Annotated in this window: 108 protein-coding genes and 2 tRNA genes (2 of these 110 only partly in view); 54 read left to right on the top strand and 56 right to left on the bottom strand. The window is 57.6% G+C overall.

What is annotated here, in order from left to right:
• The 6 genes in view from GOV38_RS02485 to GOV38_RS02460 are tightly spaced (at most 48 nt apart) and all read left to right on the top strand, a layout consistent with a single transcriptional unit that may run on beyond the window.
• On the top strand, window positions 1-319 hold the 3' portion of the coding sequence (locus GOV38_RS02485; protein ID WP_171207501.1) for a GNAT family N-acetyltransferase. It extends 185 nt beyond the left edge of the window; the window shows 319 of its 504 coding nt (coding positions 186-504); its start codon lies off the left edge, out of view; its stop codon occupies window positions 317-319.
• Entirely contained in the window at window positions 316-924 is a 609-nt protein-coding gene (locus GOV38_RS02480) for a LysE family translocator (protein WP_171207500.1), read from the top strand. The genes GOV38_RS02485 and GOV38_RS02480 overlap by 4 nt, the downstream gene beginning before the upstream one ends.
• On the top strand, window positions 921-1,457 hold the full coding sequence (locus GOV38_RS02475) for a GNAT family N-acetyltransferase (protein ID WP_171098964.1): 537 nt from the start codon (window positions 921-923) through the stop codon (window positions 1,455-1,457). The genes GOV38_RS02480 and GOV38_RS02475 overlap by 4 nt, the downstream gene beginning before the upstream one ends.
• Window positions 1,458-1,494: 37 nt before the next feature.
• Window positions 1,495-2,529 (top strand): GTPase ObgE, encoded by a 1,035-nt coding sequence (gene obgE / locus GOV38_RS02470; RefSeq protein WP_171207499.1) that lies wholly within the window; start codon window positions 1,495-1,497, stop codon window positions 2,527-2,529.
• Window positions 2,517-3,623 carry a glutamate 5-kinase gene (gene proB / locus GOV38_RS02465; protein ID WP_171207498.1) on the top strand — a complete coding sequence of 369 codons (1,107 nt, stop codon included), beginning with the start codon at window positions 2,517-2,519 and terminating at the stop codon, window positions 3,621-3,623. The genes obgE and proB overlap by 13 nt, the downstream gene beginning before the upstream one ends.
• Window positions 3,624-3,671: 48 nt before the next feature.
• The gene (locus tag GOV38_RS02460; protein ID WP_171207497.1) at window positions 3,672-4,934 is read left to right on the top strand and encodes a glutamate-5-semialdehyde dehydrogenase; all 1,263 of its coding nucleotides are present in this window, start codon (window positions 3,672-3,674) and stop codon (window positions 4,932-4,934) included.
• Here the strand turns inward: GOV38_RS02460 and GOV38_RS02455 are convergent.
• Window positions 4,931-5,527: a histidine phosphotransferase family protein gene (locus GOV38_RS02455; protein WP_171207496.1), complete on the bottom strand. Its 597-nt coding sequence runs from the start codon at window positions 5,525-5,527 to the stop codon at window positions 4,931-4,933. The genes GOV38_RS02460 and GOV38_RS02455 overlap by 4 nt on opposite strands.
• A gap of 42 nt (window positions 5,528-5,569) precedes the next feature.
• On the opposite strand from GOV38_RS02455, the gene GOV38_RS02450 reads away from it, so the two are divergent.
• The 5 genes from GOV38_RS02450 to tsf all read left to right on the top strand — a co-directional run bounded on the left by GOV38_RS02450 (window position 5,570) and on the right by tsf (window position 9,371).
• On the top strand, window positions 5,570-5,752 hold the full coding sequence (locus GOV38_RS02450) for a DUF3553 domain-containing protein (protein WP_008756567.1): 183 nt from the start codon (window positions 5,570-5,572) through the stop codon (window positions 5,750-5,752).
• 102 nt (window positions 5,753-5,854) lie between these two features.
• The gene (locus GOV38_RS02445; protein WP_171207495.1) at window positions 5,855-6,610 is read left to right on the top strand and encodes a GNAT family N-acetyltransferase; all 756 of its coding nucleotides are present in this window, start codon (window positions 5,855-5,857) and stop codon (window positions 6,608-6,610) included.
• Between the two features lie 4 nt (window positions 6,611-6,614).
• Window positions 6,615-7,451: a 1-acyl-sn-glycerol-3-phosphate acyltransferase gene (locus tag GOV38_RS02440; protein ID WP_171207494.1), complete on the top strand. Its 837-nt coding sequence runs from the start codon at window positions 6,615-6,617 to the stop codon at window positions 7,449-7,451.
• Window positions 7,452-7,617: 166 nt separating this feature from the next.
• Window positions 7,618-8,418 carry a 30S ribosomal protein S2 gene (gene rpsB / locus GOV38_RS02435; RefSeq protein ID WP_171098979.1) on the top strand — a complete coding sequence of 267 codons (801 nt, stop codon included), beginning with the start codon at window positions 7,618-7,620 and terminating at the stop codon, window positions 8,416-8,418.
• A 77-nt stretch (window positions 8,419-8,495) separates the two neighbouring features.
• On the top strand, window positions 8,496-9,371 hold the full coding sequence (tsf, locus tag GOV38_RS02430; RefSeq protein WP_171207493.1) for a translation elongation factor Ts: 876 nt from the start codon (window positions 8,496-8,498) through the stop codon (window positions 9,369-9,371).
• A gap of 390 nt (window positions 9,372-9,761) precedes the next feature.
• Here tsf and GOV38_RS02425 read toward each other — a convergent pair whose 3' ends face one another.
• The 3 genes from GOV38_RS02425 to GOV38_RS02415 form a co-directional block, all read right to left on the bottom strand.
• The gene (locus GOV38_RS02425) at window positions 9,762-10,517 is read right to left on the bottom strand and encodes a LuxR family transcriptional regulator (protein WP_171129473.1); all 756 of its coding nucleotides are present in this window, start codon (window positions 10,515-10,517) and stop codon (window positions 9,762-9,764) included.
• Window positions 10,514-10,963, bottom strand: coding sequence for a type II 3-dehydroquinate dehydratase (gene aroQ, locus GOV38_RS02420; RefSeq protein WP_171207492.1), 450 nt, complete (start codon window positions 10,961-10,963; stop codon window positions 10,514-10,516). The genes GOV38_RS02425 and aroQ overlap by 4 nt, the downstream gene beginning before the upstream one ends.
• Window positions 10,964-11,089: 126 nt before the next feature.
• On the bottom strand, window positions 11,090-12,091 hold the full coding sequence (locus tag GOV38_RS02415; protein WP_171207491.1) for an NADPH:quinone oxidoreductase family protein: 1,002 nt from the start codon (window positions 12,089-12,091) through the stop codon (window positions 11,090-11,092).
• A 123-nt stretch (window positions 12,092-12,214) separates the two neighbouring features.
• Here GOV38_RS02415 and GOV38_RS02410 point away from each other — a divergent pair, with 123 nt between their 5' ends.
• Entirely contained in the window at window positions 12,215-13,033 is an 819-nt protein-coding gene (locus GOV38_RS02410) for an SDR family NAD(P)-dependent oxidoreductase (protein WP_171098989.1), read from the top strand.
• Between the two features lie 11 nt (window positions 13,034-13,044).
• On the top strand, window positions 13,045-14,070 hold the full coding sequence (locus tag GOV38_RS02405; protein ID WP_171207490.1) for a phosphotransferase family protein: 1,026 nt from the start codon (window positions 13,045-13,047) through the stop codon (window positions 14,068-14,070).
• On the opposite strand, the gene GOV38_RS02400 is transcribed toward GOV38_RS02405, so the two are convergent.
• Window positions 14,054-14,659: a 2-hydroxychromene-2-carboxylate isomerase gene (locus GOV38_RS02400; RefSeq protein WP_171207489.1), complete on the bottom strand. Its 606-nt coding sequence runs from the start codon at window positions 14,657-14,659 to the stop codon at window positions 14,054-14,056. The two genes, GOV38_RS02405 and GOV38_RS02400, sit on opposite strands and share 17 nt — an antisense overlap.
• Before the next feature lie 120 nt (window positions 14,660-14,779).
• Here GOV38_RS02400 and GOV38_RS02395 point away from each other — a divergent pair, with 120 nt between their 5' ends.
• The gene (locus tag GOV38_RS02395; RefSeq protein WP_171207488.1) at window positions 14,780-15,985 is read left to right on the top strand and encodes a serine hydrolase; all 1,206 of its coding nucleotides are present in this window, start codon (window positions 14,780-14,782) and stop codon (window positions 15,983-15,985) included.
• A gap of 35 nt (window positions 15,986-16,020) precedes the next feature.
• Window positions 16,021-16,890 carry an acyl-CoA thioesterase II gene (locus GOV38_RS02390; protein WP_171129488.1) on the top strand — a complete coding sequence of 290 codons (870 nt, stop codon included), beginning with the start codon at window positions 16,021-16,023 and terminating at the stop codon, window positions 16,888-16,890.
• Here GOV38_RS02390 and GOV38_RS02385 read toward each other — a convergent pair.
• Window positions 16,887-17,654: an SDR family oxidoreductase gene (locus GOV38_RS02385; RefSeq protein ID WP_171207487.1), complete on the bottom strand. Its 768-nt coding sequence runs from the start codon at window positions 17,652-17,654 to the stop codon at window positions 16,887-16,889. The genes GOV38_RS02390 and GOV38_RS02385 overlap by 4 nt on opposite strands.
• A 161-nt stretch (window positions 17,655-17,815) precedes the next feature.
• Here GOV38_RS02385 and GOV38_RS02380 point away from each other — a divergent pair, with 161 nt between their 5' ends.
• Entirely contained in the window at window positions 17,816-18,175 is a 360-nt protein-coding gene (locus tag GOV38_RS02380; RefSeq protein ID WP_171207486.1) for a 1-deoxy-D-xylulose-5-phosphate synthase, read from the top strand.
• An 86-nt stretch (window positions 18,176-18,261) separates the two neighbouring features.
• Here GOV38_RS02380 and GOV38_RS02375 read toward each other — a convergent pair whose 3' ends face one another.
• The 11 genes from GOV38_RS02375 to GOV38_RS02325 form a co-directional block, all read right to left on the bottom strand.
• Complete coding sequence (locus GOV38_RS02375; RefSeq protein WP_171207485.1) at window positions 18,262-19,491, bottom strand: acyl-CoA dehydrogenase; 1,230 nt, start codon at window positions 19,489-19,491, stop codon at window positions 18,262-18,264.
• A gap of 122 nt (window positions 19,492-19,613) precedes the next feature.
• On the bottom strand, window positions 19,614-20,303 hold the full coding sequence (gene phoB, locus GOV38_RS02370; protein WP_171129495.1) for a phosphate regulon transcriptional regulator PhoB: 690 nt from the start codon (window positions 20,301-20,303) through the stop codon (window positions 19,614-19,616).
• A gap of 11 nt (window positions 20,304-20,314) precedes the next feature.
• Window positions 20,315-21,016: a phosphate signaling complex protein PhoU gene (phoU, locus tag GOV38_RS02365; RefSeq protein WP_171099005.1), complete on the bottom strand. Its 702-nt coding sequence runs from the start codon at window positions 21,014-21,016 to the stop codon at window positions 20,315-20,317.
• Window positions 21,017-21,032: 16 nt separating this feature from the next.
• Window positions 21,033-21,830 (bottom strand): phosphate ABC transporter ATP-binding protein PstB, encoded by a 798-nt coding sequence (pstB, locus tag GOV38_RS02360; RefSeq protein WP_305848765.1) that lies wholly within the window; start codon window positions 21,828-21,830, stop codon window positions 21,033-21,035.
• A gap of 12 nt (window positions 21,831-21,842) precedes the next feature.
• Window positions 21,843-23,174 (bottom strand): phosphate ABC transporter permease PstA, encoded by a 1,332-nt coding sequence (pstA, locus tag GOV38_RS02355; RefSeq protein ID WP_171207483.1) that lies wholly within the window; start codon window positions 23,172-23,174, stop codon window positions 21,843-21,845.
• Entirely contained in the window at window positions 23,171-24,643 is a 1,473-nt protein-coding gene (pstC, locus tag GOV38_RS02350) for a phosphate ABC transporter permease subunit PstC (protein WP_171207482.1), read from the bottom strand. The genes pstA and pstC overlap by 4 nt, the downstream gene beginning before the upstream one ends.
• Window positions 24,644-24,735: 92 nt before the next feature.
• Complete coding sequence (locus tag GOV38_RS02345; protein WP_171207481.1) at window positions 24,736-25,776, bottom strand: substrate-binding domain-containing protein; 1,041 nt, start codon at window positions 25,774-25,776, stop codon at window positions 24,736-24,738.
• 155 nt (window positions 25,777-25,931) lie between these two features.
• Window positions 25,932-26,978: an ATP-binding protein gene (locus GOV38_RS02340; protein ID WP_171099014.1), complete on the bottom strand. Its 1,047-nt coding sequence runs from the start codon at window positions 26,976-26,978 to the stop codon at window positions 25,932-25,934.
• An 18-nt stretch (window positions 26,979-26,996) separates the two neighbouring features.
• Window positions 26,997-27,530: a gamma carbonic anhydrase family protein gene (locus tag GOV38_RS02335; RefSeq protein ID WP_171207480.1), complete on the bottom strand. Its 534-nt coding sequence runs from the start codon at window positions 27,528-27,530 to the stop codon at window positions 26,997-26,999.
• Window positions 27,527-28,168, bottom strand: a complete 642-nt coding sequence (gene gmk, locus GOV38_RS02330; protein ID WP_171207479.1) for a guanylate kinase — start codon at window positions 28,166-28,168, stop codon at window positions 27,527-27,529. The genes GOV38_RS02335 and gmk overlap by 4 nt, the downstream gene beginning before the upstream one ends.
• A 17-nt stretch (window positions 28,169-28,185) precedes the next feature.
• Complete coding sequence (locus tag GOV38_RS02325; protein WP_171099020.1) at window positions 28,186-29,076, bottom strand: YicC/YloC family endoribonuclease; 891 nt, start codon at window positions 29,074-29,076, stop codon at window positions 28,186-28,188.
• A 296-nt stretch (window positions 29,077-29,372) separates the two neighbouring features.
• Here GOV38_RS02325 and GOV38_RS02320 point away from each other — a divergent pair, with 296 nt between their 5' ends.
• A complete protein-coding gene (locus GOV38_RS02320) occupies window positions 29,373-29,993 on the top strand; it encodes a PAS domain-containing protein (protein ID WP_171207478.1) in 621 nt (206 codons plus the stop codon).
• 54 nt (window positions 29,994-30,047) lie between these two features.
• Here GOV38_RS02320 and GOV38_RS02315 read toward each other — a convergent pair whose 3' ends face one another.
• Window positions 30,048-31,418 carry a class II 3-deoxy-7-phosphoheptulonate synthase gene (locus GOV38_RS02315; RefSeq protein WP_171207477.1) on the bottom strand — a complete coding sequence of 457 codons (1,371 nt, stop codon included), beginning with the start codon at window positions 31,416-31,418 and terminating at the stop codon, window positions 30,048-30,050.
• A 167-nt stretch (window positions 31,419-31,585) separates the two neighbouring features.
• On the opposite strand from GOV38_RS02315, the gene GOV38_RS02310 reads away from it, so the two are divergent.
• Entirely contained in the window at window positions 31,586-32,590 is a 1,005-nt protein-coding gene (locus GOV38_RS02310) for a GlxA family transcriptional regulator (protein ID WP_171099026.1), read from the top strand.
• Window positions 32,591-32,595: 5 nt separating this feature from the next.
• Here the strand turns inward: GOV38_RS02310 and GOV38_RS02305 are convergent, their stop codons facing one another.
• Together GOV38_RS02305 and GOV38_RS02300 are read right to left on the bottom strand one after the other, a co-directional pair.
• Window positions 32,596-33,123, bottom strand: coding sequence for a GNAT family N-acetyltransferase (locus GOV38_RS02305; protein ID WP_171207476.1), 528 nt, complete (start codon window positions 33,121-33,123; stop codon window positions 32,596-32,598).
• A gap of 81 nt (window positions 33,124-33,204) precedes the next feature.
• The gene (locus GOV38_RS02300) at window positions 33,205-34,296 is read right to left on the bottom strand and encodes a PQQ-dependent sugar dehydrogenase (protein WP_171207475.1); all 1,092 of its coding nucleotides are present in this window, start codon (window positions 34,294-34,296) and stop codon (window positions 33,205-33,207) included.
• Between the two features lie 162 nt (window positions 34,297-34,458).
• On the opposite strand from GOV38_RS02300, the gene GOV38_RS02295 reads away from it, so the two are divergent.
• The 6 genes from GOV38_RS02295 to GOV38_RS02270 all read left to right on the top strand — a co-directional run bounded on the left by GOV38_RS02295 (window position 34,459) and on the right by GOV38_RS02270 (window position 40,537).
• Window positions 34,459-35,640: an ABC transporter substrate-binding protein gene (locus GOV38_RS02295; RefSeq protein WP_171099031.1), complete on the top strand. Its 1,182-nt coding sequence runs from the start codon at window positions 34,459-34,461 to the stop codon at window positions 35,638-35,640.
• Between the two features lie 127 nt (window positions 35,641-35,767).
• A complete protein-coding gene (locus GOV38_RS02290) occupies window positions 35,768-36,556 on the top strand; it encodes an ABC transporter ATP-binding protein (protein WP_171207474.1) in 789 nt (262 codons plus the stop codon).
• 108 nt (window positions 36,557-36,664) lie between these two features.
• Window positions 36,665-37,378 (top strand): ABC transporter ATP-binding protein, encoded by a 714-nt coding sequence (locus GOV38_RS02285; protein WP_171207473.1) that lies wholly within the window; start codon window positions 36,665-36,667, stop codon window positions 37,376-37,378.
• 424 nt (window positions 37,379-37,802) lie between these two features.
• Complete coding sequence (locus tag GOV38_RS02280; protein WP_171207472.1) at window positions 37,803-38,813, top strand: branched-chain amino acid ABC transporter permease; 1,011 nt, start codon at window positions 37,803-37,805, stop codon at window positions 38,811-38,813.
• Complete coding sequence (locus GOV38_RS02275; RefSeq protein ID WP_171099042.1) at window positions 38,810-40,123, top strand: branched-chain amino acid ABC transporter permease; 1,314 nt, start codon at window positions 38,810-38,812, stop codon at window positions 40,121-40,123. The genes GOV38_RS02280 and GOV38_RS02275 overlap by 4 nt, the downstream gene beginning before the upstream one ends.
• Before the next feature lie 162 nt (window positions 40,124-40,285).
• Window positions 40,286-40,537, top strand: coding sequence for a hypothetical protein (locus GOV38_RS02270; protein ID WP_171207471.1), 252 nt, complete (start codon window positions 40,286-40,288; stop codon window positions 40,535-40,537).
• 14 nt (window positions 40,538-40,551) lie between these two features.
• Here GOV38_RS02270 and GOV38_RS02265 read toward each other — a convergent pair whose 3' ends face one another.
• Window positions 40,552-42,099, bottom strand: coding sequence for a helicase HerA-like domain-containing protein (locus tag GOV38_RS02265; RefSeq protein WP_171207470.1), 1,548 nt, complete (start codon window positions 42,097-42,099; stop codon window positions 40,552-40,554).
• A 462-nt stretch (window positions 42,100-42,561) separates the two neighbouring features.
• On the opposite strand from GOV38_RS02265, the gene GOV38_RS02260 reads away from it, so the two are divergent.
• Entirely contained in the window at window positions 42,562-43,134 is a 573-nt protein-coding gene (locus GOV38_RS02260) for an invasion associated locus B family protein (protein WP_171099047.1), read from the top strand.
• Window positions 43,135-43,180: 46 nt separating this feature from the next.
• Here the strand turns inward: GOV38_RS02260 and GOV38_RS02255 are convergent, their stop codons facing one another.
• The 4 genes from GOV38_RS02255 to GOV38_RS02240 are packed head-to-tail and all read right to left on the bottom strand — an operon-like array spanning window position 43,181 to window position 47,414.
• Window positions 43,181-44,389 carry a beta-ketoacyl synthase gene (locus tag GOV38_RS02255; protein WP_171207469.1) on the bottom strand — a complete coding sequence of 403 codons (1,209 nt, stop codon included), beginning with the start codon at window positions 44,387-44,389 and terminating at the stop codon, window positions 43,181-43,183.
• Between the two features lie 8 nt (window positions 44,390-44,397).
• Window positions 44,398-44,655, bottom strand: a complete 258-nt coding sequence (locus GOV38_RS02250; protein WP_171099051.1) for an acyl carrier protein — start codon at window positions 44,653-44,655, stop codon at window positions 44,398-44,400.
• Between the two features lie 32 nt (window positions 44,656-44,687).
• The gene (gene lpxD, locus GOV38_RS02245) at window positions 44,688-45,779 is read right to left on the bottom strand and encodes a UDP-3-O-(3-hydroxymyristoyl)glucosamine N-acyltransferase (RefSeq protein WP_171207468.1); all 1,092 of its coding nucleotides are present in this window, start codon (window positions 45,777-45,779) and stop codon (window positions 44,688-44,690) included.
• A 36-nt stretch (window positions 45,780-45,815) separates the two neighbouring features.
• Window positions 45,816-47,414, bottom strand: a complete 1,599-nt coding sequence (locus GOV38_RS02240; protein ID WP_171207467.1) for a murein L,D-transpeptidase — start codon at window positions 47,412-47,414, stop codon at window positions 45,816-45,818.
• 344 nt (window positions 47,415-47,758) lie between these two features.
• Here GOV38_RS02240 and GOV38_RS02235 point away from each other — a divergent pair, with 344 nt between their 5' ends.
• Entirely contained in the window at window positions 47,759-48,328 is a 570-nt protein-coding gene (locus GOV38_RS02235) for a DUF882 domain-containing protein (RefSeq protein ID WP_171099057.1), read from the top strand.
• Between the two features lie 102 nt (window positions 48,329-48,430).
• Here the strand turns inward: GOV38_RS02235 and GOV38_RS02230 are convergent.
• From GOV38_RS02230 to GOV38_RS02190, 9 genes are all read right to left on the bottom strand, one after another.
• Window positions 48,431-48,507, bottom strand: a tRNA-Arg gene (locus GOV38_RS02230).
• 75 nt (window positions 48,508-48,582) lie between these two features.
• Window positions 48,583-49,803, bottom strand: coding sequence for a cysteine desulfurase (locus tag GOV38_RS02225; protein WP_171207466.1), 1,221 nt, complete (start codon window positions 49,801-49,803; stop codon window positions 48,583-48,585).
• 12 nt (window positions 49,804-49,815) lie between these two features.
• Window positions 49,816-50,382: a Yip1 family protein gene (locus tag GOV38_RS02220; protein WP_171129541.1), complete on the bottom strand. Its 567-nt coding sequence runs from the start codon at window positions 50,380-50,382 to the stop codon at window positions 49,816-49,818.
• The gene (locus GOV38_RS02215; protein ID WP_171207465.1) at window positions 50,379-50,864 is read right to left on the bottom strand and encodes a YIP1 family protein; all 486 of its coding nucleotides are present in this window, start codon (window positions 50,862-50,864) and stop codon (window positions 50,379-50,381) included. The genes GOV38_RS02220 and GOV38_RS02215 overlap by 4 nt, the downstream gene beginning before the upstream one ends.
• A complete protein-coding gene (gene sufD / locus GOV38_RS02210; protein ID WP_171207464.1) occupies window positions 50,864-52,144 on the bottom strand; it encodes a Fe-S cluster assembly protein SufD in 1,281 nt (426 codons plus the stop codon). The genes GOV38_RS02215 and sufD overlap by 1 nt, the downstream gene beginning before the upstream one ends.
• Window positions 52,144-52,899 (bottom strand): Fe-S cluster assembly ATPase SufC, encoded by a 756-nt coding sequence (gene sufC / locus GOV38_RS02205; protein ID WP_171099077.1) that lies wholly within the window; start codon window positions 52,897-52,899, stop codon window positions 52,144-52,146. Before sufC ends, sufD begins: the two co-directional genes overlap by 1 nt.
• A 71-nt stretch (window positions 52,900-52,970) precedes the next feature.
• Complete coding sequence (gene sufB, locus GOV38_RS02200) at window positions 52,971-54,491, bottom strand: Fe-S cluster assembly protein SufB (protein ID WP_171207463.1); 1,521 nt, start codon at window positions 54,489-54,491, stop codon at window positions 52,971-52,973.
• A gap of 18 nt (window positions 54,492-54,509) precedes the next feature.
• Window positions 54,510-55,553: a cysteine desulfurase family protein gene (locus GOV38_RS02195; RefSeq protein ID WP_171207462.1), complete on the bottom strand. Its 1,044-nt coding sequence runs from the start codon at window positions 55,551-55,553 to the stop codon at window positions 54,510-54,512.
• Between the two features lie 48 nt (window positions 55,554-55,601).
• Window positions 55,602-56,060 (bottom strand): Rrf2 family transcriptional regulator, encoded by a 459-nt coding sequence (locus tag GOV38_RS02190; RefSeq protein WP_171207461.1) that lies wholly within the window; start codon window positions 56,058-56,060, stop codon window positions 55,602-55,604.
• 178 nt (window positions 56,061-56,238) lie between these two features.
• On the opposite strand from GOV38_RS02190, the gene GOV38_RS02185 reads away from it, so the two are divergent.
• The 4 genes from GOV38_RS02185 to GOV38_RS02170 all read left to right on the top strand — a co-directional run bounded on the left by GOV38_RS02185 (window position 56,239) and on the right by GOV38_RS02170 (window position 60,512).
• The gene (locus GOV38_RS02185; protein ID WP_171207460.1) at window positions 56,239-56,892 is read left to right on the top strand and encodes an alpha/beta hydrolase; all 654 of its coding nucleotides are present in this window, start codon (window positions 56,239-56,241) and stop codon (window positions 56,890-56,892) included.
• Entirely contained in the window at window positions 56,892-57,137 is a 246-nt protein-coding gene (locus tag GOV38_RS02180; RefSeq protein ID WP_171099087.1) for a hypothetical protein, read from the top strand. The genes GOV38_RS02185 and GOV38_RS02180 overlap by 1 nt, the downstream gene beginning before the upstream one ends.
• A 483-nt stretch (window positions 57,138-57,620) precedes the next feature.
• Window positions 57,621-59,438, top strand: a complete 1,818-nt coding sequence (gene typA, locus GOV38_RS02175; RefSeq protein WP_171207459.1) for a translational GTPase TypA — start codon at window positions 57,621-57,623, stop codon at window positions 59,436-59,438.
• A gap of 288 nt (window positions 59,439-59,726) precedes the next feature.
• Window positions 59,727-60,512 (top strand): hypothetical protein, encoded by a 786-nt coding sequence (locus GOV38_RS02170; protein WP_171207458.1) that lies wholly within the window; start codon window positions 59,727-59,729, stop codon window positions 60,510-60,512.
• A gap of 111 nt (window positions 60,513-60,623) precedes the next feature.
• Here GOV38_RS02170 and GOV38_RS02165 read toward each other — a convergent pair whose 3' ends face one another.
• The 4 genes from GOV38_RS02165 to recA form a co-directional block, all read right to left on the bottom strand.
• Window positions 60,624-61,109, bottom strand: a complete 486-nt coding sequence (locus GOV38_RS02165) for a transglutaminase-like cysteine peptidase (protein WP_254430427.1) — start codon at window positions 61,107-61,109, stop codon at window positions 60,624-60,626.
• 463 nt (window positions 61,110-61,572) lie between these two features.
• Entirely contained in the window at window positions 61,573-61,860 is a 288-nt protein-coding gene (locus GOV38_RS02160; protein WP_171129557.1) for a DUF1330 domain-containing protein, read from the bottom strand.
• Window position 61,861: 1 nt separating this feature from the next.
• The gene (gene alaS, locus GOV38_RS02155) at window positions 61,862-64,534 is read right to left on the bottom strand and encodes an alanine--tRNA ligase (RefSeq protein ID WP_171207456.1); all 2,673 of its coding nucleotides are present in this window, start codon (window positions 64,532-64,534) and stop codon (window positions 61,862-61,864) included.
• 178 nt (window positions 64,535-64,712) lie between these two features.
• Window positions 64,713-65,780 carry a recombinase RecA gene (recA, locus tag GOV38_RS02150; protein WP_171099099.1) on the bottom strand — a complete coding sequence of 356 codons (1,068 nt, stop codon included), beginning with the start codon at window positions 65,778-65,780 and terminating at the stop codon, window positions 64,713-64,715.
• A gap of 312 nt (window positions 65,781-66,092) precedes the next feature.
• Between recA and GOV38_RS02145 the strand changes: the two genes are divergently transcribed.
• A complete protein-coding gene (locus GOV38_RS02145) occupies window positions 66,093-66,686 on the top strand; it encodes a sulfotransferase family 2 domain-containing protein (RefSeq protein ID WP_171207455.1) in 594 nt (197 codons plus the stop codon).
• Window positions 66,687-66,688: 2 nt separating this feature from the next.
• On the opposite strand, the gene GOV38_RS02140 is transcribed toward GOV38_RS02145, so the two are convergent.
• The 3 genes from GOV38_RS02140 to guaB form a co-directional block, all read right to left on the bottom strand.
• Window positions 66,689-68,980: an ATP-binding protein gene (locus GOV38_RS02140; RefSeq protein WP_171207454.1), complete on the bottom strand. Its 2,292-nt coding sequence runs from the start codon at window positions 68,978-68,980 to the stop codon at window positions 66,689-66,691.
• 103 nt (window positions 68,981-69,083) lie between these two features.
• Entirely contained in the window at window positions 69,084-70,247 is a 1,164-nt protein-coding gene (locus GOV38_RS02135) for an RsmB/NOP family class I SAM-dependent RNA methyltransferase (protein WP_171207453.1), read from the bottom strand.
• Between the two features lie 22 nt (window positions 70,248-70,269).
• The gene (gene guaB / locus GOV38_RS02130) at window positions 70,270-71,718 is read right to left on the bottom strand and encodes an IMP dehydrogenase (RefSeq protein ID WP_171099108.1); all 1,449 of its coding nucleotides are present in this window, start codon (window positions 71,716-71,718) and stop codon (window positions 70,270-70,272) included.
• A gap of 216 nt (window positions 71,719-71,934) precedes the next feature.
• Between guaB and GOV38_RS02125 the strand changes: the two genes are divergently transcribed.
• Both GOV38_RS02125 and GOV38_RS02120 read left to right on the top strand, forming a co-directional pair.
• Complete coding sequence (locus GOV38_RS02125; RefSeq protein ID WP_171212965.1) at window positions 71,935-73,980, top strand: ASKHA domain-containing protein; 2,046 nt, start codon at window positions 71,935-71,937, stop codon at window positions 73,978-73,980.
• 24 nt (window positions 73,981-74,004) lie between these two features.
• Window positions 74,005-74,862, top strand: coding sequence for a class I SAM-dependent methyltransferase (locus GOV38_RS02120; RefSeq protein ID WP_171207451.1), 858 nt, complete (start codon window positions 74,005-74,007; stop codon window positions 74,860-74,862).
• Between the two features lie 8 nt (window positions 74,863-74,870).
• On the opposite strand, the gene GOV38_RS02115 is transcribed toward GOV38_RS02120, so the two are convergent.
• Together GOV38_RS02115 and GOV38_RS02110 are read right to left on the bottom strand one after the other, a co-directional pair.
• Window positions 74,871-74,944 (bottom strand) — tRNA-Gly (locus GOV38_RS02115).
• 80 nt (window positions 74,945-75,024) lie between these two features.
• The gene (locus GOV38_RS02110; protein WP_171207450.1) at window positions 75,025-75,396 is read right to left on the bottom strand and encodes a VOC family protein; all 372 of its coding nucleotides are present in this window, start codon (window positions 75,394-75,396) and stop codon (window positions 75,025-75,027) included.
• Window positions 75,397-75,435: 39 nt separating this feature from the next.
• On the opposite strand from GOV38_RS02110, the gene GOV38_RS02105 reads away from it, so the two are divergent.
• On the top strand, window positions 75,436-75,972 hold the full coding sequence (locus tag GOV38_RS02105; protein ID WP_171129573.1) for a winged helix-turn-helix transcriptional regulator: 537 nt from the start codon (window positions 75,436-75,438) through the stop codon (window positions 75,970-75,972).
• Between the two features lie 56 nt (window positions 75,973-76,028).
• Here GOV38_RS02105 and GOV38_RS02100 read toward each other — a convergent pair whose 3' ends face one another.
• The 4 genes from GOV38_RS02100 to GOV38_RS02085 all read right to left on the bottom strand — a co-directional run bounded on the left by GOV38_RS02100 (window position 76,029) and on the right by GOV38_RS02085 (window position 80,484).
• Complete coding sequence (locus GOV38_RS02100) at window positions 76,029-77,090, bottom strand: methyltetrahydrofolate cobalamin methyltransferase (protein WP_171099117.1); 1,062 nt, start codon at window positions 77,088-77,090, stop codon at window positions 76,029-76,031.
• 9 nt (window positions 77,091-77,099) lie between these two features.
• Window positions 77,100-78,026: a methylenetetrahydrofolate reductase gene (locus tag GOV38_RS02095; protein ID WP_171207927.1), complete on the bottom strand. Its 927-nt coding sequence runs from the start codon at window positions 78,024-78,026 to the stop codon at window positions 77,100-77,102.
• A 26-nt stretch (window positions 78,027-78,052) separates the two neighbouring features.
• The gene (locus GOV38_RS02090) at window positions 78,053-78,349 is read right to left on the bottom strand and encodes a virulence factor (protein WP_171129575.1); all 297 of its coding nucleotides are present in this window, start codon (window positions 78,347-78,349) and stop codon (window positions 78,053-78,055) included.
• Between the two features lie 248 nt (window positions 78,350-78,597).
• Entirely contained in the window at window positions 78,598-80,484 is a 1,887-nt protein-coding gene (locus GOV38_RS02085; RefSeq protein ID WP_171207449.1) for a PhoX family phosphatase, read from the bottom strand.
• Window positions 80,485-80,663: 179 nt separating this feature from the next.
• On the opposite strand from GOV38_RS02085, the gene GOV38_RS02080 reads away from it, so the two are divergent.
• Together GOV38_RS02080 and GOV38_RS02075 are read left to right on the top strand one after the other, a co-directional pair.
• Window positions 80,664-81,776, top strand: a complete 1,113-nt coding sequence (locus GOV38_RS02080; RefSeq protein ID WP_171099123.1) for a Ppx/GppA phosphatase family protein — start codon at window positions 80,664-80,666, stop codon at window positions 81,774-81,776.
• The gene (locus GOV38_RS02075; RefSeq protein WP_171207448.1) at window positions 81,776-82,492 is read left to right on the top strand and encodes an RlmE family RNA methyltransferase; all 717 of its coding nucleotides are present in this window, start codon (window positions 81,776-81,778) and stop codon (window positions 82,490-82,492) included. The genes GOV38_RS02080 and GOV38_RS02075 overlap by 1 nt, the downstream gene beginning before the upstream one ends.
• A 3-nt stretch (window positions 82,493-82,495) precedes the next feature.
• Here the strand turns inward: GOV38_RS02075 and GOV38_RS02070 are convergent, their stop codons facing one another.
• The 3 genes from GOV38_RS02070 to GOV38_RS02060 form a co-directional block, all read right to left on the bottom strand.
• Window positions 82,496-82,690 (bottom strand): hypothetical protein, encoded by a 195-nt coding sequence (locus GOV38_RS02070; protein ID WP_171129581.1) that lies wholly within the window; start codon window positions 82,688-82,690, stop codon window positions 82,496-82,498.
• Between the two features lie 92 nt (window positions 82,691-82,782).
• On the bottom strand, window positions 82,783-84,678 hold the full coding sequence (locus GOV38_RS02065; RefSeq protein WP_171207447.1) for a cytochrome c3 family protein: 1,896 nt from the start codon (window positions 84,676-84,678) through the stop codon (window positions 82,783-82,785).
• Window positions 84,675-85,541: a YihY/virulence factor BrkB family protein gene (locus GOV38_RS02060; protein WP_171207446.1), complete on the bottom strand. Its 867-nt coding sequence runs from the start codon at window positions 85,539-85,541 to the stop codon at window positions 84,675-84,677. Before GOV38_RS02060 ends, GOV38_RS02065 begins: the two co-directional genes overlap by 4 nt.
• Before the next feature lie 169 nt (window positions 85,542-85,710).
• On the opposite strand from GOV38_RS02060, the gene GOV38_RS02055 reads away from it, so the two are divergent.
• From GOV38_RS02055 to GOV38_RS02020, 8 genes are all read left to right on the top strand, one after another.
• Window positions 85,711-86,796: an AI-2E family transporter gene (locus GOV38_RS02055; protein ID WP_171207445.1), complete on the top strand. Its 1,086-nt coding sequence runs from the start codon at window positions 85,711-85,713 to the stop codon at window positions 86,794-86,796.
• On the top strand, window positions 86,797-87,912 hold the full coding sequence (locus GOV38_RS02050; RefSeq protein ID WP_171207444.1) for an acetoin utilization protein AcuC: 1,116 nt from the start codon (window positions 86,797-86,799) through the stop codon (window positions 87,910-87,912). It abuts the gene before it with no gap.
• Between the two features lie 113 nt (window positions 87,913-88,025).
• Window positions 88,026-89,003: a MoxR family ATPase gene (locus GOV38_RS02045; RefSeq protein ID WP_171207443.1), complete on the top strand. Its 978-nt coding sequence runs from the start codon at window positions 88,026-88,028 to the stop codon at window positions 89,001-89,003.
• Window position 89,004: 1 nt separating this feature from the next.
• Window positions 89,005-89,952 carry a DUF58 domain-containing protein gene (locus tag GOV38_RS02040; protein WP_171207442.1) on the top strand — a complete coding sequence of 316 codons (948 nt, stop codon included), beginning with the start codon at window positions 89,005-89,007 and terminating at the stop codon, window positions 89,950-89,952.
• Window positions 89,949-90,422: a DUF4381 domain-containing protein gene (locus GOV38_RS02035; protein ID WP_171207441.1), complete on the top strand. Its 474-nt coding sequence runs from the start codon at window positions 89,949-89,951 to the stop codon at window positions 90,420-90,422. The genes GOV38_RS02040 and GOV38_RS02035 overlap by 4 nt, the downstream gene beginning before the upstream one ends.
• Window positions 90,422-91,405, top strand: a complete 984-nt coding sequence (locus tag GOV38_RS02030; protein WP_171207440.1) for a VWA domain-containing protein — start codon at window positions 90,422-90,424, stop codon at window positions 91,403-91,405. Before GOV38_RS02035 ends, GOV38_RS02030 begins: the two co-directional genes overlap by 1 nt.
• Window positions 91,405-92,907 carry a VWA domain-containing protein gene (locus GOV38_RS02025; protein ID WP_171207439.1) on the top strand — a complete coding sequence of 501 codons (1,503 nt, stop codon included), beginning with the start codon at window positions 91,405-91,407 and terminating at the stop codon, window positions 92,905-92,907. Before GOV38_RS02030 ends, GOV38_RS02025 begins: the two co-directional genes overlap by 1 nt.
• Window positions 92,904-94,124, top strand: a complete 1,221-nt coding sequence (locus GOV38_RS02020; RefSeq protein ID WP_171207438.1) for a BatD family protein — start codon at window positions 92,904-92,906, stop codon at window positions 94,122-94,124. Before GOV38_RS02025 ends, GOV38_RS02020 begins: the two co-directional genes overlap by 4 nt.
• On the opposite strand, the gene GOV38_RS02015 is transcribed toward GOV38_RS02020, so the two are convergent.
• Window positions 94,121-94,780 (bottom strand): Crp/Fnr family transcriptional regulator, encoded by a 660-nt coding sequence (locus GOV38_RS02015; RefSeq protein WP_254430426.1) that lies wholly within the window; start codon window positions 94,778-94,780, stop codon window positions 94,121-94,123. The genes GOV38_RS02020 and GOV38_RS02015 overlap by 4 nt on opposite strands.
• Window positions 94,781-95,001: 221 nt before the next feature.
• Here GOV38_RS02015 and GOV38_RS02010 point away from each other — a divergent pair, with 221 nt between their 5' ends.
• The 3 genes from GOV38_RS02010 to cls all read left to right on the top strand — a co-directional run bounded on the left by GOV38_RS02010 (window position 95,002) and on the right by cls (window position 99,095).
• The gene (locus GOV38_RS02010) at window positions 95,002-96,612 is read left to right on the top strand and encodes an arylsulfatase (RefSeq protein ID WP_171207437.1); all 1,611 of its coding nucleotides are present in this window, start codon (window positions 95,002-95,004) and stop codon (window positions 96,610-96,612) included.
• Between the two features lie 75 nt (window positions 96,613-96,687).
• Window positions 96,688-97,662, top strand: a complete 975-nt coding sequence (locus tag GOV38_RS02005) for an HAD family phosphatase (RefSeq protein WP_171207436.1) — start codon at window positions 96,688-96,690, stop codon at window positions 97,660-97,662.
• A 20-nt stretch (window positions 97,663-97,682) separates the two neighbouring features.
• Window positions 97,683-99,095, top strand: a complete 1,413-nt coding sequence (gene cls / locus GOV38_RS02000) for a cardiolipin synthase (protein WP_171207435.1) — start codon at window positions 97,683-97,685, stop codon at window positions 99,093-99,095.
• Here cls and GOV38_RS01995 read toward each other — a convergent pair.
• The gene (locus GOV38_RS01995; RefSeq protein ID WP_171129610.1) at window positions 99,092-99,526 is read right to left on the bottom strand and encodes an ion channel; all 435 of its coding nucleotides are present in this window, start codon (window positions 99,524-99,526) and stop codon (window positions 99,092-99,094) included. The two genes, cls and GOV38_RS01995, sit on opposite strands and share 4 nt — an antisense overlap.
• Window positions 99,527-99,700: 174 nt before the next feature.
• Between GOV38_RS01995 and GOV38_RS01990 the strand changes: the two genes are divergently transcribed.
• From GOV38_RS01990 to GOV38_RS01975, 4 genes are all read left to right on the top strand, one after another.
• The gene (locus GOV38_RS01990; protein ID WP_171207434.1) at window positions 99,701-100,348 is read left to right on the top strand and encodes an ABC transporter ATP-binding protein; all 648 of its coding nucleotides are present in this window, start codon (window positions 99,701-99,703) and stop codon (window positions 100,346-100,348) included.
• On the top strand, window positions 100,345-102,759 hold the full coding sequence (locus GOV38_RS01985) for an ABC transporter permease (protein WP_171207433.1): 2,415 nt from the start codon (window positions 100,345-100,347) through the stop codon (window positions 102,757-102,759). The genes GOV38_RS01990 and GOV38_RS01985 overlap by 4 nt, the downstream gene beginning before the upstream one ends.
• Window positions 102,749-103,783, top strand: a complete 1,035-nt coding sequence (locus GOV38_RS01980; RefSeq protein WP_171207432.1) for a lipocalin-like domain-containing protein — start codon at window positions 102,749-102,751, stop codon at window positions 103,781-103,783. Before GOV38_RS01985 ends, GOV38_RS01980 begins: the two co-directional genes overlap by 11 nt.
• 65 nt (window positions 103,784-103,848) lie before the next feature.
• Window positions 103,849-104,664, top strand: a complete 816-nt coding sequence (locus GOV38_RS01975; RefSeq protein WP_171207431.1) for a sugar phosphate isomerase/epimerase — start codon at window positions 103,849-103,851, stop codon at window positions 104,662-104,664.
• Between the two features lie 2 nt (window positions 104,665-104,666).
• Here the strand turns inward: GOV38_RS01975 and GOV38_RS01970 are convergent, their stop codons facing one another.
• The 3 genes from GOV38_RS01970 to GOV38_RS01960 all read right to left on the bottom strand — a co-directional run bounded on the left by GOV38_RS01970 (window position 104,667) and on the right by GOV38_RS01960 (window position 108,781).
• A complete protein-coding gene (locus GOV38_RS01970; protein WP_171099181.1) occupies window positions 104,667-105,098 on the bottom strand; it encodes a universal stress protein in 432 nt (143 codons plus the stop codon).
• Window positions 105,095-107,704, bottom strand: a complete 2,610-nt coding sequence (locus tag GOV38_RS01965) for a TRAP transporter permease (protein WP_171207430.1) — start codon at window positions 107,702-107,704, stop codon at window positions 105,095-105,097. Before GOV38_RS01965 ends, GOV38_RS01970 begins: the two co-directional genes overlap by 4 nt.
• Before the next feature lie 108 nt (window positions 107,705-107,812).
• A complete protein-coding gene (locus GOV38_RS01960; RefSeq protein WP_171099184.1) occupies window positions 107,813-108,781 on the bottom strand; it encodes a TAXI family TRAP transporter solute-binding subunit in 969 nt (322 codons plus the stop codon).
• A gap of 415 nt (window positions 108,782-109,196) precedes the next feature.
• On the opposite strand from GOV38_RS01960, the gene GOV38_RS01955 reads away from it, so the two are divergent.
• From GOV38_RS01955 to GOV38_RS01945, 3 genes are all read left to right on the top strand, one after another.
• A complete protein-coding gene (locus GOV38_RS01955) occupies window positions 109,197-109,856 on the top strand; it encodes a hypothetical protein (RefSeq protein WP_171207429.1) in 660 nt (219 codons plus the stop codon).
• Window positions 109,857-110,331: 475 nt separating this feature from the next.
• Window positions 110,332-111,912: a hypothetical protein gene (locus GOV38_RS01950; protein ID WP_171207428.1), complete on the top strand. Its 1,581-nt coding sequence runs from the start codon at window positions 110,332-110,334 to the stop codon at window positions 111,910-111,912.
• Window positions 111,909-112,286 (top strand): DCC1-like thiol-disulfide oxidoreductase family protein, encoded by a 378-nt coding sequence (locus tag GOV38_RS01945; protein ID WP_371731845.1) that lies wholly within the window; start codon window positions 111,909-111,911, stop codon window positions 112,284-112,286. The genes GOV38_RS01950 and GOV38_RS01945 overlap by 4 nt, the downstream gene beginning before the upstream one ends.
• 67 nt (window positions 112,287-112,353) lie before the next feature.
• On the opposite strand, the gene GOV38_RS01940 is transcribed toward GOV38_RS01945, so the two are convergent.
• Window positions 112,354-114,139 carry the 3' end of an AMP-binding protein gene (locus GOV38_RS01940; RefSeq protein WP_171207427.1) on the bottom strand. The gene runs 4,526 nt beyond the window's last position, so 1,786 of the gene's 6,312 nt are visible here — the last part of the coding sequence; its start codon lies off the right edge, out of view — the gene reads right to left on this strand; its stop codon occupies window positions 112,354-112,356.

Genomic DNA, 114,139 nt, shown 5'->3' with positions numbered 1-114,139 from the left:
GTTTGCGATTGAAAAAGACGGTGACGTCATCGGCACTGTCTCGGGCGGCGAAGAACTTGGCTATTGGATCGGGCAACGGTATTGGGGCTTCGGCTACGCGACGGAAAGTGCGCGCGCCATCACCACCCGGCACTTTGCGCAAAGCCGAAACAATCTGACTGTCTCATATCACTTGGGCAACACCCCGTCTTGTGCAGTCCTATCCAAACTCGGGTTCACCGACACCACGCGCAGCCAAGCGGTTGTGCGGTCGACAGGTGAAACCGTCACCCTGCAATGGATGGCGCTCTCGCGCGCAGATTGGGAGGCGGCGCAATGACGGTTGCCACCACCAGTTTCCTGATCTTTGCTGCCAGCCAGGTTGGCACGCCGGGACCCGCCAACATGGTTCTGCTGGGCACCGGTGCGCGTTATGGCTTTCGGGCGGCGCTGCCATTTGTGGGCGGGGTCATCCTGGGCAAACAGCTGATCATCTGGCCTATGGGTTTTGGCCTACTGCAACTGGCCGAACAGGCACCGATTGTGTTTGCCGTTCTGAAATACGCGTCGGCGGCTTATATTATCTGGCTCGCATGGAAGATCGCCAACACGCGATTGTCCAGACAAGCCTCAGAAGGTGGCGCGCCGGGCTTTTGGGCCGGGTTGATCGTGCATCCGCTGAACCCCAAGGCCTGGGCGATGATCATTGCAGGGTTTACCGGCTTTGTCGCCACAGGAACGCCAAGTTTGCAAGCTACGATCACAATCGCTCTTTGTTTGTTGATTTGCCAGGTCGTACTTCACCCGATCTGGACATTTGCGGGTGACAGGATCGCCCATGCGGTTGAAGGACGGCCTGCGGAAAAATATCTGATGTGGACCTTGGCGGGTCTCACAGTCGCGTCTGTATTTTTTGTGTTGTTCGGAGGAGGAACGCACTCATGAAACTGGAAGCCATCATAAATCAGCCGGTCATAGAAACCGAGCGGTTCGACCTGCGCCCTCTGCGTCGGTCGGATATGGGGCTTATTGAACATTACGCCAGCGACGAGCGTGTCGCGCGGATGACGACAAAGATCCCGCATCCGCTACCGCCGGGCTCGATCGAGGCAATGGTCACGCGCTCGATGGCCGAGGACCGCGATGAGGACGTCTGGGTCATTGATGACACCAAGGAAGGCGGGCCGGAACTGATCGGTCTGATCTCGCTGCAGCGGCTGGATCGCAATCAGTCCGAGGTCAGCTATTGGGTCGCGCCGCTCTATTGGAACACAGGCGTTGCGTCCAAAGCGGTTGAGGCTCTGGTGATGACCAACCCGCTGGACAATGCCAACATGTTTGCCAGCGTGTTTCAGGACAACCCGGCCTCGGCGCGGGTGCTGACTCATTGTGGCTTTGAGTATCTGGGGGACGCTGAAAGCTATTCGGTGGCGCGCGACGCGAATGTGCCCACCTGGACCTATAGTAAAAAACTCTGACTTGTGGCCGGTGGGGCCTTTGCAGTAGGGGACAGTCATGAAATTTCTCGATCTTGCAAAGGTCTACATCCGGTCCGGGGCCGGGGGTAACGGCTGCGTCAGCTTTCGGCGCGAAAAATACATTGAATATGGTGGCCCCGATGGGGGTGATGGCGGCAAGGGCGGCTCGGTCTGGGCCGAAGTTGTGGATGGGCTGAACACCCTGATCGACTTCCGCTATCAACAGCATTTCTTCGCCAAGAACGGCCAGCCGGGCCGGGGCCAACAGCGCACGGGTAAGGATGGCGATGACATCATCCTGCGCGTGCCCGTGGGCACCGAGATTCTGGACGAAGACGAAGAAACCGTGATTTGCGACCTGACGCAGGTGGGGGAGCGGTTCTTGCTGGCCAAGGGCGGCAATGGTGGCTTTGGCAACCTGCATTTCAAATCGGCCACCAACCAGGCGCCGCGCCGCGCCAATCCGGGGCAGGCGGGAATTGATCGCACGATCTGGCTGCGGCTCAAGCTGATTGCCGATGTGGGGCTGCTGGGGATGCCCAATGCGGGCAAGTCGACCTTTCTGGCGGCCACCTCGAACGCACGGCCCAAGATCGCCGACTACCCCTTCACCACGCTCCATCCCAATTTGGGCGTTGTAGGTGTCGATAATGTGGAATTTGTTGTGGCCGATATTCCCGGCCTGATCGAAGGTGCGCATGAAGGGCGCGGCATTGGCGACCGGTTCCTGGGCCATGTGGAACGCTGCGCGGTGTTGTTGCATCTGGTGGATGGCACGTCTGAGACTGTGGCCGAGGATTACCGGACGATTATTCATGAGCTTGAGGCCTATGGCGGCGCTTTGGCGGAAAAACCCCGTATCACTGTGCTGAACAAGATCGACGCGCTGGATGAGGATGAACAGGCTCTGGCCAAGGCCGAGCTGGAAGAGGCGGTCGGCAGCCCCGTCATGACCATGTCCGGCGTGGCGCATCTGGGCGTGACCGAGGTGCTACGAGCCTTGCGCGCGCAGATCGACGAGAACCGCTTGCGCCAGAAACCCGTCGAGGAGGCCGCACCTTGGCAACCCTAACGTCGGCGCGCCGGCTTGTTGTCAAGATCGGCTCGGCGCTGCTTGTAGACCGTCATAGCGGCCTGTTGCGATCGGACTGGCTGAAGTCACTGGCAGAAGATGTCGCCTGGCTCAAAGGGCAGGGTACCGATGTCGTTCTTGTCTCGTCTGGATCCATCGCTTTGGGGCGTGAGGTTTTGGGCCTTCCGAGAGCAACCTTGCCGCTAGAGCAATCGCAGGCCGCTGCCGCGGTTGGGCAAATCCGTCTGGCCCGCGCCTATGAAGAGGCGCTGACCCCGCATGACATCAAGACAGCGCAGGTTCTGGTAACGCTCGAAGACAGCGCGGATCGCCGCCGCTATCTGAACTCGCGCGCAACGCTTGAGACGTTGCTGAGCCTCGGCGTCGTGCCCATCGTGAACGAGAACGACACCGTTGCCACGGATGAGATCCGTTACGGCGACAATGATCGTCTGGCGGCTCAGATCGCTGTTACAGTGGGTGCGGATCAGTTGATCCTGCTCTCGGATGTAGACGGCTTCTATACCGGCAACCCGGTCGAGGATCCTTCTGCCACGCGCTATGACCAGATCGACACAATCACGCCCGAGATCGAAGCGATGGCGGGTGATGCCGGGTCTGGCCTGTCCAAAGGTGGGATGAAGACCAAACTTTTGGCGGCCAAGATGGCCACGGCAGCAGGCTGCACCATGGCGATTTCAGAAGGTTCGCCTCTGAACCCTCTGAAATCACTTGAAAACGGCGCGAATTGCACCTGGTTCACGGCAGCGCTCGACCCGCATGCGGCGCGTAAGCGCTGGATATCAGCGATGAAGCCGCGCGGGGAAATCACGGTAGACGCGGGTGCGGCCAAGGCGCTGGCGAACGGAAAAAGCTTGTTGCCTGCCGGTATTGTCGAGGTGACGGGGGATTTTGAACGCGGAGATCCGGTTGCAATTCTCGACCCGGCAGCGCGACCGCTGGCGCAGGGCCTGACGCGATACACCGCGCAAGAGGCGGATGCCATCAAGGGGCGCAAATCCTCCGAGATCGAAGCCACCCTGGGTTATCCCGGGCGCGCGGTTCTGATCCACCGGGACGATCTGGCGCTTTGACCACCACAGGATTAGACTGAGACAGCCGTTAAGCGAAAGGCAGATGAGATGAAGGATCTAGACAATATTCCCGGCCTGATGGCCGATCTCGGTCAGCGCGCCAAAGCGGCGTCCAGCGAATTGGCATTTGCCAGCGCCGAACGCAAGCACGCAGCGTTGATTGCCGCCGCCGAGGCGGTCTGGGCCAATCGGGCGCAAATCATTGAAGCCAATCAGAAAGATCTGGAATTTGGGCGCAACAAGGGCCTGAGCCCAGCGATGATGGATCGCCTGATGCTGGATGAGGACCGTATTCAGGGCATGGTCGATGGCCTGCGGGCCGTGGCCGAACAAACCGACCCGGTCGGAGAGGTTATGGCAGAATGGGACATGCCCTCGGGCCTGAATATCCAGCGGGTGCGCACGCCTTTGGGGGTGATCGGAGTGATCTATGAAAGTCGCCCCAATGTAACCGCTGATGCCGGAGCACTCTGCCTGAAATCGGGCAACGCAGTGATCCTGCGCGGCGGTTCCGAGAGCTTTCATTCCTCAACCGCCATCCATGCCTGTCTGGTCGAAGGCCTGAAGGCTGCCAACCTGCCCGAAGACGCCATTCAACTGGTGCCCACGCGTGACCGGGCTGCGGTGCAGGAATTGCTGACCATGACCGAATATGTCGATGTCATCGTCCCGCGCGGCGGTAAGGGTCTGGTGGGGCTCGTGCAGCGCGAGGCGCGCGTGCCGGTCTTTGCGCATCTTGAGGGCATCGTTCATATCTATATCGATAAATCCGCTGATCCTCAAAAAACCCTGGACGTCGTGCTGAACGCCAAAACCCGCCGCACAGGTATCTGCGGTGCCGCAGAATGTCTGCTTGTGCATCAAGATGTTGCTGAAACGCTCGGGCGCGACGTTGTCGCATCGCTTATTGCAGCAGGCGTCGAAGTTCATGCCGAAGGTGTGCTGGCTCTTGACGGTTCTGTGGGCGCAACCGGTGAAGATTGGGGCAAAGAGTTCCTGGACAGCATCATCGCCGCGAAACCCGTTGAAAACATCGACGCGGCCATTGCCCATATCCGCCGCTATGGTTCGAACCATACCGATTGCATCATGGCCGAAGATGACGCTGCGGTTGCCAAGTTCTTTGAGCAGCTCGACAGCGCCATTTTGATGCACAATGCCTCGACCCAGTTTGCCGATGGTGGTGAGTTTGGGATGGGTGCCGAGATTGGGATTGCGACCGGCAAGATGCACGCGCGGGGTCCGGTTGGGGCCGCGCAGCTGACCAGCTTCAAATACCTTGTCCGGGGCGACGGAACGATCCGCGCCTAAAACCGGATCACGATGCGCGTCGATGCGGTTTCCGCACTGACGCGCCGCCCCATCCCGCGCGCGGTTTCTGGCAAAAGAGCAAACTGAACCTTTGCTGGGGTCACCACCTCGGCAAAGCGCCCATTTGGCAGGCCCGACCAGAGGCCTGTGTCGATCTGGATCTTGTCGGACGTGGCAGTGATCGTCCAATCCTGGCCGTCTACGGTGACGGAAACAGATCCGCCCAGAGGCATCGCGGATTCACAGCATAACAAGGCCAGAAACGCCAGTTTCACCTGATTACGGGGGACCGGTTCCGTGACATGCCAATGCACCTTCACACGGCTGGCAATCTCGATATCGGCCAGCAAACCATTGACCTCGGCCCGGCCCAGCGGTTGATCACTGGCTGCGCCAAATGCCACCCGAAAGAACCGGATCTTGGCACCCGCGCTTCCTACGCTGCCCGAGATTAACTCCATCTCGGGGCCCTGCATGGTGCCCACCATTTCCAACAGCTCCAACCCGTTGGTGATCGCCCCGATCGGGCTGATCAGATCGTGACAAATCCGAGAGCCGATCAACTCGGCAAGGTTGACGTCTGATGTGCCCATGCGTACCTCCTGCTGTATCTGCTGCCGGATCGGAGCCCTTGCATGACAGACCTCAATGCTATTCTTGCACCGGGCATGTATGTCCGCCACCCTGATTTCCCCGATTGGGGCGTCGGACAGGTGCAGTCCAACATTGCAGGCAAGATCACCGTTAACTTTCGCGAGCAGGGGAAAGTGGTAATCGACGGAACACGCATAGCCCTGATGCCCGTCTTTGATCCGTGAACTGGTTTATGAATGGTTAACAAATCGCCGACGACAGCGCGGTTCTTGCGCTTGATCGGTCAATCGCGGTAACTGCGCGCAACTTTAAAACGGACACCGCCCATGCCAGAGGCTGGCTCTTCTTTCACAGTCAAACTCGCCGAAACGACCGAGGAACTGCGCGCTGCGCAAAGGCTGCGCTATGAGGTCTTTGTGCGCGAGTTGGGCGGTGGCGGCGACATGGTCGACCACGAACAGGGGTTGGAGCAGGATCGGTTTGATCCGTTTTTCGACCACATGCTTGCCATCGACAATGCGACCCAACAGGTGATCGGTGTCTACCGGCTGTTGCCCGGCGACAAGGCGGCTGAGATCGGGCAATTCTATTCCGAGGATGAATATGACCTGAGCATCCTCAAGCACAGCGGGCGCAAACTGCTGGAGCTGGGGCGGTCCTGCATACATCGCGACTATCGCGGAGGGATGGCGTTGTACCATCTGTGGAACGGGTTAGCCTCGTATGTCAGCGCACGGGACATCGAGGTTCTGTTTGGCGTTGCCAGCTTTCACGGTACCGATGTCGCTGCTTTGGCGCAGCCGCTGTCCATGCTGCACCACAACCATCTGGCACCCGAAGATCTGCGGGTGCGCGCGCAGCCTGATGTATTCCAATCAATGGACCTCGTGGCCCCGGACGCGCTGGACAGGCGTACAGCAATGGTTCAAGTGCCCGCTCTGATCAAAGCCTATCTGCGTTTGGGCGGTTTTGTGGGCGAGGGCGCCTATATCGACCATGCGTTCAACACTACCGATGTCTGCCTGATTCTGGACACCGCGCGGATGAACGAACGGCAGCGCCGTATGTACAGCGGAGCCTGAAAGCTTGAACAACGTTTCCTGGCAAAGCGAAGACGCGCCTGATCCCATCGAACTGGGCGTTCTGGGCTGGATTTTGGTGATCTTGCGCGGGCTGCCCCTGGCCATCTTGGTCTTTGGCGGTTTGATCGTCTTGTTGGCTGTCCGTCTCGTTGAACGTCCGCTCTATGGCCTGCACCGACCGGTTACGCCCTATATTTCGCAGTTTGTCTGCCGTAACGCGTTTCGCATCCTTGGGATCGGATTCAAGACTTCCGGCACTTTGATGCAGCATCCCGGGGCCGTGGTCGCAAACCACACCTCGTGGCTGGATATCTTTGCCCTGAACGCGCGGAAAAGGGTCTATTTCGTATCCAAGGCCGAAGTCGCGAACTGGCCCGGTATCGGCTGGTTGGCCCGCGCCACAGGCACCGTATTCATCGAACGCAACCCCAAGAAAGCCCGAGAGCAGACCCAAATCTTTGAGGATCGCCTGAAGGCAGGACATAAGCTGTTGTTCTTCCCCGAAGGCACATCGACCGATGGCCTGCGCGTTTTACCATTTAAAACAACGCTTTTCGCGGCATTCTTCACAGAAGAGCTCCGTCAATCCATCTATGTGCAGCCTGTTTCCGTGATCTATCACGCACCCAAAGGGCAGCCGGATCGCTTTTACGGCTGGTGGGGCGACATGGATTTTGGCCCGCATCTGCTCAAGACGCTGGGGGCACGGCGTCAAGGATCGGTCGAGCTGATCTATCACGCGCCCGCCAGGGTCAGCGACTTTGAAAACCGAAAACTGCTGGCGGCCCATTGCGAAGAGGCCGTGCGCCACGCTCACAGCTGGGCCCGGCTTGAAAAATAAGGGCAAAAGGCCCTTGCGCTGCATGAAAACCTGCCGTATACGCGCGCCATTCAAACCCGCAGGCGGGGTTTGGGACTTTTGAGGGAGACATCCTCATCAGGACCGCCGGTTGGAGCATCCGCTTCTTTCACCCCCGCCCAGGCGTAAACCGGAAAAGGAAAATTGCATGGCTCTTCCCGAGTTCACCATGCGTCAGCTGCTGGAAGCTGGCGTTCACTTTGGTCACCAGACACAGCGTTGGAATCCCCGCATGGGCCCGTTCATCTACGGCTCGCGCAATGGCATCCACATCATGGACCTGACACAGACTGTTCCGATGCTGGACCAGGCTCTGCAGGCCGTCCGTGACACCGTTGCAAAAGGTGGCCGCGTTCTGTTTGTGGGCACCAAGCGTCAGGCCGCTGGCCCGATCGCTGAAGCTGCTGAAAAGTCGGCCCAGTACTTCATGAACCACCGTTGGCTGGGTGGCACGCTGACCAACTGGAAAACCGTTTCCCAGTCGATCAACCGTCTGAACCAGATTGATGAAGCGATGGAATCCGGCGCCGAAGGCCTGACCAAGAAAGAGCGTCTGGGCATGGAGCGTGACCAGGCCAAGCTGCAAGCCTCGCTGGGCGGTATCCGCGAGATGGGTGGCGTTCCTGACCTGCTGTTCGTCATCGACGTCAAAAAAGAGGCTCTGGCCATCGCCGAAGCCAACAAGCTGGGCATCCCGGTCGTGGCCGTGGTTGACACCAACTGCTCACCCGATGGTGTGGACTACATCATCCCCGGCAATGACGACGCAGCCCGCGCAATCGCTCTGTACTGCGACCTGGCCGCACGCGCCGCACTGGACGGTATGACCGCGCAGTTGGGTGCAGCGGGCGTTGACCTGGGCGAGTTCGAAGAAGCTCCGGTTGAAGAAGCAGTGGCGGAAGAAGAAGCCCCTGCCGAAGCAGCAGCAGAAACACCTGCCGAAGCGTAAGCTGCCCGTCACGTAAATGACATGTGGGGCAGGGTATGACCTGCCCCAATTCCGTTTGAATTGAGGAGAGCCTAAAGATGGCAATCACAGCAGCAATGGTAAAAGAACTGCGCGACTCGACCGGCGCAGGCATGATGGACGCAAAAAAGGCGCTGACCGAAACCGGCGGCAACATGGACGAGGCCGTCGACTGGCTGCGCACCAAAGGTCTGGCCAAAGCGGCCAAGAAATCGGGCCGTACCGCTGCCGAAGGTCTGGTGGCCGTGCACGTAAACGGTGGCAACGGTGTTGCTGTTGAAGTGAACTCGGAAACCGACTTCGTTGCGAAGAACGCTGAGTTTCAGGAAATGGTTGGCAAGATCACCTATGCCGCCGAAGGCGTCGACGATGTCGAAGCTCTGCTGGCCGCAGATCTGGGCGGCAAATCGGTTGCTGACACCCTGACCGACAAGATCGCTACCATTGGCGAGAACATGTCGGTGCGCCGTATGTCGAAACTGTCGGGCGACACTGTTGTGTCTTACGTGCACAACGCAGCCACCAACGGTATGGGCAAAATCGGTGTTCTGGTTGCTTTGACCGGTGGGGACGAAGCCATCGGCAAGCAGATCGCGATGCATATCGCAGCTGTGAACCCGGCCGCTCTGTCCGAGGCAGACATGGATCCGGCGATTGTCGAGAAGGAAAAGCAGGTTCAGATGGACATCGCCCGCGAATCCGGCAAGCCAGAGCAGGTGATCGAAAAAATGATCATCGGTCGCATGAAGAAATTCGTGGCTGAATCGACTCTGCTGAACCAGCAGTTCGTCGTGAACCCTGATCTGACCGTCGAAGCTGCGGCCAAAGAAGCTGGCGCTACCGTCACCGGCTTTGTTCGCATGGAAGTTGGCGAAGGCATCGTGGTCGAAAAAGAAGACTTCGCAGCCGAAGTTGCTAAAGCGGCACAAGGCTAAGGTCTATGCGGCCTGTCAATTGATCAGGCCGCACATCTACCCAAACCGGCGACGTGGAAACGTGGCCGGTTTTTTGTTTTCAGAACCTCAGGATCAACGCACATCAGAATGGGGCTGATCCAAGACAGGGATGAAGGATAGGAAGAGGGGCCCCGCAGATGGGGATGGTCGGGACCCCTCAAAATTCCAGCCGTCGCACGCGGAAAAATACGCGCCCTAGTGCCAGATTGGTCAGAGAGCTCTGATATTGCAAAGATCCGACCGAAACGTTCCCTGGCAAAAAGCCACCACTCACGGAACATGGCCATATTGCATTGTCCCGCTGGGCGGGCCTAGTAGTGTATTCCTTACCTTAGGTAAATTAACGCGTTTTTGACGCTATTTTTGGATTTACGCTTCAATAACGAACATTTGGTTCTGCAACGAGGCCTTCAAAACCGCCTGTGCCGTGGTTTCGACGCTCAAAGCTTCGCGTGCCAGACGCAGGTGTTTCTCAACTGTTGCCGATGTAAGCCCCATTAGAATCGCGATGTCCTGAGTTGTTTTTCCGTCACCGACCCACTCAAGTGCCTCGCGCTGACGCTTGGTCAAAGCGCGGTTCGGAGGGTTGTAGGGCAGAGTGAGAATTTTCAGATGAGCCATATTGTTCATCAACAAAATTTCGTCACCATACTGCTGCCACATCTCGTCCAATTCTTCTTGTGACTTGTCTCCAAAATGGGCCATCGAAATCGCCCCTTTTGAACGTATCGACACCGAGGTAAAGCTGATCGTGTACCCAACTGTCGCGCCGAAAGACCTGTTGAAGTCATAAACCTCACGTTCTTTTTCGGTCATGGTGCCAGCCGACATCTTTTCCTGGATCAGCTTCCAGCTTGCAGCGCCCTCATTCTCAAGCGCCCAATGCAGCATCGGCGCATGAAAATAGAGGCCCGAACGCAGGAACCCATCCAAATATTCGGTGCAATGATTGGTGAGGATGATGAAGTCTTCAGGATCACCCAGCGACGTTTCGGTTCGGTATCGCGTATGGCCATAGAGCAGCCGGTCAAAACCATACTCAGCCATCTGCGCGCAATGGGCGGCCCAAAGCTCTTCCAGCGTTTTGGCGTAACTGATGAATTGCAGATATTCGTTCAGCTTCATGACCCATCACCTTCTGACAAGTGGACGGCCAAGGCGTCGAGCGCCATTTTGTAGCCCAGTGCTCCGAACCCGCAAATCTGTCCGATTGCGACCGGCGCAATGTAGGAGTGATGGCGGAAAGCTTCGCGTGCGTGGATATTGGACAAATGCACCTCCACCACGGGCACTTCAGCGGACGCAATCGCATCCATCAGGGCGACAGATGTGTGCGTGAAAGCCCCAGCGTTCAGAACGATGCCATCGTGAACTCCACGAGCGGCGTGAATCGCATCAATCAGCACACCCTCATGGTTGGATTGCAGATGAGAAACCTGCAGGCCCAGGCTCTGACCATGTGCAGCGCACATGTCTCCCACCATCTTCAACGTGGTGGTCCCGTAAACTTCGGGCTGGCGCGTGCCCAACAGATTCAGGTTCGGGCCATTCAGAACCAGGATTTTCTGCATTTTCACTGTCCCCATCTGTATTTTTATTAAACCTGAAACCTGAGGACGTCTAGATATCGCCGTAACAGCCTAAAATGTCTTTTTTGTTTCAGGGCAGCCGAGTTCAAACAGAATCGCGATGTCTGGTTATGTCGAATACATCGAAATGACAACTTTTCCGAGAGTTGACCTATCGGCAAGAAGCGTCAAAGCCTCACTTGCTTGTTCCAGCGGAAAACGAGCGGTGATTTTCGGTTTGATCTTTCCCTGAAGGTACAGATCGAACAATTCGCCCACATTGGCTGCATGCGCCTTTGGATCACGGAACACTGATGATCCCCAGAACACTCCAACAATCTGGCAGCCTTTCAGCAGTGTCAGGTTCAACGGAATGCTCGGAATACCCGCAGGAAAGCCGACAACAAGGAAGCGTCCGTTCCAGGCCATGCTGCGCACAACAGGTTCTGCATAGTCGCCACCAACCGCATCGTAGGCAACATCGACCCCTGAACCGCCTGTCAGTTGCTTGATTTGTGCCGACAGTTCTTTCTGCGCCTCGCGCGTCATCTCGCGCGGGTAAATCAGCGTCTCATCAGCCCCGATGGACGTGCAGAATTCAGCCTTATCTTCGGACGACACAGCCGCGATGACCCGCGCGCCTATGGCTTTGCCCAGCTCGATCGCTGCCGATCCAACGCCACCTGCGGCACCCAGAACCAAAAGTGTTTCTCCGGCCTGCAGCGCACCCCGGTCCTTTAGGGCGTGGTACGAGGTGCCATAGGTAAACAGGAAACATGCGGCCTCGTCATAGGGCATCGCTTCGGGGATTTTCACCGCAGTGGCGGCTTTCAGACACAGATGAGTTGAAAAACCGCCATGCACCGTCAGGGCAAGCACGCGGTCACCGAGGTCAAAACCGGTAACACCCTCCCCAATCGCCACAACTTCGCCTGCGATCTCACCGCCGGGCGCGAAAGGGCGGGGCGGTTTGATCTGATAGAGATCCCGGATCACCAGAGTGTCGGGGAAATTGACACCAGCGGCGTGTACATGCACCAAAAGCTCACCGGGTTTTGGCTCCGGATCAGGGAGAGTTCTAAGCTCCAAAGTTTCCGGCCCGCCCGGTGTGACGCTGAGTAATGACTGCATCCGACCCTCTCGCCTCTTGCCTTGTATCCGTTGAACGCGTTGGATCAGACTAGAGGATAATACGGCGATTGCCAGCCAAGGGTCCGTGACGTCAATTTGGGCCCAACACAAGGAGGAGAGCACATGACACCCGAAGCCCTGTTTTCGTTGAACGGAAAAACCGCTTTGGTTACCGGTGGTGCCACAGGGATCGGGCGCATGGCCGCCGAAGCGCTGGTGCGGGCTGGAGCGCGCGTACTGATCGCGTCGCGCAAAGGCGAGGCCTGCGAAGCTGTCGCGGCTGAACTGAATGCGTTGGGCGCACCCGGTCAGGCAGAAGGTTTCGGTGGCGATGTCAGTTCTGAGGCAGGGATTGATGCGTTGGTGGAAGAGGTCAAGAGCCGCACGCAAACACTTGATATTTTAATGAATAATGCGGGCGTGTCGTGGGGTGCACCGATGGGGCAATTCCCCTATGATGCCTGGGACAAAGTCATGTCGGTCAATGTGGCGGGAATTTTCCACCTGACCCAGAAGCTGTTGCCTTTGCTGATGCAATCGGCCAGCGACGATGATCCCGCACGGGTGGTCAATGTGGGCTCGGTCATGGGCGAAGTGCCTATGGGCGATGGGGCCTATAGCTATTCCGCGTCAAAAGCCGCCGTGTTGCACCTGACCAAAATCATGGCCAAGGAATTGGCTTCGTACCGGGTCACCGTCAATGCTTTGGCGCCGGGGCCATTTGTATCGCGCATGACCGCCTTTGCGACCGCTGACGAAAAGACCCGCGAGAAGGTGGGCGACGCCGTGCCGCTGGGCCGGGTCGGGCGAGAAGAGGATATCGCAGGCTGCATGCTGTTTCTCTGCGGGCAGGGCGGCAGTTATGTTACAGGCGCGGTGATCCCGGTGTCGGGGGGGATAAATGTGCAAAGCGGCGGTAATATCTTTGCGGCAGCGCTTTAAGGGGCTGTGACATGACACAAGCCTTGGACGTTCAGGCCGTAGATGCCTATTTGCAGCACCACCTTAAGGGGTACAAAGGCCCGCTGGAGGCGGAGAAATTCGCGATTGGCCAGTCCAACCCGACATTCCTGCTACGCACGCCCAAGGCGCAATACGTGCTGCGGCGTAAGCCCGAAGGCGTTTTGCTGAAATCTGCTCATGCCGTTGACCGCGAATACCGCGTGCAACGTGCGCTGGCAGACAGTAACGTACCGGTCCCCCGGATGCATCTTCTGTGCGAAGATGACAGTGTGATCGGATCGGCTTTTTACGTGATGCAGCATCTTCCGGGTCGCATCTTCATGGAACCTGCGATGCAAAGCGAAACAGCTCGGACCCGCGCAGCCGTAATGGATGAGATGAACCGGGTTTTGGCCGAATTGCATATGGTCGATATCGACGCGGTGGGCCTTTCGGATTTTGGACCGCCCGGCAATTACTTTGAACGCCAGATTGCGCGCTGGACCAAGCAATACCGGGCGTCCGAGACGCAAACCATCCCGGTGATGGATCAGTTGATCACCGAGCTCGAGCAGCAGATCCCCGAGGATGACGGCCAACGTACCCTGGTGCATGGTGACTATCGGATCGACAACCTGATGTTCGAACAGGACGGCACTCGCTGCATCGGGGTTCTGGACTGGGAACTCTCGACCATCGGGCATCCCTATGCCGATCTGGCCGCCGTCATCATGCAATGGCAAATGCCGCCCGGAAAAGAAGGGCGCGGGCTGGCTGGTGTGGATCGCGAAAGCCTGGGATTGCCGTCAGATCAAGCCTTTATCGACGCATATTGCAGTAAGCGCGGGCTGGCCGGGATCGACAATTTCGGCTTTTATCTGGGCTTCACCTTCTTCCGCATGGCCGGAATTCTTCAGGGCGTCTACAAGCGCGCCTTGGACGGTAACGCCTCGGATCCTGCGCGAGCGCAAAAGTTCGGAAGTTATGTGCCGATGTTCGCGCAGCATGGGGTTGCCGCGCTCAGATCGACTGTTTGATCTCAAGCTCGAGATTTCCAAGGCTGTTCTTGCCAAAAAACATCTCAGAACCCCAAAACAATGTCGGAACGCCAAACACACCGCGTCGCACGGCAGCCTTTGTTTCGTCTTTCACGCGCTGTTTGATCTCGGGATCAGTCATGGCGTCACGGATCTTGCGCACCGGTAACTCGTGTTCCTGCAACACATCGGTCAGTACGTTCAGATCATCAATCTTTTGCCCATGAACCCATATCGCATCAAAAACGGCGTCGATATATTTGGATTCCCAAGATTTTCCTTGAGCAAAACTCGCCCCGCGCATCGCGAATTTTGTGTTTAATGGAAAATGCGGGCTCATGTGAAAACTCAAACCCCGACGCCGCGCGAACCGATGCAGATCATGGGTCAGGTACGAGGTCTTTTGCCGGTTCTCGGAATAGGCCTGAAACGGGTTCTGATTGTTGGTCAACTTGAACACAAGGCTCAGTAGAACAGGCTGAAAAACGATCCCTGACTTTGGCCGTTGCTTCAGACCGGACAGCGCTTTATGGGCCAAATATGCGTTCGGACTGCAAAAGTCGTACATAAATTCAATGTGTTGCGACATCCTGCTTCTCCGGTTCAAGATTGTTGAGGGGCCGAATCTTTATATCCAACAGACTAGCATTTTTCATGACATGTGTTTTTGTCATGGTCACAGCAGAACACCAAACAGGCGGATTTCATAATGGGATTTGATCCTCAGAAATTGCAACTCATCCGTGATTGGATGCAACGCTATGTCGACGAACGGAAATATGCAGGCTGCGCCCTGTTGCTAAACCGTTTTGGCACCGAAGGCTTCTTTCACAGTTGCGGTCAGCGCAGTGTTGAAAAGGATCTGCCATTTCAACGCGATACGATCGCACGGATCTATTCTATGACCAAACCCGTCACCTCGGTTGCACTGATGCAGCTTTTGGAGCGCGGGATTTTACATCTGAGTGCGCCGGTCAGCGAATTTCTACCGGAATTCAAGGATATGCAGGCTCTGATTCCTGACGCGCGCAGCATCGATCAGACCGAACCGGCCAATACGCCGACATTGGCGCAGTTGCTGACCCATACCAGCGGGCTGAGCTATCCGTTCAATCCCGGCGTTCTGCCCGCCGCAATGGATGAACAAAAGCTGAATTTTGCACCCGACCAGGGACCGTTGTCGAAACGCATCCACGATCTGGCCCAGCTTCCGCTTGCGTTTCAGCCCGGAACGCGCTGGGAATATTCGGTCGGGATCGACGTGATCGGTCGCGTGATCGAAGTGGTGTCCGGCCAGTCACTGGATCGCTATTTCGCCACGCATGTTTTCGACCCCTTAGGCATGAGCGAAACCGGGTTTTCGGTACCAGCCGGGGCAGGGGACCGGTTCGCTTCGCTCTATACGCCGCTGGATGGCGACGCGATGGACCTGAACGCTGCTCAAAAAGGCTCGGATACGTTGCGCCTTGTGGATCGTCCTGGCGATTCCCCGTTCGAAGCCGCGACAACGTTTTCTGGCGGCGGCGGTCTTGTCGGCACCATCGACGACTACAGTCGTTTTGCCGAGATGTTGCGCTGCCCAAACAGTGATGTGCTGAGCGCAAGGATCAAAAACTTTATGATGCGCAATCACTTGCCAGGCGACATTGCCTCGATGGGACCGCGTAGCTTTGCAGAACAACCGATGGAGGGCATGGGTTTCGGCATTGGTGGGGCTGTTGTTCTGGATCCAGGACGGCTTCAGGTGCCGGCCGCCATTGGCGATTTCAGCTGGGGCGGCATGGCGTCGACCTTTTTCTGGGTGGATCGTGCCAACGGCATGACTGCCGTCTTTTTCACCCAATTGTCGCCCTCCAGCTCTTACCCGTCCCGCGCGCAGCTGCGAGCCCTTGTGCAGGTCGCTTTGGTGGACTAACGCAGACAATATACACCACGACCGGAGCGCGCCCGATGACCGAAGCTGAACGCATTCTGCTGGAATTGCTGAATCTCGAGCGGCTTGAGGTTGACCTGTTCCGAGGCGTCGGCTCGGGTGGTGAGACGCCCACGCGGATCTTTGGCGGACAGGTTATCGCCCAAGCTCTGTCAGCCGCCTACCGGACCGTTGAGTCGCGCAGTTGCCATTCGCTGCACGCTTATTTCATCCGGCCCGGAGACCCGGACAAACCTGTTATTTATCAAGTGGATCGAGCACGGGATGGAGGCTCTTTCACCACCCGTCGGGTGGTGGCTATTCAGCATGGCAAACAGATTCTGAACATGTCGGCCTCGTTCCACATACAGGATGACGGCTGGGACCATCAGCACCCCATTCCCGATGTGAAGGGCCCGGAAGCGCACCCGCTCCGCAACACGTTGCAACAACAGTATCTGTCCCGCGTACCCGAAAAGTTCCAATCCGAACTGATGCGCGAACGACCTATCGAAGTGCGCGAAGTTGACCACCAAGACCTGTTTCACCCGGCAAAAACCGACGACCGCAACTCGATCTGGTTTCGAATGAATGCCGCCGATCAGGCCGATCCCGTAACTCAGCATCTGCTGCTGGCCTATGCCTCAGACATGAGCTTGCTGGGTTCGGGTCTGCGTCCACACGGGCTCAGCTGGTTCACCGGAGAAGTCAACGCCGCCAGTCTGGATCACGCTCTTTGGTTTCATGCGCCGGTTCAGTTCCAGAACTGGCATCTTTATGCGATGGATTCACCGTGGACGGGGCAGGGGCGCAGTTTCAACCGGGGCTCTATCTATGCTCAAGATGGCACGCTGGTTGCGTCTGTGGCGCAGGAAGGCCTCATGCGTCGGGCAAAACCAAAAGGTTAGCTTTGAACGCCAAAGCGCTGATTTAATTTATTCATTCCCTCGATCCAACGGTCATAGTCAGCTGTTTTCAATCGGATGTAGTCCAGAACCTGCGCGTGCGGCAGAATGAGGAACCGTTCTTCCTCGATCGCTTCAACACAGAATTGAGCGACGATATCAGGCTCTAACATGCCGTCAATGGCCGCAACCGAGTTCTCATGGCCCTTCGTCATCTCGGATCGTACCGCCTGAGGGCACAAAACAGACGTCTTGATGCCCTGATCGCTGTACGTCAAAGCAACCCATTCGGCAAAACCGACCGCTGCATGTTTGGTGACACCATAAGGCGCTGCACCCGGTTGGTTCAGCAAACCAGCGGCGGATGCCGTGGTCATGAAGTATCCGCCACCGCGTGCGATCATCCGCGGAATGACATGTCGTGCGGCCCAGACATGAGACATGACGTTCACACGCCAGATCCGATCCCAGTCTTCGTTCGGAACGTCCAGACCGCCAAGCGTCAGAATTCCTGCATTGGCGCAAAACAGATCAATCGGACCAATCTCAGCTTCGACTTTGTCAATCAGCGCCGCGGTGTGATCTTCTCTGGACACATCGCAATGAACTGCGTGACCGCCAATCTGGTCCGCAACATCTTTCGCGCCGGTTTCGTCGATATCGGCACAAACGACACGCGCACCATCACGGGCAAAACGCTCAGCCAGGGCACGCCCAATCCCTTGAGCCGCACCTGTGATAACTGCGGTTTTGTCTTGTAACTGCATGATAAGCCGTAGTTTCTGACATTTATTTAGCCAAGATACACAAAGCGATGTCAGGTGTCTGCACTACAGTTTATCTTACATAATACTGATTACACGCATTAAGCGCATTAAACGCATTTTCATTTGATGACTTCAGGGAACAATATCGATAACACAGCGATATGGAACAAACTGACTTATGGACTGAAAACCTAGAGGATGACGAAGAGCTGCCATCACAGTTCCGGCTGTCACGCTCAAAAATCATGTACATCGAAAGCAAAGCTGAAGGTCTTGAAGGCCCCGCTGAGATTGGCCGTGTCTATTTCTCGAAATCCGGCAAGACGTTGTACTACAAGGGTCTCAAATTCCAAAGCTTGAAGGGCGCGGGTTTCAAAGCGAACTTTTTCGAGACCGAAAGCGGCGATCACTATTGGATTTCCGGGCCGCGGAAAGACCAGAATGATCGCCTATATGGCGGGAATAGTGGTGTTCTCGTCGACGAGGACATCCGTGAAGAATACGCGGCTCTTATTTCCTGAGATACTAGACACCGGGCTATTTAGCCCTGCCCCAGTGATGCGTACGTTGAGCGCCTTTTGGTGAATTTTTTGTTCGGTCGCAAAACCTAATAAAAAGCCTGCAACCCTGTCTGCGCCCGGCCAAGGATCAAGGCGTGCACGTCGTGGGTTCCTTCATAGGTGTTCACAGTCTCCAGATTGATCATGTGGCGCACAACCTGAAATTCCAGAGAGATACCATTGCCCCCATGCATATCCCGTGCCATCCGTGCGATGTCGAGCGCTTTGCCGCAATTGTTGCGTTTGACGATTGAGATCATCTCGGGCGCGGCCTGAGCTTGATCCATCAAACGGCCAACCCGCAGGCTGGCTTGCAGGCCCAAAGCGATCTCGGTTTGCATGTCGGCCAGTTTTTTCTGGTAGAGCTGCGTCTGGGCCAAGGGCTTGTCGAATTGCTTGCGGTCCAGCCCGTATTGCCGGGCGGCGTGCCAGCAGGCTTCGGCGGCACCCATGGTGCCCCAGCTGATGCCATAACGGGCGCGGTTTAGGCAGCCGAACGGGCCCTTCAAACCTTGCACATGGGGCAGCAAGGCGCCCTCGTCTACTTCGATACCGTCCAGGACGATCTCACCCGTAATCGAGGCGCGCAGGCTAAGTTTGTTTTCGATCTTCGGCGCGCTCAGACCTTTCAGGCCTTTGTCCAGAACAAATCCCCGGATCTTGCCGTCATGGGCGTCGGACTTGGCCCAGACCACAAAAACATCTGCAATCGGCGCGTTCGAGATCCACATTTTGCTGCCGGTCAAACGGTAGCCGCCATCGATCTTTTCGGCGCGGGTTTTCATGCCTGCCGGGTCCGACCCGGCATCCGGTTCGGTCAGGCCAAAACAACCGATCCATTCGCCACTGGCCAGTTTCGGCAGGTATTTCCGGCGCTGCGCCTCGGATCCATAGGCATAGATCGGATACATCACCAGCGAGCTTTGGACCGACATCATGGACCGGTAACCTGAATCGACCCGTTCGACCTCGCGCGCGACAAGGCCGTAGCTGACATAGCCCGATCCAAGCCCGCCATATTCTTCGGGAACGGTGATCCCCAACAGCCCCATCTCGCCCATCTCGCGAAAGATTTCGGGGTCGGTTTCCTCATCCGCAAAAGCTTGGGTCACCCGCGGCTGCAGTTTTTCCTGCGCATAGCTGCGGGCACTTTCCGCGATCATGCGCTCGTCTTCTTCCAACTGGTCAGACAGGCGAAACGGATCGTCCCAGCTAAAGCTTCCCAGGTCGGGTTGATCCTTGGCGCGCAATGTCGGTTTGGTGTCGGGGGCGTTCATCTGTCTCTCCGCTGAAGCAGTCGTCGGAGATCATAATCCGACTTGCCCGCGAAGGACAGCAAGACATTCTCAAGATGGCATGACCAAACCGCATAAGTCGGGCTTTGGGCTCCCTGCCCCGGTCAGCCCAAAGCGTATCCGGCACCGCGTACCGTGCGCACCGGATCCGCGCCGCCATGTTGGGTCAGCGCTTTGCGCAAACGTCCGATATGAACGTCCACAGTCCGCGTATCGACATAAATATCGCGGCCCCAGACCCGGTCGAGCAATTGCTCGCGGCTCCAGACCCGGCCGGGTTTTTCCATGAAAGTGCTGAGTAGACGGAACTCGGTCGGGCCCAGTTTCAACGGCTTGTCACTGCGGCTGACCTTGTGGGTCTCGGAATCGAGGATGATGTCGTCAAACTCCAACCGCAGCCCGACGGTCGCGGGGCGCACGCGCCGCAGCTGAGACCGCACCCGCGCCATTAGTTCGACCACCGAATAGGGTTTGACCACATAGTCATCGGCTCCCGTTTCCAGGCCACGCACCTTGTCGACCTCTTCGGATCGCGCCGACAGCATAATGATCGGGATCGTGCGTGTATCGGGCCGGGTTTTCAGCCGACGGCAGACTTCGATGCCGCTGAGATTGGGCATCATCCAGTCCAGAACGATGATGTCCGGGCTGTCTTCATCGACCAGCAGCAAGGCCTCATCCCCGCTGCCGGCTTTGGACACGCGAAAGCCTTCGGCCTCAAGGTTATAGGCCAACACTTCACGTTGGGCCAATTCGTCTTCGACCACCAGGACCGTTGGTTGATCAGCGGACATGTCGATGCCTCCTAGGCGGATTCTGCGGTCACGTCAGCCTTGGGCCGCGCTTCCGAGGGACGTTCGCCGGTGACCAGATAGACGACCTGTTCGGCAATCGCCGTCACATGATCGCCCATCCGCTCGATATTCTTGGCGATGAAATGCAGATGCATACAGGCGGTGATGTTGCGCGGGTCTTCGGCCATGAAGGTCAGGAACTCACGGAAGAGACCGTTGTACATCTGATCAACCTCCTCATCCCGGTCGATCACGTCGGTGGCCAGTTCCGCGTCACGCTGGATATAGGCGTCCAGAGCGTCGCGCAGCATCAGCTCGACCTCACGCGCCATGCGACGCAAGGCGGCTGCGCTGCCGTTGATCTCACCCATACCCGCCAGAACAGTCGTGCGTTTGGCGATGTTTTTCGAGTAATCGCCAATCCGTTCAAGGTTGGCCGAGACTTTCAGGACCGACAGCACCAGTCGCAGGTCACTGGCCGTGGGCGCGCGCAGGGCGATCAAACGGGCGGTTTCCTCGTTGATCAACTCTTCCAACGCGTCGATCGCCTTGTCGCCGTTTCTAACCTCTTGGGCCAGCTCTTCGTCGCGCGATTCAAGCGACCGGGCCGAGCTCATGATGGCGGCTTCGACAAGGCCACCCATCTTCATGATATGGGCCTGGATCGCTTCCAGATCACGGTCGAATGCAGATGCAATGTGTTGTTCGCTCATAGGAAAATACCTGTGCTCAGCCGATCCGGCCTGTGATGTAGCTTTCAGTGCGCGGGTCTTCGGGGTTGGTAAATATCTGCCCGGTTTCACCGAACTCGACCAGGTTCCCCAGATGGAAAAACGCCGTCTTCTGGCTGACCCGTGCTGCCTGCTGCATCGAGTGGGTCACGATGACCACCGAATAGCGCGCGCGCAGCTCGTCGATCAGTTCCTCGACCTGTGCAGTTGCAATCGGGTCCAGCGCGGAACAAGGCTCGTCCATCAACAGCACTTCGGGTTCGGTCGCGACTGCACGGGCAATGCACAGTCGCTGTTGCTGACCACCGGACAGGCCGGTCCCCGGAGCATCCAGGCGGTCTTTGACTTCATCCCAGATCGCACCTCGGCGCAGGGATTTTTCGACAATCTCGTCCAGCTCGGCTTTGTTCTTGGCCAGCCCGTGGATGCGCGGGCCGTAAGCCACGTTGTCATAGATCGACTTTGGGAACGGGTTGGGTTTCTGAAACACCATCCCCACCTTGGCGCGCAGCTGCACCGGATCGACCCGCTTGTCATAGATGTCTTCACCGTCCAGCAGAATGTCACCCTTGACCTTGCAGATGTCGATTGTGTCGTTCATCCGGTTCAGACAGCGCAGGAAGGTGGACTTCCCGCAGCCCGACGGGCCGATAAAGGCGGTGACGGTCTTATCTTCGATATCGACATTCACATCCTTGATCGCATGGTTCTCACCATAAAACACCTGAACATTCTTGGCGTTGATTTTGATGTCTTGGGAGTCCACAGCTCTCTCCACTCGTGTCATGTCATTCATTGTAGCCTCCATTTACCAGCGGCGTTCAAAGCGGCGGCGCAGGATAATTGCGATGATATTCATGGTCAGCAGGAACATCAAAAGGATGATGATCCCGCCCCAGGCCTTCTCGTAAAAGCCCACATCGGCGCGGGCGGCCCAGGTATAGATCTGTGCGGGCATGGCCGAGTTCGGATCGGTAAAGCCTGCCAGGAACCCATCGGGGTAGCCCCGAGCCACAAAGCCCACCATCCCGATCAGCAGCAGCGGTGCGGTTTCACCCAAGGCTTGCGCCAGACCAATGATGGTGCCTGTCAGGATACCCGGCGCGGCCAGCGGCAGAACGTGGTGGAACACCGCCTGCATTTTCGAGGCCCCTACCCCAAGTGCAGCATCCCGGATCGACGGCGGTACCGCCTTGAGCGAGGCGCGGGTCGAGATGATGATTGTGGGCAGGGTCATCAGCGTCAGCACCAGCCCTCCGACCAAAGGTGCCGATTGCGGCAGGTGCATGAACTGAATGAACACGGCCAGACCCAGAATACCAAACACAATAGACGGAACTGCGGCCAGGTTCGAGATGTTCACCTCGATCAGATCGGTGAAATTGTTCTGCGGCGCAAATTCTTCAAGATAGATCGACGCCGCAACGCCGATGGGCAAGGACAGGACCAACACAACCAGCATCATGAAGAACGAGCCCACAACCGAGGCCCCGATCCCCGCGCCGCCCGGGTTGTCCACACCTGAATCTGCGCCGGTGATGAAGGGCCAGTTGAACCCCTGCTTGATGATTCCGGCCTCTTTCAGCGCATCGACCAGATCAAGGTCGCTCAGTTGCAGAAAGCGGCTGTCTTGCAGCGTGTCACGCGACACGCGGCCTTTGAAATATCCATCAACGCGGCTGGAGGCGGCCAGATCAAACTCGATCGGCTGCCCCAGCTGATCAGGGTTTTCGGCATAGAAGGTACGGATCGTGCCGCCAACCTTACCCAACAGACGCTCAATTGCGGCATCGTCGAAATCCACTTCGACCCCACGTTCTGTCAGCTCTTTGTTGAGGGCTGAGATGAACAGATCGGAATAGGCTTTGGTTTTGAACAGGGTGCTTTCGGCCTCTTCCCGCTGCTGTTCGGTCAGGGTGAAGTCGACACTGACAACCGTGCGCTGAAAGGCCGGGATACCCTGCGACAGGATCGAGGCAAACAACACCACCAGAAAGAACAGACCGGTTGCGATGGCGACAATGCCATAGGTGCGGAACCGTTTCTCGGCCTTCGCGCGTTTGATCGTACGCGCATCGGTTGCTGTCAGAGACGCTGCGTGGCGACCGGTTTCGGGGCTTTGCATGCTGGCGTCGGTCATTCGTACTGCTCCCGGTATTTGCGCACGATATAAAGGGCAAAGACATTCAGCCCCAAGGTCAGAACAAACAGTGTCATGCCAAGGGCAAAGGCGACCAGCGCCTCGGGCGAGGCAAAGTCGGCATCGCCTGTCAGCTGGCTGACGATCTTGGCGGTCACGGTTGTCATCGCTTCAAACGGGTTGAGGCTGAGGCGCGCAGCCGCGCCCGCCCCCAGAACCACGATCATGGTCTCGCCGATGGCGCGTGATGCAGCCAACAGGATGGCACCCACGATGCCCGGCAAGGCGGCGGGCAAAACAACCTGACGGATCGTCTCGGACTGGGTGGCCCCCAAACCGTAAGACCCGTCGCGCATGGCCTGCGGAACCGCGTTGATGATGTCATCCGACAACGACGACACAAACGGGATCAGCATGATCCCCATGACGACACCCGCCGTCATCACCGCAGTCCCGGCTTTCATCCAGCCCAGACCATCGGCGCCAAAGATGTTCAGCAACAGCGGACCCACTGTCAGCAAAGCAAAAAGACCGTAGACGATGGTGGGGATACCGGCCAGCACCTCAAGCATCGGCTTGGCGACCGAACGGACACGCGGCGAGGCGTATTCGCTGAGGTAGATCGCGGCGAACAAGCCGATGGGCACGGCCACCAGAAGCGCCACGAACGAGATATAGAGCGTACCCCACAGCAGCGGGATGATCCCCAACTCGGACAGGCCTCCGCGCCCTGAAAAGCTGGGCGACCAGGTCAGGCCAAAGAAGAAATCCGTGGCGGGGTAAAGCTTGAAGAACTCCCAGGTGTTGAAGACCAGCGAAAGCACGATGCCTACCGTCGTCAGGATGGCGATGGATGCGGCGGCCAACAGCAAAACGCCCACACCCTGCTCGACCACGTTGCGGGCGCGATAGTCGGCATTGGTCTGCAACCAACCTGCAGCGGCGCCGATCAAAGCGACAAACAAAACCACGAAGGACATGATCGTATAGCCGGTTGCGTTCATCAGGCGATAGCGCTGAGCAGCATTCAAGACCGGCTGAGAAATATCCGAAGTAACGACCTGCCCCGCGTCCTTCAAAATCTGCGTCAATTCGGTGACATCGGCATTTGCGTCATTCGCGTCCGCTTCGGACAAGATGCCTTGGGCAACGGCATTGTCCAGACCGGTCGCTGTTCGGCGCACTTCGGCCATAACCAGGCTGAGAGACGAACCCTCTTTGATCGCGCTTTCCGGGATCATGTCCGAGATTTGGGAATTCACAAAAAGAGGCTGTGCCAGCAGCCAAACGATCAAAAGCCCAAAGGCAGGCACCACGGTCTTAAGCGCAATATTGGTGCCGTAAAAGACCGGCAAGGAATGCAAACCCCGGCTGTCCCCGCCGGCACTCTGCAAAGCGCGTGATCGTCCCAGAACATATCCGACCGACGCAATCGCCAGCACGATCAGTATAAGCCAAGCTATTGGCATGACACCCCCGTTGCTCTCGGTTGAGAGACTTTAGAAAGACACAGAAGGGGGCGACTGTCCGCCGCCCCCAAACCGTTAAACCATCATCAGGCTTAGCTGCCCGAACCCATGGTCACTTCGTTGTTGATCGCATCCTGTGTTTTCACCAGCTCGGGGTCTGCCACCAGGCCGTAGTTGGCCAGAGGACCCGACGGGCCTGCGATTTCGTCAGCAGTAAAGAACTGAGCGTATTCTTTCAGGCCAGGGATCACGCCGATATGCGCTTTCTTGACGTAGAAGAACAGCGGGCGCGATACGGGGTATTCACCGGTCGAGATGGTCTCGGTCGACGGAGCGATACCTGACATGGTGCCCACTTTCAGCTTGTCGGTGTTGTTCTCATAGAACGCCAGACCGAACACGCCGATGCCGTTGGGGTTGGTGTCGATGCGGGCCAGAGTCTCGGTATAGTCACCGTCGATATCGACCGACTTGCCATCGGTACGAACGGCCAGACATGCATCTTCTGCGTCATCTTCGCTCATGCCGCCATCGATCATGGCCTGCATTGCGCCGGTTGCTTCACAGCCGATCAGCAGAACTTTTTCTTCGAACACTTCACGGGTGCCGTGCTTGGTGCCCGGGATGAAGCCTGCGATTTCAACATCAGGCAGGTCCGGGTTGAACTCGGCCCAAGTGTTGTAAGGGTTATCAACAACTTCGCCGTCTTTCAGAACCTTCGCGCCCAGGGCGTTGAAGATGTCCGAAGGCTCGAACGCGTTGAAAGCCGGACCGGTCTGCTGGCTGGCGAACACAATGCCGTCATAGCCGATGCGGACTTCCATGATGTCGGTCACACCGTTTTCAGCGCAGGCCTTGATCTCTTTTTCACGGATCGCACGCGATGCGTTTGCAACGTCGATGGTGTTCTCACCAACACCTTCGCAGAAACGCTTCAGACCAGCGGAAGAGCCACCCGATTCGACAACAGGTGTCGGGAAGTCGGTGTTTTCACCAAACAGTTCCGCAACGATCGAAGCGTATGGCAGGACGGTCGACGAACCCGCGACTTGAACATTGTCACGCGCAGCAGCAGCAGTGGCCGAAACGGCAGCGATGGCCAGAGCCGAGGCCGACAGTTTTACAAAGGACATTCCAGTCTCCTTGATAGAAAAGTGTTGTGATCACCCCCATGATGATCTTGAGCGCAGCCCTAAATCGCGCTCGTAAGCCTTTTGTGACAGCTATGTAACAGTTTCATGACAGATCGCGTTTTTCGCGCATTTTTTGTCACAAAAGATGCAACGGCTCAGCGGGGCAGGATCACGGTGAAAACCGAACCCTTGCCCAGATCGCTTTCCACCCGCAACCGACCGCGATGTCGGTTGACGATATGTTTGACGATGGCCAGCCCCAAACCGGTGCCGCCAAGTTGGCGTGACCGGTGGCTGTCGGCGCGATAGAAGCGTTCGGTCAGGCGCGGCAGATGGACAGAATCAATGCCCGGCCCCTTGTCGATGATCTGCACACGCACCGCTGGGCCACGCATCGCCGTGTCGCGGTCAAAGACCCGCAGCTTCAATTCGACGCTGCCACCGGACCCGCCATATTTGATCCCGTTTTCGATCAGGTTGGTGAAGACCTGGCGCAATTGATCGCTGTCGCCGGGGATCAGCACAGGATCATCGGGAGCGGTCAGTATCAGTTTAACGTCGGCGTCATCCGCCAAAGGCCGCAGCGTATTGATGGTGGATTGCAGCAAACCCGTCAGTTCAAGCTGTTCCTTCGGACGGACCCGTTCTTCGCTTTCGACCCGGTTGAGCGACAGAAGATCCCCGACCAGACGGTTCATCCGGTTCGCCTCATCTTCCATGATCTGCAAGAACCGCTCGCGCGCGACCGCGTCTTCCTTGGCCGGGCCGCGCAGGGTTTCGATAAACCCCATCAGCGCTGTCAGAGGCGTGCGCAGCTCGTGGCTGACATTGGCCACGAAATCGCGCCGCATCTGGCTGGCCTGTTCCAGATGGGTCACATCCTGAAACACCACCAGCGCCGCCCCGCCCGAAACCGCGCCAACACCGTTCAAATAGCGGCATTCGACCTCAAACGTCACATCCTGCGCCCCATCATTTGTCAGATGGCGCGCTTTCGCTTTGCCCTTGCTGCGCAGGCTTTGTTCGATCGCCTCGATCACCAGCGGCTGACGCAGGATGGTGGCGAAATGGCGACCGGTGATGTTCTGCCCCAGAATGGTCGTCGCATCCGCATTGGCCGCGATGATGCGTTCGGTCTGATCGACCATCAAAGCGGGCAACGGAAGCGCTGAAACAAATTCTTCGGTCAGGTCTTGGGACATGATTATGCCTTTGATGCGTTAGGCGTCTGTCGAGACCTTTGTGAGGGTGTCACGAAACTTCCGCATGTTCTGCTGATAATGCAGCGCGCTTTGCGTCAAGCGCTGGGCGGCGGCCTCGTCCAACTGACGCACGACCTTGCCCGGCGCCCCCATGACCAGCGAATTGTCAGGGATCTCTTTGCCTTCAGTAACCAGCGCCCCTGCCCCAATCAGGCAATTGCGCCCGATCCTGGCACCGTTCAGCACAATCGCACCCATGCCGATCAGGCTGTTATCGCCGATCGTGCAACCGTGCAACATGACCTTGTGACCGATGGTGCAGTTCTGGCCGATGCTCAGCGGATAGCCCGGATCGATATGCATTACGCAGTTTTCCTGAACGTTGCTGCCGGTGCCCACCCGTATCTCTTCATGGTCCGCGCGCAGGGTGCAGCCAAACCAGACCGAGGCGCCCTTCTCCAGCACCACTTTGCCGATCAGATTGGCGTCGGGCGCGACCCAAGTGTCGTCGTGTATCTGCGGCGCGTCATCGCCCAGAGCGTAAAGCGTCATGACTGTTCCTCGAATTCCATCTGCAGTTTGCGCACATGCTCTTGCAGCGCGGGTTGCTGGATCCGGCGCATCCGTTCAGCGCTGATGATGGTCTTCAGCTTTTCTTCGGTCGCGTCCAGATCATCATTCACCAGAACATAATCGTAATAACCCCAATGGCTGATTTCGTCCCAGCTTTTGAGCATCCGCTTGCTGATCACATCTGCGCTGTCCTGGCCCCGGCTTTCCAGCCTGCGTCGCAATTCTGGGATCGAGGGCGGGAGAATAAAGATCGACAGCGCGTGTTTGCCAAGATCAGAATTGCGGATCTGCAAATCCCCTTGCCAGTCAACGTCGAACAGAACGTCCCGGCCGCTGTTGATCGAGTCGCGCACCGGTGCGACCGGCGATCCATAGAAATTGCCAAAAACATGCGCGTGTTCCAGCATCTGACCGTCGGTCACCTGCTGTTTGAACGCTTCTTCGGTCAAAAAGTAATATTCGCGCCCATGCTCTTCGCCCGGGCGCGGCGCGCGGGTGGTGGCCGAGATTGAGAACTCCAACCCATCGTCCCACTGCATCAGTCGCCGGGCCAAAGTGGATTTGCCTGCGCCCGAGGGCGAAGACAGAATGATTAAAAGACCTCGGCGATCAGCCATCGTTTCCGTTCCTGCTTCTATTCTACGTTCTGCACTTGCTCGCGCATCTGATCAATGACCGCCTTAAGCTCCAGACCAACAGCCGTCAGCTCGGCGTTTTGCGATTTGGAACACAGCGTGTTGGCCTCACGATTGAACTCCTGCATCAGGAAATCAAGCTTACGCCCCACCGGTCCGTCCTGCTGCAACAGATCCCGAGTGGCCTCCACATGGGCGGCCAGCCGGTCAATCTCTTCTGTGATGTCGGCTTTAACAGCGATCAGGGCAAGTTCCTGCGCCACCCGATCCTCATCCGCTCCCTGACTGTTGTCCAGAACGCGGGCCAGATTGGCGCGCAGGTTCTGTTCCATCTCGCCTCGTCGCTGTTCAGCCAGACCCGCAGCCGCCTGGGTGAGTTCGGCAATCCGGTTCAGTTGATCGGCGAGGATCGCGGCAAGCGCCTGCCCTTCGGTTTGGCGCATTTCAAGAAACGCCGCCAAAAGGGGCCCGAATTCAGACTTGAGCTGTTCCACCAACGGCGCTGCGTCATCGTCTTCGCTTCCAGCCTCCATCATGCCCCGCAGGGACAGAAGGTCGCTTGCCCGCGATTGCGCCAGCGTGACGCCATGGGCATTAGCCATCTGCTCGGTGCGCGCAACGGCCTCAAGCGCCGCTTCCATTGCAGGGATATTCAGCCGCAGATCAGTTGCAGTTTCTTCCCGGCTGACCCGCAAAGATAGAGTAACGTTACCGCGGCTGACATTGCGCGACAGCTCGGCCCGCAATGCTGCCTCCAGCCCGGTCAGCCAGTCGGGCAGACGCAAGCGCATATCCAGCCCTTTGCCGTTCACGCTGCGCAATTCCCAGCTCCAGGAATGAGGGCCAAACGCGCCTTTTCCAGCAGCAAAACCGGTCATGGATCTGATCATGTATGTCCCTTTTCGCAACGCATCGCCCCGCATCGGACGCACCTAATGCCATCAGGCCACCAAGAGCAAGGCCCCGCTCAGTCTCTGCATTACCGTGTTGGGTTAACCATTCGTTAAAGATTTCCTCCAAAATTGTATTAACCCCTGTCAATCTGGTGGAAACCTAAGCCGTGCTGCCAAGACCTCTGACCAGTATGCGGCATTTTAGGAAAAACGGCTTGGATTGACGTAAAGGTTGGAAAATGAGTTCTTTTTTTGGGAGTGAGCCCCGACAGGAATCGGGAAAAATCGTTGCGATGGACCGCTTTGACAGTGGGCGTAGCCTGTCCCCAATTCGTCAGGCCGAAGCGTATTGGACCGCATTGCTAACCGGCAATGCGGTGCCGATGCGTTCCCAGATCGATCCGCGTGGGCTTGAGAATATTCTTGAATACACTTTCATTCTCGAACGCATCGCCCCCGGTCTCGCCCGGTTTCGCCTTGCGGGTAGCCATCTGAACAAACTGGCGGGGATGGAAGTGCGCGGCATGCCGATGACAGCCTTCTTCGACCCAGCATCGCGGGACCAGATTACAGCTCATCTGGAACGTGTCTTTGCCGCTCCCGCCGTGGCCGAGCTGAGCATGATCTCGAAAGGCAAACTTGGGCGCACCAGCTTGCAGGCGCGTATGATCCTGCTGCCTTTGAAAAGCGATTTGGGGGATATCAGTCGCATTCTGGGGGTGATGGTCAGTGACGGGGTTATCGGCACAACACCGCGCCGCTTCACCCTGACAGACGATCACATTCGCAACGTCTCGGACGTGCAGCGCCCGCCGCAGAGAGTCAGTGAACCGGAACCAGGTTTTGCCGAAGACCAGAGCGAATTTCGTCCGGCAGGCCGCCATCTGAGACTGGTGGTGTCGCGCGACGACTGAAACGAAAAACGGCGGGCTCAGGGCCCGCCGCTTCCAAATCATAAAGCGATCACACTAGCCTGTTGCGCGTTTGCTGCGACCACGGCGCAGGTTGGTCAGCTCTTCGGCCACCAGGAAGGCCAGTTCCAGCGATTGCGAGGCGTTCAAGCGCGGATCACAGGCGGTATGGTACCGATCCGACAGATCCTCTTCGGTCACAGCGCGCACGCCGCCGGTGCATTCGGTCACGTCCAGACCGGTCATCTCGAAATGCACACCACCGGGGATTGTATCTTCGGACTGGTGCACGCCAAAGAAATCGCGCACTTCGCGCAGGACCGAGTCGAACGGGCGCGTTTTGTACCCGGTTGCCGACTTGATGGTGTTGCCATGCATCGGGTCGCAGACCCAGGTGACCTTGGCCCCCTCTTCCTTGACGGCCTTGATGAGCCGCGGCAGATGCTCACCCACATTGCCAGCACCAAAGCGCGCGATCAGGGTCAGGCGCCCTTCTTCGTTCTTGGGGTTCAGCTTGGACATCAGAACCTTGAGGTCTTCAGCCGTGGTTGTCGGTCCGCATTTCAGGCCAATCGGGTTCTGCACACCACGGCAAAACTCGACATGCGCACCATCGGGCTGACGGGTACGGTCACCGATCCAGATCATATGACCAGAACCGGCCAGCCATTTGCCCGAGGTGGAATCCAGACGCGTCAGCGCCTCTTCATATTCCAGCAACAGGCCTTCATGGCTCGTATAGAACTCGACGGTCGAGAACTCATGGGTCGTGTCCGCCGTGATTCCGGCGGCACCCATGAAATCGATGCTGTCCTGAATCCGGTCCGCGATCTCCGAGTATTTCTGTACGTCCTGTTCATCGGCAAAACCGAGTGTCCAGGCGTGAACACGGCTCATATCTGCGAAGCCACCGGTTGAAAACGCGCGCAGCAGGTTCAGCGTGGCGGCTGCCTGCGTATAGGCCTGCAGCATCTTTTCCGGGTTCGGAATGCGCGCTTCGGGGGTGAAGGCCAGATCGTTGATGATGTCACCGCGATAGCTGGGCAGTTCCACGCCATCCACTGTCTCGGTCGGTGCGCTGCGCGGTTTGGCAAATTGCCCCGCCATGCGGCCCACTTTGACCACCGGCACTTTGGCCCCATAGGTCAGAACCATGGCCATTTGCAGCATCACCTTGAACGTGTCGCGAATCGCATCCGCGCTGAATTGCTCAAAGCTTTCGGCACAATCGCCACCTTGCAGCAGGAAAGCCTCACCGCGCCCAGCAGCGCCCAGCTGCTGTTTCAGACGGCGCGCTTCACCGGCAAAGACCAGCGGAGGATACTGAGAAAGCTGAGACTCTACCTTGGCCAACGCAGCCGCGTCGGTATAGTCGGGCATCTGAACCCGGGGCTTGTTGCGCCAGTTCGATTTGTGCCACTCGGTCATAGCTTTGGTCTCCACTGAGGTAATTCAGGTGGTCTCTATACAAAAAGCAATTCAAGGACGCCATATCCGAATTGCGCCTCTTGACGTCGCAATCAAGCTTTGACCAAGGTGGCGGGCAAAACTTCTGCCTGGTGGGTACCGCAGGCACGCAGCAAGGACACGACGTCATGCAAGAGCAACGCCAAGTTGTCACAGTGGACGGCACCGACGCCAAGCCCAAGAATTTCGTTTTTGTCTTGCTCGAGGGCTTTTCACTTTTGTCCTTCGCATCGGCGCTGGACAGCCTTCGTATCGCCAACCGAATGGCCAACGAAACGATTTATACGTGGTCGCTGGCCGGTGAAGGTGGTGAAATCGCCAAATGCTCGGCCGGGACAACCTTCCAGCTGGATTCTGATTTGGATGAGTTGCAGCGGGACGAAGTTGTGCTGGTCTGCGGCGGTGTGGACGTACAGACTGCGACCACTAAGCGCGTATTGAACTGGCTGCGGCGCGAGGCGCGCAAAGGTGTCAAGATCGGCGGCTTGTGCACGGCTGCCTATACGCTGGCCAAGGCCGGGCTTTTGGACGGTAAAAACGCGACGATTCATTGGGAAAACTCGGACAGTTTCACCGAAGAGTTTGAAGACGTTCACCTGACCAAATCCGTGTTCCAGATCGACGGCAACCGGATGACAACGGCGGGTGGCACTTCCTCGATCGACCTGATGCTCAAACTGATCGCGGATGACTACGGCGAAGATCTGGCTAATGCGGTGGCAGACCAGATGATCTATTCCTCGATCCGGACAGATCAGGATACCCAGCGCCTGTCCACGCCGACGCGGATCGGCGTGCGCCATCCCAAGCTGAGCCAGGTCATCCTGATGATGGAAAAGAACATCGAAGAGCCGATCTCGCCATCGATCCTGGCCAAAGATGTCGGCATGTCGACCCGCCAGTTGGAACGTCTCTTCCGCCGATACCTGAGCCGGTCGCCCAAGCGCTACTACATGGAACTGCGCCTGCACAAAGCGCGCAACCTGCTGATGCAGACGGATATGAGCGTCATCAACGTGGCGCTGGCCTGCGGCTTTGCCAGCCCGTCACATTTCTCGAAATGCTATCGGGCGCATTACAACACCACGCCGTATCGTGAGCGTGGCGCACAAGGCGGGCGCCTGTCGGTGTGACGCCTTTACAGGTGCTTTTCGAAGTAATGCAGATGCGGTCGCAGCATCGGCTGATCCAAATAAGTCGTTGTTTCAATCGGATCCTCTAATTCGACAAATCCGAGTTTGGGATAGAGATCGCGCATTTCGACATTGGGTGTAAGCGTATCGGCAATCAGTCGCGTCAGCCCCATATCGCGCGCAGCCTGCTCTCGCGCTTCGATCAGAGCCCGCCCGGTGCCGGTGCCCCGAGCGGCCTCAGTCACGAAAACTCGTTTCAATTCGCCCGTGGCGTCATCAAAGCGTTTCATCATGCCGCAACCGACGATCTCGCCGGTCCCATTGCGTGCCACAACCAGGCACCCTTTCGGAGGCAGGTAATCATCCGCATTCGCCCAAAACTCGGCCAATGCGCTTTTGGGGGCAGCCGGGTCGATATCGAAACCCATGGCGCCCATACGTTCAACGATCAGCCCGTAATACTGCAACAGAATGTCATTCAACGCCTCTTTGGGCGGCATTTCGGTGCAAAGTTCAATGTCAAAAGCGCTCATGACTGCAATCTGGCATAGCGGGCCGCCGATGAGAAAGTCTTTCGTCTGAAACAGCCCTCGATCGCATCCATTTGGTGAAAATCACGGCGTCATGCGATAGACCGCGCCGTCGCCCACTGACAAGAACCAGATCGACCCGTCCGGGGCCTCGACGATGTCGCGCACCCGCGCGGTCTCAGGCCCTTTGATCTGCTCAACCTCACGCACAGGCGATCCGTCAAGTCGGGCGATATAGTCGAACTTCAACGACCCAACGAACAGGTTGTCTTTCCATTCGGGCCAGAGCTTGCCGGAATAGACCAGCAACCCAGACGGCGCGATGGACGGATCCCAATAGTGTTCAGGCTGTTGCATCCCCGATTTCGAGGTGCCTTCACCGATTTTCTGGCCTGAGTAGTGCACGCCATAGGAGATCACCGGCCATCCGTAATTCGCGCCGGGTTCTACCAGATTCACCTCGTCACCACCCCGCGCGCCATGTTCCGACACCCAAAGCCGCCCGCGCGCATCCAGACCCGCGCCTTGCGGGTTGCGGTGGCCATAAGACCAGATCTCGGGCCGAACGCTGCTTTCGCCGATGAACGGATTGTCTGTGGGCACCGATCCGTCCCGATTGATCCGGATCACCGATCCCATATGCGTCAGCAAATCCTGCGCCGAAGGCCGGTCGCCCCGGTCGCCGATGGTGACAAACAGGCTGCCATCCTGCGCTTCAACGACGCGCGATCCGAAATGCCGGCCACCGGACCCGCCGGGTGTGGCCTCAAAGATCACCCGCAGGTTGGTCAGTCGCGCTCCGCTTTCAGTAAGCCGCGCCACTGCCAGAGCGGTGCCCGCACCGCCGTTTTGCGGCTTGGAGTAAGTCAGGAACATCTCGCGGCTCTGGGCAAAATCCCTTGGAATGGTCACGTCCAGCAACCCGCCCTGCCCGCGCGCTGCGACCTTGGGCACACCGCGTACCGCCTTGGCTTGGCCGTCTTTGACATAGAGCAACTCGCCGTCTCGCTCGGTCACCAGGAAATCGCCATCCGGCAGGATGCCAATGGCCCAAGGCGTATCCAGGCCGCCGATCTGTTTGGTCAGAGTGACCGGCCCCGCGCTGGTTTGGAGCGTATCAGCCATGGCACCGGGGACGAACAGGATCAGAAGCAGTGACGAAACAAGTCGGAGCATTTCAAACCTCTTGCAAGCGGGACAAGCGTTCCAAAGAACAAACCTATCAAAGCAAATAGTTTTAGCCTGCGTAAAAGCACGTTTGCGTTAAGACTTTTCTTTTGCGAACGGCTTGCCTAGGGTCTGTCGCAGAAGAAGACTATGACAATAGGGAGTAACACAATGAAAAAGCTGCTGACAGCAACCGCAGCAACTGCTCTGCTGGCGGGCACCGCTATGGCAGACGATGTCAAACTGGGCATCCTTTTGGGCTTTACCGGTCCGATTGAATCGCTGGCCCCGGCCATGGGATCAGGCGCCGAGATGGCGATTGCCGAGGTCACCGAATCCGGCAAGCTGCTGGACGGCACCACAGTGACCGGTGTGCGCGCCGATACAGGCTGTATCGATAACGGTCTGGCCACGTCCAATGGTGAACGCATGATCGCCGATGGTGTCGCAGGCATTATCGGCGGTGACTGCTCGGGCGTGACCGGGGCGATCCTGCAGAACGTGGCGATTCCGAACGGTATGGTGATGATCTCGCCCTCGGCCACCTCGCCGGGTCTGTCGACCATGGAAGACAATGGCCTGTTCTTCCGCACCGCTCCGTCGGATGCGCGTGAAGGTCAGGTGATGGCAGACATCCTGAATGATCGCGGCATCAGCTCAATCGCGCTGACCTATACCAATAACGACTACGGCAAGGGTCTGGCGGACGCGATCCAGTCCTCTTTCGAGGCATCGGGTGGTGAAGTGACCATCGTTGCCGCGCATGAGGACGGCAAGGCCGACTATTCCGCTGAAGTGGGCGCGCTGGCCTCGGCGGGTGGCGACATTCTGGTCGTCGCAGGCTATCTGGACCAGGGCGGTCTGGGCATCATCCAGTCGGCGTTGGACAGTGGCGCTTTTGACACTTTCGGTCTGCCCGGTGGCATGATCGGAGATTCGCTGCCAGCCAATGTCGGGCCTGACCTGAACGGCTCGTTCGGTCAGATCGCCGGTTCGGGCGGTGAAGGCGCTGAGAAGTATTTTGCCATGGCCGAAGCCGGTGGCTTTGACGGCTCGTCGCCCTATTCGCCGGAATCCTATGACGCCGCGGCGTTGTTCATGCTGGCCATGCAGGCCGCAGGTTCGACCAACCCGGCCGATTATGCAGCCAAGGTCATGGACGTGGCCAACGCACCGGGCGAAAAGATCTATCCCGGTGAGCTGGCCAAGGGTCTGGAGCTGTTGGCCGCGGGTCAAGAGATCGACTATGTCGGTGCCTCGGGTGTGGAACTGATCGGCCCCGGTGAAAGCGCAGGCTCTTACCGCGAGATCGAAGTCACCGACGGTGAAAACACAACCGTCAACTTCCGTTGATCCTGCGTAAACGATCATAAACACAAGCAGCCCGGGCCTTGTGCCTGGGCTGTTTCAGTGACAAAAGGCGCCACCTTTCTCAGGGTCGGGGCAATAAGAACGCCAAACAGGGCGGCAAGGGGATATGATGATCGTCGTCGAAGACGTGCACAAGCATTTCGGCGGGTTTCATGCGGTGGACGGGGCATCGCTGGAAATCCAGGAAGGCTCGATCACCGGGTTGATCGGACCAAACGGGGCCGGGAAAACCACTCTGTTCAACGTGATCGCCGGGGTTCTGCCCCCCACCAGTGGCCGGGTCTTCATGGATGGCGAAGATATCACCGGCCTGCCACCGCATGATCTGTTTCACAAAGGTCTGCTGCGCACGTTTCAGATTGCGCATGAGTTTTCCTCGATGAGCTGTCGCGAAAACCTGATGATGGTGCCCGGCGCGCAATCGGGAGAGTCGCTGTGGAACACCTGGTTTGGTCGCAAACGCATCGCCGATGAAGAGCGCGCTTTGAAGGCCAAGGCCGATGAGGTGCTTGAGTTTCTGACCATCGAACATCTGGCCGATCACAAGGCCGGTCAGGTCTCGGGTGGGCAGAAAAAGCTGCTGGAGCTTGGCCGAACCATGATGGTGGACGCCAAGATCGTGTTTCTGGATGAGGTCGGCGCGGGCGTGAACCGTACCCTACTGATGACCATCGCCGACACGATCCTGCGTCTGAATGCCGAGCGTGGATATACCTTTGTTGTCATCGAGCATGACATGGATTTCATCGGCAAGATCTGTGATCCGGTGATCTGCATGGCCGAGGGCAAGGTGCTAGCCCAGGGCACGCTGGATGAGATCAAGGCCAATGAACAGGTGATCGAGGCCTATCTGGGCACCGGTTTGAAAAACAAAGACAAACTGGAGGCCGGGGCTTGATGGATGTGATCCAAATGAGCGCCTGCGGCGCGCTTTGTTGTGCGGGATGGGGGCCCTGCCCCCAAAACCATTGGGATACTTATGGCCAGACGACAGGGGATCCGGTTTATGGGTGAGCCTTTTTTGATCGGTGACACCATGACCGGTGGCTATGGCAAGGGGCCGGATATCCTGCATGACTGCACTATTGCGGTGGATGCCGGTGAGATTGCAGTGATTGTCGGGCCCAACGGGGCGGGCAAGTCGACGGCGATGAAGGCCGTCTTTGGGATGCTGGACGTGCGCGCCGGTGCGGTGCGGCTGGATGGCGAGGATATCACCGCGTTGTCGCCGCAAGATCGGGTGGTCAAGGGGATGGGGTTTGTGCCGCAGACCTCGAATATCTTCACCTCGATGACCGTGGAAGAAAACCTTGAGATGGGCGCGTTTATCCGAACCGATGATTTCTCGGACACGATGGAGCAGGTGTTCGACCTATTCCCCATCCTGCGCGACAAGCGGCATCAGGCGGCCGGAGAGCTGTCGGGCGGGCAGCGTCAGCAAGTGGCTGTGGGCCGGGCGCTGATGACCCAGCCCAAGGTGTTGATGCTGGATGAACCCACGGCCGGGGTTTCCCCCATCGTGATGGATGAGCTGTTCGACCGGATCATCGAAGTTTCGCGCACCGGTTTGCCGATCCTGATGGTCGAGCAGAACGCGCGTCAGGCGTTGGAGATTGCCGACAAGGGCTATGTGCTGGTTCAGGGGCGGAATGCCTATACGGGCACCGGTAAGGAGCTGTTGGCCGATCCCGAAGTGCGCAAGAGTTTCTTGGGGGGGTGAGGATGAAAGCCTGCTTTCTAAGTGTCTTTCTTTCATGTTTTCTTGCTTGCGTCGTCTATGCCGAAAACTCGACTCCCGAAGCGACGCGTTCAGACACTCAAGTTGTTCTCCGTTGCGAGTTCGAGGATCAGCGAACGATTCTGCTATCAGCTTCCGATCATGAGGTAACTTGGAGTGAGAACGGCATTGAATCCCCGACAAGTGATTTGACGCATGTACGGATTACGCATGACCCATTGTTGACAGTATTTACCTATGGTGTGGGCATTGGAAGCCAGAGGCTCGATGTATTCCAAGGCGTTTTCCACGCAGAGAAGCCCAGCTATGAAGTTGGTACTGCGATCCTGAGCGAAACTCTTGTTGGGAGGGATAAGCTGTTTGTAAGGAGCGTTGAGGGATTTTGCCAAACGGAGGAACACAACTAATGGACTTCCTCAACGCCCTTGTGGCGCTCTCCAACTTTGTTCTTGTTCCCGCGATCGCCTATGGCAGCCAGTTGGCGCTGGGTGCTTTGGGGGTGACGCTGATCTATGGCATCCTGCGGTTCTCGAACTTTGCCCATGGCGACACGATGGCTTTTGGGGCGATGATCGCGGTTCTGGTCACCTGGGGGCTGCAGGCCGCCGGGTTCAGTTTCGGGCCGTTACCGACCGCGCTGCTCGCCCTGCCCTTTGCGATTCTGGGTTGTATCATTCTGGTGCTGATCACGGACCGGCTGGTTTACAGGTTCTACCGCGAACAAAAGGCCAAGCCCGTCATTCTGGTGATCGTGTCGATGGGTGTGATGTTCATCATGAACGGGTTGGTGCGTTTTGTGATCGGGCCGGATGATCAGCGGTTCTCGGACGGGGCGCGGTTCATCGTGTCGGCGCGGGATTTCAAGGAAATGACCGGGCTGCGTGAGGGGTTGGCGATCAAGACCTCTCAGGGCATTACGGTGATCGTGGCCGTTCTGGCGGTGGCGCTGCTGTTCTGGTTTCTTAACAAGACGCGCACCGGTAAATCGATGCGGGCCTATTCCGACAATGAGGATCTGGCGCTGCTGTCCGGCATCAATCCCGAGCGGGTGGTGATGATCACCTGGATCATCGTGGCGGCATTGGCGACCACGGCAGGTGTGCTTTACGGGCTGGATAAGAGTTTCAAACCTTTCGTTTATTTCCAACTGCTGCTGCCGATCTTTGCCTCGGCCATTGTGGGCGGATTGGGCAACCCTCTGGGTGCCATTGCGGGCGGGTTCATCATCGCCTTTTCCGAGGTGACGATCACCTATGCCTGGAAGAAAGTGCTGACCTATCTGGCCCCCGAAAGCCTTGAGCCTTCGGGATTGGTGCAGTTCCTGTCGACCGATTACAAATTTGCGGTCAGCTTTGTGATCCTTCTGATCGTGCTGCTGTTCAAGCCCACGGGTCTGTTCAAAGGGAAAGTGATATGAGCGAGCCCGTCAAAAACACGCTGCTCTTTGTTGTGGTCGGTGCGCTGATCCTATTGACCGGCTTCACGCAGAGCTGGAACGCGGCGATCCTGATCCTGAATATGGGGCTGATCTCGGCCATCATGGCCATCGGGGTGAACCTGCAATGGGGGTTTGCGGGGCTCTTTAACGTGGGTGTCATGGGCTTTGTGGCGCTGGGCGGGCTGGCAGTTGTGCTGGTTTCGACGCCACCAACACCCGGCGCATGGTCGTCGGGCGGCTATGGCATAGTGCTGGCCCTGCTGTTGGGGGCCGCGACCGTGGTGGCGGCTGTTCTTGTTGCGACGCGGATGGCTACGGGCCGTATGCGGACGCTGACCATCATCGGAATTCTGATCGCGGGGTTCTTTATTTATCGTGCCGTGTTCGACCCCAGCGTTGCAGGCGTTGAAGCCATAGATCCTGCGATTGCGGGCAATCTGGGCGGGTTGAACCTGCCGGTGCTACTGGCCTGGCCTGCGGGGGGCTTGTTGGCTGCCGGGGCGGCGTGGCTGATCGGGAAAACGGCGCTGGGGCTGCGCTCGGACTATCTGGCGATTGCAACGCTGGGCATTGCTGAGATCATCATCGCCATCATGAAAAACGAAGACTGGCTGGCCCGGGGCGTAAAGAATGTTTACGGCATCCCGCGCCCTGCCCCCGTGGTCGGCTATGAAGTCGAACTACAACAAGACCCGGCCTTCCTTGCGCGGGCCGAGTGGTTCGGGCTGGACCCGGTCACCGCGTCGACCCTGTCGGTAAAGCTGGGATATTCGCTGCTGTTCATGATCGTTCTGCTGGTCTTGCTGTGGATGGCGCAAATGGCATTGAAAAGCCCGTGGGGCCGGATGATGCGGGCCATTCGCGACAATGAGGTCGCGGCCGAGGCGATGGGCAAGGATGTCACCCGCCGCCATTTGCAGATCTTTGTTCTGGGCTCGGCCATTTGCGGTATCGCGGGTGCGATGATGACCACGCTGGATGGCCAGTTGACCCCGAGCGCCTACCAGCCCTTGCGGTTCACCTTTCTGGTCTGGGTGATGGTGATCGTTGGGGGATCGGGCAACAACTTTGGTGCGGTTCTGGGTGCGTTTCTGATCTGGTTCCTTTGGGTTCAGGTCGAACCCATTGGGCTGTGGCTGATGAACCTGATTACGGCAGGTCTGCCGGATGGAAGCGCGTTGAAGGCACATCTGGTGGAAAGCGCTGCGCATATGCGCCTGTTTACGATGGGACTGATCTTGCTGATTGTCCTTCGGTTCAGCCCACGGGGCCTTATCCCCGAAAAATAGACGAAACATCGCCTCAGTCATACAAGCCGCGCCGATCAACGGCGCGGTTTCTTGCTATTTGGTTAATAAAATACTAATGCAGGAACGCACCACTCAACGGCTCTGGCCTATTTGGCCAGTTGTTAAAGATCGCCCTGTTAACTTGGAAAGCCTTGTTTCGTGATGAAGAAATCGCTCACCTTCTCTCTTCTGGCATCGGCTGCTGTCCTGATCGCTGCATGTGTCCCCAGCCCGTCCGACTTTGAGACAACACCCGTTCAGGTTTCAACATCCAAGGGCGTCGTGACCTGTCAGCTCTATCGCCTGGATCGCGTAGACTGGGATCGCGCGATTGATTTCCCGGCAACCAAAATGACGGTGCCCGAAGCGGATCAGATCTGCCGGGATGAAGGACTGCGGATCAAGAATTCCTAAGCTCTCAGGCTCGCCTATCGGTTCTTGAACAATCCCCCCAGAATGCCGCGAACTATGCGGCGTCCGGTTGTGCCTTTCAGCTCTTTGATCACAGCCTCACTCATGGCGGTTGCGAAGGTGTCCTTTTTCCGGCTGACACGAGACGAAGATCGTCCGACGCGGCTGCCGGAATAACGCCTTGCCGAGGCGTATTCGCGTTCTGCAGGCGATTGGCGTTCGAATATGTCGTCAGCCTCAGCCGCCTCGGCCTCTTTTGCGGCGGCATCCGCACGGGCCTGAAGGATTTCAAAGGCTGACTTACGGTCCTTCACGGCATCGTATTTTCCGGCCATCGCAGAGCCTGTCATGATTGCGGCCCGGTCTTTCTGCGTGATCGGACCAAGCTGCGACCCCGGAGGGCGGATCAGCGTACGCTCGACCATACCTGGGATCCCCTTTTTCTCGAGCATCGAGGTCACGGCTTCGCCGACGCCCACTTCGCGAATGGCGGTTTCGGTATCGAAGGCCGGGTTCTCGCGATAGGTCTCGGCAGCCAAGCGCAGGTTCTTGCGATCCTTGGCGGTAAAGGCGCGCAGCGCGTGTTGAATACGATTGCCCAGCTGCCCCAGAATATCTTCTGGAATATCTGCCGGGTTCTGCGAGATGAAATAGACCCCAACACCTTTGGATCGGATCAGACGCGCAACTTGCTCGACCTTGTCGACCAGCACTTTGGGCGCGTCTTCGAACAGCAGATGAGCTTCGTCAAAGAAAAAGACCAGCTTTGGTTTTTCCGGGTCGCCGACTTCGGGCAATTCTTCGAACAACTCGCTGAGCAACCACAGCAGGAACGTCGCATAAAGACGCGGTGCGCCCATCAGCTTGTCGGACGCCAGAATGTTGACCATTCCATGCCCGTTTTCATCTGTCCGCATCAGATCTGACAACTCCAGGGCTGGCTCACCGAACAACCGCGTCCCGCCCTGGTTTTCAAGCACCAACAAACGACGCTGGATTGCCCCGATTGATGCGGTGGACACATTCCCGTAACGCAGCGATAGCTGAGACCGGTTCTCGCCGATCCAGACCAACAATGCCTGCAGGTCTTTCAGGTCCAGCAGCGGCAGACCGTCCTCATCAGCGACGCGGAAGGCAATGTTCAGAATACCCTCTTGTGCCTCCGACAGCTCGAGCAGACGAGACAGCAGCAACGGGCCCATTTCTGTGACAGTTGTACGCACCGGGTGGCCCTGCTCGCCGAACAGATCCCAGAACGTGACCGGGCAGGCAGAATAGGCAAAATCAGGCAGACCGATCCGTGTTACGCGATCCATGAATGCTTGATGCAACTTATGCGTTTCACTCCCGGCAAGGGCCAAGCCAGACAGGTCTCCTTTGATGTCCGACAGGAAGACAGGAACGCCTGCTTTCGAAAAGCCTTCGGCCAAAATTTGCAGCGTTACCGTTTTGCCGGTTCCTGTTGCCCCGGCGATCAAACCGTGGCGGTTGGCATAGTTCAAAGACAGCCCTTGCGGCTGCCCATAGTCCTGACCAGCGCCGCCCACAAAAATCTTGTTTTCCATACTATTCTGTCCCAAAGCTCAACGGTTTGGTGCAAGCATACAAAGTTAACCTTTGCCTGCGATAGTCATTTTGTTTTCTCGCGGGGTTACCCCCCAAAAGAAGGCAAACTTCCTCCCTGTCGACTGGCCGTGCCTTCGGGCACGGCTTTTTTCTGCCCTGAACCCTAAAAACCTCTGTAACAACAGATTAAATTTCGAGGATAACAGTTGACCGAGCGCCACCCCTTTCGTAACGTCTGCGCATAAATAAGTCGGCCAGTCCGACGGGGAGAACTATTATCGAAAAGGGGGCTGGTCGAACGGCTCCCTTTTTGGCGTTTTTGACGGCAACTCGCGTAGCGCAGAATTAAATTTGCGGAGCCAAAATCGTTCATTTTTACTAGCTATGCACGGTTTGAACCTGACACCGCCCCGCCGCGATGGTAGACCGAAAAAAACAGAGATCAGCAGCATGAGGCAATTATGATCAGGACCCTTCTCCCACTCTCGGTGGTCGCCACAGTGGTTTGCACTGGAATTGCTACCGCACAGGAAGCTTCCGACAACGGAACCGGCCTGGACCTTGGTCAAACAGGTCCACGAATTGGCGAGCAATACGTAAAAGAAGAATCCGGTTCATGGAACATTTCTTGCATCAAAGCGGAAACCGGCGAAGATCCCTGCGCCATGGTTCAAATCCTGAACGGGCCCCGGGATGAACCGATCGCAGAGGTGACGATTGGCAAGCTGCCTGAAGGCAATGCCGCCGTCGCTTGGGCCAATGTCATTGTGCCGCTTGAAACACTCTTGCAAGCTCAACTGGCCATGTCGATCGATGGTGCTCCGCGCAAGCTCTACAATTATCACCACTGCATCCCGGTCGGGTGTGTCGCGCAACTGGGCCTGACCCAGGGTGATATTGATGCGATGCGGTCCGGGTCTTCCGCCATACTCTCGCTGGTGCCGGCGCGCGCGCCCGATCAAATTCTGGATATGGAAATGTCTTTATCCGGCTTCACCGCCGCATTTGATCAGATCGGCGTATCGCTCAACTGATTCTACCCATCTGAACAGAAAGCCGTCAGCCTATCTGACGGCTTTCTCATATTCGTTTGAGCGCAAGCACCGCGTTCAAGCCACCAAACGCAAACGCGTTGCTGATCGCAACATCAACTTTTGCCTCTCGCGCATCGTTGGGAACAACATCAAGCGCACATTCCGGGTCAGGCTCTTCATAGCCGATGGTCGGAGCGATGACCCCTTCACGCAGCGCCATGATACAGGCCAAAAGCTCGACCGCGCCGGTACCCCCGATCAGATGTCCATGCATGGATTTGGTCGATGAAATCATCAGATCATCCGCGTGCTGGCCAAAGACATCCGCCACCGCAGCACATTCGGTCTTGTCATTGGCCGCCGTGCCTGTGCCGTGGGCGTTGATATAGCCAACCTGACTGGCGTCCAAACGCGCATCCGCCAAGGCGCCGGCCATCGCGCGTGAGGCGCCTTGCTTGCTGGGCATTACGATGTCGGCTGCATCCGAAGACATGGCAAACCCCGCAACCTCGCACAGAATATCTGCCCCGCGAGCACGCGCATGTTCGTACTCTTCGAAGACAAAAACGCCCGCGCCTTCACCCTGCACCATGCCGTTGCGATTCGCACTGAAGGGGCGGCAGGCGTCTTTGGACATCACCCGTAGCCCCTCCCACGCCTTGACCCCACCAAAGCAGAGCATCGACTCGGACCCGCCCGTCAACATGGCCGGTGCGGCACCGCTGCGCACCATCTGAAACGCCAGAGCCATGGCATGGTTTGACGAAGCGCAGGCGGTAGAAACGGTAAAGCTGGGCCCTTTGAGGTTATATTCCATCGACACATGGCTGGCGGCCGCGTTGTTCATCAGCTTTGGAACAACAAAAGGATGCACCCGGTTTTTACCATCCTCATAGACCGAGCGGTAATTGTCGTCCCAAGTCGAAACACCGCCCCCGGCAGTCCCCAGAACCACGCCGGACCGCGCGGCCAAATCGCCATGGAACACAAGGCCCGATTGCTCAATCGCCTCTTTGGCTGCGGTCAGCGTGAACTGCGTGAACCGATCATAGAGTGACATTTGCTGGCGGTTGAAACGGCCCTCGGCCTCGAACCCGCGTACCTGACCGCCGATCTTGATCGCCAGACGTTCAACATCGCGAAACTCAAGCTCGGTGATCCCGCAGCGACCTTCCCGCATCGCTTCAAGCGTGTCCGGCACCGAATGGCCCAGCGAATTGATCGTGCCGGCGCCTGTGATGACAACGCGTTTCATCGTCTATGTCAGACCTTTTCCGCCACAAGCTTTTCTATGCCTGCGATAATGGCCGCCACATTTGTGATGTCAAAATCGCTGGCGCTGGGTTCGTTGGCGTTGAAGGGGATCGAAATATCGAACTCTTCCTCAATAGCGAAAATGCTTTCGACCAGACCAAGACTGTCGATGCCCAGATCTTCCAGCGTGCTGTCGGGGGTCACATCCGATGGCTCCAAAACGGCCTGCTCTGCAATGATTGCGATAACGCGGTCGCTGATGCTCATGTCGATACCCTGATTTTCTTGTTGGGCATGATTTAATCGCTCGTGCCCGGTTTGAAAACAGCCTTTTTGAGCGCTTCGATGTCGCGGGCCAGCCGAGGCAGTCTGCGTTGCGACTTATAAATCTCGGTATGGCTTTCCATTTTGACACCCGGATACCCCATGATGACGCGGCCCGCAGGTACGTTGGACAGGATCTTTGTACCACCACCCGAAATCACACCGTCACCGATAAAGATGTTATCGACCACGCCGGTTTGTCCACCCAGGACCACGTTATTGCCGATCTCGACCGAGCCCGACACACCGGTTTGCCCGCAAAGCAGACAATCGCGTCCAACGCGTGTGTTGTGACCAACATGAACGAGGTTATCCAGTTTCGACCCATCACCGATGACCGTATTGCGAATGGTGCCGTTATCGATCGTGCAATTGGACCCGATCTCAACATCGTCGCCGATCTGAACAGCCCCCAGCGAGTGAATCCGCATCCAGCTTTGCGCTTTTGCATCACCCTGATCACCCATTGTCTTGCGCGCGTTTTCTGCGCCCGAAACCTCTGGTGTGACATAGCTGAACCCATCCCCGCCCACGCGTGCGCCGGGTTGCGCGATGAAACGGTCGCCGATCTGTGCGCGCGCGCCGATGCTGACCATCTCGCGCAGCAGCGCATTCTCGCCCAGAACGGCATCCATACCAACAGTAGCATGGGCCCCTAGGATCGAACCCGATCCGACCCGCGCCCGGGCGCCAATCACCACAAGCGGGCCGATTGAGACGTTTTCGCCAATCTCGGCTGTCGGATCAATCACGGCAGACGGGTGGACACCCGGAACGACACCCTGCCCGCGATCCATCATCGCGGTAACACCCGCCATCGCCCGGCGTGGGCGTGCAACAAAGATGGCGGCTTCAAGCCCAAGCGCCTTCCAATCAGCCCCGTCCCACAATACCGCCGCACGGGCGGTGCCACCGGACAGAGACTCGGCGTATTTAGGGGACATGGCCATCGCCAAATCCGTTGGTCCCGCGTCACCCGGTTCGGCGGCGCGCAAAACGGTCAGGTCGGTATTGCCTGCGGCCTCAACACCCAGGGCATCGGCGATTTGCTGAATGGTGAACTGCATGTGGGGCGTCCTTCTGGCAGGATTTGCGCCCCGTGCTTACCCCTGAACGTCCGGCAGGACCACCCCTGCCTTTTGCAACGCCTCCCAGATCTTGCGATCCCGGTCATAAACGTCGCGGCGATATTGAACCTCGCCTTTTGGGCCGATGAAAGCCGTGCGATAGATCAGATGCACAGGGATGGGCTGGTCCAGTTTGACCGTAGCTTCGCGCCCCGCATCCAGCACGCGGTGAAAAAACGCCTTTGGGTCTTCCTCTTGGACAGCCAACAAGGCGTAGGCGAACTCGAAGGGTTCCGCAAGTCGAATACACCCGTGCGAGAACGCCCGAACCTCACGCGCGAACAGGTTTTTCTGAGGCGTATCATGCAGATAGATGTTGTACTTGTTGGGGAACATGAATTTCACCAACCCCAGCGCGTTGCTGCGGCTGGGTGGTTGACGCATCGCAAACGGGAAGTCACGCGCGGTGAAAGTGGTAAAGTCAACAGCCCCGCGGTCGACCCGGCGGCCGCTACGATCAGTGATCTCAAGATGGCTGACCGCATTCGGGTTGGTCTGCAATTGCGGCAGATACTCTTTGGTGATGATCGAGCGTGGCACATGCCAGCTGGGATTGATCACCATATGCTCCATCACATCCGAAAATTCAGGGCTGCGACGGTCATGCACATTCTTGCCGATCACTGCGCGCGTTTCGAAGGTGATATGCCCGTCGTCGACGATCTTGGCCGAGAAATCCGCCTGATTCACCAGCACATGTCTGGGCCCGCTTTCATCAGGCAACCAGCGTTCCCGCTCCAGCGCGACCAAAACAGCACGCAGGCGGTCCGACGCGGGCCGGTTGAGCTCGGTCAGGGTGCCCTGCCCGGCCACACCATCCGCCGCCAATCCGTGCGCGGTCTGAAAGGCCTGTACCGCCGCCAGCAGGTTGGCGTCGAAGGCAGGGCTGGCTGTAGGCTTCATATAGCCCATCGCAACCAGCCGGTTGCGCATCTTGATAACTGCGGGACCCGTATCGCCAAGTTCCAACTTGGCCACTGGAACCGTCGGCCCCCAGCCGCCGTCGGCAATCAGCTGTTCCAATACCAATTTCTGCTTCATCAACGCGCGATACTGGCGCGACTGCGGCATCAAGGAATGGAAGTATTGTGTTGCGTCTGCTGAGGAAATTTCTCTCAGATAGTCCTGGGCCGAACGGTATTCGACCTCGCGCACCAAACCGTCGTCGATGCTGCCTGGTTTCAGGAACCCTGACTGCATTTGGGTGGCATAATCCACAAAAAGCTGGCTCAATTCCGCTTCAATCTGCCCCAGATCCCGCAGCGAGCGCGCAGTCTCAAGCCGGTTGACCAAAGCTTGCACATCGACACGCTGCGGCAGGCCATGCATATGGGCTGATGACAGGGCCCGGATCAGCCCTGCGCGTCGAGCGGCATATACCTCACCCTCACCGACCCAAATCGGTTCGAAACCCGTCTCGCGATAGAATGCAGCTATTTCGGACCGTTCTGACGATTGCTCGGCTACAGCCATGCGGAACGCGGTTCCTTCGGTCGCGGCCTGAGCAACCGAGGCGGCTGCCACGAAACAGGCTGCAAGTAAAGCACGGGTTGAAGTCCGAAAAACTGAGGTCATGGCATAGCCTTGGATCTTGAAACTGGAACGGCGCGAAAAAGGAGCGCCTGAAAATAATGTTTTCCTACGCAAATCTTGTCCATTCACAAGTACATCACCCAACGGTTCCTCTGTCACCTGATGCGCGTTTGCATCGCGACTGGAAAAATGCACGTTATAATTGCACAAAAACATCAATTGCGCAGAAATTTGCCGAAATTTCCCCCTTGCCAGCGGATTGTTCAAAGTTTCCTTGGCCCGCGAATCTGCTTGTGCCATACATTCTGCATCTGGGATGGGGAAAAAATTAAGACGGCGCGCGTAACATCGTGCGCAGGCAGGAACTAGTACGGGACGAAACAAAAATGACCACGAGCAGTTCTTCGGGCTTGACCCGACGTGCATTGTTGGGTGCGTTTGCAGCCACAGCCGTTGTTGCAGCCCCCACCTATTCAAACGCAGCAGGTTTTCTACGTGGCGGCGGGGATATCCGCCGCATCCGTATGTATTCGGGCCGCACGGGCGAGCGGATCGATATGGTATATTGGGTGGATGGCAAATACATCAAGGATGCCGTCAAAGAAGTGAACTACTTCATGCGGGATTGGCGCAGCGATCAGGTCAAGAAAATGGACCTGCGCACCATCGACATCATGGCTGCCTCTCACAATCTTCTCGATGTGAGCGAACCTTACATGCTGCTCTCGGGTTATCGCTCACCCCAAACAAACGCCATGCTGCGATCAAAGTCGCGCGGCGTTGCGCGTAACTCGCTGCATATGAAGGGCCAAGCGGCTGATCTGCGGCTGTCCTCGCGCTCGGTCACGCAAATGGCCAAAGCCGCCATGTCCTGCCGTGCAGGCGGCGTCGGAAAATATTACCGCTCGAACTTCGTCCATATGGATTGCGGAGATATCCGCACCTGGCGCGGCTAACCCAAAGCCATAGCCAATTACCCTCTCGAACCCCCGTCAGCCGAGCTGGTGGGGGTTTTGTTTTGCCTGTTTCAAAACGCCGGGAACAACAAAATGGTGAAATGGCGCACCTGAGAGGATTCGAACCTCTGGCCTCTGCCTTCGGAGGGCAGCGCTCTATCCAGCTGAGCTACAGGTGCGTTGGGGTTTAGCTACCCTCGTTCTGATTTGGGCGCAACTGCAAAACGCTGCGCGTGCGCCCCGTTTCTTCGCGCTCAGGCAAAGAGTTCATGGGCCAGTTCCAAGGCCTCGATCAGCGTGTCGACCTCATCTGTGGTGTTATAGAGCCCAAAGCTTGCGCGGCAGGTTGCCGAGACACCCAGATGATCCATCAACGGGCCTGCGCAATGGTGGCCTGCCCTTACAGCGACACCCTTTTTGTCAAGGATGGTCGAGATATCATGCGGGTGTCCTGCCCCGTCCAACGTAAAGCTGAAGATGGCGGCCTTGTTTGGCGTTGTGCCCTGAACCTGCAGCCAGTTGAGCCCGGTGAGGCGCTGCATGGCATAGTCGCGCAAACCCGCTTCGTGGGCCGCGATATTCTCCATCCCCAGGTCCATCATGTAGTCCAGCGCCACGCCCAGCCCGATGGTTTGGACAATGCCCGGTGTTCCGGCCTCGAACTTCATCGGCGGGTCATTATAGATGACCTGATCCTTGGACACTTCCTTGATCATGTCACCACCGCCGATAAACGGCCGCATCTCGGCCATGCGTTCGGATTTGATATAGATCGCCCCCGACCCTGACGGACCATAGAGCTTGTGGCCGGTGATTGCGTAGAAATCGCAGCCAATATCGGCGACGTTCACCGGCATATGGACAGCGCCCTGGCTGCCATCGACCAGCACGGGCACACCCTTATCATGCGCGCCCTGTGTGATCGCTTTGACGTCAACAACCGTACCCAAAACGTTCGAACACTGGGTGACCGCGACCAGCTTGGTGTTGGGACCAATCGCATCGATCACCGCTTGCGGATCCAGATGCCCCGTCGCATCCACATCGACCCATTTCAGAACGACGCCCTGCCGTTCTCGCAGGAAATGCCAGGGAACGATATTGGCGTGATGCTCCATCACACTCAGAACGATCTCATCATCCGCCTGCAGGCGTGGCATGGCCCAGCCATAAGCGACAAGATTGATCCCTTCGGTCGTGCCCGAGTTCAGAACGATCTCATCCTCGTCCGGGGCCCCCAGAAAGCGTGCGATTGTTCCGCGCACGGATTCGTATTTCTCGGTCGCGAGGTTCGACAGGTAGTGCAGCCCGCGGTGCACATTCGAATATTCATGCGCGTAGGCCTGCGTGATCGCATCGATCACCACCTGCGGCTTTTGTGCCGAGGCACCATTGTCCAGATAGGTCAGCGGCTTCCCATTCACCTCGCGGCTGAGAATAGGGAAATCGGCACGGATTTTCTGTATGTCGTACATGAGGATAAGTCTCTAGACCGGGCCGCCCGAAAACAGCATCAGAACAAAGGGAATGGCCACAACGCCCGAAATCAGGATCACCACGAAAGATCGGCCGAGCGAGTCAAACTTGTGCGCCTGATTGAGGAAATGCAGCGTGATGAACAGGCTCAACCCCAGCATCGCCAGGCTGAACGGCAGGAACAGGAAGGGCAGCGCCAAGCCGCAGATGATCACGAAGGCCTGGCCGACGATCTGCAGTAGTTGCAGCCAGATAACCAGTGTCATGATCTCATAAAAATTTGCGGTGCCACCCAGCAGACGGCCGACCAGAAGGAAAGAGGCCACGCTGATCAGGATCGCTGCGACCGAAACCACAAGCGTGCGCGACAGCGGTTCAGCGACCTGAAGCGTGTCGGGGCTCAGAGCGGGAAGCATGATGTTCGCGACAGATTGCAGCGCTGCGTTCAGGATCACGGCCAGCGAAAATGCCAGCCACAGGACGTCGCCGCCAAGCTTCATGGCCAGCAGGCGCCGAGCAGCTTCGGCCGGATTGGTCAGAGTGAGCCCGACAAGGTTCAGTAAAGATGCAGTATTCATGCCCTAACCCATAGCGATTGCTTCAGGCCAGACAACCAAAACCACAGAAAAACCGCCACCCAAAGCAGACCGGCCAGCGTCAGAGTTGGTCCGGGACCAATGAAACCGGCAACAAGACCGTTCAACAACACCAGCGGTGTCGAGGCCAGCAACGCCCAGAACAGCGCCAAACGCGCACCATAGCTGGACCCACTGCCACCGAACAAGCGAGCCACACCGTGTGAGATCCAGGCCAGCACGTAAAGCAGCAGAGGCAGGATAAAGACCGACCCCATCAGCGCGCCGCCCATCAGCATGTTCAGCTCAAGATCTTCCAGATGAGCCCGACGCGCCAGGCTGGGCAGTTGCGCCACAAAGCCGATCACGCAAAAAGCCATAACAAAGGCCAGCGCGCGATCTTCGCGCGGGCCCATCTTCATCAGACGCCCGACCACCCGGCCGGGCCCGCGATAGGTTGCAACGATATCAGTTGTGACAGGCATCAGCGGCGGCGGGACAGCCATCCTTGCAAACGCTCGACAATGACCTCTGACAGAGCCTCGTTTTCGATCTCGTCCACGGCTTCGGCCAGAAAGGCCAGCGTCAGCATATCGGTCGCATCCGCAACCGGAACGCCGCGAGAGCGCAGATAGAACAGCGCCGTTTCGTCGATCGCGCCCGAGGTCGAGCCGTGCGAACAGGCCACGTCATCGGCATAGATCTCTAGTTCCGGCTTGGCGAGGAACTGGCTGTCATCGTCCAGCAGCAGAGACTGGCTGATCTGATACCCGTCGGTCTTCTGCGCCCCCTCTTTCACAAGGATCTTGCCTTGGAACACACCGGTCGCGCCGTTGCGCAGCACTTTCTTGAAGACCTGACGACTCTCGCAATTCACCGCATCATGGGTAACGAACACCGTGTCGTCGTGATGGAAATCACCATCGCCAACACAAGCGCCGGCCACATGGGCCACAGCGTCATCGCCTGTCAGTTCCACAACCTGTTCATTGCGCGTAAGCACACCGTTCACGGTCAGAGTGAAGGATTTATAGACAGATTCCTTGCCCAGACGCGTGAACATATGGGTGGCCGCACGGCGCTGATGATCACGACCTTGCGCCCGGATGTGATGCAACGTGCCATTGTCGGCGATATCGATTTCCATGCACTTGTTAAAGCGCGAGGCTGCCGGGCCGTTTTCCAGAATGGTCACCTCGGCATCGCTTTCGACCCGCACGATATGGTGCAGGATGGCGTCCGAATCCTCGGAAGCATGGCGATAGACAAGATTGATCGGTTTCGACAGCTTGCCGATGACACGAATGGCCACACCATCCGACGCAAAGGCCGTGTTCAACGCAGCCAGCGGGCGCTGAACCGGCACCTGACCACGGGTTTCCAGAACGCCATAGAGATCCTTGGCCCAGTGGATATCCTTGCAGCAGATGTCCTCGAGCCGGTCAATCGAGACACCTTCAAGCGTCAGGTCGTCCGACTGCTCAGGGCTGAAAACACCGTCAATAAACACGATCTGAAGGCGTTCGAAGTCGTGGAAGATGTCAGGTTCTTCCCCGTCAAACAGCGCAGCATGGGGTGCTTCGACCGAAACCAAAGTGTCGGGCCGGGTATATTTCCAATACTCGTCGCGACGCCCGGGCAGGCCCATCTCGCGCACGCGAGCAATCGCTGCCTCACGCGCCTTTCTGGTGCAACCGGCATCCGGCAGGCTGAGCGCTGCCAGCCGCTCTTCGGTCGCAGTCTGTTTCGCTTGCGGTAAAGCCATCAGTTCACCTCGGCCAGAATGTCGGCATACCCGTTGTTTTCGACCTCAAGCGCCAGCTCGGGGCCGCCCGATTTGACGATCCGGCCATCGGCCATGATATGCACAACATCGGGTTTGATGTGATCCAGCAGGCGCTGATAATGCGTGATCACCAGGAACCCACGGCCCGCATCACGCAGCGCATTAACACCTTCGGACACCAGCTTCATCGCATCCACATCAAGACCCGAGTCAGTCTCGTCCAGGATGCACATCTTGGGTTCCAGCATGGCCATCTGCAGGATCTCATTGCGCTTTTTCTCACCGCCCGAGAAACCCACATTGACCGGGCGCTTCAGCATGTCAGCGTCGATCTTCAGCGATTTCGCTTTCTCACGCACCAGCTTCAGGAAGTCAGCGGCCGACAGTTCTTCCTGCCCACGCGCCTTGCGCTGTGCGTTCACGGCGGTCCGCAGGAAAGTCATGTTGCCCACGCCGGGGATTTCGACCGGGTATTGGAACGCCAGAAAGATACCCGCTGCTGCACGCTCTTCGGGTTCCATCTCCAGCAGGTCTTCGCCGTCCAGCGTTGCCGCGCCATCGGTGACCTCATAGCCATCACGCCCCGACAGCACATAGCTGAGCGTCGACTTGCCCGAGCCGTTCGGCCCCATGATCGCGTGCACCTTGCCGGCCTCGACGGTCAGATCAACACCTTTGAGGATTTCTTTCTCTTCTTCCTCAAGCTTCACGTGCAGATTCTTGATTTCCAGCATGTTTTATCCTTTTGCATCTCGCAGGGGAACCCGCAGGCTCCCAATGTATCTATTCGTCAGGGAAGTCGAGCTTAGCCCACAGATCCTTCAAGGCTGATCGCCACCAGTTGCTGTGCTTCCATCGCAAATTCCATTGGCAGCGCCTGCAACACGTCCTTGCAGAACCCGTTGACGACCAAGGCCACGGCCTCTTCCTCGTCCATACCGCGCTGGCGGCAATAGAACAGCTGGTCGTCATCCACCTTGGACGTCGTCGCCTCATGTTCCACACGGGACGAGTTGTTGCGGACCTCGATATAAGGCACCGTATGCGCGCCGCATTTATCGCCGATCAGCAGGCTGTCACACTGGGTATAGTTGCGACTGTCTTTGGCCTTGGGGTGCATCGACACAAGACCGCGATAGGTATTCTGCGCCTTGCCCGCGCTGATGCCTTTCGACACGATCCGTGACTTGGTGTTCTTGCCCAAGTGCACCATCTTGGTGCCGGTATCGGCTTGCTGATAGTTGTTGGCAATCGCGATCGAATAGAACTCACCCTGGCTGTCATCGCCGCGCAGGATGCAGGACGGGTATTTCCATGTCACGGCAGAGCCGGTTTCGACCTGCGTCCACATCACCTTGGACCGATCACCGCGGCAATCGGCGCGTTTTGTCACAAAGTTATAGATGCCGCCCTTGCCGTTCTCATCCCCTGGGAACCAGTTCTGAACGGTCGAATATTTCACTTCGGCATCTTCTTCGATGATGATCTCAACCACCGCCGCGTGCAGCTGCGCTGTGTCGCGCTGGGGCGCGGTACAGCCCTCCAGATAGGATACATAGGATCCTTTGTCGGCAATGATCAGTGTGCGTTCGAACTGACCGGTGTTTTCCGCGTTGATGCGGAAATAGGTGCTCAGCTCCATCGGGCAGCGCACGCCCGGCGGCACATAGACAAACGAGCCGTCCGAGAACACGGCCGAGTTCAGCGTGGCATAGAAATTGTCGGACACCGGCACAACCGAGCCCAGATATTTCTTGACCAGTTCAGGATGCTCTTTGATCGCCTCGGAAATCGAGCAGAAGATGACGCCTGCCTTTTTCAACTCGTCCTGAAAGGTCGTGCCGACCGAAACCGAGTCAAACACGGCGTCCACCGCAACCTTGCGGCCCTCGGTAGGCATGTTCTCAGCACCTTCGACACCAGCCAGAATCATCTGTTCTTTCAGAGGGATACCCAACTTTTCATAGGTCGCCAGCAGCTTGGGATCGACCTCATCCAAAGATTTGGGCTTCTCTTCCATCGATTTCGGGCGGGCATAGTAGTACTGGTCCTGAAAATCGATTTCAGGATAGTTGACCATCGCCCATTTGGGCTCTTCCATCTGGGTCCAGCGCTCGAACGCGGCCAGGCGCCACTCGGTCATCCATTCGGGTTCTTCATTCTTTTCCGAAATCAGCTTGACGATATCGGGGTTCACGCCTTTGGGGGCGTATTCCATCTCGATATCCGTTTCCCAGCCGTATTTATACGTGCTGACCTCGCGCACCGCATCCACGGTTTCCTGATCGACACCCTCTTTTACCTGGGTCTGGTCCAATGCGGCCATGTCTTACCCTCCTTGGGATCACGCAGCGCGCGCGTGATGCTTCTTTGCTTTATCCAGCCACGTCTCAGCGAAACGCAGCACGTCTTCTTCTGTTGTCTCGGGTCCTAACGATACCCGCACAGCGCTTGCCGCAACGGTTTCGTCATAGCCCATGGCCGTCAGAACCGCACTTGCCCGCACCTTGCCGCTGGAACAGGCCGAGCCCGCACTGATGGCAAAACCCGACAGATCCATCTGCATCACCTGTGTTTCCCCTTTCCATCCGGGGGTCGCAAAACACAGCGTATTCGGAAGGCGATCCTGATCTTTCCCGACAAAAATAGTTGATTTAGGTCCGGCCTCAAGGGCATTTTCTAGAATAATTCTAAGATTCTCAACTTTTTCCCAGACACCATCGGCCAGATCCCGCGCTGCCGCTTCAGCTGCGGCCCCGAAGCCTGCGATTCCAATGACATTTTCAGTGCCCGAGCGTCGACCCATCTCTTGCCCGCCACCCTTGATCCGCGCGGCCAGTTCCGTGCCGCGTTTCAGCACCAAAGCGCCAATGCCCTTGGGACCGCCCAGTTTATGGGCCGAGATCAGCGCCATCTGAGTGTCGAGCCAGTTGAACGCCACTGGAAGCTTTCCAAAAGCCTGAGTCGCATCGGTCACGGCAAGCCCTTTGGGCAGGGTTTGGATGATCCCGGTTTCGGAATTGGCCAGCTGCAACGTAGCTTGTGCTGGGTCGGCTATGGATACCGAACCCGAGGGTGAAACAGGCAAAACCTCATCCGTCCAGGCGCGCACCGCATCATGTTCAATCGGAGCGCCAAGCAGGCCCCGACCCTCCAGCGCCAAAGCCGCAGCTTCGGTGGCGCCCGAGGTGAAGACAATATCGGCACCATCGGCGCCAAACGCCTCGGCCACCTGCGCGCGGGCCCGTTCAACCAAGGCCTTGGCTGCGCGCCCTTCGGCATGAACCGAGGACGGGTTTCCGCAAAGCTCCATCGCTGCAATCATCGCAGTACGCGCTTCGGCACGCAGCGGGGTCGTTGCATTGTGATCCAGATAAACGCGCTTCATGGATGCATCTTTTCTGGTGCGATGAAAGAAGCTTGCGTGGACATCGACCTATTCATCCACAACGGCAAACAGGCTTGGAACAGCCGGGCAAGGCGCGAGCTCGTTCTCGATCACATCAGACAAGCGGGTCTGATGCAGGAAAACATAGACATGCGCGCTCAGGCTTTCCCACAGACGGTTCGTCAGCGACTGTGCGCGGCTGCCGGACGATCCACCGGACGCCCCTGCCCCCTTGTGCATGGCATCCACAGTTTCATCGACCGCTGCCAGAATCTCGACCACACGGATTTCCGACGCCGGGCGCGCCAGCTTATAGCCACCACCGGGCCCCCGGACAGAAGAAACAAGTTCGGCACGACGCAGCTTGACAAAAAGCTGTTCGAGATAAGGTAAAGAAATGTCTTGGCGGCCAGAAATTTCGCCCAAAGTCACCAATTGCTCCGCCGGTTGCAAAGCAATATCTGCCAATGCCACCATCGCATAGCGCCCTTTGGTCGACAGTTTCATGCTTTACCCCACCGGAAGTCGCGTGAAATCATTGACGTCACAACGGCCAGTGCGTATTTCCCACTGACAGCGTGTTCACGCGATGCAATGTAATTAGAACCGTTCTAAAGTGCCCGACGATTATCGTCAAGATAGTCCCGCTGAAGACGCGTTAAAAAGAGACAGGACGAAAGCACTCATGCCCGAGGTGATTTTTCCCGGACCCGAAGGCCGCCTGGAAGGCCGCTACCACCCGCAAAAGGAAAAAGACGCACCGATCGCCATCGTGCTGCATCCGCACCCCCAATTCGGCGGGACCATGAACAACAAGGTGGTCTATAACCTGCACTATGCGTTCTATAATATGGGTTTCACCGTATTGCGCTTTAACTTCCGTGGTGTGGGTCGCAGCCAAGGCGAATACGACCAAGGTGTAGGCGAGTTGAGCGATGCAGCCTCAGCGCTGGACTACCTTCAGTCGATGAACAACAACTCCAAGCATTGCTGGGTTGCAGGCTTTTCCTTTGGCGCGTGGATCGGGATGCAATTGCTGATGCGCCGCCCCGAGATCACCGGCTTTATCAGCGTTTCGCCCCCGGCCAATATGTATGATTTCTCGTTCCTCGCCCCCTGCCCGTCGTCGGGCCTGATCATCAACGGCTCATCCGACCGTGTGGCCCCGCCTGCAGATACTGCGGCACTGGTCGACAAGTTGCATGAGCAAAAAGGGATCACCATCACTCACAATGAGGTCGAAGGAGCCGATCACTTCTTCCAGGATCGCCACATGGACACGTTGATGACTGATGTGACCGACTATGTAAAACGCCGCCTGACCGAGAACACGCGCTAATGTCCGATACGGTTTCGACCCTCGCCGCCCGACTTGCAGAAGACACGTTGAAAGTCATGGATGAAACCGGCGACGACCGGTTCTTTGTCGAGGTGGGCGACCTGTTGGGAGCGTCGTCCCAAACATTGGAAGAGGCCTTTTTGACCGAAATTCGAGTTAGGCTGGCCGAACGCAAGGCGCGGCAGTTTGTCGTGAAACGCCTGTCACAATACCGGACAAAACAAAAAGCAATCGAAAAACAATAAGCTGAACCGTTCAACAGGATGGAAGATGCACAATGAAAAAGGAGCCCGAAGGCTCCTTTTTCACCGGTTACGACGCGACAACCACAAAACAATAAAACCGTTCAACATCAACGGATTGCAATAGAATAGACGGACCCCCCGTCTGCAAGCCACCCAATTGCCACGATCAGAACCGACACGGTTATGACGGATTTAACAAATATCGTCATGTCTAAAAATACTCATAAAAATCAAAGCACTATTTAATAGCGACACCTCTACCATAGATGTTAATGCTTCGAAAAGTCTGGTTTCCCTGACCTATGGTAAACTTGACGCCAATGGGTTAGCCCAACCGCTCCAAAATCTGCTTCGTTTCCAATCTGTCCTCTGTGCTTTTCGCGTTTTTCCAACGCTTCGGTCGCTGAACGCGCGTTTGGGCTGGAAGTTTGGTCCAAGCCGCGTTATGCGCGCGGCAACTTTCCGTTCAAAGGCTGACCTCTCATGGACCTGCGCAACATCGCAATCATCGCTCACGTGGACCACGGCAAAACGACCCTGGTGGATGAGCTGCTCAAACAATCCGGTGCGTTCCGGGAAAACCAGGCGGTCGCCGAGCGCGCCATGGACAGCAACGATCTGGAACGCGAGCGCGGCATCACCATTCTGGCGAAGGCAACAAGTGTCGAGTGGAAAGACACGCGCATCAACATTGTCGACACCCCTGGGCACGCCGACTTTGGCGGAGAGGTCGAACGGATCCTCAGCATGGTTGACGGCGTTGTTCTGCTGGTCGACGCGGCCGAAGGCCCGATGCCACAGACCAAGTTTGTCACCTCCAAGGCGCTGGCCCTGGGTTTGCGCCCCATCGTGGTGCTGAACAAGGTCGACAAGCCAGACGCAGAGCCTGACCGGGCCCTGGATGAGTGCTTTGACCTGTTCGCCAATCTCGGTGCCGATGACGACCAGCTGGATTTCCCCTCCATGTATGCCTCGGGCCGCTCGGGCTGGGCGGATATGGAGTTGGACGGGCCGCGCAAGGATCTGAGTGCGTTGTTTGACCTGATCGTCGATCACGTCCCTGCCCCGAAACAGGTCGACAAGAAAGACGAACCCTTCCGGATGTTGGCGACGACCTTGGGCAGCGATCCCTTCATCGGTCGTATCCTGACCGGTCGCGTCGAAAGCGGCACTCTGAAAGCCGGTGATACGCTCAAGGCGCTTAGCCGGGATGGTACGCTGATCGAAAACTTCCGCGCCTCAAAAATTCTGGCCTTCCGCGGTCTCTCGCAACAGCCCATCGATCAGGCCGAAGCGGGCGACATCGTCACCATTGCCGGAATGAGCAAAGCCACTGTGGCCGATTCCCTTGTCGCCCCTCAGGTGGATGAGGCCCTGCCCGCGCAGCCCATTGATCCGCCCACCATCACTGTAACCTTTGGGATCAACGATTCTCCGCTGGCCGGGCGCGATGGCAAAAAGGTGCAATCGCGCGTTATCCGGGATCGATTGATGAAAGAGGCCGAATCCAACGTGGCCATCCGCATCACCGACACACCCGGCGGCGAGGCGTTCGAAGTTGCCGGACGTGGCGAATTGCAGATGGGTGTTCTGATCGAGAACATGCGTCGCGAAGGGTTCGAGCTTAGCATCTCGCGCCCGCAGGTTCTGTTCCGCGAGGAAAACGGCCAACGTCTGGAACCCATCGAAGAGGTCACGATCGATGTGGATGACGAATATTCGGGCTCGGTCATCGAAAAGATCACCGGCGCGCGCAAAGGCGAACTGGTCGAGATGCGCCCAGCCGGTGCAGGCAAAACCCGCATCATCGCCCATGTGCCGTCGCGCGGGTTGATCGGCTATCACGGGGAGTTCCTGACCGATACCCGCGGCACCGGCGTCCTGAACCGCGTGTTCCATGATTGGGCCCCGCATAAAGGCCCGATCCCAGGGCGCCGCGCAGGCGTTCTGATCTCGATGGAGAAAGGTCAGGCCGTGGCTTATGCGCTGTGGAATCTGGAAGAGCGCGGACGGATGTTCGTGGGTCCGCAGGTCGAAGTCTATCAAGGCATGATCATTGGAGAGCATTCGCGCGACAATGATCTTGAAGTGAACCCGCTTAAGGGCAAGAAACTGACCAACGTGCGCGCCAGCGGATCGGACGACGCTGTTCGCCTGACACCGCATGTGCAGTTTTCACTGGAAGAGGCCATCGCCTATATCGATGATGACGAGTTGGTCGAAGTGACGCCAAATGTAGTGCGTTTGCGCAAGCGATACCTTGATCCGCACGAGCGCAAACGCATGTCCAAGGCCTCGTAACGCCGTTTCTAGGACGGCCACAATCACCCATATGTTGCATTTTTGCCCACATATGGAGAAACAATCAGGCGCCAAGACCCTATATAGTATAAGGTCTTAGCGCCCTTTTTTTACTCATTTTTCCGGAATTCAAGTGTCCGACCGCTGGTTCTTGAACTTGCGTCGTCTTGAAAGTCTGGCATTACGAAGGTGTATTTGCGGCCAAAGTGTGACGCTGTTCATATAAGCGCTTTGCCTGAATCTGTATCAGTCGTCGCAGTCGAGTTTATGAGTTCCAGGAGAAGCGCCATGCGCATCAAATCCAAATTGCTTTCTGTTGTACTGACCAGTGCGACTATCCCGTTTGTTATGTCTGCCCCCGCCTATGCCGATCAAAGATGTACGGTCGCGACCGGAAAACAATCCGTCGCAACGCAGACCTTGTGCGAATGCAAAGTAGTAACAACCGGCCTTATCAAATACCTGCAGAAACGTCCCGATTTTGACGACATTGTCGCCCGCACCGCATCGGAATGTGCACCGTTTGCAGCAGTGCTGACCGACTTCCCGACCTCATCAGTATCGGGCGCAGCCGACAACCGGTCGGGTGATGGCCCTGCCGACGAGAATGGCGCAGACAATTTCGGCGATACCATCGGCGAAAACGAAGATAATGCGAACACCGGCGGCGGCGGCACCTCAGGTGGCGGTTCGAATGGCGGCGGCGGATCTTCCAGCGATACCGGCACAAACGGTGGCGGAGACGACACCGGATCCGAACGTGAAGAAGAGCGTGAGGAAGAAAGAGAAGAAGAGCGCGAAGAAGAGCGTAAGGAAGAAAAAGAAGAGAAGCGCGAAGAAGAGCGTAAGGAAGAAAAAGAAGAGAAGCGCGAAGAAGAACGTAAGGAAGAAAAAGAAGAGAAGCGTAAAGAAGAACGTAAGGAAGAAAAAGAAGAGAAGCGTAAAGAAGAACGCAAGGAAGAAAAGCGCGAAGAAAAAAAGAAAGAAGAGCGTAAAAAAGAAGGCTACGAGGGCAAAGGCGAGAAGAGCCACGGCAAAGGAAAAGGCGGGAAAGCTAAGGAAGGCAAGAAGTAAACACTAACAGTTTGCTTCCGAGGCAAAGCATCGCAATCGCGAATTGCCTTACCTACCGATCAAACACCCACACGGCGTCGCCGAATTGTTCCTTGATGAGCGATGGCGGCGTCAGCTTTGCAGGTAGACACCAACCCAGTTTCGCGGTTGCCTGGGATCCTGCATCCTCAGAAACAAGTAGCGCGTTACAGACCAAGGCTTGATACGATTGGTCAAATTGTCCAGTACCAAATCGCCCTGACTTGAACGATAGACCAATACCGCGTGTGCGTTTCGCTTTCTGTCCAGAACCGTCGCGATCAATAGCTTGCTGGGGTCGATCCCTGCTCGGATCAACTCACGCTTTTTGAGCAACGCAAAATCTTCGCAGTCGCCGCCGCGCCTTGTGGGCAAAGCCCAGCGTTCTTGCATTCGGTACTGAGACTGATCGGTAACTTCCCGGGTCGACGCATTCACATGTCGATTGATCCGCCTGACCAATTCCATCTCGCGCTCACCCGACATCGAGACCGAAGTCGCGCTGGCACAAGCCCAGCTATACTGATCGCAAAGTTGGAGAGCGCCCGAAGGCGGTGGCGATGCGGAAACGACCGGCAAAAACGCAGTCCCGGACGCAACGGCCGTAGAGGACAGTCCAGATGCACCCATGCAAAAAAGGGCCGCACCCAGCAGGGCAACCCCTCGTTTCAAAAAGCTTTTGTCCCTCGTGCCAACGAAAAGCATGACAGTCCCCCCAGGCGTCAGTCCGTTTAGGCGTTTGGCAAAATCACAATACATTCGTATTCCAGCAAGTATTCCTGAACATTTCGCCAACCGCAATGGTTATGACAGGTTGGTCCTGAAAAGCGGCGGAATCCCGTTCAACTTCATGGCCATTTCGGTGCATCATCGTGGCAGGCCATGACACAATCTGAGCGACAAATACGTAAAATATCGTTAAATTACTTAATCTTAACCAAAGACTCTCAGGCGCACCCCGTCGGCCAACGGAAATGCGAAATCGCCGTCTGCAAAACGCAGCTTTGTCAGTTTGGAACCGGTCAGCGCGCCCAAGTGATTCCTATTCGGTGATCTCGACCACCATCAATTCGCGCTCGCTTGCCCCTCGCGCATGGGAAAGGGCTTCTTGATAGGCGTCTGAGTTATAGCATTCCACTGCCGCTTCCACCGACGGAAACTTTGCCACGACGTTGCGTGGGCGCTCTTTGCCTTCCAGTTGTACATAACGCGCTGCCCGCGCGATAAAATGCCCACCATGGGCCGCGATTGCCGGGCCAGCCAGTTCAGCATATTTTCCGTATGCTTCCGCGTCTGTCACAGTGACATGTGCAATCCAAAGTGCAGCCATCTTACCCTCCCAATACCTGTTCTGCGGCCTTGATCGCGGCTTCGGCGTTCGACGCATCCTTGCCACCGCCTTGGGCCATGTCCGGGCGACCACCGCCTCCCTTGCCGCCCAGTTCGACCACCGCGGCCTTGACGAGATCAACAGCGGAAATCTTGTCGGTCAGGTCTGGCGTCACACCGGCAGCGACAGCAGCTTTGCCGCCCGTATCTGCAATCAACAGAACCGCACCCGATTGCAGCCGCGCTTTGTGTTCGTCGATTAGCGACGGCAGGTCCTTGCCAGACACACCTGTGAGCGCCTGCGCCAGAAAGGCCACCCCGTTGATGTCGCGCGCCTCGGCGCCGCCACCCTGCCCGGCCCCTCCGGCCATGGCCAGATCACGGCGCAGTTGGGCCACTTCGTTCTGCAAGGCCTTGCGCTCGTCCAGCAACGCTTTGACACGCGGCACCACATCATCCGGCTGCGCTTTCAGCTCCAACGCGACCTGCGCCAGACGGTGATCCTGCGCCGAGAGATAGCGGAAGGCCTCATCGCCGGTCAACGCCTCAATCCGGCGCACACCTGCACTGCTGGCGCTGTCGCCCAGAACCACAAAGGTGCCGATGTCACCGGTCTGGCGCACATGGGTGCCACCGCAGAGTTCAATCGACCAGGTTTCTCCATCTTGCCCTTTGCCGGTCGGCGCCTTGCCCATCGAAACAACGCGGACTTCATCACCATATTTCTCGCCAAACAGCGCCTGAGCGCCTAGGGCTCGCGCATCGTCAGGAGTCATGATCCTTGTTTCCACAGCCGAGTTTTGCCGAATGAAATCATTGACTTCACGCTCGACCTTCTGGATCTCTTCCAGGCTCAGTGCCTTGGAATGGCTAAAGTCGAACCGCAGCCGGTCCGCGGCGTTCAACGAGCCGCGCTGCGCCACGTGATCCCCCAGTGTCTCGCGCAGTGCTTCGTGCAGCAGGTGCGTGGCCGAGTGGTTGGCCCGGATGGAAGACCGGCGGGCATGATCAACCTCCAACGCGATCCCGTCGCCTTTGGACAGCGTGCCGGATTCGACGGTGACCTTATGGCCATAGACCTTGCCATCGGCAAATTTTCTGGTGTCCGTCACCCGGCACACGTGCTCGCGATCTTCCAGACGGCGCAGCTCACCAGTGTCACCGATCTGACCGCCAGCCTCGCCATAGAATGGGGTCTGATTAACCACGACCCAGGCCTCTTGGCCTGCGCTGATACTGTCCGCCTGTGCGCCATCGACGATCAAGGCCGCCACCTGCGCCTCGGCGTTTTCGGTGTCGTAGCCCAGGAAATCGGTGGCCCCGGCATAGTCGAGCACATCAAACCAAACGGCCTGATCCGCAGCCTCGCCAGACCCGGCCCAGGCCGCGCGAGCCTTGGCCTTTTGTTCTGCCATAGCCGCATCAAACCCATCTGTGTCGACCTCACGGCCTTTTTCACGCAGCGCATCTTGGGTCAGGTCCAGCGGGAATCCATATGTGTCATAGAGCCTGAACGCCGCCTCACCCGACAAGGGTGCACCTTCAGCCAGGCCCGACACTTCGTCATCCAGCAGTTTGAGCCCGCGATCCAGCGTTTGCTTGAATCGAGTTTCCTCCAAAAGCAGCGTTTCTTCGATCAAGGGCTGCGCCTGAGACAGTTCGGTATAATGACCGCCCATCAATTGCACCAGAGTTGGTACAAGACGGTGCATGACCGGGTCTTTGGCCCCCAGCAGGTGTGCGTGGCGCATAGCGCGGCGCATGATGCGGCGCAGCACATAGCCGCGCCCGTCATTGCTTGGCATCACCCCATCGGCGATCAGGAACGAGGTCGAGCGCAAATGGTCCGCAATCACCCGATGATGCACGTTCTGGTCACCGTAAGGATCAACACCGGTCGCCTCGGCCGAGGCCTCGATCAGGGTTTTGAACAGATCGGTGTCATAGTTGTCATGGCTGCCCTGCAACAGCGCGCCAATCCGCTCTAGCCCCATCCCGGTGTCAATCGACTGCATGTCAAGCTCGACCATCGAGCCGTCCTCGAACTGTTCGTTCTGCATGAAAACGACGTTCCAGATCTCGATGAACCGGTCGCCATCTTCTTCCGGTGAACCCGGAGGGCCGCCCCAGATATGGTCGCCGTGATCGTAGAAAATCTCGGTGCAGGGACCGCAGGGGCCGGTCGGGCCCATTTGCCAGAAGTTGTCGCTGGTTGCGATGCGGATGATCCGGTCTTCGGGCACGCCGACCTTCTTCCAGATCTCAAACGCTTCGTCATCTGTGTGGTAAACCGTGGCCAGCAGGCGGCTTTTGTCGATGCCGTATTCCTTAGTGATCAGGTTCCAGGCAAAGGGGATGGCCTCATGTTTGAAATAGTCGCCGAACGAGAAATTCCCCAGCATTTCAAAGAATGTATGGTGGCGTGCGGTATAGCCGACATTATCAAGGTCATTGTGCTTGCCACCGGCACGTACACATTTCTGCGCCGTGGTCGCGCGTTTATAGTCCCGTGTCTCAAGGCCGGTGAACAGATTCTTGAACTGCACCATGCCCGAGTTGACAAACATCAGCGTCGGATCGTTGCGCGGCACCAAAGGGCTGGACGCCACGACCTCATGCCCCTGTTTTTCAAAATAATTCAAAAAGGTTGATCGGATATCGTTCAGGCTGGGCATGGGGCTCTCTCGGCGCGCAGAAATCTTGGTTTTCGCAGGTTTATCCCCCCGGTTTCAGACTGTCCACAGCCCAGATGACCGGATACGAAACAAGGCGGCCCGTTTGGACCGCCCTGCTCCACGTATTCTCAGCACCGTCGAAGTGCCGGGGGATTTAAGCTGTTCCCGTCAGCAACCTTCACGCTTCGAGGATGTCGTCATCCTCTGCCGCGCCGGGTGGCATGTCGAAATCAAGCCCATGTGCCGCGCGGATCTTGTCCTCTATTTCGAACGCAATGGAGGAATTGTCGCGCAGATATTGCTTGGCGTTCTCACGCCCCTGCCCGATCCGCTCATCACCATAGCTGAACCACGAGCCCGATTTCTCGACCACGCCCGCCTTGACGCCCAGATCCAGCAGCTCACCCATTTTCGAGATGCCTTCGCCATACATGATGTCAAATTCGACCTGTTTGAAGGGTGGTGCCACCTTGTTCTTGACGACCTTTACGCGGGTCTGGTTGCCGACCACTTCATCGCGGTCCTTGATCGCACCGATGCGGCGGATATCCAGGCGGACCGAGCTGTAGAATTTCAGCGCGTTGCCCCCGGTGGTGGTTTCCGGGCTGCCGAACATCACGCCGATTTTCATGCGAATCTGGTTGATAAAGATAACCATACAGTTCGAACGGCTGATCGAACCGGTCAGCTTGCGCATCGCCTGGCTCATCAACCGGGCTTGCACGCCAACACTGCTGTCGCCCATGTCACCCTCAAGCTCGGACTTCGGCGTCAGTGCCGCGACCGAGTCAACGATGACCATATTCACCGCCCCCGAGCGCACCAGAGTATCGGTGATCTCAAGCGCTTGTTCGCCGGTGTCGGGTTGCGAGATCAGCAGTTCGTCAAGATCAACACCCAACTTGCGGGCATATTGCGGATCCAGCGCATGTTCGGCGTCGACAAAGGCGCAGACACCACCGCGTTTTTGCTGCTCGGCAATGCAATGCAGGGTCAGCGTCGTTTTACCCGAACTTTCCGGGCCATAAATCTCAACAATCCGGCCCATCGGCAAACCACCGATTCCCAGCGCGATATCCAGGCCCAGCGACCCGGTTGAACTGGCTTCGATATCCTGCTTGGCGTCTTCGCCCAGCTTCATGATCGAGCCTTTGCCGAACTGCCGTTCGATCTGGGCCAGCGCGCTGTCGAGCGCCTTTTGCTTGTCTGCGTTTTTCTTGTCGCTCATCGTCAGAAGATCCGCCATTGTCCTGTCGCCTTCCTTTTGTCACACCCATGTACGGGCGGCAATCACTGCTTTGTTCGCCTCTTGTTCCTGATAGGACCAAAAAGAGAACATTTCAATAAAAACTTACTAAGCTCACCTTTTCCCAAACCAGTTAACGAGTGGTTTATTTCTGAAATAAAAAGTCGCACATCGAAAATTCGCGAGCTATCCGTATGTTTTGAAACAATTTTGCAACCCGATCCAAGGCGGTGCGCGGCCCGAGATTGGCGTCTCAGGCAGATTGCGATAAGCCTGTCCGTGTCATCCATTCTCGGAACCCCCGTCAGCCACATGCTTGTTTTTTTTGAAGAACGCCTTGCCCTGCTATCCATGCCCAAAACCGGCAGCACATCCTATATCTCGGCCCTGAAGGACCGCGCGGATCTGGTGATCTCTCATCCACCCGAACTCAAGCACGCGTCGGTCCGGCGGTTTGACCGGTTCTTTCAGACGATGTTTCAGAAAATGTTCGACACCGAGATGGAGATCATGGCTGTGGTGCGCGAGCCCGTAGACTGGCTGGGCAGTTGGTACAGGTATCGCAGTCGCCCGGATTTGGTCGGGTCAGAGAACTCGACCCGGGATCTGAGTTTCGATCACTTCATCCAAGCCTATTTGCAAAAATCGCCCCCCGCTTTTGCCGATATCGGCCGCCAAAGCGATTTCCTCAAGCCCCGCAGCAATGGCGCAGGTGCAACCCACATTTTCAAATACGACCACCAAGGGGAAATCCGCACCTTCCTTGAAAACCGGCTGAACTGCGCGGTCTATCCGGCGCGCGAAAACGTCTCTCCGCGCCGATCGCTGGAACTTTCAGAGGCCACACGATTGCGCCTTCGGTCCGAACTTGCGGCAGAGTTCGCGCTCTATGAGGCGGCGCAATAGGTCTAGTTCAGCCGTTGGAACACCGCTTCGGTCAGTTGGTTGAGCGAAAAGGGCTTCGGCAGGAAGGTGGAGTTTTCGACCTGCGGCCCGGCTTCCCCAAAGGCGCCTTCGGCATAGCCTGACATAAAGACCACCTGCACCTCGGGCCGGGTCTTCAACGCCTGGCTAACCCATGTGGGGCCATCCATCCCGGGCATGACAACATCGGTGACAAACACATCAACCGACAGATCCTTATCCTCAAGCAGGGTCAAGGCGGCTTCGGCCGAATCCGCCTCGAGCACGGTATAGCCTTTCAGCCGCAATGCGCGCGTGGCAAAGGCCCGGACTGGCGCTTCGTCTTCGACCAGCAGAACCACCCCTTCGCCTTGGCGCCCGCCTAGATCCGGCACCGTTGCCGGGCCTTTTGGCGTTTCTTCAGGCAGCGCAACGCTGACCGGCAGATAGACTGTAAACTCGCTGCCCTGCCCCACAACGCTGTCGACAAAGATGAACCCGCCGGTCTGCTTGACGATCCCGTAGACGGTCGAAAGACCCAGCCCCGTGCCCTCGCCCGTGCGTTTGGTGGTAAAGAAAGGCTCAAAGATCTTTTGCAGCTTGTCGGCGGCGATCCCCGTTCCGCTGTCGATGACTTTCACCGTCACATATTCACCGACCGGCACAGTGGCACGGTCACGCGTCAACGGTTCGTCAAGGGATAGGATCTCGGTTTCAATCCTGATCTCACCCCCCTCGGGCATCGCGTCCCGTGCGTTCACCACTAGGTTCATCAACACCTGTTCCAACTGCCGCTTATCCGCCCGTACGGGTTTAAGCACCGGATCATGGCTGAGGATTAGCCGGACTTTTTCGCCAACCAACCTGTTGAGCAGGTGGATCAGGTCGGAAATCGTATCGCGCAGATCCAGCATCTCGGGCCGCAGGGTCTGCTTGCGCGAAAAGGCCAAAAGCTGACTGACAAGAGCCGCGGCACGGTTTGCGTTTTGATTGATCTGCACCAGATCGCTGTAATTGGAATCGCTTTGGTCATGACGCAGCAACAACAGGTCGCAATGCCCCGAAATCGCTGTCAAAAGGTTGTTAAAATCATGCGCGACACCGCCCGCCAGCTGCCCCACGGCCTGCATCTTTTGGCCTTGTACGAATTGCGCCTCGAGCGTCTTTAGCTCGGTCGCATCGTTCAGCACGGCGATCAGGCAGGGTTCACCATCACGCAGGATGCGCGACAGGGTCACTTGCACAAAAGTCTCTTTGTCCTGCCGTTTGAGACGCAGGATTTCTGTGTGCGGTGTCGTATCTTGCTCGGCAGTTTCGGCAAGCCAATCCTCAACTGGCCTGTTCAACCCTTGCATCATTTGGTCGATATTAGTTTTTCCGGGCAACAAATCTCCGATAAGGCGAGAGGCAAGCCGGTTGGCCTCAAGTATCTCACCCTGCAGCGACAGGCGCATGATCGGGACCGGAAGATCCGAAAAAGACATCACCCCAGCCTGCCCGACACCGTGTTCCAGAGGCGCGAGCAGCAATGCGCGATCCAACCCTTTTTGTCGTAGTGTGGTCACAAGGAACGCCTTGGGCCCATGAACCGTTACAAGCCGTGTGACCCCTCCCGATTGGGCAACATCCGGTGGCAATAGGTGTTCGAGCTTGGGAGGAACACCACTCAAGAGCTTTCGGGCAGGTTCATTGGCATGCAAGATGACATCGTTTCGACCGATGTTCAGAACCGGAAGCTGAATGCTGTTCCAACTCTGCTGCGCCTGCAAATCGACACGCCAGTAGACCATCCCGTCGTTGAGCCAGGTTGCTGCCACGGGGATTGCGACGCCGCGGGTGGCGATGTCTTCCGATGCATAGCCAGCTTCTTGTGCCAGAGACTGCAAGCGGACCAAAATCGCGGCCGGATTGGCGAAAATGGATCTTAAGCAGGCCGCCATATGCGAACCCTGCACGGCCTGAAACCGGCTGCTCGCGAGCGTGTTCGCCAAAAGAACATTGCCTTCGATATCCGCTACGAAACAGGCAGCATCCTGGTTTTTCAACACCTTGGCGAGCACGTCTTTTGTCTGTGCAGCAGTTCGTTTTTGCAAAGTGTCGCGGCCAAGGATCACCGCTACGACACCCAGAAACGCCAATCCGATCGCGATCAGGCCAGCGCCCCAGGCTGGTGGAGCGATCCCCATCGCCGGAGCGAGCAAAAACATGATTGAAACTAAAATCAGTGAAATGACGCGTTTGCCTGAAACACCCACAAAGCGAGGGTCTTCGGTAATAAACTCAACAGAATCTGTCATATACGGCCCTGAATAGAACGTCGCAGAATATCAACTCAATAGGGTTAACGATTGCTTAAAGGATCAAGCTGCCAATAACCCGTTAAAGTTGTATCTCAACGGTCTATTTTCGTGTCAAGTGTGCGCAAAAGAAACCATCGGTTCCGTGCGACACACGCCACGCTTTGCCAAAATTCGACGTCCAGTCCGGGCACGCTTGCAAGAAAGCATCCACGACCGCCTGGTTCTCAGCAGCCAGCACAGAACAGGTTGCGTAAGCCAGAATGCCTTTTTCCGCAACCAGAGGGATCACGTCACGCAGGATTTGCCCTTGTGTCACAGTCAGGCCGCGCAATGCGTCCTGCGTCAATGACCATTTCCCGGCGGGTGCACGGCGCCAGGATCCGCTGCCGGAACAGGGAACATCCGTCAGAACAACGTCGAACGGAGCCAATTTGGCCAGTTGCCGGTTGGAGAGTATAGGTATATTTGCACCGGCCCGCTCCGCGCGTGCAGGCAGGTCGCGCATCCGCCCGGGATTGGCGTCATGCGCAAAGACCTCAACTTGCGGATCACGTGCAGCGATGGCCAAGGCCTTTCCGCCGCCACCCGCGCAATAGTCCAGAACGCGCAGGCCCGGCTTCAGCGGGATGGAGGCTACCACCGCTTGGCTGGCAGCATCCTGCAGTTCAACAGTACCGTTCTTGTAGGCGTGGCTTTGCGCGATTTTTCTGGCCCCTTCGGTCACCTCCAGCGCTGTGTCGCAGGCCGGGTGGGCTTGGGCTGAAATGCCCTCCTGCGCTAATTGCGTGATGGCTTTCGCACGGGTCGTCCGTTGTAGATTCACACGCAGATGCACCGGCGCGCGCGACTTTAGGGCCTGCGCCGCCGCCTCCGCCTCGTCCCTCAGGGACCGGGTGAATTCAGGCCAGAGCCAATCGGGGATGTCGAGCCGCTCAGCCTCGGACGCAAAGGCGCGCGGTGCTTCATCCTCACCAACCGGTGCCGGCGCGTGCCGGTCGCCCGAGAACAGCATGTCGATGGCAAGGCCCTGTGCACGGGCCAAGCCGATCATCAACCCTCGGCCACCCGGCGCACCACCCAATGCAGCGAAGGACCGCCTGTTCCTGATTGCATAAAACACATGATCCCGGATCGCCGCACGATCGTTGGACCCCGCAAACCGACTGCGCCGGGCCCAGCCGGTCAGCGCCTTTTCGACCGGAGCCCCTGACAGGATGTCGTCAAGGATCTCGATCGCGGCCTGCACACGGGCTGCCGGGGTCATGGCTGTCTCCGATCCTGGTCGGTTACATCACGCGGTAGTTCGGGCTTTCGCGGGTGATCTGCACGTCATGCACATGGCTTTCCTTCAGGCCCGCCCCGGTGATTTTGACGAAGTTGCAGTTCTTGCGCATCTCATCCACCGTGGCACAACCGGTATAGCCCATGGCCGCCCGCAGACCGCCCACCAGCTGGTGCACCACCGCGCTGGCCGAGCCTTTATAGGGCACCTGACCTTCGATTCCTTCGGGCACCAGCTTGTCATTGGCCGCATCTTTCTGGAAATACCGGTCGGCCGAGCCGCGCGCCATCGCACCCAAGCTGCCCATGCCGCGATAGGATTTGAACGACCGGCCCTGATAGAGGATCACTTCGCCCGGGCTTTCATCCGTGCCTGCAATCATCGAGCCGACCATGGCGCAGGACGCCCCTGCTGCGATGGCCTTGGCAAAATCGCCCGAGAACTTGATCCCGCCATCGGCGATCACAGGCACATCGCCAGCCGCTGCGGCGCAATCCATGATCGCGGTCAACTGCGGCACACCAACACCTGCCACCATCCGCGTGGTACAGATCGAGCCCGGCCCGATCCCCACCTTGATCGCATCCGCGCCCGCGTCGATCAGCGCTTTGGTTGCCTCAGCCGTGGCCACGTTGCCCGCGATGATCTGAACCTCATTCGACAGGGTCTTGGCGCGCTTGACCGCATCCAGCACCCCTTGCGAATGGCCATGCGCCGTATCGACCACGATAATGTCGACGCCGGAATCTACCAATTGTTCGGACCGCTCGAACCCGGCATCTCCGACCGAGGTCGCCGCCGCCACGCGCAATCGGCCCAGCCGGTCCTTGCAGGCGGTCGGGTTCAACACCGCCTGTTCCGTGTCTTTGAGCGTCAGCAGGCCCGTCAGCTTGCCAGACCCATCCACAACCAGAAGCTTTTCGATCCGGCGCGCGCGCATCAGGCTTTTGGCCTCTTCCAGATCCGCGGGCTCTTGCAGCATTGCCAGATTGTCCGCGGTCATCATGGCATGGATCGGCGTGTCATCCGAAGTGGCGAAACGCATGTCTCGGTTGGTGACGATCCCGACCACCCGGCCATCACCGTCCACAACCGGGAAACCGGTAAAGTTGTAGCGTTCCACCAAAGCCTGCGCATCTGCCAGCGTTTGATCCGCACGCAAAGTCACCGGATTGTACACGATGCCGGATTCAAAACGCTTCACCCGGCGGATCTCACGGGCCTGTTCTTCGACTGACAGGTTCTTGTGGACCACCCCGATCCCTCCGGCCTGCGCCATCGCAATGGCCATCCGCGCCTCGGTCACAGTATCCATCGCCGAGCTGAGCAAGGGGATGTTCATGGTGATCTCACGCGTGACCCGCGTGCTGGTATCCGCCGTTGCCGGCAGCACAGTGGATGCGCCCGGAACCAGGAGAACGTCGTCAAAGGTGAGTGCCTCACGAATCTGCATCTGATAACCCCATGCAAAAGCCCGTTTGACGGCGACCCTATGGCATGGATTTCAACCAAGGGAAAGCCCCCAACCCAAGTTGTTTGCCCCTGCGGGGTTCTGCCGCGCCCCAAAACGACGCCTCTTGATCAAAACCTGCCGCGGAATGGCCTTTCCCTTTGCGAATAAACCCATATCTTGCGCGGCAGATGCGCGAATACAAAAGGCAGGCCTTTCATGACCACCGATCCTCTTGTCGTTTTTACCCCCTCGGGCAAACGCGGGCACTTTCCAGTCGGCACGCCGATTCTGACGGCAGCGCGCCAGTTGGGTGTCGATCTGGATTCGGTCTGCGGCGGACGCGGGATCTGTTCGAAATGTCAGATCACCCCAAGCTATGGTGAGTTTCCCAAGCATGGAGTCACCGTATCCGAGAACGCGCTGAGCGCGTGGAACGCGGTCGAACAGCGCTATGATGACAAACGCGGGTTGAAACCCGGGCGTCGGTTGGGATGTCAGGCCACCGTACAGGGCGACGTGGTGATCGATGTACCGCCCGAAAGCCAGGTACACCGCCAGGTCGTGCGCAAAGCCGCCGCCGCGCGCGCGATCACCATGGACCCGGCGACCCGCCTGTATTTTGTGGTGGTGGAAGAACCCGACATGCACTCTCCCACCGGCGATCTGGAGCGGCTGGAACGTGCGTTGCAGCAACAATGGCAGATCGACGCCGTGACTGCCGACCTGTCGCTGATGTCCAAGCTGCAACCGGTTCTGCGAAAAGGCAAATGGGAGGTCACCGTCGCCTTGCACAAAGGGCACAAGGACAGTTTGGCCCGCATCGTCGAAATCTGGCCTGGCCTGCATGAGCAGGGCCTTTACGGTCTGGCCATCGATCTTGGCTCGACCACCATCGCCGCGCATCTGACCGATCTGGAAACCGGCGAGGTCAAGGCATCTTCGGGCCTGATGAACCCGCAGATCCGCTTTGGCGAAGACCTCATGAGCCGCGTGTCCTACGCGATGATGAACCCCGGCGGCGATCAGGAAATGACCAAAGCCGTGCACGAGGCAATCAACGATCTGACCACCTCGATCGCCGGGGAGGCCGGGATAGACGCCGCCCTGATCGTCGAGACGGTTTTTGTCTGCAACCCGGTGATGCACCACCTGTTTCTGGGGCTGGATCCGGTTGAACTCGGCCAGGCGCCCTTTGCGCTGGCCACGTCTGAAAGCATGTCTTTGCCCGCGCGCGAGATGGGTCTGACCACCATGAACCCGCGGGCTCAGGTTTACATCCTGCCCTGTATCGCGGGCCATGTCGGCGCTGATTGTGCCGCCGTGGCCTTGTCGGAAGAACCCGGCAAATCCGACGATCTGGTGCTGATCGTCGATGTGGGCACAAATGCCGAAATCCTGCTGGGCAACACCCATCGTGTTCTGGCCTGCTCCTCGCCCACTGGGCCTGCTTTTGAGGGCGCTCAGATCAGCTCGGGCCAGCGCGCCGCCCCCGGTGCCATCGAACGGATCGAGATTGATCCGGTCACCAAAGACCCCCGCTTTCGCGTCATCGGGTCCGACAAATGGTCGGATGAAGACGGGTTTGACATCGACATTGCAACCACCGGCATTACCGGTATTTGCGGATCCGGCATTATCGAAGCGGTAGCCGAAATGCGCATCGCGGGCCTGCTGGACGAAAGCGGGCTGATCGGCTCGGCGGCACAAACCGGAACTGAACGCTGCGTGCCCGAAGGACGCACCCATGCCTATCTGATCCATGACGCCAGTGCCGAAGGCGGCCCGCGCATCACGGTGACCCAAGGCGACATACGGGCCATCCAACTGGCCAAATCCGCGCTCTATGCCGGGGCGCGGCTGTTGATGGATGAGATGGCGGTCGACAAAGTGGATCGTGTGGTGCTGGCGGGCGCGTTTGGCGCGCATATCTCGACCAAACATGCGATGGTTTTGGGCATGATCCCGGACGCACCCTTGGACAAGGTGACAAGCGCGGGCAACGCGGCAGGCACTGGTGCCCGGATTGCGCTGTGCAATATCGGCTCACGGGCTGAAATCGAGCGCGTCGTGCGCGAGATCACCAAGATCGAAACCGCAATCGAGCCAAAGTTCCAGGATCACTTTGTTGCGGCCAACGCGATCCCGCATAAATCCGACCCGTTCCCGGAACTGGCTCAGGTGGTCACCCTGCCCGCGCCATCGTTCAACACCGGAGGTGCGGATAGCGAAAAATCTGGTCGTCGGCGCCGAAGGCGGTCATAGTCCCCCTCATGCAGGAGGCGCACCATGTTGACGATGAATCTGGACCAGGAAGAATACTGGGGTAAGTCCGATCAGGGCGTTAAGTGGCTGACCTTCGAGGACCAATTGGATCAGCTTTTTGCACCGGTTCTTGACCTTGTGATAGACCGGGCCGCGCTGTTGCCGGGCCAGCGGGTGCTGGATATCGGTTGCGGGACAGGCATCAGCACGCTGGCCGCAGCAGAATGCGTCGGGCCCAAAGGTCATGTTCTGGGCGTGGACATTTCAAAGCAGTTTCTGGATCGAGCCCGTGCCCGCGCGGCGCAAAACGATCTGTCGAACACGACCTTCCAATATGCCGACGCTCAGGCGCACGATCTGTCACCCGGCGATCGCGACGTGGCGATTTCACGCTTTGGCGTCATGTTCTTCGAAGATCCGGTCGCAGCGTTCGCCAACATGGCGCGGGCGTTAAAGCCCGGGGGCCACATCGTCTTTGCGGCCTGGGGAGAATTATCGCAAAACCCCTGGTTCAAAATCCCCCATGTTGCGGCCGTCAAGCGCATGGGTCAGCCCCCCAAAATGGACCGAAACGCCCCCGGCCCTCTGACCTTTCACGACCGTGACCGCGTGGCGGGTTTGATGACGCAGGCCGGGCTGTCCGAGGTCTCGGTCGACGCCGTCCCCCTGAAACTTACTGGCCCCGACACCGCAATTGGCGCAGCCGCCCTCAGCGCCCGGATCGGGCCCTCTGCTCGCACCATCGCGCATTTTGATGGCACCGAAGAGGACGAAATCGCCGTGCGTGACGCAGTTGCACATGAATTTGCACCGTTCGAGACATCTCAGGGCACGCGGATTCCGGCGCTGATCAACATCTTGCAGGCACGACGCCCAACTTAAGGAAGTTTTGGAGCGGGTAGCGGGAATCGAACCCGCGCGTTCAGCTTGGGAAGCTGACAGGCTACCATTACATCATACCCGCCGCGAAAGATTGAATAGCACCGCCCAGAACCTAGGTTCAATCTCAAATTGCGGTTCGGCGTGGTATTAATCGCGCGGCATTCACTTGGTCAGATCTTGCGCCAGCATCAAGGCGTTGTTGTCGGGATCGTAGAAGGTTGCGGTGCTGACCATGCCTTCAACCGTGTCGGTCGGACCATCAAACCGAACGCCTGCGTCTTCCAGCGCAGCTCGCGCCTGAGCGATGTCCGAAACACCAAAGACAGGTACGCAATTGCCCGGCACGGGTTCGGCCTGCTCGCCCAATCCCAAGGTCACGCCTTTGGTTTTGGTTTGCACCTCGCTCCAGCCCGCCTCATCGATGTGATACAGCAGCTCAAAGCCGAGATTTTCCATATACCACGCAGCGCTTGCATGCCGATCGCGGACAGAAAGCGCCAAAGTGAGGGTGTTGTCGAGAGAAACGCGGGCCATGTGCTTTACCTATGTCTGTAATTAAAGTAACTATACTTTATGGACATTACGACACTTGTCAACCTGACATCTCGGGCCTGGTGCCTGAGTATCTTGGCGGCCCTGAACGCGGGCACGCCCGGGCGTCAGGCACCTTTGCTGGCGGCGACACAGGCCAGTCGGACGTCATTTCGGGCAAGTCTGGACCATTTGATTGACATTGGCCTTCTGGAACGAAATCCGGGCCATGGTCACCCCTTGCGGCCCGAGTTTCGGCTAACACCCGCCGGTGCCGAGGCCGCGCAAATGGCCAGAAAGATCATCAAGGCAGTTCCGAATGCAGATGAATTTGCCCTTCTTCGCAAAAGTTGGAGCGTTCCAGTGCTGGCCCTGACCCAAACCCCGCAACGGTTTTCGATCATGAAAACCAAGTTGCACAGGGTCACGGATCGCGCGCTGTCAGCATCGCTGCTTCAACTGGAGGAAGGTGAATTAATCCAAAGGGATATCAACCTGTCTGAACGCAGGCCTTACCCGACCTATTGCGCGATCAATGCCGGGCGTGAGGTCAGTCATGCGGTTGGGTTGAACTTTTAGTAACAAACGAAAAAGGCCAGGCAAATGCCCGGCCTCTTGTGTTTCGTTTGTCTGGCTTACGCCCGGCGGCGACGTCCGCCGCCGCGACGCCCGCGCCCTTCGCCTTCAGCGCCGGGTGCATCAGCGGGTTTGTTGGCACGAATCCACTCGCCCCCATGCGGGTCATTGTTGGTCAGCAGGTTGGCGGCGCGGATGGCCTCCATCTCTTTGCCCGAGCGCGGCTTGGTCGAGCCCAGACCAAACATCTGAACAAAACTCTCATCGTCCATTCCGTCCGGCAAAATGATCCCAGCAGCGGCCACGGCCTCTTTCTTTTCGGCAATCTTCTTTTGCGTCACCGGCAGCGCGACCGGGTTCATGATGGCAGAGGTCATGCCAGCTCCCATCGCCATGGGCAGAAACGCGTTGTTGATGCCGTGACGGTTGGGCAGGCCGAATGAGATATTCGACGCACCGCAAGTGGTGTTCACACCCAATTCTTCGCGCAGACGACGGACCAGAGCAAAGACCTGCAGTCCAGCCGTTGCCATCGCGCCGATGGGCATCACCAATGGATCAACAACGATGTCATGGGCTGGAATACCGAAATCGGCGGCGCGTTCGACGATTTTCTTGGCCACGTCAAAGCGTACATTGGGGTCCTCAGAAATCCCCGTGTCATCATTCGAGATCGCGACAACCGGCACGTTGTATTTCTTGACCAGTGGCAGAACCAGCTCCAGGCGTTCTTCCTCACCCGTGACTGAGTTCAGCAACGGGCGGCCTTCGGCGGCTTCAAGACCGGCCTCTAGCGCGCCGGGCACCGAACTGTCGATGCACAAAGGCACGTCCACAAGCCCCTGAACCAGCTCGACAATCTGACGCATCAACGGCGGCTCGGTCTCGTTCGGGTTGGGGTTCGAGTTATAGACAACGCCCGCATTGATATCGAGAACAGTCGCGCCCGCGGCCACCTGCGCCAACGCGTCTTTTTCTACAGTCGAGAAATCTCCGGCTTCCAGCTCTGCGGCAAGTTTCTTGCGGCCCGTTGGATTGATCCGCTCACCGATCACGCAGAACGGCTCATCAAAGCCAAGAACGGCAGTTTTTGTTTTTGATTCTACGACTGTACGAGTCATTTCCGTTCCTTAAGCATTTGCAGGCTGAGCCGAGGCGCCGCCGTTATTGATCGCCCAGTTGGCGTTGGTCTTGATCCCGCCCAGCGGGAAGAAGTGCACGTTTGTGATGTTGAAATCTGGGTTGGCAGCTTTGTGGTTGGCCAATTCAGTCAGAACATCGGTCGGCTCATAGGGCAGCAGCAGTTTCGAGACATCCATCGCGCGTTTCTGCAGCACCTTCAGCGAGGGGCCGACACCGCAAGCGATGGCGAACTTGATCAGGGTCTGCAATTTCGCAGGCCCCGCGATACCGATATGGATCGGAATATCGATGCCCGCCTCTTTCAAACTGTCGGCCCAGGCGATGATCGGCTTGGCATCAAACGCGAATTGCGTGGCCAGGGCCATTTCGGCGTCTGTGGTCTCGCTGAATTTTTGCTTCCAGCGCAGCGCTTGGTCGACATTCTTTGTCGAGCCGTCCGGGTCGATATCCTTATTGCCTTCGGGGTGGCCTGCCACATGCAGGCGTTTGAATCCTGCCTTGTCGAACAAGCCGGTTTCCAGCAACTGCATCGAGCTGTCGAAGGCGCCATGCGGGGTGGCAACACCGCCCGCCAGCAGCAGCGCTTGCTCGACACCTGCCTCGCCTTGATACATGGCGATCCAGTTTTCCAGCGTAGCGGCATCCTTGATGATCCGCGCCGGGAAATGCGGCATCACCGGATAGTCTTCAGCCGCAAGGCGCCTGGCGGTCTTGACCATGTCTTCAATCGGCGTGCCTTCGATATGGGCGATATAGACACGCGTGCCCTGCGGCAGCAGCGCGCGGAAATCCTCGACCTTTTCGGCAGTACGCGGCATCACTTCGATCGAATAGCCCTGCAAAAAGGCTTCGACGGTGGGATTGACCGGGCCGGTTTCGACCGCGTCACGTTTCTTGAAGTTCAGCAAAGCCATTGCGGCCTCCCATAGCTGTCTGGGGCTCATGCCCAACCGTCATTGGCGATCAGCGCCTTGATGCGGTCCTGATCATACTCGGTCTCAAGACGCAGAGCCTGCGCTTCGGCGATGTCCGAGGGGTCACCCTCGACCGCAAAAGGTTCGGCTTTGCGCCATTCGGCCAGATAAGCATCACTGTCCTTGGCATTCACCTTCATGGCGGCACGGTCGATGGCTTGTTCGAACCGCTCTTCCAATTGCCGCTTGGCCCCGCGTCGGCCTTTGCCGACGATGACCTGAGCGGGAATGTCGCGCCAGTATACGATGGTGACGTCAGGCATTACTGTGATTCCTCCTAACCCGATAGGCAGGTTCTAAACTTCAATATGGGCGCGGGTCGGTCGAATTTCGACACACGGCGCTTTCACAGCGACGTTTTCACCCCGCACCGGGATACAGGGCTTTTAACGAGTTCCGGCGCAGAAACGCATATCAAAATTCTCAACGTCTCTATGAGGACGCTGCATAAACACGAAAAACCCCGGACGAAGCGTTCCGTCCGGGGCATGATTTCGATAGTGATCAGGCGTTAGCCGACCAGGCCACCGTCTTCACGCGTGACCGCAATGATAGCCGAGCGCGGAACGGCATTGCCGCCTTCGGGCCAATGGCTGTTGCCATCTTCGCCGGGGTGCTGAATGCCCACAAACATCGTGCGGCGATCCGGCGACCAACTGAGGCCGGTGATCTCACACTCGTTCGGGCCCACGAGGAAGCGGCGGATCTCACCGGTGACCGGGTCGCCTGCCAGCATCTGGTTGTTGCCCTGACCGGCAAAGTCACCTTCGTTGCCATAGTTGCCATCGGTCTGGATCCACAGCAGGCCATTGCTGTCAAACTTCAGGCCATCGGGCGAGTTGAACATGTTGTCTACACTCACATTGTCCGAACCGGCATAGGCATCGCTGTGTACGGTCGGGTTGCCTGCCAGAACATACAGATCCCAGCCAAAGCCCGGTGCGGTGTGATCGCCGTCAGCAGGACGCCAGCGCACGATCTGGCCATAGTTGTTGGCCTCACGCGGGTTCGGACCGTTGACCGACGTGTCGTCTCCACCGGCATTCGGCTTGACGCCACGGTTCTTGTTGTTGGTCAGGCAGCAATAGACCTCGGCCACATTCGGGTTCGCAGCAACCCATTCTGGGCGATCCATCGTGGTGGCACCGACTGCCGAGCCAGCCTGACGGGTGTGAATGCTGATTTCCGCCTGCGAGGCCATTCCTGTGGTCTCGGGCGTCAGCTCCAGCCATTCACCTGTGCCGTCGTCATTGAACTTGGCAACAGACAAGGTGCCGTTTTCCAGCAGCGCGTTGGTGTCGACACCAGCGGCATACACACCGTCCGAGACAAAGCGATAGAGGAACTCGCCGCGCTCATCGTCACCCATATAGACAACAACGCGACCATCGTTGTTCACGATCGCTTCGGCATTTTCGTGTTTGAAGCGGCCCAGAGCGGTCAGCTTGCGCGGGGTCGATGTCGGGTCGGTCGGGTCGATCTCGACCACATAACCAGCGCGGTTCGGCTCGTTGGGGTTTTTCGAGACGTCGAAACGGTCGTCGATCTTGGCCCAGCCATAGCCCCAGTCGCTGGCCGACACACCATAGCGTTTCAGCTCGGGGCTGACCTCGTGGTTCTCGTCTTCTGCCGAGAAATAGCCGTTGAAGTTTTCTTCACAGGCCAGGTAGGTGCCCCAGGGGGTCATACCATTGCCGCAGTTGTTCCAGGTGCCTTTCGACGTGGTCCCGGTTGGATCCGCTGCGGTTTTCAACAGATCGTGACCTGCCGCAGGGCCGGTCAGAGCCATATCGGTTTGCGGCGTGATGCGGCGGTTATACGGGCTGTCCTTGACGATGCCCCATGTGCCGTCGGTATTGGCTAACTCAACAACGGTGACCCCATGGGCCATCATGCCCTTGGCCACGTCATCATCTGATGCGGCTTTGGCATCGGGGTTGTTGCCCCAAATGATGTCGCGGTTGGTGTATTCGTTGTTCACCACAAGCAGCACATGGCCGTCATGGAAGAACACATCCTGACCGTCGGTGTTGTCACCAAAGGCGCGCTCCTGGCTGGCTGCCGTGCCACGGGTTGCCGGATCAAACTCGGGCGCGTCAGACCACAGCGGATCACCCCAGCGCACCATAACCTCAGCCTTATAGCCAGCGGGCACCACCACCTCGTCAGCGGTCGAGACAGGGATGGCTTCGAACGAAAAACGATTTGCCGCAGCGCGCGCACCCGAGGGAAGAAGCGCACCGCCAACGGCTGTGAAACTGCCCATGGCCAGAACGCCGCCCAGAAAGCCGCGACGCGACAAGGCACGTTCAACCACACGGTCAAACTCACATTCCTCGGGGCGGGGATTCACGACCTCATCGAATTCATCAAAGGTCAGAATGCGCTCATCTTTCATGGCAATCTCCGTATCTGGCTGAGAGTTTGTAAAGAATCCCTTTAAGGGATCGGCACGGACTTCGCATGTCTACATGAATGCTTTGTGACACTTCCGATAATTTCGAAATCGAATTCACTTGCGCGTCGGCAAGACCCCGCCTAGGGTCAAATCAACTCGATAATCGGAGGGCGTGACAAATGGCGCCCAAGCGTCCCAAAGGTGCGGGCGCGTTCCCGAAGGCGGTCGAAAGCCCCGCGCCGGCAAGGCCCGATCCGGATGCTCTTTATGCGGCATTGGATTTGGGTACAAATAGTTGCCGCATGCTGATTGCCCAGCCCAAGGGCAGCGGATTTCATGTGGTCGACAGCTTCTCCAAATCGGTGCAACTGGGCGCCGGTCTGGAACGTACCGGACGACTGTCACGGGCGTCCATGTCGCGCACCGTTCAGGCTCTTCGGATCTGCCAGCAAAAGCTGAAACGCAACAAAGTCAAGCGGATGCGCCTGATCGCGACCGAGGCGTGCCGGCGCGCCAAGAACTCGCGCGATTTCATCCGGCAAGTCAAACGTGAAACCGGTCTTACGCTGGAGATCATCCAGCCCGAGGAAGAGGCGCGCCTGGCCGTCATCTCCTGTGCGCCGCTTGTTTCGACCAAGACCGAGCAATTGCTTGTGGTGGATATCGGTGGCGGCTCGACCGAGCTGGTGTGGATCGACATTTCCTCTGTGCCGCGCCGCGATCGCCCTGCGGCGATCATGCGGCTGCATAACGGGTTTCATACCGCCGAGAGTCCGTTTCCGGCGGCCAAGGTGGTGGATTGGATCAGCGTTCCGCTGGGTGTGGCCACCCTGCGCGACCAGTTCCATGACGTCGAGGATGACGCCGCCCGTTTTGCCCTGATGAGCTGGTTTTTCGAAGAGAACCTGGCCGATTTCGCACCCTATAAGGACGAACAGACCCGCGACGGGTTTCAGATCGTTGGCACCAGCGGCACAGTTACTACCGTTGCCGCCTCGCATCTGGGGCTTAAACGCTATGACCGTACCAAAGTGGACGGGCTGCGTATGACCAGCGATCAGATTGACAAAGTGATACGCGGCTATCTAGAACTCGGCCCTCAGGGTCGTCGCCGCGATCCCCGGATCGGGGATGACCGGCAGGCCCTGATCATGTCCGGCTCGGCCATTTTGCAGGCGTTGCTCAGATGCTGGCCCACCGACCGCCTGTCAGTGGCGGACCGGGGCCTGCGCGAAGGTCTGCTTTATGCGCAGATGAGCGCGGACGGTGTATTGGAAGACGGACCGTTCTGATGGCAAAGACACCTACGGGGAAAAACAATTCGGGCCGCGGACAACGCGACCTGAAGGTCAAGGTGAAAACAGCGCGCGGGCGCAAGCTCAGCTCGACCCGCTGGCTCGAGCGGCAGTTGAACGACCCCTACGTCAAACGCGCGAATGCCGAAGGTTATCGCGGGCGCGCGGCGTTCAAGATTCTGGAACTGGACGACAAGTATCGCTTTCTGGTGCCAGGCGCGCGCGTGGTGGATTTGGGCTGCGCGCCGGGTGGCTGGTTGCAGGTTGCGGTCAAACGCGTCAACGCGCTGGGCGAGAAAAGCGGTAAGCGTATCGGCACCGTGCTGGGCGTCGATCTGCAAGAAGTCGAACCCGTAGCAGGGGCCACTGCCCATGTGCTGGATTTCATGGAGGATGACGCCGACCAGAAGGTCAAGAACTGGCTGGGCGGCAAGGCGGATGTGGTGATGTCGGACATGGCCGCAGCCTCGTCCGGGCACAAACAGACAGACCATTTGCGCATCATGGCGCTGTGCGAAACAGCGGCTTACTTTGCGTTTGACGTGCTGGAAGAAGGCGGCACCTTTGTGGCCAAGGTTCTGGCTGGCGGTGCCGAAGGGGACCTGCAAAAGCTGCTCAAGCAGAAATTCACCAAGGTCGCCAATGTCAAACCACCCGCGTCGCGATCAGACAGCTCCGAGAAATTTGTCGTCGCGACCGGGTTTCGGGGCTGACGCTCAGTCCAGTTGGATCTTGTTCGACGACAGGGTTTGCGCGCGCAGCGAGGCGTTCGCCATACCCTGCAACATCAATGCCTGACCGTGGTTGATATCTGTGGGTGCGCGGTTGCGCAGTTCTTCGATCCGCGCCTCCATTGTCTTTTTCCGCCGTCCCAGGCGGGGTTCAACAAAAGTCGCTGCACGTTTCAACATGGGGCACCTGATCTATGACAGACTGTATCAATGCCCAGTCTTGCGTCAGATTATGCCACCAATAGGGCTGAATTCAGCCCGTTTGAAGCCAATTACCGTCCATATTGGATTGCCAATTGCCGCAAGGCCGGATCGTCTGGCAAGATCGTCAGCCCCTCATCCAGAGCTTGCAAAGCGGCCTCGGTGCCTCGGTTCAGTTGGGCCAGTTGCACGATCATGGGCCAGGCTTCGGCGCGTTGCGGGTCAAGGGCGACCACCTCGCGAAATGCGCCTTCGGCAGCGCGAGGGTTGCGTAGCGTGAGGGCAAAACCGCCCAGAACCAAATGGGTTTCGGGGAAATCCAGTCGTGTCGCAATGCTGCGCTGCCAATCCGCAATCCCTGCCCCAGCAGCTTCGCTTTGCGCTTGGGTCATCGCTTGTGTCGGGATCGTCAGGAACTCTTTCGCGGCCGATATGCGCACATTGCGCAATGGGTCCGACAGCAGCGGTTCCAGCCGTGTGACACGGTCAGCGATCGGGGCGCCTCGTTGAACGGGGGCCGCGTTGGCGCGGATCAACGGGTCGGGATTAGAAAGTAACGGAGAGACCGCAGCAGCTACATCCGCGTTTGCAACGGGCTGTAGCAGGAAAAGAGCGGTCGCACGGACGATCCCCGCCTGATCCGGATCCAAGGCGATGGCGGTCAAATCTTGGGTACTCGTCAACTGACCCGATACAGCGGCATCGAAAGTTGTCCCGAAATGCGGCCCGCGCTGTGTCGAGGCCGGGTACCAACCTGCGATCTGCTGCGCCGCCCAGTGCTGCGTTTCACCAGTGTGGCAATCGGTACAGGCATCCGCCCCAAACCCCAGATCCGGGCGCGGGATGCGAAAGCTGTGATCTTTCCTCCCATCGACGCCCATATAGACCCGCTCGATCATATGGCACGAAACGCATTGCGCCCCTGCGCTGTCCTCAGCGTGATGGTGGTGATCCGGCGTATCGTAAGCCTTGAGCGTCAGAGTTGGGAAATCCGGGTTTCCGGCGGGCGAATGGCATTGGGTACACAGCCCGTTGCCCTCGGCGATCGTTTCAGCCCGGTGCGGGTCATGGCATTCCATACAGCCGACGCCTCGCGCGTACATTTTGGATTGCAGGAATGAGCCATAGACATAGACCTCGTCCAGGATCTGCCCGTCGGGGTGATAGAGCCCGGGGCGCAGCACAGCCAGGTTATAGGCATCGTGATACGGCGTTCCCGGCAGCGGATTGCCATCCGCCAGTGCCTCGCGCCGGGAATGGCATGTGGCGCATTGTTGGATACCGGCTTCGGTCGTTCCCCAATCCATAGAAAACCCGTATTCGCTCAGCCCATCGGCCAGCACCTGCCCGTCCAACCAATCGATATGCGCAGAGCCCGGCCCATGACATGCCTCGCACCCGACGCCGATTTCTGCCTGTTGCGAGGCATAGCTGCGCGTCTGTGCATCATAGTCTTTGACAAAGCCTGTGGCGTGGCACTCGGCACAACGGGCGTTCCAGTTCTTGTAAGGCCCCGTCCAGTGCAACCCGTCATCGGGGGGCAGGTCTTGATCGGGATAGAGGTGATACCAGCGCTTATTTTCTGTGTCCCAGACCACATCAAAGCTTTGCAATCGGCCCGGTTCGGTCTCGAACAGGTATTGCTGCAGCGGTTCGATCCCCACGACCGAATGCACACCGTATTCTGTTGTCACACCATCCTTTTCGGTGACCTGCGCAAGAGGCACTCCATCGCGCAGCGCAAATGTGACATGCATCCCATCATGGCTAAAGCTTGATCCATCAAAATCCGCGCGCAATGTGCCGCTGTCAGTTTCCGTCCAGGCCAATGCGTGGTGCGAGCCCGACCAGGCCTCGCCCTGTTCCTGATGGCACTCAATGCAACTGTCCGATCCGACATAGCTCTGCGCATGAGCAAGCGTTGCAGCACCAATGACCAAGGAAAATGCAAGAAAGAAAAGCTTCACGCGGCATCCTCGGACTCAGAGCGCTGCAGATCGATCAGAGCGCCGTTATATTCGGCCCCCAGGATCAGCATCGCGGAACACAGGTACAAAAAAATCAGCGCGGCCATGGCACCGGCCAAACCGGCATAGGTGGCGCTGTAGGTGGCGAAATGGGCGATATAGATTGAAAAGCCCCACCCCCCGATCGCCCAAAGCGCCAATGTCAAAAGCGCCCCTGGCAGGATCTGCGACAGCTTGTGACGCCGGGTCGGCAAGACCAGATGGGCAATCAGAACCGTACCTGCGGGCACCGCGACCGTGAAGGTCCAGCGCAGACGGTCAACAGACAACCATTCGTTCACACTGACATCGGTGCGCGCGGTCACCAAGTTTGTATAGGCTGGCAGCACAACCTCGACCACGGCAATCGCCAGAATCGAAGCGCCCCCAGCGATGACCAGCCCAAAGCAGAGCAGGCGCGCCTTCCAGAACGGCCAGCTGTCCTGATCGTGATAGGCCTGGGTCATGGCCTTGCGCACTGCGACAACCCCGTTTGAGGCAAAGAAGATCGCAAGCAGGCCGCCAAGGGTGATCACCCCTGTTCCAGCACCGTCCAGTACAGCGCGCAACTCGGCCACTATGGGGTCGGATACGTCGCTGGGCCAGGCCCCAAAGATCAGCTCGATCAGATCCTCGGTTACATAGCCCTGCGACAGCGCCCCGGCCAAAGCCACCGTGAACAGCGCAAAAGGAAACAGGGCCATCATCAGCGACATGGCCACATGGCTGCTCATGACGAACCCGTCCTTGCGGTTGAACCGCCCAAGGGCCAGCGCGAGCGCGCGCAGAAACATGCCTGGCGAGGGAATCATCGAATGCGTCATGCCCCGACCCTAGCCCGCCTTGTGTGGTGACTGAACCCACAGTGACCCAGCGCGGGTCGAAATCCGGCAGATAAGAGCCTGACCGGATTGAAAAAACGCCGAACCTGTGCAGGATCAGGTCTGACCCTTGCGGGACCTGCGCCCGCCTCATGCCCGATAAGGCCCGTTCATGACCCCGCAACCAGATAGCCAGACAGACCACCCCCGCCTGAAACTGTCGGTGATCCGCGACGTCACAATTGTTGCAACGCTTGTGGTACTGGCGCTTTATGCCGGGGCCAGCTTTCTGATCCCGCTGACCATGGCCTTGCTGATCAATGTGCTGATCATCGCCCTGGCAGATCGCGTGATCGCCCTGACCCGCGCCCCGGTCTGGTTGGCAAATCTGGTGGGAGTGGTGCTGGTTCTGGCCGGTTTGTTCATGATCATGTATGTTCTTGGCAGTCAGGCGACGCAATTTGCGCGTACCATCAGCACCTATGAGACGCAGTTCGACAATGCGGTGAACCGGATCACCGGTCTTGTGGGCAACGATGTGACCAGCTTTATCCGCGACAACCTGATCAGCATCGACATGTCTTATGTGGCACGGCTTTTGCTGGGCAGCGCGACTTCTTTGCTCAACCAGTTCTTTCTGATCAGCCTCTATGTGGCCTTCCTGATGGCCGAGCGTCTGGCCTTTCGCAAAAAGATCCAATTGGCGGCTGGTGCACCAGAATTCGGAGCTGATCTGGCTTCGGTCCTGGGGGCCATTTCGTTCAGCCTGCAGCGCTATGTCGGCGTCAAGACGCTGATCAGCTTGATCACTGCCGGCATCAGCTATTCCATCTTTCGCGCCCTGGGTCTGGAATATGCCGAGACCTGGGCGGTTCTGACCTTTGCATTGAACTTCATCCCCTCAATCGGATCGATCATCGCCGTGGTGTTTCCAGCGTTGATTGCGCTGGTGCAATTTGAAAGCATCGGCCCGTTTCTGGTGGTGGTTCTGGGATGTGGCACGATCCAGTTTGTGATTGGCAACTTCGTCGATCCCGCGATGCTGGGTCGGTCGCTGAACATGTCGACCTTTCTGGTGATCCTGGCCCTGATGTTCTGGACCACAGTCTGGGGCTTGATCGGCGCTTTCCTCAGCGTGCCCCTGACCGTGTGCATCCTGATCATTTTCAGCCATGTCCCGGCCCTGCGCCCGGTGGCGATCCTGATGTCTCTGGACGGCAGGCTTGGGGATGATGACCCGCAACAGGCCAAATCGTGAATGCTGGATCAACCAGTTTTCATCGGGTCCGAGATCTATCGCCATTCGACCTATGGCAGACAACATCCGCTGGCCATTCCGCGCGTCTCGACCGTGATGGACCTGTGCCGTGCCTTGGGTTGGCTGACGCCCCAGAGCTACCGCGTCAGCCCCCGCGCCAAGCCCGAGGCGTTGATGGCCTTTCACACTCCCGACTATATCGCGGCGCTTCAAGCGGCTGAACGGGCACAAGCGGTGTCAGACAGCGTACGGGACAGGTACGGGCTGGGCACCCTGTCCAATCCGGTCTTCCCCGAGATGTATCGTCGCCCTGCGACCTCTGCGGGCGGATCCATGCTGGCGGCCGAGCTGATCCGGGACGGTGGCATTGTCTACAACCCCGCAGGCGGCACGCATCACGGGATGGCAGACCGCGCCAACGGGTTCTGCTATCTCAACGATCCGGTTCTGGCGATCCGCACCCTGCTGAACGCAGGGCTTTCGCGCATTGTCTATGTTGATATCGACGCCCATCATTGCGACGGGGTCGAGGCGGCGTTTCACGGCTCTGCCGAAGTGCGGATGATTTCGGTGCACGAGGCCCGCAGATGGCCCTTTACTGGCGCGCTGTCCGATGATGCGGGCGGTGCGGCCTGGAACCTGCCGGTCGCGCGCAACCTCAATGACATTGAATTCGACGCGATCCTTGATCAGCTAATCCTGCCGGTGACACAGGACTTCGACCCACAAGCCATCGTCTTGCAATGCGGTGCCGATGCTGTGGCCGAAGACCCGTTGTCTCGGTTGACCCTGTCTAATAACGCCCATTGGCGTGCGGTGGCTCAGCTGAAACCGCTGGCCCCCCGCTTTCTGGTTCTGGGCGGTGGCGGGTATAACCCGTGGTCGGTCGGACGGTTGTGGAGCGGTGTCTGGGCCACGCTCAACGGTTATGAGATCCCCGACAAGCTGAATTCCGACGCTCAAAGCGTTCTGCGCGCCTTGTCCTGGAACCGCGCCGCCGGACGTCAGCCACCCGCGCATTGGTTTGACACGCTGCGCGACCAACCAAACGAAGGCCCGGTACGCTCCGAGTTGAAGGCCGACCTGCATAAGCTCGCTGCACGAAATTCACGCTAGATCACACCCTGAATCGTTGCTAACCTGCGATCATTACAGAACATTTCCAACCGCTTTCTCCTGGGCATTTTCGTGATGCCAAGACCAACCAGAGCATTGATTGGACGACCTAAATGAATGCACTTAATCAGATGAATGAACTTAAATCGCGCATGAGTCAGGCCATCATCGGCCAGACCGACGTGATTGACCGATTGGTCATTGGACTGTTGGCGAACGGCAATTTGTTGATTGAAGGACTGCCAGGGCTGGCAAAAACGCGCGCGGTAAAGGCCATGGCCAAGAATCTGGATTCCAGTTTCAGCCGTATCCAGTTCACACCCGATCTGCTGCCTTCGGACGTCACTGGAACTGAAGTATTCCAGCAAACCGAACAGGGTGGAACATTCCGGTTCGATCCCGGCCCGATCTTTGCCAATATCGTTCTGGCCGATGAGATCAACCGCGCCCCGGCCAAGGTTCAGGCCGCGCTGCTTGAGGCTATGGAAGAACGGCAGGTTACGGTGTCCGGAACGACGCATAAGATGGAGCCTCTGTTTATCGTAATGGCGACTCAGAACCCGATCGAACAGGAAGGCACCTACCCTCTTCCAGAGGCGCAAATGGACAGGTTCCTGATGCATGTTCAGATCACCTATCCCCCGGTCGAGGATGAAGTCAAAGTGATCCGCCTTGTGCGCGGTGAGGAAGTCGCAGCAAGCAACAGCACCGCACCCAAGCGCGCTGATCCGATTCCGCAAGAGGCCGTGTTTACAGCACGCGCAGAGATTGGCCAAATCCACGTATCTGATGCGATGGATCGCTATATGGCCGATCTTGTACAAGCGACCCGTACGCCAGAGAAACTCAGCGACGACCTTGCCCGCTGGATCGAAGTCGGCGCCAGCCCTCGCGCTTCGCTTGCGCTGGACAAATGTGGCCGGGCCCATGCCTGGATGAACCAGCGCGACTATGTAGATCCAGCCGATATCCGAGCCATTGCACCGGATGTCTTCCGGCACCGGATCACGCTGAGTTTTGAAGCTCAGGGCATGGGCAAATCCGCTGATGACGTGGTCACCGAAATGCTGTCGCTTGTCGCACTGCCGTGACATGTCGCTCCCGGCATCATATCAGAACGATCCCCGCATCCATGTTGACGCGGACCATTTGCTTCGCCTGGGGCTACAGGCCCGCGCAATCAGCCTGTTGCCATACCAACCGGCCCGTTCAATCCTGAACGGCCGGCACGCCTCGCGTCTGCGCGGGCGTGGCCTGAATTTCGAAGAGCTGCGCACCTACCTACCCGGCGATGACATTCGCACGATTGATTGGAAAGTCACAGCGCGCACCCGCTCACCCCATGTTAGGGTCTATACCGAGGAACGCGACCGCCCTGCTCTTTTGCTTGTCGATCAAAGAGTTTCGATGTTTTTCGGAACCAAAACATATATGAAATCGGTTATCGCCGCCGAGGCCGCTGCCATTGCCGCCCACCGCATTCTGGCACAAGGAGATCGTGTCGGCGGCATCGTGTTCGGCGACCGCGATCTGGCCGAGCACCGCCCCCAACGGCGCGCCAAAGCACTCATGCGGTTTCTGTCTTCGATCGGCGCGATGAACATAGCTCTGAACGCGGCTCTGCGCCCGGAACCAACTGTGTTCTTGAATGACATATTGGCGTCTGCCAACGCTTTGGCTCACACCAATACGCTGGTCTGTGTCTTTTCCGATTTCGAAGGGTTGAATGACAAGAGCGAGGCACTGATCCGCAACCTTGCGCGCTCTAATGATCTGATATTGTTCAATATATCCGATCCGTCCGCACAGGATCTTCCAAAAGGCCTAAAACTCACCGTATCCGACGGCACCGACCAAATCGAGGTAGACAATACCGATCCCGCGCTTTCCGCACGGATCAGGACAGCGATGGAAAACCGACTGTCGCAACTGCATCTCTGGTCGCAGCGCTATGGGTTTCCGGTCGTCCCATTGACGACAGCGCAACCGGCATTGGATCAGTTGCTGCATCTGTTCGGACATCGCGGGAGGTGCAAATGAGCATCCAGACCGATGGGAAATCCCTTGTGGATCTGCTGAATATGCTCGAACCCGCTCCGGAACCTGCCCCGATTTCCATGCTTCCGCAAACCTGGGGATGGGCGGTTCTGGCTACGATCCTGGTTGTGTTGGCGCTCTGGGCTCTTTGGTTATACCTCCGACACCGGCGCCAAAACACTTACCGCCGTCAGGCACTGAAAGAACTGGACCGATCCGCCGATGACCCTCGATTAGCCTCCGAGATCCTACGGCGAACCGCATTGGTGGCTTTTCCCCGACAAGAGGTCGCAGGACTATTCGGCGATGAGTGGTTGAGCTTTCTTCGACAAACCTCTGATCGAATGACTTTTTCCGAAGAAACCTGGATGGCACTCGGCTCAGCCCCCTACAAAGCGGCATCACCGAACAAAGATGTCACGCGATTGGTTAGAACATGGATCACTTTGCATAAGTCCGGAGGCGCAAGCTGATGTTGTCCTTCGCCTCGCCTTGGGTTTTCCTGCTGCTGCCGCTTCCTGCGTTGGTCTACTGGTACGCACCGCCTTATCGCCAGCCAAGCCAGGCCATTCGAATTCCCTTTTTTCGGCACGTCGCCAAAGCGGTCGGAGCCGCACCACATTCGGGCGTCGCGGTCGCTGGGCGATCACGGCTGCAAACAATTGTAGTGATCTGTATCTGGGGCCTGCTCATCTGCGCCATGGCCCGGCCTGAACGACTGGGTGATCCGGTGGTGGTCGAAAAATCCGCCCGCGACGTGGTGCTGGCACTGGATATTTCAGGTTCGATGGATCAGCGCGATTTCCGTTCCAGCGACGGCACCCCGAAACAACGATTGGACGCGGTCAAAGACGTCTTGCGTGGCTTCATTGCCCAAAGGCAAGGTGACCGGATGGCTTTGATCATCTTCGGAACGCGCGCTTTTGTACAAGCGTCTTTCACTGAAGACCTCAACAGTTTGAATGGCTTCCTCGACCAAACTCAAGTTGGTATGGCAGGTCCAAATACGGCTTTGGGTGATGCAATTGGCCTGGGCATCCGCACCTTCGACACCAGCGAAGTGGAACAGCGACTTATGATCGTTCTGAGTGATGGTGCTGACACATCCAGCCGCATGACGCCGATCAACGCGGCAGCGATAGCAGCAGAAAAAGGTGTGGTCGTCTACACGATTGGCGTTGGGGACCCAAATGCCACCGGAGAAGACCGGGTTGATCTGGACGCGTTGCAACAGATCGCGTCGCGCACCGGTGGCGCGTATTTCTTTGCAGATGACGAAGCCGCACTGACCGAGATCTATCAGCGCATTGACCAGCAAAATCCCCGTATTGTGGAAACACAAAGCTACCGACCCAAACAAAGCCTTGCGCATTTCCCGCTGCTGATTTCTTTGCTGCTGCTTTTGGGCAGTTCGATCACCTTGCACATTGCCCATTCGCGCCGAGGTGTATCGTGATGCAGTTTTTGGCGGAATTTCACTTCCTGCGAGCAGGTTACCTTCTGTTCCTCATTCCGATTACGATCCTGTGGTGGCGATTGCGCCCTCGAAAAAGCGCTGCGCAAAAACTGCCAGACGGGATCGCCCCACATCTGAGTGCTGCGCTTCTGCTAGGTGCGGATGATCGACGGCGCGTCTATCCGATTGATCTTGCGATGTTGGCGGCACTCCTGATCACGCTAGCGGTCTCTGGGCCCACATGGTCGCGGGCGACGAATCCGTTGATCGCAGATACCGCGCCTTTGGTGATTGCGCTTAAGGTCACGGACAGTATGGAGCAGACTGACCTGACCCCTACACGTCTGGAGCGTGCGAAATACAAGATCACCGACATGATCACGGCCCGGTCTGGCGCTCAGACTGCTTTGATCGCTTATGCTGGCTCGGCCCACCAGGTGGCGCCGTTGACCGAAGACCCGAATATCCTGCGCCCATTGTTAGAAGGTCTGGTTCCAGCAGTTATGCCACAGCAAGGCGACGTCGCATCCAGTGCCTTAGATTTAGCTTTGAACATATTGGAAAGCAACGAAAATCCTGGGTCTGTCTTGTTTGTTCTGGACGACCTCGAACCCTCTCAGGCACAAGGTTTCGACAGCCGAGGATTCGATGTTTTCTTCCTTACGATGCTTCCCGATGGTGCGCGCATCGTCCAATTGGACAACCTTTCCAACGCTACTGTCGTACCGTTTACTCCGGACGATCAAGACATCAACAAATTGAACAGGCGTATTCAATCGGCCTATGCCGACGCATTGGATGATGATGACCGGTCGGATTGGACAGACCAAGGTTGGCTGTTGGCTTGGCCTGCGGCCTTTCTGTGCTTGTTGTGGTTCCGCAAAGGCTGGGTGATCCGCTGGGCCGTACTTGCCTGCATCCTCGCAATTCCGAGCGGTCCGGCACAGGCTGCAGGCTGGCGCGACTGGTTCCTGACACCGGATCAACAGGGGCAGGTCGCGATGAACCAGAAACGCTATGGAGATGCTGCTGACCTGTATCAGGAGCCTTATCACCGTGGCTATGCGATGTTGAAGGTGGGTCGATATCCCGAGGCGGCCGAGGTTTTTGCGCAAATGGACACGGCCGAAGCAGCCTTTGCCGAAGGATTGGCCCGTATCCGAAACCGGGAATACCGACCCGCTATCGCTGCCTTCGAAACTGCGTTGGACCGCAGGCCCGGCTGGCCCGAGGCGGAGCACAATCTGGAGGTTGCGCGCGCGATACTTGAATTTGTCGAGACCACCCGGGAACAATCGGACACGGGGGAAGAAGCCGGGATCGGCGCGGATGATACCGTTTTTGACAACGAAGACAGCAAAGGTACTCAAACCACTATACAGGCTCCGAAAGACGGCGCCGAAGCCTTGTCTGCAGACCAGTGGATCAGCGCAATTGATACCGATATGCAGGACTTTCTGCGCAATAGGTTTTTGCTCGACAATCAGGCGTTAAATCAATGAGATACGTAGCGCTGTTCATATGGGTTTTCTGGGGCATTCCGACATTGGCTCAAGTCGCGCCCAACGTGACGGTCCAGGTACCGGACGACGCGACGACTGTTGGCCAACCCGCCATTATCCGCGTCAAGGTTCTGGTCCCGACCTTCATGCCATCGCCGCCAGTTTTCCCATCGCTTGAGCGCGAAAACCTTCTGGTCCGTTTGCCTGAACGTGCCTCGGGGCCCGTAAGTGAAGCGATTGAGGGAGAAACTTGGTCAGGCGTGCAACGCAGCTATCGTGTCTATCCCTTGACGGCAGGCAACTTTGACCTTGGTGCACAGCAGGTTGTCGTTACATATGCGGATCCGGACACAAACGCGCCCATTCAGACTACCGTGGACCTTCCCAGGATAACTTTTGAGGCGACTGTACCCGATGCGGCACGCGGACTGGACCCGCTGATCATCGCGACCGGTTTCGACGTCACGCAAGAGATCGACGGCGAACGCACACTCAAATCCGGAGACGCCATTACCCGTCGTTTGACCGCACGTATTTCCGGCACTACCCCAATGCTGATTCCGCAATTGATGCCGGATCTACAGGGCACCTTGCTGCGTTCCTATCCGAAAGAGCCAAAACTAACCGAGACCGAAGATCGCGGCGTGCTGTCCGGGGAGCGCGTGGATGAGGTAACCTATCTGGCGCAGAATGGTGGAGACACCCAGTTGCCGGCAGTCTCGATCCAATGGTTCAATCTGACAAGCAACGCAGTCGAAACAATCGAAATCGACGCCATAGACTTGACCTTGGTGCCACCCAAGGCTCCACCACCTGACGCTGCAGACATCGCACGTTATCTTGGATGGATTGCGATCCTCGCCGGGATATTCTGGACTGTGTACCGCTTTGGAAAACCGCGTTTGAACACCTGGAAGAGCCGACGCAGACAAACCTATCTTGCGTCGCCCAAACACGCCCTTGATCAGATCAAAGCAGGGCTTCAAGCACATGATTTAAAGACAGTTTACACAGGTTTGGAGGAGTGGAAGAGCAAAGCCGATTGGCCAGCAGACAGCGCGGAGCTGGAGGCAGCGCTTACACAGATTGGTGCAGCGATTTATGCCCAGAAGAAGCCGAACAAAGCGGATTGGAACGCTGCCGGGCTGGCACTCGTCCGTATGCGTCACTCAAGTGAGAAAGCGCATACTGCAGCTCTGCCCCCACTGAACCCTTAGCTTTGGCAACTGGCAATCAATGCCCGTCGGTCGCTGAGCTTTACCCTGCCATATCCCAACTCGATCAAACCCATATCCACCAGGCGATGTAAGCAGCGATGTAGCGTCGGTGCTGAAACCGCCACCATCTCGGCCAGCTCCTCTTGCGAGACGACAATCCAGTCGTCTTCTGTTGTGTTGCACTCATCGAGATGCAGCAACCGCAAGACCAGCCGCTTCTCGGTCCCTGTTACGGCAAGATTGGCCATGATCCGCAGCGCCGTTTGGATGTTTGCGTGGCTCAACGCATAAAAATCCCGAACGTAATCCGGGTTCGAGCGAACCAGTTTTTCGATCCGCGTATTGGGAAAAAACAGGGTCTGACTGCATTGAGTCGTCACAACGCTGACAAGACGCGAAGCCCCTGCAAACAAGGCCAGATCTCCGACCCAAAATCCATGACCTTCACGGTGAATAACAAATTCCTGCCCATCATCTGCAGGTGCTGTAATCTGAACCGCCCCGTCCAGTATCGCGTAGATACCATTCGCTTCATCGCCATAACGATAGAGCGTTTCACCCGCGGCAAAGGCTTTTGGTACGCCAATGGCCAGCAGGCTGTCTTGAAAGGTTTTGGATCGCGTCGCAAACCATCCGGCTTCGCGTAATCGTCTCATTTTATTCACGTTATCTGACATTACCATTTTGTAATATTATCATATGATGAGTTCTAAATTTCCACGATAATCTAGAATGATTGCATTCGATTCCCAGTGCTATCTGACTGCCTCTTCCTGGGCATCGAACCATTTCGGACTATCCGACATCTTTTATGCCGGATAGTCCCATTTGATTTTCTTTCGGGGCGCCTGGCGTCCAAACAAATCAGGAGCACATCATGTCCCCACCTCGCACGATTGCAGACAATTGGCGCGGCGCCATTCGCCGGTTCGCGGTTGCGTCAGTCGCCATTGCTATGGCGCTTCCTGCCTGGGCACAGGATCAGAAACCCAACATCCTGGTGATTTGGGGTGACGATATCGGTCAGTCCAACATCTCGGCCTATACGATGGGGCTCATGGGGTATCAGACCCCCAATATCGACCGTGTTGCCAAAGAAGGTATGATCTTCACCGACTATTACGGCGAACAATCCTGTACCGCGGGCCGGTCGTCCTACATCATGGGGCAGTCGGTTTTCCGTACGGGCTTGTCCAAAGTAGGTCTGCCCGGCGCTGATCTGGGCATGCAGACCGAAGACCCGACCATCGCAGGCCTGCTGAAAGATCACGGCTATGTCACGGGTCAATTTGGCAAGAACCACCTGGGTGACAAGGATGAACATCTGCCCACAAACCACGGTTTTGACGAGTTTTTCGGAAATCTTTACCACCTCAACGCCGAGGAAGAGCCCGAGAACGAAGACTATCCCGGTGATATGGTCCTGGCCGATGGCCGCACCTTCCGCGAAACCTATGGACCGCGCGGAGTGATCAAGTCCAAGGCGGACGGCACCATTGAAGATACCGGCCCGCTGACCAAAAAGCGCATGGAAACCGTTGATGACGAAACCGTCGCGGCGGCGATCGACTTCATCAAACGCGCGCACGAACAGGGTCAGCCTTTCTATGTCTGGTGGAACGGCACGCGTATGCACTTCCGCACCCATGTCAAAGAGGAGATGCGAGCGCAGGCGAACGAAATCTTTGGCGGCGTGGCGGATGAATACACCGCAGGCATGATCGAACATGACATGCATGTGGGGCAACTGCTTGATCTGCTGGATGAACTTGGGATCGCCGACAACACGATCGTGCATTACTCGACCGACAATGGTCCGCATATGAACACCTGGCCCGACGCTGCGGCCACGCCATTTTGGGGCGAGAAGAACACCAACTGGGAAGGCGGTTGGCGCGTTCCGTCGATGGTGCGCTGGCCCGGTCAGATCGAAGCAGGTTCGGTCACCAATGAGATCGTGCATCACATGGATTGGTTGCCGACCTATCTGGCCGTTGCCGGTGATCCGGACATCAAGGAAAAGCTGAAAGCTGGCTATAGCTCGTCCGGTATGGGCCGTGACTATAAGGTTCACCTCGATGGCTATAACATCCTGCCGCTTCTGACTGGAGAAACCACAGAAAGCCCGCGGCAAGAGATCTTCTATTTCTCGGATGACGGTGATCTGACTGCGCTGCGCTTTGACGATTGGAAGCTGATCTTCCTTGAGCAGAAAGCCTGGGCGACCCTGCGGGCCTGGATCGAACCCTGGACCGAGCTGCGCATACCGTTGATCGTCAACCTGCGTCGCGATCCGTATGAGAGGGCCTATCGCACGTCCAACACCTATTACGACTGGCTGTTGGATCGCGCCTATTTCCTGGTTCCGGCTCAGCAATATGTGGGCAACTTCCTGGCGACATTCCAGGAATTCCCACCACGCCAGAAGGCGGCCAGCTTCAACCTGGATCAGGTGATGGAAAAGCTGAACAGCCCGACCAACAACTAGGTCTGGCTTCTTTGAAACCTTCGGGGTCGCCGCACTGGCGGCCCTTTCTTTTCAACAGTTTTCAAAGGGTTTCTGATGCGAAATACAGTTCTTGCCGCATTCCTGTTTCTAGCTCCGGGTGTGTTGTGGTCCGATCCCCTGCCCAGTTGGGCGGAGGGAGAAACCAAGACGCAAATTGTAGATTTTGTCGACAAGGTTACCGATCCGGAAAACCCCGCTTATGTCACCCCGGCCGAGCGGATCGCTGTCTTTGACAATGACGGCACGCTTTGGGCCGAGCAACCGGTCTATTTTCAGTTCATTTTTGCCATGGATCGGCTGGCGGCACTGGCCAAGGAAGACCCATCCATTCTGTCGAGCCCAACGCTGAAAGCTGCGGCACAAGGCGATCTGGCGACCGTTCTTGAGGGTGGCCATGACGCGCTGATCGAAGTGGTCAACGCCACGCATGCCGGCCTGACAGTCGACGCGTTTCAGGATGCGGTTGCCGAATGGCTGGACACTGCGCGCCACCCTTCAACCGGCCTACCCTATGATCAGATGACCTATCAGCCCATGGTCGAGCTGCTGCGCTATCTACGCGATGAAGGCTTCAAGACCTATATCGTCTCGGGCGGAGGTCTTCATTTCATGCGCGTCTTTACCGAAGACGCCTATGGCATCCCGCCTGAACAGGTCCTGGGCACCTATTCCGAGACCACATATGACTCCTCTGGCGATACTCCCTTTATTGCCAAGGCCATCGGTATCGTGTTTGTGGACGACAAAGAGGGCAAGCCCATCAATATCGAACGCACAATCGGGCGGCGGCCGATCCTTGTTGGCGGCAACTCCGATGGTGATTTCGCCATGATGGAATGGACCACCGCTGGCGACGGGGCACGGCTGGGTATTCTTGTGCATCACACGGATGCCGAGCGCGAATGGGCCTATGACCGCGACAGCGCCATCGGTCGGTTGGTCGATGGGCTGGACAAAGGCCCCGATATGGGCTGGGTCATCGTGGATATGGCGCAAGACTGGTCACGCGTCTACACTGGCGCGAACTGATCTCTGACTCATGGCCGAATATGTGGACACTTCTTGTTTCTCTTTTTGTCTTCGCGCTTTACTGCACGGCCATCGTTTTTGCCGTACGCTCGGCGCAGACCGCACGAACGCCACAAGGGGCCATGGGTTGGGTCGTCTTTCTGCTGTCTGCGCCGATGCTGGGCGTGCCCCTCTATCTGTTCTTAGGCCACCACAGGTTTCGCGGCTACCGCATCGCCCGGCGTGAGAGCGAGCGGGTGGTTGAAGGCATCAAAGCCTTTGCCGATTTCTCAAAACCCGATCCTGATCGCATGACCATCAACCCTCGACCCTTCGAGGCGCTGTCGCATATGCCCGTCTCACGCGGGAACGGGGCCGAGCTTTTGGTGGATGGAGAGGCCACGTTCAAATCAATATTCGAGGCCATTGATAGCGCGCAAAACTATGTGCTGGTGCAATTCTATATCGTGCGCGATGACCGGTTGGGGCGGCAGTTGCGGGACAAATTGATCGCCGCGGCGAAACGCGGCGTGCATGTGCGCTTTATGACTGACGCGGTGGGCAGCTATGGCCTGCCAACAACATATCTGGACGCATTGCAGGACGCTGGTGTGGATGTAGCTGATCCGCGTGAACAGCGCGGGCCAAACCACCGCTTTCAGCTGAACTATCGCAACCACCGCAAAACCTTGATCATTGATGGCGAGACGGGGTTTATTGGCGGGCACAATGTGGGCGTCGAGTATCTGGGCGAAAGCCCCCGCTTCGGGCGCTGGCGCGACACGCATGTGAAGATGACTGGCCATGTGGTCCGGCAGTTGCAGTTGATCTTTACCGAAGACTGGCATTGGGCCCGCGACGAGGATCTGATCGATCAACTGGACTGGTCCGGCAGCGAATCCGATCAGGATATGAACGCCTTGCTGGTGGCGACAGGCCCTGGAGACGAAACCGAGACTGGCGCGATGATGTTTTTCTCGGCTATTGCCGAGGCGAAATCCCGGATCTGGATCGCCTCGCCCTATTTCGTACCTGATATCGACATCATGGCGGCCTTGCAAAACGCAGCGCTGCGCGGGGTGGATGTGCGCATCCTGTTGCCCGATGTGATTGACCACCGCCTGCCATGGCTGGCCGCATTTGCCTATTTTGACGAGATCCGGGACAGCGGCGTCAAGGTCTTGCGCTATACCGATGGTTTCCTGCACCAAAAGGTTTTTGTGGTCGATGATGCGCTGGCTGCCGTGGGAACCACCAATCTGGACAACCGGTCCTTTCGCCTGAACTTTGAGGCGATGGCGCTGTTTTTCGATGAACGTGCAGCCCAAGCCACGGCCAAGATGCTGGAAGAAGATTTCACTTCAAGCTACGAGCTGACCCGCAATCTGGCACAGCAGCCCGCCCATATACGGTTTGGCGCTCCGATCGCCCGACTGTTTGCACCGATCCTCTAGTTGAAGAACCGCTCCTGAAACACGCGCGTCATCAGAGCCACAAGGAAGGCAGTCGACAGCCCAAAGGCCAGCAGACCGGTGACCGAGGCAAAAGCTCCGAAAATGCGCAGCTCTTCACCCAGAACGATGTCGCCATAGCCCAGCGTCGTAAAGGTCACGAGCGAGAAATACAGCGCCGTGTTCCAATCCGGTAAAACGTCACCCAAGACCCAGACAATCGCCCAGATCCAGACCTGAAGCGTATGGATCAGAATTATGAAAACAAGTGCCACACTGATCGGGCCCGCCGTTGCCAGTATGGGCCGGGTCACCTCCCACTGTTCAACCAGTTTGCGCACCACCAAGACGCACCATGTCAGAAGAACAAGCTCGATCAGAAAACAAAGGCCCAGATAGACGCTTCCCCAAACTATCTGCTGTGACAATGTCATACGCCAGGCCTTGTGATCGAAATGTGAAAACCGCCCTCAGAATGCGGGTTTGCACGGAATAGAACAAGCCCGGCGTGCCACATCGGGTGCGGCGAAAGGCATCGCCGTTTTTTTGGCCACTGGACACGGGCGGGCGGGGTTGCACATTGTGACGGGCACAACAAGAGATCGCGGATGCTGCTCACCATTGACCACGTTCAGAAAACCTATCCCGGCGGACGACCTGTTCTGAAAGACGTGTCGCTGGCACTGGATCATAGGCAGACCCTTGCGCTGACGGGTGAAAGCGGCAGTGGCAAAAGCACCTTGCTGCACCTTGCAGCAGCGCTGGATGGGTTTGATGGGGGTGAGATCAAATTGGATGGCACCCCTCTGTCTGGTCTGGACGACGCCGGGCGCGCCGCGCTTCGGAGGCAGACCTTGTCGCTCGTGTTTCAGCAGTTCAACCTGATCCCCTCGCTCACCGTGGCGCAAAACCTGTCGATCCATGCACAGATTGCAGGCCGTCACGATCCTGACTGGCACGCGCATCTGGCACAACATCTGGGCCTTGGTGATTTACTGGATCGGTTTCCCGAGAACTTGTCGGGCGGGCAGCAGCAGCGTGTTGCGATTGGGCGCGCGATGGCGACGCGACCGGCCTTGCTGCTGGCGGATGAGCCCACGGGCAATCTGGACGAGACCGCCAGCGCCACGGTGCTGGACCTTATGCTTGGGCTCGTTGCCGATACCGGCACGGCGCTGTTGCTGGTCACCCATTCCCTGGACATCGCCGCCCGGTTGGATCGACGGGCGCATTTGTCTGGTGGGCAAGTGACGTGACCGCAACCGTCATCCGAACACTGCTCAGCCATTGGCGCAGCCATCGCTTGCAACTGATCACGCTGCTGACCGGGATCGCTCTGGCCACCGGCCTGTGGTCGGCGGTTCAGGCCATCAATACCGAAGCCCGGGCCAGCTATGCGCGGGCCAGTGCACAACTGGCGCTGGGACAGTTCGATGAGATTCAGAATCCCGACGGGTTTATCCCGATAGAAACCTATGTGGCCCTGCGACGCGATGGCTGGCAGGTGGCGGCGGTTCTGGATGGCACGCTGCGTATTAAGGGACGGTCCGTTCGGATCATGGGCGTGGATATGGTGAGCTATCCGGCTTTGCCTGCGGTCACCGAGGCAGAACAAAGCCAGGCCCCGCCCGATCCTGCGGATATGCTGACCAATCCCGGACGGCTGTTGATAACCTCAGATCTTTCCACGCTGTTTGACGGGGTCGAAGGCTTCCCGCCGGTTTTGATCAGCACAGCCCTGCCCCCGGATCTGGTGTTGACCGATATCGGCGTGGCTGAACGCCTGTTGGACCGTCCCGGCCAGATCTCGCGTCTTGTGATCTTGCCGGATCAGCCTCAGGGGCGGACGTCGCTGGAGGATCTTGCGCCAAAGCTGGTGCGCAGCAGCCCGTCAGCACAGACAGACACCGCACAGCTGACCGACAGTTTCCATCTGAATCTGGCGGCCTTTGGCTTGTTGTCCTTTGCAGTCGGTCTGTTCATCGTGCACGGCACTGTCGGTCTGGCTTTTGCGCAGCGCCGCGGGATCATCCGCACCCTCCGGGCCTTGGGCGTGCCGATGCGCCGACTGATCTGGATGATCCTGACCGAACTGGTGTTGCTGGCCCTTGTCGGAGGTCTCATCGGTCTGCTGATCGGGTTCTTTCTGGCCGGAGCCTTGCTGCCCGATGTCGCCGCCACCCTGCGCGGGCTTTACGGTGCTCCGGTCGAAGGCCAGCTTTCGTTGCGTCCTGCGTGGGTGGCCAGCGGTCTGGGGATGGCGGTCGGCGGTACTCTGGCCGCGTCGGGTCACGCTTTGTGGAAACTGTCGCAGATGCCATTGCTGTCAGGCGCGGGCTTGCAGGCCTGGGGCAACGCAGCCGCGCATCGTGTGATGGGCGGTGTCGGGCTTCTGCTGTTGGTTGCCGCCGGGCTGATCTATCTCAGCGCACAGGGGTTGCTGGCAGGTTTTGCGATGCTCGGCGCTCTGCTGACCGGTGCGGCGCTGTTGCTGCCATTGGCCCTGTCGGCACTGTTGGCGGTTCTGGGACGACGCGCCAAAGGCCCGATCTCGACCTGGGTCTGGGCCGACATGCGCGCGCAATTGCCCGGATTGTCGCTGGCACTGATGGCGCTGTTGCTGGCTTTGGCTGCCAATATCGGTGTGGGCACGATGGTTTCAAGCTTTCGCCTGACCTTTCTGGGATGGCTGGACCAACGCCTGACATCCGAGCTGTATTTCAGCGCCGAAGATGCCGAACAGGCCGCGTTGATCACCGATTGGCTGAACCCGCAGGTCGACGCGATCCTGCCCATCCGAAACACAGAACTCAGCCATGAGACCGGGCCGCTGTTTCTCTACGGTGTCGTGGATGATCAGACCTATCGCGAAAAATGGCCACTGATCGCCCGTAGCCTGGACGCTTGGGACAAGGTAATGCAAGGAGACGCCATCCTGATAAATGAACAGCTGGCCCGCCGCGCAGATCTTTGGCCGGGGGACACCTTGCATCTGACACCGTCGCAGTCGCGCGTGATTGCGGGGGTTTATTCCGACTATGGCAACCCGACCGGGCAGGCTATCGTTTCGATGCGGCAACTGGACGTGCTGGCACCGGATACGCCGCCCGCCTTGCGCTTTGGCATCCGCCTGCCCGAGGTCCGCGCCGCAGAGATGGCACAAAAACTTCGCGACCAATTTGATCTGCCAACGCAAGCGGTGATCCGGCAACACGCTCTCAAGGCGCAATCCGTGGCGATCTTTGAAAAAACCTTTGTCGTCACCTCGGCCCTGAACGTGCTGACGCTTGGCGTGGCCGGCTTTGCAATCCTCACCAGCCTGCTCACCTTGTGGACCCAGCGGTTGCCGCAGGTTGCCCCGGTTTGGGCCCTGGGCCTGACACGACGGCACTTGGCAGGGCTGGAGCTGCTGCGCAGCTTGTTGCTGGCCGCGCTTACCGCAATTCTGGCGTTGCCTTTGGGGCTGATCCTGGCCTGGGTCTTGCTGGCCGTCATCAATGTGCAAGCCTTTGGCTGGCGTCTGCCGATGTTCCTGTTTCCCGGCGACTGGCTGCGTCTGTTCGCGCTGACCTTGGTCGCAGCGGCTTTGGCTGCTGCCCTGCCCGCCCTGCGCCTAATGCGCCTGCCGCCTGTCGATTTGCTGCGGGTTTTTGCCAATGAGCGTTAGGGTGTTCCTTTTGGCCCTGTGGCTACCTGTCGCCACATGGGCGCAAGGATATGCCGGGCTGGGCGGCTCGGCCGAGGGGTTCGACACGCCCGACCCCGATTACGTGTTCTCATTCCCGCGCGACCATGGCCCCCATCCCAGCTTCCGCATTGAATGGTGGTATCTGACCGCGAATCTGACCGGAGCAGACGGACAAGACTATGGCGTGCAATGGACCTTATTTCGCTCAGCGCTCAAGCCAGAGGAACAGGAAGGATGGCAAAGCCCGCAAATCTGGATGGGCCACGCTGCGGTCACCACCCCCGATCAGCACTTCTTTGACGAGCGCCTGTCGCGCGGTGGCATCGGACAGGCCGGTGTCACAGCTCAGCCCTTCGAGGCCTGGATCGATGAATGGTACATGAGAGGCGACAATTTCGACCAACTGGAGCTCTCGGCCAACAGCGACACTTTCAGCTATGACCTGCAACTGTCGGCCACCGGGCCTTTGGTGTTTCACGGCCAAAAGGGCTATTCGGTCAAATCTGCGGATGGTCAGGCCAGCCACTATTACTCGCAACCGTCCTACGATGTTCAGGGCGTTTTGCGCCTGCCTTCGGGCGACGTCACGGTCACGGGCAATGCCTGGCTGGATCGCGAGTGGTCGTCGCAGCCCTTGGCCTCGGACCAAAGCGGATGGGATTGGTTCTCACTCAGCTTCAACGATGGTCACAAGCTGATGGCCTTCCGCCTGCGCGGCGGACGCGGTGATTTCACGGCGACCACATGGATCTATCCCGATGGCACAACCACTACTTTGCCCGACGGGGCCGCGCAGTTCGAAGAGCTGGACACGGATGAGGTGGCAGGTCGCAACGTTCCAACCCGCTGGCGCGTCACCCTGCCCGCGCGCGGCATTGATGTCGAGGTCGCAGCGATGAACCCTCAGGCTTGGATGGGTACACGATTTGAATACTGGGAAGGCCCGGTGCGCGTGTCCGGCAGCCATGCGGGACGCGGTTATCTTGAGATGACGGGGTACTGACCCCCTGTCGTCAGACTGTCACACAGCACCGTTAGGCCAGAGGCAAACGTAAGAAGGTTTGCCACATGACGGAATTGAAACTGGGCGCTGCCCTGATGGTCTCTGATCTGCCCGCCCATCGCGACTGGCTGATCGACGGGCAACGGGATCTTGAAATTCAGGATTTCATCTTTGCCGAGAACCTGGGCGACGCGGCGCTGGATCTGGTCGCCACAGCCAAATCCCAGTTGATCGGCTATTCCGGACGGCTTGGGATCCACGGGCCTTTCTATGACCTGCCGCTGGATTGCCGCGACCCCGAGGTGCGGATGATCGTGCAGAAGCGTCTGGATCAAGGGCTGGATGCAGCGGCTGCCTTGAGCGCTACGCAGATGGTCATGCACTCGCCCTATTCGACCTGGAGCGCCTACAACCTCGACGCTGATATCAAGGCGCGCGCCGAAAAGTTAAAACGTGCACACGACACTCTGATCCCTGTTGTCGCCCGCGCCGGTGCTTTGGGTGTTGAGCTTGTGATCGAGAATATCGAGGACAAGAACCCTATGGACCGGATCACGCTGGCCGACAGTTTCGACGTCGATCATGTACGCGCGTCACTCGATACCGGTCATGCGCATTACGCCCATGGTGCGACGGGTGCGCCTCCGGTGGATTACTACGTCCGCGTGGCCGGGGCAAAGCTGGCCCATGTTCATATTCAGGATGCTGACGGCTTTGCCGACCGGCACTGGGCGCCTGGTCAGGGAACGGTGAATTGGCATGCGGTCTTTGCGGCATTGGCTGAAAGCGCGCCAATCGCCCGGTTGGTGCTGGAGCTGAAGAACAGCGCCGATGTCATCCCGGGCTTTGAATATCTGCGCGATCTGGGCTTGGTCGCCTAAGCTTAGCGCACCACATAAACCGAGGCGTCCGAGTGCCGCACGACACGCGCTGCATTCGGACCCAGAAGATAGTCTTTCAGGTCCGGCTTATGGGCTCCGATCACGATCAGATCACTGCCCGCACTTTTGGCGGTTTTCAGGATCTCTTGATAGGCCGTTCCAGTGCCAACCACGTGGCGGATCGTATCATTGCGCGCCTCGCCCAATACGTTTGTGCACAGCTCAACCAGCTTGTCATGCGCCTCGTCCACGGCTTTTTCATGGAAATCCGCTTCAAAAAAGCCCGACACCCAGCTTTCGCCGAAATCCGGTAAAACCGTTACCACGTCCAATTGTGCCGCGTTCTGATCGGCCATCGCGGCTGCAGTTGTCAGCACTTGGGAATCCAGCGTTCCATTGCTGATATCGACGGCGCAAAGTACAGATTTGATCATGCGAGCACCTCTTGTCTGGCGGCGCGGCCGCGTTGCAGGAATGCGATGAACCCCAGAAGAAGCAGTGCGGGGATAAAGACCAGCTGTTTCGGCGGCTGGCTGGTCGGCAAACTGACCGAGGTTATGCGCACTGCGTCATCACCGTAATAGTCAAAGATACCCAGTTCGTCCGCCACAGGCGTTCCAAAGAGCGGCTCATCCAGTTTGACCAGGCCATCCTCGGCAATCGGCAACAGGCCCATTGCTTCGACGCGTGCCGCGCCTCCGTCTTCTTCACCGACAGTGACCACAACAGTGGTGTCCACCATCTCGAGCGTGTCGAAATCAGGCCCGGCCACGACAAGTCGTAATTCCGTTCCCGGAGCCGCGTTGCCCACGGTTTCCTCCAGCGCCGCCGGTTCAACGGACACAAAGGGCGGAGCGATCCGGTTCATGAAGTAGTCGGGCCGGAACAGGGCAAAGGCCACAAGGATCAGCGCGACGCTTTCGTAGATGCGGCTGTGAGTCACAAAATACCCCATTGTTCCCGCCGTGAAGACAAGGATCGCAATAGTAGCGGAAATGGCGACAATTATCCCCTCGACCCAAGTCACATCGATCAGCAACAGATCGGTGTTAAAGATGAACACGAAAGGCAATGCGACGGTGCGCAGGCTGTAGAAGAACGCGGTAAAGCCCGTCTTAATCGCGTCCCCGCCAGATACGGCTGCGGCGGCAAAGCTCGCAAGACCCACAGGCGGGGTCACATCCGCCATGATGCCGAAGTAGAACACAAACAGGTGCACCGCGATCAGCGGCACGATCAGCCCGCTCTGCGCGCCCAACTCGACCACAACCCCGGCCATAAGCGAACTGACGACGATGTAGTTCGCCGTGGTCGGCAGGCCCATACCGAGGATCAGGCTGAGGATACCGACCATGATCAGCATCAGGATCAGGTTGCCGCCCGACAGGAACTCAACCAGATCGGCCATCACTTGCCCCACGCCGGTCAGGGTCACGGTACCTACGATCACGCCCGCCGTGGCGGTCGCCAAGGCGATCCCGATCATGTTGCGGGCACCGTCGATCAGGCCCTGCCACAGATCGGCAACACCCTCGATGAAGGTGTTATAGAGGTTGCTTTGTCCCCGGAACATCGCCTTCAACGGCTTTTGGGTCAGCAAGATCACAAACAGCAGCGCCGTGGCCCAGAAGGCAGACAGGCCAGGTGATTTCTGTTCGATCATCAGGAAATAGACGAGCACAATGATCGGCAGCAGATAGTGCAGACCGGCCTTATAAATCTCGGCAATCACAGGCAAGGTCACTTGCTTGGCGTTTGGATCGTCGGGTTCCAGATCAGGAACGGTCGCTGCCATCCTCAGCAGCACGACATAGATCGCCACAACGATCAGCGACATGATCAGACCTGCCATGCTGGGTTGCCAGGCTGTGATCGCTTCGACCGGGAATTGCGATCCATAGCAGAGCCCGGCAAAGACCAGGAAGAAGGACAGCATACCCACAATCGTGCGCGCCAGATGCACGTCGCGGTCGCCCAGCGTGGGCATATTCCGCTTCACCGCTTCCAGATGCACGATATAGACCAGCGCGATGTAGGAAATCGCAGCGGGCAGGAAGGCGTGGGTGATGACCTCGACATAGGAGATACCTACATATTCCACCATCAGGAAGGCCGCAGCCCCCATCACCGGGGGCATGATCTGACCGTTCACCGACGAGGCGACCTCGACCGAGCCCGCCTGCTCACTGCTGAACCCCACGCGTTTCATCAGCGGAATGGTAAAGGTGCCGGTTGTCACCACGTTCGCAATGGAAGAGCCCGAAATCAGGCCAGTGGCGGCAGAGCCCACAACAGCGGCTTTTGCAGGACCGCCCCGCAGGTGACCCAGCGCGCCAAAGGCCATCTTGATAAAGTAATTCCCAGCCCCGGCCTTATCGAGCAAAGCTCCGAACAGCACAAACAGGAACACGAATTTGGTAGAGACGCCCAGGGCAATGCCAAACACGCCCTCGGACGTGATCCACATATGGCTCATCGCCTTTTTCAGGCTGGCGCCCTTCCAGCGGATAACTTCGGGCACCCATTCAGATGATCCGAAGAAAACATAGGCCAGAAAGATCGTAGCGATGATCGCCATCGCAGGCCCAAGTGCGCGGCGCGCGGCCTCGAACAGCAACAACAACCCGACCAGAGCGACCCATTTGTCAGTGTCATCGGCCAGTCCGCCGGCATCCACGATCTTCTGATAGAAGAAATACCCATAAAGCGCGACAAAGGCGCCCAAGACCCCCATGATCCAATCCTGCACCGGGATATAGTCGCGCGGGCTGGATTTCAGGGCTGGATAGGCCGCAAAGGCCAAAAACATGGCAAAGGCCAGATGGAACTGACGGGAGTTGTTCACGACACTGCCGGGCAGCACATAGTTGGCCAGCGGCGAGGCCAAGGTGACCTGAAAGATCGACCAGACCGCCGCAACAATGGCCAGGAATATCCCGACATTGCCGACCGGATTGCGCCCGCCTGCATCGGAAGAGGCAACAAGATCCTGCAGCTCTTCTTCGGATAGCGGGCGGTTGGATTGTGTGTCGGAACTCATGACATGTCTCCCCGTCGTGGCCGGTTTTTGTGGCCTACCGTCTTGCCCGTTTTGGTCACGGGTATCTTGGGTGACAGGGCGCCCATGGGCACCCTGTCTTGAACTGGCTTACTGAACCCAGCCTTTTTCTTTGTAGTACTTCTCGGCACCGGGGTGCAGCGGGGCCGACAGGCCGTCTGCAATCATTTCTTCGGGCTTGAGGTTGGCGAAGGCCGGGTGCAGCTTTTTGAAGTCGTCGAAGTTCTCAAAAACCGAGCTGACCACCGCATAAACGGCGTCTTCCGACACGTCCGCCGAGGTCACGAAGGTCGCGCCGACACCAAAGGTCTGGGTGTCTCCATCCGACCCGCGATACATGCCGCCCGGAATGGTCGCGGTGCGGTAGAACGAGTTGTCGTCGACCAGCTTGTTCACAGCGTCGCCGCCCACGTTCACCAGAACCGAGTCACAAGCGGTGGTGGCTTCCTGGATCGAACCCGAGGGGTGACCTACAGTATAGACCATCGCGTCGATCTGGTTGTCGCAAAGCGCTGCGGACTGTTCCGCCGCTTTCAGCTCGGTGGCCAGTTCGAAATCATCGGTTGTCCAGCCCATCTCGCTCAGCAGCACTTCCATTGTGCCACGCTGACCGGAACCGGGGTTGCCGATATTGACGCGCTTGCCTTTCAGGTCCTCGAAATTGGTGATCCCGGCATCCGCGCGGGCCACAACGGTGAAAGGCTCGGGATGCACCGAGAAGACGGCGCGCAGATTCTCGAACGGGCCGGCCTCTTCGAACTTGGATGTCCCGTTATATGCGTGGTACTGCCAGTCGGACTGGGCGACACCGAATTCCAGTTCGCCTTCGCGAATGGTGTTGATGTTATAGACCGACCCACCTGTCGATTCGACCGAGCACCGAACGCCATGTTCTTTGCGGCCCTTGTTGACCAAGCGGCAAATCGCACCACCGGTCGGGTAATACACGCCCGTCACACCACCGGTACCAATGGTGATGAACTCTTCGGCATAGGCCGCAGGCGCCATCATCGCAGCGGTCACAAATGCGCCGAGGCTAAGCTTGCTGCTGTTTTTCATGTTCGAACTCCCAACATTTTTTTGTTCGCGGGAGACCAGGCAACCTCAGGGTTTGAGGTTACAAATATCACCTTCGGCCCGTGCTATGACAGGAATAGGTCTGATTTTTCGATAGTCTCCCAACTCCTGAGACGTTTCATTCTGGGATACCGCTTGTCAAGGCCAGAGCCAACGCAAACACCGCTCGGGCTCAGATTTGACGCCGAGACGACCATTTTCCCCGTCAATTGCGCCATTGCCCGTTCTGACAAAGGGCTCCAGCGCTGGGTTACTGGGGCTGAACCTTTGGAACCTGCATGAGGGGTGTCTCGCAAATGCGTCTACGCTAACCGCTGTGCATGTTCACCGAGGTCTTTGATGCTCCCGTTAATCGTGCAAAGAAGGTCAGATACACGCTTTATAGGAGGCATGTGGATTGATCCTTCGTACGATTCTCGCTGCCAATCTGCTTGGCTTTTTTATTCAATTCTTTCCTCAGCCATTGCAGGCGGACTCGAGTCCCGGCGATACATTTCAAGTCAGCGCCAATCGGGCAAGCACCGAGCATTATCCGGACGCGCGAAAAAGAAGATCGGGTGCTGACAGGGATAGAAAAAACGACTTTGACGCTCGCCCCAGGGCGCGCGATGCGATCCGATTTGAAAACGCGACCGAAACCAACATCGCCAGTGACGTCAGAAGTGCCTTCGACTGCCTGGATGATCCGCAGTGCGGCTCGATCTGGAGTCCGGGTGGTCGTTTCGACAACGACACCGATGCTTTGCACCAGCAAATCAAGTCGGCTTCGCGCAACATAGACGTGGCAGTTCGCAGCGACGCACTGAGCGTTTCCGCCAAGTCGCTGCATACTGAACTGACAACGCTCAGCGCTTCGATTTCAGATTATCTTGAGGCGTACGGTGAGATTTTTTCGGCAGAAGCCAAGACGGAAATGGAGCGGCACCTGAACACGCTCAACACGGAGATTTCCGGGGGATATAGCGTACTTCAAAGCGCTGTTATTTGGGTCATCGAGCAATCCGTCGGCTCTCTTGACGAAATCATTCAGGAGATCAAAGCGTTCCGAGGCGGCTGAGTTTGGGACAAATCAGGGGCACAAAAGCCGATCAAGAGAAGTGAATCATTTTCGATATCTTGCGGAAAATTTGGTGCCCAAGGAGAGACTCGAACTCTGACGCCCGTGAAGGCGGGGGATTTTGAATTCTATCGACCTTGAATTATTTCAAAAGCTTAGCCGGTTTTACTCACAGAAACATAGAAAGAACACTTCGTGAAACTGTGAGTAAACGGTTCCAGCTAGACGAAATGGTTTAGATTGAAACCTTGGCGCAATCTGCAACGCAATTTTTAGCACAAATTAACTTTGGCGTTAATGACAACCGTTCGCTCTCAAAGGCACACTGAAAATGTCACGTTAAATCCAACTAGGATTAGATGAGATCGGAGGCTGAGGTCAAATCTTGCAACAGATCCAGTTAGGGAATTGAGGATTTGCTTTGAGGCTCAAGCATCTTAGTGTGGAATTCTGTTAGCAGAGGTTTAGGCGCTAGGTGAAGACACTCGACTCAGAACCCATCGGACTTGGTGCACGGCTTCTTTCGTTGCTCGCAGCTTTCGTTTTTCTGGATCAATGGCTTGACCACACGACTCCGTTGACGACCGCGCAATACAAGAGCGTCTCTGTTGCCCTTGCATTTCTAACCTCAAGTTGGGTGGCCACAATCGGTGCAGTTTCGTTGTTTGCGCTGGTAATTTTATTCAAACCGATAAGGCGCCCATGGTCCGAAGAACAGCTAGAGTCTGGGTGGCGGGTGTTTTCTATCGGTGTTGCCGGAATGCTGGCCTGGTGGCTGGTGACTTTGGGGCCGAACCATGCGCACGGGCAGACCTATATCTTCGATAGATTGCTGATCCTGGCATTCCTGGTCGCGTCATACAGGTGGCCCATTTTTCTTCTGCCATTTGTCGTGCTAGCCTACGCGCTGGCACATCAAATATCGGTGCCTGCAATTGGTGGACCTGTATTACCACACAAACTTTTGCTACTTGAAGGTGTCTGTCTGATCGTGGTCTGGCAAGTTTTGCGAGGCGCGGGATTGCCCATTCGGCGCAAAGACGCACTATTGCTGCTCGCGTGCCTGATCGCCGGTCGGTATTGGTATCCGGGCTACGGGAAGTTCATGCTGGATTGGACGCAATTTGCGCATGTGCAAAATGCGGTTTACAGCGCGTACGGACATGGTTTCACAAACTGGCTTCCGGTACAGACCGTGACCAGTTTTGCAGGTTACCTGGGGCACTTTAGCTGGCTAATGATCTGGTTCGTGTTGTTATTTGAACTGGGCTTCCTGTTAATGGTTGTCAATCGGTGGGCGACATTGCTTCTGATTGCGGCCGCAATTCTATTCCACTTCGGCGTATTCGTGCTTTTTGGCTTCTTATTCTGGACCTGGATAGTGATGGACATTTTGTTCGTCTACCTGCTTTTACAGCACGTCAGATTACCTGAAACCTCGCCCTATTCGTTGTGGGCCACCATAGTATCGATCCCGCTGATCATACTGACACCGATATGGAGCGATCCTTCACGATTGGCATGGTTTGATACTGGTATGTCATACGTGACTCGGTTCTACGCTGTGGGTCAAAGCGGGCAGATGTATCAGCTTTCGCCCAAATTTTTCCAGCCTTACGACGATAACATGAAGTTCTCGTTCTTCGGTTATCTGTATCCGGACCGCGCAACTTTGGCAGGGCCCTATGGTGCCAGCAGTGATCTTGACGTCGCGCGTGCCGTTCAAGACGCCAAAACGCCCAAGGAGATTTTTGCCATCGAAACAGAACGTGCCGCCGAAAAACCAGGGAACGAGGAACGCATCGAGATTTTTCACGATTTACTGCGCGAATACATTGCTAACTGGAATGACGGCTGCATGTGCAAACCATGGTGGAGCGCATTGCAACCGCCACCTCAATTCTGGACATACCCTTGGTCAGATGAACTTCCGGTCTATGTTGCGCAGGAGCCGATCCGCGAAGTTCAGATAATCGGTGTAACGACGTGGTTTAATGGTGAAACCATACAGGAGATTCGCCGTGAAGACGCTGGAAAAGTCGAGATTCCGCTGTGACTGATGAAACGGTCTTGATCTACGATGGAGATTGCCCATTCTGCTCGCGCTATGTTGCGATGGTGCGGCTCAAAGAGGCGATCGGACCTGTCAATCTAGTAGACGCACGGAATGGTGGCGATGTCGTTGAACAGATCTTGGCCAAGGGCCTTGATCTGGACGACGGTATGGTTCTTTTGTTTAACGGTGACTATTATCATGGCGCTGAATGTATTCATCGATTGGCGCTACTGTCGACCAGAAGCGGCCTGTTCAATCGCCTAAATGCGTTGGTGTTTCGATCGCCGACTATGAGCCGTGTGCTTTACCCCGTTTTGCGATTTGGTCGAAATACAGTTCTCAGACTTTTGGGGCGGCAAAAAATTTCCGCATAGTTTGCAGAAATCATAAAGCAGCCCGACAGCCAATCAGTCCACGAAATATCCGGACCAGAGGCTTCATTCATGAAGCTGTCCAATCAAATTCATTTGCGAGACTATTGGCAACACCCTGAGCGATATCCGCCGACCAAATTCCGGTGTGACCACCTTGCATGATTTTAAGGACAAGCTGTCCGCCGACGGCCTCTGTCCAGATGGAAACGCCTGCGGATTTGATTGGCCCGTCTTCGGCGCAAAACAGAACGGTTTTCAGATCGATGGGGTGTGGCTTCCACTCAACCAACTGGCTTCTCAAATCATGATTTACAATCCGAAGATGCGGGTTGCGAAATGGCTTGCGCAACAGTTGAACCGGTGTCCGTCGAAGCGCTTGTTTCACCTTGAACCGCAAACCTCTTTCAACCACGGGCTCTGCATCGATCAAAAGCAAGGTAACAGGCTGACCAGCTGCCATGAGCGTGCGCGCCGTTTCATAGGCAAAGATGCCTGCAATGGAAAAACCGACGAGGTAAACAGGACCTCTATGCGGCTGATTTAGAACGACTTCAGCAGCACTTTGAGCCATTTCATCCAGCGTAATGCGCTCGGTCGGCGCGTTCGACAGCAGCTTACCGTAGCGAATGCCAACAAGCTGTGCATATGGGCCAATAGCATCGCTGAATGCCAAATAGTCTGACAAATGCCCACCGAGTGTCGGCAGCGCATAGACTACAGGTTCGGCGTTTGAAGAGTTCATCGGGACAAGCGCCACCTGTGGGCTGTTCGCTCTGTAGTGTTCGATGGACTGTGCCAAACGGTCAACCGACGCACTTTCCAAAGCGAAAAGTTCCAAAGGAAGCTTGATGCCAAGTGTCTGCTCAAGCGTCAGCGATAGCTCCATGGCCGAAAGCGAGTTGCCACCCTTTTCAAAGAAGTCATCAGACGGTCCGAAATCGTCGTGACCCAAGATCTTTTCCATTGCCTCTTTGACGTGAACTCTGGTTTCGGGGTCGGCGACGTTCTGTTCGGACTGGAATTCGGAGGGCAGCTTGGCTTCAACAGAAATTTCTGCTGATGGTTGGCAGGGCGGCCGCGCGAACGGATCCGCTGCCGGATCGCGCGATAACTGCCCGAAGATAAGATCGATGGCTTCTTCTATTTCACCCTTCAGCTCACCCTTTAGCGGCGGCAGGGCATGGCCATACGAGTGCTGTAAAATGACCGCGCGGTCGCACCGCGATGGGACTTCCATCAACTGGCCAAGGGTGTGCAGGCTGTCTTGCGGTGAAATCAAATGAAGCGTTGGCGTCTCGACTTTCCAGTCGTGCTGCGCTGCGCTTTCTGACACAGGACCAGACGCGAAATTCATAAAGACCCCAAGCTCGGGGTGCCTGGCTGCAACAAGGGCGGCAACCAAAGCCCCATCGCACACACCGGCGATACCATGGATTGGCCCAAGCTCGTCCAAGGCCCGCATCACCACCTCCAGGCTTTCGTTCAGCCGCGTTGCATCGATACCGCCCCAGCTTCGGTACATCGGCTTGGTATAAAGGCCAGCGGCGACAGCCGCCCCGTGAAAGTTGGGTTTCGGAGAGCACTGGTGCGGCGCATCCAGGAAAACGAATTCAATTTTGCCCCGAAGCCCGTCGACCCAGAACGTCGCTCGCAAGCTACGTTCGGCCAGATCGGCATCCGACGCTTCGCCATGCAAGAACAAGACGCGTCGGACACCGTCTGAAGACTGAGGTCGCTTTGCGTGCTGTGAAAGCGTGGGCAGAACAGTTTGACCGGAAATGGCTTGCGGGTTGAGCTGTGCCAACAGTGCACGAGGTGTCGGGTGATCACTGACTGCCCATGTGGGCAGGTTG

The organism is Ruegeria sp. HKCCA5839 (assembly GCF_013035585.1).
Lineage (GTDB): Bacteria > Pseudomonadota > Alphaproteobacteria > Rhodobacterales > Rhodobacteraceae > Ruegeria.
Note: the sequence above shows the minus strand (reverse complement) of the source record. Positions and strands in the feature narration are given on the sequence as shown.

Coding starts and splice junctions, on each gene's coding strand:
- GOV38_RS02480 (WP_171207500.1), top strand. CDS start 316: ATGACGGTTGCCACCACCAGTTTCCTGATCTTTGCTGCCAGCCAGGTT.
- GOV38_RS02475 (WP_171098964.1), top strand. CDS start 921: ATGAAACTGGAAGCCATCATAAATCAGCCGGTCATAGAAACCGAGCGG.
- obgE (WP_171207499.1), top strand. CDS start 1,495: ATGAAATTTCTCGATCTTGCAAAGGTCTACATCCGGTCCGGGGCCGGG.
- GOV38_RS02460 (WP_171207497.1), top strand. CDS start 3,672: ATGAAGGATCTAGACAATATTCCCGGCCTGATGGCCGATCTCGGTCAG.
- GOV38_RS02455 (WP_171207496.1), bottom strand. CDS start 5,527: ATGGGCACATCAGACGTCAACCTTGCCGAGTTGATCGGCTCTCGGATT.
- GOV38_RS02450 (WP_008756567.1), top strand. CDS start 5,570: ATGACAGACCTCAATGCTATTCTTGCACCGGGCATGTATGTCCGCCAC.
- GOV38_RS02445 (WP_171207495.1), top strand. CDS start 5,855: ATGCCAGAGGCTGGCTCTTCTTTCACAGTCAAACTCGCCGAAACGACC.
- rpsB (WP_171098979.1), top strand. CDS start 7,618: ATGGCTCTTCCCGAGTTCACCATGCGTCAGCTGCTGGAAGCTGGCGTT.
- tsf (WP_171207493.1), top strand. CDS start 8,496: ATGGCAATCACAGCAGCAATGGTAAAAGAACTGCGCGACTCGACCGGC.
- GOV38_RS02425 (WP_171129473.1), bottom strand. CDS start 10,517: ATGAAGCTGAACGAATATCTGCAATTCATCAGTTACGCCAAAACGCTG.
- aroQ (WP_171207492.1), bottom strand. CDS start 10,963: ATGCAGAAAATCCTGGTTCTGAATGGCCCGAACCTGAATCTGTTGGGC.
- GOV38_RS02415 (WP_171207491.1), bottom strand. CDS start 12,091: ATGCAGTCATTACTCAGCGTCACACCGGGCGGGCCGGAAACTTTGGAG.
- GOV38_RS02410 (WP_171098989.1), top strand. CDS start 12,215: ATGACACCCGAAGCCCTGTTTTCGTTGAACGGAAAAACCGCTTTGGTT.
- GOV38_RS02405 (WP_171207490.1), top strand. CDS start 13,045: ATGACACAAGCCTTGGACGTTCAGGCCGTAGATGCCTATTTGCAGCAC.
- GOV38_RS02400 (WP_171207489.1), bottom strand. CDS start 14,659: ATGTCGCAACACATTGAATTTATGTACGACTTTTGCAGTCCGAACGCA.
- GOV38_RS02395 (WP_171207488.1), top strand. CDS start 14,780: ATGGGATTTGATCCTCAGAAATTGCAACTCATCCGTGATTGGATGCAA.
- GOV38_RS02390 (WP_171129488.1), top strand. CDS start 16,021: ATGACCGAAGCTGAACGCATTCTGCTGGAATTGCTGAATCTCGAGCGG.
- GOV38_RS02385 (WP_171207487.1), bottom strand. CDS start 17,654: ATGCAGTTACAAGACAAAACCGCAGTTATCACAGGTGCGGCTCAAGGG.
- GOV38_RS02380 (WP_171207486.1), top strand. CDS start 17,816: ATGGAACAAACTGACTTATGGACTGAAAACCTAGAGGATGACGAAGAG.
- GOV38_RS02375 (WP_171207485.1), bottom strand. CDS start 19,491: ATGAACGCCCCCGACACCAAACCGACATTGCGCGCCAAGGATCAACCC.
- phoB (WP_171129495.1), bottom strand. CDS start 20,303: ATGTCCGCTGATCAACCAACGGTCCTGGTGGTCGAAGACGAATTGGCC.
- phoU (WP_171099005.1), bottom strand. CDS start 21,016: ATGAGCGAACAACACATTGCATCTGCATTCGACCGTGATCTGGAAGCG.
- pstB (WP_305848765.1), bottom strand. CDS start 21,830: ATGAATGACATGACACGAGTGGAGAGAGCTGTGGACTCCCAAGACATC.
- pstA (WP_171207483.1), bottom strand. CDS start 23,174: ATGACCGACGCCAGCATGCAAAGCCCCGAAACCGGTCGCCACGCAGCG.
- pstC (WP_171207482.1), bottom strand. CDS start 24,643: ATGCCAATAGCTTGGCTTATACTGATCGTGCTGGCGATTGCGTCGGTC.
- GOV38_RS02345 (WP_171207481.1), bottom strand. CDS start 25,776: ATGTCCTTTGTAAAACTGTCGGCCTCGGCTCTGGCCATCGCTGCCGTT.
- GOV38_RS02340 (WP_171099014.1), bottom strand. CDS start 26,978: ATGTCCCAAGACCTGACCGAAGAATTTGTTTCAGCGCTTCCGTTGCCC.
- GOV38_RS02335 (WP_171207480.1), bottom strand. CDS start 27,530: ATGACGCTTTACGCTCTGGGCGATGACGCGCCGCAGATACACGACGAC.
- gmk (WP_171207479.1), bottom strand. CDS start 28,168: ATGGCTGATCGCCGAGGTCTTTTAATCATTCTGTCTTCGCCCTCGGGC.
- GOV38_RS02325 (WP_171099020.1), bottom strand. CDS start 29,076: ATGATCAGATCCATGACCGGTTTTGCTGCTGGAAAAGGCGCGTTTGGC.
- GOV38_RS02320 (WP_171207478.1), top strand. CDS start 29,373: ATGGACCGCTTTGACAGTGGGCGTAGCCTGTCCCCAATTCGTCAGGCC.
- GOV38_RS02315 (WP_171207477.1), bottom strand. CDS start 31,418: ATGACCGAGTGGCACAAATCGAACTGGCGCAACAAGCCCCGGGTTCAG.
- GOV38_RS02310 (WP_171099026.1), top strand. CDS start 31,586: ATGCAAGAGCAACGCCAAGTTGTCACAGTGGACGGCACCGACGCCAAG.
- GOV38_RS02305 (WP_171207476.1), bottom strand. CDS start 33,123: ATGAGCGCTTTTGACATTGAACTTTGCACCGAAATGCCGCCCAAAGAG.
- GOV38_RS02300 (WP_171207475.1), bottom strand. CDS start 34,296: ATGCTCCGACTTGTTTCGTCACTGCTTCTGATCCTGTTCGTCCCCGGT.
- GOV38_RS02295 (WP_171099031.1), top strand. CDS start 34,459: ATGAAAAAGCTGCTGACAGCAACCGCAGCAACTGCTCTGCTGGCGGGC.
- GOV38_RS02290 (WP_171207474.1), top strand. CDS start 35,768: ATGATCGTCGTCGAAGACGTGCACAAGCATTTCGGCGGGTTTCATGCG.
- GOV38_RS02285 (WP_171207473.1), top strand. CDS start 36,665: ATGGGTGAGCCTTTTTTGATCGGTGACACCATGACCGGTGGCTATGGC.
- GOV38_RS02280 (WP_171207472.1), top strand. CDS start 37,803: ATGGACTTCCTCAACGCCCTTGTGGCGCTCTCCAACTTTGTTCTTGTT.
- GOV38_RS02275 (WP_171099042.1), top strand. CDS start 38,810: ATGAGCGAGCCCGTCAAAAACACGCTGCTCTTTGTTGTGGTCGGTGCG.
- GOV38_RS02270 (WP_171207471.1), top strand. CDS start 40,286: ATGAAGAAATCGCTCACCTTCTCTCTTCTGGCATCGGCTGCTGTCCTG.
- GOV38_RS02265 (WP_171207470.1), bottom strand. CDS start 42,099: ATGGAAAACAAGATTTTTGTGGGCGGCGCTGGTCAGGACTATGGGCAG.
- GOV38_RS02260 (WP_171099047.1), top strand. CDS start 42,562: ATGATCAGGACCCTTCTCCCACTCTCGGTGGTCGCCACAGTGGTTTGC.
- GOV38_RS02255 (WP_171207469.1), bottom strand. CDS start 44,389: ATGAAACGCGTTGTCATCACAGGCGCCGGCACGATCAATTCGCTGGGC.
- GOV38_RS02250 (WP_171099051.1), bottom strand. CDS start 44,655: ATGAGCATCAGCGACCGCGTTATCGCAATCATTGCAGAGCAGGCCGTT.
- lpxD (WP_171207468.1), bottom strand. CDS start 45,779: ATGCAGTTCACCATTCAGCAAATCGCCGATGCCCTGGGTGTTGAGGCC.
- GOV38_RS02240 (WP_171207467.1), bottom strand. CDS start 47,414: ATGACCTCAGTTTTTCGGACTTCAACCCGTGCTTTACTTGCAGCCTGT.
- GOV38_RS02235 (WP_171099057.1), top strand. CDS start 47,759: ATGACCACGAGCAGTTCTTCGGGCTTGACCCGACGTGCATTGTTGGGT.
- GOV38_RS02225 (WP_171207466.1), bottom strand. CDS start 49,803: ATGTACGACATACAGAAAATCCGTGCCGATTTCCCTATTCTCAGCCGC.
- GOV38_RS02220 (WP_171129541.1), bottom strand. CDS start 50,382: ATGAATACTGCATCTTTACTGAACCTTGTCGGGCTCACTCTGACCAAT.
- GOV38_RS02215 (WP_171207465.1), bottom strand. CDS start 50,864: ATGCCTGTCACAACTGATATCGTTGCAACCTATCGCGGGCCCGGCCGG.
- sufD (WP_171207464.1), bottom strand. CDS start 52,144: ATGGCTTTACCGCAAGCGAAACAGACTGCGACCGAAGAGCGGCTGGCA.
- sufC (WP_171099077.1), bottom strand. CDS start 52,899: ATGCTGGAAATCAAGAATCTGCACGTGAAGCTTGAGGAAGAAGAGAAA.
- sufB (WP_171207463.1), bottom strand. CDS start 54,491: ATGGCCGCATTGGACCAGACCCAGGTAAAAGAGGGTGTCGATCAGGAA.
- GOV38_RS02195 (WP_171207462.1), bottom strand. CDS start 55,553: ATGAAGCGCGTTTATCTGGATCACAATGCAACGACCCCGCTGCGTGCC.
- GOV38_RS02190 (WP_171207461.1), bottom strand. CDS start 56,060: ATGAAACTGTCGACCAAAGGGCGCTATGCGATGGTGGCATTGGCAGAT.
- GOV38_RS02185 (WP_171207460.1), top strand. CDS start 56,239: ATGCCCGAGGTGATTTTTCCCGGACCCGAAGGCCGCCTGGAAGGCCGC.
- GOV38_RS02180 (WP_171099087.1), top strand. CDS start 56,892: ATGTCCGATACGGTTTCGACCCTCGCCGCCCGACTTGCAGAAGACACG.
- typA (WP_171207459.1), top strand. CDS start 57,621: ATGGACCTGCGCAACATCGCAATCATCGCTCACGTGGACCACGGCAAA.
- GOV38_RS02170 (WP_171207458.1), top strand. CDS start 59,727: ATGCGCATCAAATCCAAATTGCTTTCTGTTGTACTGACCAGTGCGACT.
- GOV38_RS02160 (WP_171129557.1), bottom strand. CDS start 61,860: ATGGCTGCACTTTGGATTGCACATGTCACTGTGACAGACGCGGAAGCA.
- alaS (WP_171207456.1), bottom strand. CDS start 64,534: ATGCCCAGCCTGAACGATATCCGATCAACCTTTTTGAATTATTTTGAA.
- recA (WP_171099099.1), bottom strand. CDS start 65,780: ATGGCGGATCTTCTGACGATGAGCGACAAGAAAAACGCAGACAAGCAA.
- GOV38_RS02145 (WP_171207455.1), top strand. CDS start 66,093: ATGCTTGTTTTTTTTGAAGAACGCCTTGCCCTGCTATCCATGCCCAAA.
- GOV38_RS02140 (WP_171207454.1), bottom strand. CDS start 68,980: ATGACAGATTCTGTTGAGTTTATTACCGAAGACCCTCGCTTTGTGGGT.
- GOV38_RS02135 (WP_171207453.1), bottom strand. CDS start 70,247: ATGACCCCGGCAGCCCGTGTGCAGGCCGCGATCGAGATCCTTGACGAC.
- guaB (WP_171099108.1), bottom strand. CDS start 71,718: ATGCAGATTCGTGAGGCACTCACCTTTGACGACGTTCTCCTGGTTCCG.
- GOV38_RS02125 (WP_171212965.1), top strand. CDS start 71,935: ATGACCACCGATCCTCTTGTCGTTTTTACCCCCTCGGGCAAACGCGGG.
- GOV38_RS02120 (WP_171207451.1), top strand. CDS start 74,005: ATGTTGACGATGAATCTGGACCAGGAAGAATACTGGGGTAAGTCCGAT.
- GOV38_RS02110 (WP_171207450.1), bottom strand. CDS start 75,396: ATGGCCCGCGTTTCTCTCGACAACACCCTCACTTTGGCGCTTTCTGTC.
- GOV38_RS02105 (WP_171129573.1), top strand. CDS start 75,436: ATGGACATTACGACACTTGTCAACCTGACATCTCGGGCCTGGTGCCTG.
- GOV38_RS02100 (WP_171099117.1), bottom strand. CDS start 77,090: ATGACTCGTACAGTCGTAGAATCAAAAACAAAAACTGCCGTTCTTGGC.
- GOV38_RS02095 (WP_171207927.1), bottom strand. CDS start 78,026: ATGGCTTTGCTGAACTTCAAGAAACGTGACGCGGTCGAAACCGGCCCG.
- GOV38_RS02090 (WP_171129575.1), bottom strand. CDS start 78,349: ATGCCTGACGTCACCATCGTATACTGGCGCGACATTCCCGCTCAGGTC.
- GOV38_RS02085 (WP_171207449.1), bottom strand. CDS start 80,484: ATGAAAGATGAGCGCATTCTGACCTTTGATGAATTCGATGAGGTCGTG.
- GOV38_RS02080 (WP_171099123.1), top strand. CDS start 80,664: ATGGCGCCCAAGCGTCCCAAAGGTGCGGGCGCGTTCCCGAAGGCGGTC.
- GOV38_RS02075 (WP_171207448.1), top strand. CDS start 81,776: ATGGCAAAGACACCTACGGGGAAAAACAATTCGGGCCGCGGACAACGC.
- GOV38_RS02070 (WP_171129581.1), bottom strand. CDS start 82,690: ATGTTGAAACGTGCAGCGACTTTTGTTGAACCCCGCCTGGGACGGCGG.
- GOV38_RS02060 (WP_171207446.1), bottom strand. CDS start 85,541: ATGACGCATTCGATGATTCCCTCGCCAGGCATGTTTCTGCGCGCGCTC.
- GOV38_RS02055 (WP_171207445.1), top strand. CDS start 85,711: ATGACCCCGCAACCAGATAGCCAGACAGACCACCCCCGCCTGAAACTG.
- GOV38_RS02050 (WP_171207444.1), top strand. CDS start 86,797: ATGCTGGATCAACCAGTTTTCATCGGGTCCGAGATCTATCGCCATTCG.
- GOV38_RS02045 (WP_171207443.1), top strand. CDS start 88,026: ATGAATGCACTTAATCAGATGAATGAACTTAAATCGCGCATGAGTCAG.
- GOV38_RS02040 (WP_171207442.1), top strand. CDS start 89,005: ATGTCGCTCCCGGCATCATATCAGAACGATCCCCGCATCCATGTTGAC.
- GOV38_RS02035 (WP_171207441.1), top strand. CDS start 89,949: ATGAGCATCCAGACCGATGGGAAATCCCTTGTGGATCTGCTGAATATG.
- GOV38_RS02030 (WP_171207440.1), top strand. CDS start 90,422: ATGTTGTCCTTCGCCTCGCCTTGGGTTTTCCTGCTGCTGCCGCTTCCT.
- GOV38_RS02025 (WP_171207439.1), top strand. CDS start 91,405: ATGCAGTTTTTGGCGGAATTTCACTTCCTGCGAGCAGGTTACCTTCTG.
- GOV38_RS02020 (WP_171207438.1), top strand. CDS start 92,904: ATGAGATACGTAGCGCTGTTCATATGGGTTTTCTGGGGCATTCCGACA.
- GOV38_RS02015 (WP_254430426.1), bottom strand. CDS start 94,780: ATGAGACGATTACGCGAAGCCGGATGGTTTGCGACGCGATCCAAAACC.
- GOV38_RS02010 (WP_171207437.1), top strand. CDS start 95,002: ATGTCCCCACCTCGCACGATTGCAGACAATTGGCGCGGCGCCATTCGC.
- GOV38_RS02005 (WP_171207436.1), top strand. CDS start 96,688: ATGCGAAATACAGTTCTTGCCGCATTCCTGTTTCTAGCTCCGGGTGTG.
- cls (WP_171207435.1), top strand. CDS start 97,683: ATGTGGACACTTCTTGTTTCTCTTTTTGTCTTCGCGCTTTACTGCACG.
- GOV38_RS01995 (WP_171129610.1), bottom strand. CDS start 99,526: ATGACATTGTCACAGCAGATAGTTTGGGGAAGCGTCTATCTGGGCCTT.
- GOV38_RS01990 (WP_171207434.1), top strand. CDS start 99,701: ATGCTGCTCACCATTGACCACGTTCAGAAAACCTATCCCGGCGGACGA.
- GOV38_RS01980 (WP_171207432.1), top strand. CDS start 102,749: ATGAGCGTTAGGGTGTTCCTTTTGGCCCTGTGGCTACCTGTCGCCACA.
- GOV38_RS01975 (WP_171207431.1), top strand. CDS start 103,849: ATGACGGAATTGAAACTGGGCGCTGCCCTGATGGTCTCTGATCTGCCC.
- GOV38_RS01970 (WP_171099181.1), bottom strand. CDS start 105,098: ATGATCAAATCTGTACTTTGCGCCGTCGATATCAGCAATGGAACGCTG.
- GOV38_RS01965 (WP_171207430.1), bottom strand. CDS start 107,704: ATGAGTTCCGACACACAATCCAACCGCCCGCTATCCGAAGAAGAGCTG.
- GOV38_RS01960 (WP_171099184.1), bottom strand. CDS start 108,781: ATGAAAAACAGCAGCAAGCTTAGCCTCGGCGCATTTGTGACCGCTGCG.